This is a genomic window from Roseibium album (assembly GCF_965233825.1).
GTDB lineage: Bacteria > Pseudomonadota > Alphaproteobacteria > Rhizobiales > Stappiaceae > Roseibium > Roseibium album.
In genome coordinates this window covers 5,490,342-5,605,684 of the sequence record NZ_OZ247583.1, presented here as the reverse complement: position 1 = coordinate 5,605,684, position 115,343 = coordinate 5,490,342, and the positions used below count along the sequence as shown (strand labels likewise).

99 protein-coding genes and 1 riboswitch (1 of these 100 only partly in view) are annotated in these 115,343 nt (G+C 56.1%); of the genes, 45 read left to right on the top strand and 54 right to left on the bottom strand.

Going from position 1 to position 115,343, the window contains the following annotated elements:
- A protein-coding gene (locus tag ACO6TI_RS25725) for an acetolactate synthase large subunit (protein WP_196895573.1) crosses the window boundary here: on the top strand, positions 1 to 717 show its 3' end. It extends 825 nt beyond the left edge of the window; the window shows 717 of its 1,542 coding nt (coding positions 826-1,542); its start codon lies beyond the left edge, outside the window; the stop codon is at positions 715 to 717.
- A 264-nt stretch (positions 718 to 981) separates the two neighbouring features.
- Here ACO6TI_RS25725 and ACO6TI_RS25720 read toward each other — a convergent pair whose 3' ends face one another.
- From ACO6TI_RS25720 to ACO6TI_RS25705, 4 genes are all read right to left on the bottom strand, one after another.
- Positions 982 to 1,965, bottom strand: coding sequence for a hypothetical protein (locus ACO6TI_RS25720; protein WP_144436015.1), 984 nt, complete (start codon positions 1,963 to 1,965; stop codon positions 982 to 984).
- Entirely contained in the window at positions 1,958 to 3,652 is a 1,695-nt protein-coding gene (locus ACO6TI_RS25715; RefSeq protein ID WP_235808760.1) for an ABC transporter permease, read from the bottom strand. Before ACO6TI_RS25715 ends, ACO6TI_RS25720 begins: the two co-directional genes overlap by 8 nt.
- The gene (locus tag ACO6TI_RS25710; RefSeq protein WP_108873764.1) at positions 3,649 to 4,740 is read right to left on the bottom strand and encodes an ABC transporter ATP-binding protein; all 1,092 of its coding nucleotides are present in this window, start codon (positions 4,738 to 4,740) and stop codon (positions 3,649 to 3,651) included. Before ACO6TI_RS25710 ends, ACO6TI_RS25715 begins: the two co-directional genes overlap by 4 nt.
- A gap of 64 nt (positions 4,741 to 4,804) precedes the next feature.
- Positions 4,805 to 5,794, bottom strand: a complete 990-nt coding sequence (locus ACO6TI_RS25705; RefSeq protein ID WP_104704127.1) for an extracellular solute-binding protein — start codon at positions 5,792 to 5,794, stop codon at positions 4,805 to 4,807.
- A 132-nt stretch (positions 5,795 to 5,926) separates the two neighbouring features.
- On the opposite strand from ACO6TI_RS25705, the gene ACO6TI_RS25700 reads away from it, so the two are divergent.
- A complete protein-coding gene (locus ACO6TI_RS25700; protein WP_104704043.1) occupies positions 5,927 to 7,036 on the top strand; it encodes an ROK family transcriptional regulator in 1,110 nt (369 codons plus the stop codon).
- A 36-nt stretch (positions 7,037 to 7,072) separates the two neighbouring features.
- Here the strand turns inward: ACO6TI_RS25700 and ACO6TI_RS25695 are convergent, their stop codons facing one another.
- The 5 genes from ACO6TI_RS25695 to pgi form a co-directional block, all read right to left on the bottom strand.
- Complete coding sequence (locus ACO6TI_RS25695) at positions 7,073 to 7,345, bottom strand: hypothetical protein (protein ID WP_029063161.1); 273 nt, start codon at positions 7,343 to 7,345, stop codon at positions 7,073 to 7,075.
- 141 nt (positions 7,346 to 7,486) lie between these two features.
- On the bottom strand, positions 7,487 to 7,705 hold the full coding sequence (locus ACO6TI_RS25690; protein ID WP_051644892.1) for a hypothetical protein: 219 nt from the start codon (positions 7,703 to 7,705) through the stop codon (positions 7,487 to 7,489).
- 303 nt (positions 7,706 to 8,008) lie between these two features.
- Positions 8,009 to 8,278 carry a lipoprotein gene (locus ACO6TI_RS25685; RefSeq protein WP_029063160.1) on the bottom strand — a complete coding sequence of 90 codons (270 nt, stop codon included), beginning with the start codon at positions 8,276 to 8,278 and terminating at the stop codon, positions 8,009 to 8,011.
- 61 nt (positions 8,279 to 8,339) lie between these two features.
- On the bottom strand, positions 8,340 to 8,609 hold the full coding sequence (locus ACO6TI_RS25680) for a glycine zipper domain-containing protein (protein ID WP_029063159.1): 270 nt from the start codon (positions 8,607 to 8,609) through the stop codon (positions 8,340 to 8,342).
- 242 nt (positions 8,610 to 8,851) lie between these two features.
- Positions 8,852 to 10,474, bottom strand: coding sequence for a glucose-6-phosphate isomerase (gene pgi, locus ACO6TI_RS25675; protein ID WP_055116714.1), 1,623 nt, complete (start codon positions 10,472 to 10,474; stop codon positions 8,852 to 8,854).
- 288 nt (positions 10,475 to 10,762) lie between these two features.
- On the opposite strand from pgi, the gene ACO6TI_RS25670 reads away from it, so the two are divergent.
- Complete coding sequence (locus tag ACO6TI_RS25670; RefSeq protein ID WP_208992720.1) at positions 10,763 to 11,368, top strand: PilZ domain-containing protein; 606 nt, start codon at positions 10,763 to 10,765, stop codon at positions 11,366 to 11,368.
- A 39-nt stretch (positions 11,369 to 11,407) separates the two neighbouring features.
- On the opposite strand, the gene eda is transcribed toward ACO6TI_RS25670, so the two are convergent.
- The 8 genes from eda to ACO6TI_RS25630 form a co-directional block, all read right to left on the bottom strand.
- Positions 11,408 to 12,046 (bottom strand): bifunctional 4-hydroxy-2-oxoglutarate aldolase/2-dehydro-3-deoxy-phosphogluconate aldolase, encoded by a 639-nt coding sequence (gene eda / locus ACO6TI_RS25665; protein ID WP_196895575.1) that lies wholly within the window; start codon positions 12,044 to 12,046, stop codon positions 11,408 to 11,410.
- Between the two features lie 25 nt (positions 12,047 to 12,071).
- Positions 12,072 to 13,892 carry a phosphogluconate dehydratase gene (edd, locus tag ACO6TI_RS25660; RefSeq protein WP_422383641.1) on the bottom strand — a complete coding sequence of 607 codons (1,821 nt, stop codon included), beginning with the start codon at positions 13,890 to 13,892 and terminating at the stop codon, positions 12,072 to 12,074.
- Positions 13,893 to 14,024: 132 nt separating this feature from the next.
- Positions 14,025 to 15,500, bottom strand: a complete 1,476-nt coding sequence (zwf, locus tag ACO6TI_RS25655; RefSeq protein ID WP_055116708.1) for a glucose-6-phosphate dehydrogenase — start codon at positions 15,498 to 15,500, stop codon at positions 14,025 to 14,027.
- Between the two features lie 98 nt (positions 15,501 to 15,598).
- Positions 15,599 to 16,546, bottom strand: a complete 948-nt coding sequence (locus ACO6TI_RS25650) for a carbohydrate kinase family protein (RefSeq protein WP_422383640.1) — start codon at positions 16,544 to 16,546, stop codon at positions 15,599 to 15,601.
- 81 nt (positions 16,547 to 16,627) lie between these two features.
- A complete protein-coding gene (locus ACO6TI_RS25645) occupies positions 16,628 to 17,425 on the bottom strand; it encodes an ATP-binding cassette domain-containing protein (protein ID WP_173937376.1) in 798 nt (265 codons plus the stop codon).
- Complete coding sequence (locus ACO6TI_RS25640) at positions 17,401 to 18,483, bottom strand: ABC transporter permease (protein ID WP_104704039.1); 1,083 nt, start codon at positions 18,481 to 18,483, stop codon at positions 17,401 to 17,403. The genes ACO6TI_RS25645 and ACO6TI_RS25640 overlap by 25 nt, the downstream gene beginning before the upstream one ends.
- A gap of 76 nt (positions 18,484 to 18,559) precedes the next feature.
- Complete coding sequence (locus tag ACO6TI_RS25635) at positions 18,560 to 19,576, bottom strand: sugar ABC transporter substrate-binding protein (protein WP_029063150.1); 1,017 nt, start codon at positions 19,574 to 19,576, stop codon at positions 18,560 to 18,562.
- 25 nt (positions 19,577 to 19,601) lie between these two features.
- Positions 19,602 to 20,930 (bottom strand): ROK family transcriptional regulator, encoded by a 1,329-nt coding sequence (locus ACO6TI_RS25630; protein WP_108873769.1) that lies wholly within the window; start codon positions 20,928 to 20,930, stop codon positions 19,602 to 19,604.
- 314 nt (positions 20,931 to 21,244) lie between these two features.
- Between ACO6TI_RS25630 and ade the strand changes: the two genes are divergently transcribed.
- Complete coding sequence (gene ade / locus ACO6TI_RS25625; RefSeq protein WP_422383639.1) at positions 21,245 to 22,966, top strand: adenine deaminase; 1,722 nt, start codon at positions 21,245 to 21,247, stop codon at positions 22,964 to 22,966.
- Between the two features lie 17 nt (positions 22,967 to 22,983).
- On the opposite strand, the gene ACO6TI_RS25620 is transcribed toward ade, so the two are convergent.
- The gene (locus tag ACO6TI_RS25620; protein ID WP_029063148.1) at positions 22,984 to 23,529 is read right to left on the bottom strand and encodes a hypothetical protein; all 546 of its coding nucleotides are present in this window, start codon (positions 23,527 to 23,529) and stop codon (positions 22,984 to 22,986) included.
- Between the two features lie 80 nt (positions 23,530 to 23,609).
- On the opposite strand from ACO6TI_RS25620, the gene ACO6TI_RS25615 reads away from it, so the two are divergent.
- Positions 23,610 to 24,767 carry an AAA family ATPase gene (locus tag ACO6TI_RS25615; RefSeq protein WP_422383638.1) on the top strand — a complete coding sequence of 386 codons (1,158 nt, stop codon included), beginning with the start codon at positions 23,610 to 23,612 and terminating at the stop codon, positions 24,765 to 24,767.
- A gap of 305 nt (positions 24,768 to 25,072) precedes the next feature.
- Positions 25,073 to 26,743, top strand: coding sequence for a long-chain-fatty-acid--CoA ligase (locus tag ACO6TI_RS25610; protein WP_104704126.1), 1,671 nt, complete (start codon positions 25,073 to 25,075; stop codon positions 26,741 to 26,743).
- A 52-nt stretch (positions 26,744 to 26,795) separates the two neighbouring features.
- Here the strand turns inward: ACO6TI_RS25610 and ACO6TI_RS25605 are convergent, their stop codons facing one another.
- Complete coding sequence (locus ACO6TI_RS25605) at positions 26,796 to 27,704, bottom strand: DMT family transporter (RefSeq protein ID WP_108874052.1); 909 nt, start codon at positions 27,702 to 27,704, stop codon at positions 26,796 to 26,798.
- Between the two features lie 404 nt (positions 27,705 to 28,108).
- Here ACO6TI_RS25605 and ACO6TI_RS25600 point away from each other — a divergent pair, with 404 nt between their 5' ends.
- The 3 genes from ACO6TI_RS25600 to ACO6TI_RS25590 all read left to right on the top strand — a co-directional run bounded on the left by ACO6TI_RS25600 (position 28,109) and on the right by ACO6TI_RS25590 (position 33,072).
- Positions 28,109 to 30,406, top strand: coding sequence for a xanthine dehydrogenase family protein molybdopterin-binding subunit (locus ACO6TI_RS25600; RefSeq protein ID WP_422383637.1), 2,298 nt, complete (start codon positions 28,109 to 28,111; stop codon positions 30,404 to 30,406).
- A gap of 185 nt (positions 30,407 to 30,591) precedes the next feature.
- Positions 30,592 to 31,851, top strand: a complete 1,260-nt coding sequence (gene sbmA / locus ACO6TI_RS25595; RefSeq protein WP_422383636.1) for a peptide antibiotic transporter SbmA — start codon at positions 30,592 to 30,594, stop codon at positions 31,849 to 31,851.
- A 219-nt stretch (positions 31,852 to 32,070) separates the two neighbouring features.
- On the top strand, positions 32,071 to 33,072 hold the full coding sequence (locus ACO6TI_RS25590) for a DMT family transporter (protein ID WP_422383635.1): 1,002 nt from the start codon (positions 32,071 to 32,073) through the stop codon (positions 33,070 to 33,072).
- Positions 33,073 to 33,373: 301 nt separating this feature from the next.
- Here ACO6TI_RS25590 and ACO6TI_RS25585 read toward each other — a convergent pair whose 3' ends face one another.
- Positions 33,374 to 33,784, bottom strand: a complete 411-nt coding sequence (locus ACO6TI_RS25585; protein ID WP_422383634.1) for a hypothetical protein — start codon at positions 33,782 to 33,784, stop codon at positions 33,374 to 33,376.
- Positions 33,785 to 33,819: 35 nt separating this feature from the next.
- Positions 33,820 to 34,056: an Lrp/AsnC ligand binding domain-containing protein gene (locus tag ACO6TI_RS25580; RefSeq protein ID WP_029063142.1), complete on the bottom strand. Its 237-nt coding sequence runs from the start codon at positions 34,054 to 34,056 to the stop codon at positions 33,820 to 33,822.
- Positions 34,057 to 34,189: 133 nt separating this feature from the next.
- Positions 34,190 to 34,300, top strand: a riboswitch (TPP riboswitch).
- Positions 34,301 to 34,367: 67 nt separating this feature from the next.
- Here ACO6TI_RS25580 and ACO6TI_RS25575 point away from each other — a divergent pair.
- From ACO6TI_RS25575 to ACO6TI_RS25560, 4 genes are all read left to right on the top strand, one after another.
- Positions 34,368 to 35,141, top strand: coding sequence for a hydroxyethylthiazole kinase (locus tag ACO6TI_RS25575; protein WP_055116684.1), 774 nt, complete (start codon positions 34,368 to 34,370; stop codon positions 35,139 to 35,141).
- Between the two features lie 39 nt (positions 35,142 to 35,180).
- Positions 35,181 to 35,987: a bifunctional hydroxymethylpyrimidine kinase/phosphomethylpyrimidine kinase gene (thiD, locus tag ACO6TI_RS25570; protein ID WP_422383633.1), complete on the top strand. Its 807-nt coding sequence runs from the start codon at positions 35,181 to 35,183 to the stop codon at positions 35,985 to 35,987.
- Between the two features lies 1 nt (position 35,988).
- Positions 35,989 to 37,101: a TRAP transporter substrate-binding protein gene (locus ACO6TI_RS25565; protein WP_104704034.1), complete on the top strand. Its 1,113-nt coding sequence runs from the start codon at positions 35,989 to 35,991 to the stop codon at positions 37,099 to 37,101.
- Positions 37,102 to 37,619: 518 nt separating this feature from the next.
- Complete coding sequence (locus ACO6TI_RS25560) at positions 37,620 to 38,882, top strand: OmpP1/FadL family transporter (RefSeq protein WP_104704122.1); 1,263 nt, start codon at positions 37,620 to 37,622, stop codon at positions 38,880 to 38,882.
- Positions 38,883 to 38,946: 64 nt separating this feature from the next.
- On the opposite strand, the gene ACO6TI_RS25555 is transcribed toward ACO6TI_RS25560, so the two are convergent.
- Positions 38,947 to 39,726, bottom strand: coding sequence for an SDR family oxidoreductase (locus ACO6TI_RS25555; protein ID WP_422383632.1), 780 nt, complete (start codon positions 39,724 to 39,726; stop codon positions 38,947 to 38,949).
- 166 nt (positions 39,727 to 39,892) lie between these two features.
- On the opposite strand from ACO6TI_RS25555, the gene ACO6TI_RS25550 reads away from it, so the two are divergent.
- The 3 genes from ACO6TI_RS25550 (at position 39,893) to ACO6TI_RS25540 (ending at position 42,898) form a co-directional block, all read left to right on the top strand.
- Positions 39,893 to 40,696 carry a UDP-2,3-diacylglucosamine diphosphatase gene (locus tag ACO6TI_RS25550; RefSeq protein ID WP_055117014.1) on the top strand — a complete coding sequence of 268 codons (804 nt, stop codon included), beginning with the start codon at positions 39,893 to 39,895 and terminating at the stop codon, positions 40,694 to 40,696.
- Entirely contained in the window at positions 40,693 to 41,742 is a 1,050-nt protein-coding gene (locus tag ACO6TI_RS25545) for a glycosyltransferase family 4 protein (protein WP_422383631.1), read from the top strand. The genes ACO6TI_RS25550 and ACO6TI_RS25545 overlap by 4 nt, the downstream gene beginning before the upstream one ends.
- Positions 41,743 to 41,872: 130 nt before the next feature.
- Positions 41,873 to 42,898: a threonine/serine dehydratase gene (locus tag ACO6TI_RS25540; RefSeq protein WP_196899772.1), complete on the top strand. Its 1,026-nt coding sequence runs from the start codon at positions 41,873 to 41,875 to the stop codon at positions 42,896 to 42,898.
- 145 nt (positions 42,899 to 43,043) lie between these two features.
- Here ACO6TI_RS25540 and ACO6TI_RS25535 read toward each other — a convergent pair whose 3' ends face one another.
- On the bottom strand, positions 43,044 to 44,261 hold the full coding sequence (locus ACO6TI_RS25535) for a protein phosphatase CheZ (protein ID WP_422383630.1): 1,218 nt from the start codon (positions 44,259 to 44,261) through the stop codon (positions 43,044 to 43,046).
- A gap of 130 nt (positions 44,262 to 44,391) precedes the next feature.
- Between ACO6TI_RS25535 and ACO6TI_RS25530 the strand changes: the two genes are divergently transcribed.
- On the top strand, positions 44,392 to 45,567 hold the full coding sequence (locus ACO6TI_RS25530) for an MFS transporter (protein WP_104704121.1): 1,176 nt from the start codon (positions 44,392 to 44,394) through the stop codon (positions 45,565 to 45,567).
- A gap of 5 nt (positions 45,568 to 45,572) precedes the next feature.
- Here ACO6TI_RS25530 and dgcA read toward each other — a convergent pair whose 3' ends face one another.
- Positions 45,573 to 46,556, bottom strand: coding sequence for an N-acetyl-D-Glu racemase DgcA (gene dgcA, locus ACO6TI_RS25525; protein WP_422383629.1), 984 nt, complete (start codon positions 46,554 to 46,556; stop codon positions 45,573 to 45,575).
- On the bottom strand, positions 46,553 to 47,566 hold the full coding sequence (dgcN, locus tag ACO6TI_RS25520) for an N-acetyltransferase DgcN (RefSeq protein ID WP_055116673.1): 1,014 nt from the start codon (positions 47,564 to 47,566) through the stop codon (positions 46,553 to 46,555). The genes dgcA and dgcN overlap by 4 nt, the downstream gene beginning before the upstream one ends.
- Before the next feature lie 92 nt (positions 47,567 to 47,658).
- Here dgcN and ACO6TI_RS25515 point away from each other — a divergent pair, with 92 nt between their 5' ends.
- From ACO6TI_RS25515 to ACO6TI_RS25490, 6 genes are all read left to right on the top strand, one after another.
- Positions 47,659 to 48,807 (top strand): ABC transporter permease, encoded by a 1,149-nt coding sequence (locus ACO6TI_RS25515; protein ID WP_104704029.1) that lies wholly within the window; start codon positions 47,659 to 47,661, stop codon positions 48,805 to 48,807.
- Between the two features lie 8 nt (positions 48,808 to 48,815).
- Positions 48,816 to 49,625 (top strand): ABC transporter ATP-binding protein, encoded by an 810-nt coding sequence (locus tag ACO6TI_RS25510; RefSeq protein WP_104704120.1) that lies wholly within the window; start codon positions 48,816 to 48,818, stop codon positions 49,623 to 49,625.
- Positions 49,626 to 49,635: 10 nt separating this feature from the next.
- Positions 49,636 to 51,630, top strand: coding sequence for an MlaD family protein (locus ACO6TI_RS25505; RefSeq protein WP_055116669.1), 1,995 nt, complete (start codon positions 49,636 to 49,638; stop codon positions 51,628 to 51,630).
- 28 nt (positions 51,631 to 51,658) lie between these two features.
- Entirely contained in the window at positions 51,659 to 52,261 is a 603-nt protein-coding gene (locus tag ACO6TI_RS25500) for an ABC-type transport auxiliary lipoprotein family protein (RefSeq protein ID WP_055117005.1), read from the top strand.
- A gap of 60 nt (positions 52,262 to 52,321) precedes the next feature.
- Complete coding sequence (locus ACO6TI_RS25495; RefSeq protein WP_422383628.1) at positions 52,322 to 52,870, top strand: hypothetical protein; 549 nt, start codon at positions 52,322 to 52,324, stop codon at positions 52,868 to 52,870.
- A gap of 668 nt (positions 52,871 to 53,538) precedes the next feature.
- A complete protein-coding gene (locus ACO6TI_RS25490) occupies positions 53,539 to 54,147 on the top strand; it encodes a sulfotransferase family 2 domain-containing protein (RefSeq protein ID WP_055116666.1) in 609 nt (202 codons plus the stop codon).
- Between the two features lie 95 nt (positions 54,148 to 54,242).
- Here the strand turns inward: ACO6TI_RS25490 and ACO6TI_RS25485 are convergent, their stop codons facing one another.
- The 4 genes from ACO6TI_RS25485 to ACO6TI_RS25470 are packed head-to-tail and all read right to left on the bottom strand — an operon-like array spanning position 54,243 to position 57,409.
- Positions 54,243 to 54,506 (bottom strand): hypothetical protein, encoded by a 264-nt coding sequence (locus ACO6TI_RS25485; protein WP_422383627.1) that lies wholly within the window; start codon positions 54,504 to 54,506, stop codon positions 54,243 to 54,245.
- A 51-nt stretch (positions 54,507 to 54,557) separates the two neighbouring features.
- Positions 54,558 to 55,865: a TRAP transporter large permease gene (locus ACO6TI_RS25480; RefSeq protein WP_104704027.1), complete on the bottom strand. Its 1,308-nt coding sequence runs from the start codon at positions 55,863 to 55,865 to the stop codon at positions 54,558 to 54,560.
- Between the two features lie 3 nt (positions 55,866 to 55,868).
- A complete protein-coding gene (locus ACO6TI_RS25475; RefSeq protein WP_422383626.1) occupies positions 55,869 to 56,381 on the bottom strand; it encodes a TRAP transporter small permease in 513 nt (170 codons plus the stop codon).
- The gene (locus ACO6TI_RS25470; RefSeq protein ID WP_422383625.1) at positions 56,381 to 57,409 is read right to left on the bottom strand and encodes a TRAP transporter substrate-binding protein; all 1,029 of its coding nucleotides are present in this window, start codon (positions 57,407 to 57,409) and stop codon (positions 56,381 to 56,383) included. Before ACO6TI_RS25470 ends, ACO6TI_RS25475 begins: the two co-directional genes overlap by 1 nt.
- A gap of 145 nt (positions 57,410 to 57,554) precedes the next feature.
- Here ACO6TI_RS25470 and ACO6TI_RS25465 point away from each other — a divergent pair, with 145 nt between their 5' ends.
- Positions 57,555 to 58,085 carry a MarR family winged helix-turn-helix transcriptional regulator gene (locus tag ACO6TI_RS25465; protein WP_282045186.1) on the top strand — a complete coding sequence of 177 codons (531 nt, stop codon included), beginning with the start codon at positions 57,555 to 57,557 and terminating at the stop codon, positions 58,083 to 58,085.
- 369 nt (positions 58,086 to 58,454) lie between these two features.
- Here the strand turns inward: ACO6TI_RS25465 and ACO6TI_RS25460 are convergent, their stop codons facing one another.
- Complete coding sequence (locus ACO6TI_RS25460) at positions 58,455 to 64,640, bottom strand: antitoxin (RefSeq protein WP_422383624.1); 6,186 nt, start codon at positions 64,638 to 64,640, stop codon at positions 58,455 to 58,457.
- Positions 64,641 to 64,919: 279 nt separating this feature from the next.
- Here ACO6TI_RS25460 and ACO6TI_RS25455 point away from each other — a divergent pair, with 279 nt between their 5' ends.
- The 3 genes from ACO6TI_RS25455 (at position 64,920) to ACO6TI_RS25445 (ending at position 66,288) form a co-directional block, all read left to right on the top strand.
- Entirely contained in the window at positions 64,920 to 65,234 is a 315-nt protein-coding gene (locus ACO6TI_RS25455; protein WP_196876989.1) for a hypothetical protein, read from the top strand.
- Positions 65,235 to 65,487: 253 nt separating this feature from the next.
- Positions 65,488 to 65,850, top strand: coding sequence for an Hpt domain-containing protein (locus ACO6TI_RS25450; protein ID WP_208992719.1), 363 nt, complete (start codon positions 65,488 to 65,490; stop codon positions 65,848 to 65,850).
- A gap of 117 nt (positions 65,851 to 65,967) precedes the next feature.
- Positions 65,968 to 66,288, top strand: a complete 321-nt coding sequence (locus ACO6TI_RS25445) for a 2Fe-2S iron-sulfur cluster-binding protein (protein ID WP_029063116.1) — start codon at positions 65,968 to 65,970, stop codon at positions 66,286 to 66,288.
- A 118-nt stretch (positions 66,289 to 66,406) separates the two neighbouring features.
- On the opposite strand, the gene ACO6TI_RS25440 is transcribed toward ACO6TI_RS25445, so the two are convergent.
- Entirely contained in the window at positions 66,407 to 67,633 is a 1,227-nt protein-coding gene (locus ACO6TI_RS25440; RefSeq protein WP_055116651.1) for an MFS transporter, read from the bottom strand.
- A 248-nt stretch (positions 67,634 to 67,881) separates the two neighbouring features.
- Here ACO6TI_RS25440 and ACO6TI_RS25435 point away from each other — a divergent pair, with 248 nt between their 5' ends.
- The 5 genes from ACO6TI_RS25435 to ACO6TI_RS25415 all read left to right on the top strand — a co-directional run bounded on the left by ACO6TI_RS25435 (position 67,882) and on the right by ACO6TI_RS25415 (position 72,063).
- A complete protein-coding gene (locus ACO6TI_RS25435) occupies positions 67,882 to 68,262 on the top strand; it encodes a hypothetical protein (RefSeq protein WP_196899766.1) in 381 nt (126 codons plus the stop codon).
- Positions 68,262 to 68,456, top strand: coding sequence for a helix-turn-helix transcriptional regulator (locus ACO6TI_RS25430; protein WP_108874058.1), 195 nt, complete (start codon positions 68,262 to 68,264; stop codon positions 68,454 to 68,456). Before ACO6TI_RS25435 ends, ACO6TI_RS25430 begins: the two co-directional genes overlap by 1 nt.
- 76 nt (positions 68,457 to 68,532) lie before the next feature.
- Complete coding sequence (locus tag ACO6TI_RS25425; RefSeq protein ID WP_196899765.1) at positions 68,533 to 69,321, top strand: AraC family transcriptional regulator; 789 nt, start codon at positions 68,533 to 68,535, stop codon at positions 69,319 to 69,321.
- Positions 69,322 to 69,388: 67 nt separating this feature from the next.
- Positions 69,389 to 69,817: a universal stress protein gene (locus ACO6TI_RS25420; RefSeq protein WP_029063111.1), complete on the top strand. Its 429-nt coding sequence runs from the start codon at positions 69,389 to 69,391 to the stop codon at positions 69,815 to 69,817.
- Between the two features lie 281 nt (positions 69,818 to 70,098).
- Positions 70,099 to 72,063 (top strand): diguanylate cyclase, encoded by a 1,965-nt coding sequence (locus tag ACO6TI_RS25415; RefSeq protein WP_422383623.1) that lies wholly within the window; start codon positions 70,099 to 70,101, stop codon positions 72,061 to 72,063.
- Positions 72,064 to 72,080: 17 nt separating this feature from the next.
- Here ACO6TI_RS25415 and ACO6TI_RS25410 read toward each other — a convergent pair whose 3' ends face one another.
- From ACO6TI_RS25410 to ACO6TI_RS25380, 7 genes are all read right to left on the bottom strand, one after another.
- Positions 72,081 to 73,238, bottom strand: coding sequence for a hypothetical protein (locus ACO6TI_RS25410; protein WP_422383622.1), 1,158 nt, complete (start codon positions 73,236 to 73,238; stop codon positions 72,081 to 72,083).
- A 9-nt stretch (positions 73,239 to 73,247) separates the two neighbouring features.
- Positions 73,248 to 74,423, bottom strand: a complete 1,176-nt coding sequence (locus tag ACO6TI_RS25405; RefSeq protein WP_422383621.1) for a vWA domain-containing protein — start codon at positions 74,421 to 74,423, stop codon at positions 73,248 to 73,250.
- Positions 74,424 to 74,503: 80 nt separating this feature from the next.
- Positions 74,504 to 75,562: a YcjF family protein gene (locus ACO6TI_RS25400; protein ID WP_422383620.1), complete on the bottom strand. Its 1,059-nt coding sequence runs from the start codon at positions 75,560 to 75,562 to the stop codon at positions 74,504 to 74,506.
- Positions 75,559 to 77,073, bottom strand: coding sequence for a YcjX family protein (locus ACO6TI_RS25395; RefSeq protein WP_055116637.1), 1,515 nt, complete (start codon positions 77,071 to 77,073; stop codon positions 75,559 to 75,561). The genes ACO6TI_RS25400 and ACO6TI_RS25395 overlap by 4 nt, the downstream gene beginning before the upstream one ends.
- Before the next feature lie 215 nt (positions 77,074 to 77,288).
- Entirely contained in the window at positions 77,289 to 79,031 is a 1,743-nt protein-coding gene (locus ACO6TI_RS25390) for a hypothetical protein (protein WP_422383619.1), read from the bottom strand.
- A gap of 120 nt (positions 79,032 to 79,151) precedes the next feature.
- Complete coding sequence (locus tag ACO6TI_RS25385) at positions 79,152 to 80,372, bottom strand: glycosyltransferase (protein WP_422383618.1); 1,221 nt, start codon at positions 80,370 to 80,372, stop codon at positions 79,152 to 79,154.
- A complete protein-coding gene (locus tag ACO6TI_RS25380; protein WP_422383617.1) occupies positions 80,369 to 81,451 on the bottom strand; it encodes a TIGR03032 family protein in 1,083 nt (360 codons plus the stop codon). Before ACO6TI_RS25380 ends, ACO6TI_RS25385 begins: the two co-directional genes overlap by 4 nt.
- Positions 81,452 to 81,767: 316 nt before the next feature.
- On the opposite strand from ACO6TI_RS25380, the gene ACO6TI_RS25375 reads away from it, so the two are divergent.
- From ACO6TI_RS25375 to ACO6TI_RS25355, 5 genes are all read left to right on the top strand, one after another.
- Complete coding sequence (locus ACO6TI_RS25375; RefSeq protein WP_055116996.1) at positions 81,768 to 82,310, top strand: 3-hydroxyanthranilate 3,4-dioxygenase; 543 nt, start codon at positions 81,768 to 81,770, stop codon at positions 82,308 to 82,310.
- A gap of 62 nt (positions 82,311 to 82,372) precedes the next feature.
- Positions 82,373 to 83,359 (top strand): TRAP transporter substrate-binding protein, encoded by a 987-nt coding sequence (locus tag ACO6TI_RS25370; RefSeq protein ID WP_108873790.1) that lies wholly within the window; start codon positions 82,373 to 82,375, stop codon positions 83,357 to 83,359.
- Positions 83,360 to 83,416: 57 nt separating this feature from the next.
- Positions 83,417 to 83,974 (top strand): TRAP transporter small permease, encoded by a 558-nt coding sequence (locus ACO6TI_RS25365; RefSeq protein ID WP_055116627.1) that lies wholly within the window; start codon positions 83,417 to 83,419, stop codon positions 83,972 to 83,974.
- Positions 83,971 to 85,230 (top strand): TRAP transporter large permease, encoded by a 1,260-nt coding sequence (locus ACO6TI_RS25360; protein WP_055116625.1) that lies wholly within the window; start codon positions 83,971 to 83,973, stop codon positions 85,228 to 85,230. The genes ACO6TI_RS25365 and ACO6TI_RS25360 overlap by 4 nt, the downstream gene beginning before the upstream one ends.
- Before the next feature lie 213 nt (positions 85,231 to 85,443).
- The gene (locus ACO6TI_RS25355) at positions 85,444 to 86,880 is read left to right on the top strand and encodes an NAD-dependent succinate-semialdehyde dehydrogenase (protein WP_422383616.1); all 1,437 of its coding nucleotides are present in this window, start codon (positions 85,444 to 85,446) and stop codon (positions 86,878 to 86,880) included.
- Positions 86,881 to 86,900: 20 nt separating this feature from the next.
- Here the strand turns inward: ACO6TI_RS25355 and ACO6TI_RS25350 are convergent, their stop codons facing one another.
- Both ACO6TI_RS25350 and ACO6TI_RS25345 read right to left on the bottom strand, forming a co-directional pair.
- The gene (locus ACO6TI_RS25350; protein ID WP_108874059.1) at positions 86,901 to 87,848 is read right to left on the bottom strand and encodes a LysR substrate-binding domain-containing protein; all 948 of its coding nucleotides are present in this window, start codon (positions 87,846 to 87,848) and stop codon (positions 86,901 to 86,903) included.
- Positions 87,849 to 87,907: 59 nt separating this feature from the next.
- Complete coding sequence (locus ACO6TI_RS25345; RefSeq protein WP_196899756.1) at positions 87,908 to 88,699, bottom strand: aspartate dehydrogenase; 792 nt, start codon at positions 88,697 to 88,699, stop codon at positions 87,908 to 87,910.
- Between the two features lie 166 nt (positions 88,700 to 88,865).
- On the opposite strand from ACO6TI_RS25345, the gene ACO6TI_RS25340 reads away from it, so the two are divergent.
- The 3 genes from ACO6TI_RS25340 (at position 88,866) to ACO6TI_RS25330 (ending at position 93,902) form a co-directional block, all read left to right on the top strand.
- The gene (locus tag ACO6TI_RS25340; protein WP_108874060.1) at positions 88,866 to 89,819 is read left to right on the top strand and encodes a dihydrodipicolinate synthase family protein; all 954 of its coding nucleotides are present in this window, start codon (positions 88,866 to 88,868) and stop codon (positions 89,817 to 89,819) included.
- 169 nt (positions 89,820 to 89,988) lie between these two features.
- Positions 89,989 to 90,459: a toxin-activating lysine-acyltransferase gene (locus ACO6TI_RS25335; protein ID WP_051644885.1), complete on the top strand. Its 471-nt coding sequence runs from the start codon at positions 89,989 to 89,991 to the stop codon at positions 90,457 to 90,459.
- A gap of 32 nt (positions 90,460 to 90,491) precedes the next feature.
- A complete protein-coding gene (locus ACO6TI_RS25330) occupies positions 90,492 to 93,902 on the top strand; it encodes a calcium-binding protein (protein WP_422383615.1) in 3,411 nt (1,136 codons plus the stop codon).
- A 109-nt stretch (positions 93,903 to 94,011) separates the two neighbouring features.
- Here ACO6TI_RS25330 and ACO6TI_RS25325 read toward each other — a convergent pair whose 3' ends face one another.
- From ACO6TI_RS25325 to ACO6TI_RS25315, 3 genes are all read right to left on the bottom strand, one after another.
- Complete coding sequence (locus ACO6TI_RS25325) at positions 94,012 to 94,533, bottom strand: SixA phosphatase family protein (RefSeq protein ID WP_055116612.1); 522 nt, start codon at positions 94,531 to 94,533, stop codon at positions 94,012 to 94,014.
- A 65-nt stretch (positions 94,534 to 94,598) separates the two neighbouring features.
- Positions 94,599 to 95,147, bottom strand: coding sequence for a hypothetical protein (locus ACO6TI_RS25320; RefSeq protein WP_422383614.1), 549 nt, complete (start codon positions 95,145 to 95,147; stop codon positions 94,599 to 94,601).
- 16 nt (positions 95,148 to 95,163) lie between these two features.
- A complete protein-coding gene (locus tag ACO6TI_RS25315; protein WP_055116610.1) occupies positions 95,164 to 96,009 on the bottom strand; it encodes an AAA family ATPase in 846 nt (281 codons plus the stop codon).
- A gap of 311 nt (positions 96,010 to 96,320) precedes the next feature.
- Here ACO6TI_RS25315 and ACO6TI_RS25310 point away from each other — a divergent pair, with 311 nt between their 5' ends.
- The 3 genes from ACO6TI_RS25310 (at position 96,321) to ACO6TI_RS25300 (ending at position 101,177) form a co-directional block, all read left to right on the top strand.
- The gene (locus tag ACO6TI_RS25310; protein ID WP_055116606.1) at positions 96,321 to 97,706 is read left to right on the top strand and encodes a flagellar hook protein FlgE; all 1,386 of its coding nucleotides are present in this window, start codon (positions 96,321 to 96,323) and stop codon (positions 97,704 to 97,706) included.
- A 73-nt stretch (positions 97,707 to 97,779) separates the two neighbouring features.
- Positions 97,780 to 99,633 (top strand): flagellar hook-associated protein FlgK, encoded by a 1,854-nt coding sequence (gene flgK, locus ACO6TI_RS25305; protein ID WP_055116605.1) that lies wholly within the window; start codon positions 97,780 to 97,782, stop codon positions 99,631 to 99,633.
- A gap of 8 nt (positions 99,634 to 99,641) precedes the next feature.
- Positions 99,642 to 101,177 (top strand): flagellar protein, encoded by a 1,536-nt coding sequence (locus tag ACO6TI_RS25300; protein ID WP_104702163.1) that lies wholly within the window; start codon positions 99,642 to 99,644, stop codon positions 101,175 to 101,177.
- 282 nt (positions 101,178 to 101,459) lie between these two features.
- Here the strand turns inward: ACO6TI_RS25300 and ACO6TI_RS25295 are convergent, their stop codons facing one another.
- From ACO6TI_RS25295 to ACO6TI_RS25245, 11 genes are all read right to left on the bottom strand, one after another.
- The gene (locus ACO6TI_RS25295) at positions 101,460 to 102,506 is read right to left on the bottom strand and encodes a hypothetical protein (RefSeq protein WP_422383613.1); all 1,047 of its coding nucleotides are present in this window, start codon (positions 102,504 to 102,506) and stop codon (positions 101,460 to 101,462) included.
- A gap of 493 nt (positions 102,507 to 102,999) precedes the next feature.
- Positions 103,000 to 103,380, bottom strand: coding sequence for a flagellar biosynthesis regulator FlaF (flaF, locus tag ACO6TI_RS25290; RefSeq protein WP_144436011.1), 381 nt, complete (start codon positions 103,378 to 103,380; stop codon positions 103,000 to 103,002).
- Positions 103,262 to 103,756, bottom strand: a complete 495-nt coding sequence (gene flbT, locus ACO6TI_RS25285) for a flagellar biosynthesis repressor FlbT (RefSeq protein WP_055116599.1) — start codon at positions 103,754 to 103,756, stop codon at positions 103,262 to 103,264. The genes flaF and flbT overlap by 119 nt, the downstream gene beginning before the upstream one ends.
- 91 nt (positions 103,757 to 103,847) lie before the next feature.
- Entirely contained in the window at positions 103,848 to 105,341 is a 1,494-nt protein-coding gene (locus tag ACO6TI_RS25280; RefSeq protein WP_055116598.1) for a flagellin, read from the bottom strand.
- Between the two features lie 290 nt (positions 105,342 to 105,631).
- Positions 105,632 to 107,128 carry a flagellin gene (locus tag ACO6TI_RS25275; protein ID WP_350183601.1) on the bottom strand — a complete coding sequence of 499 codons (1,497 nt, stop codon included), beginning with the start codon at positions 107,126 to 107,128 and terminating at the stop codon, positions 105,632 to 105,634.
- A 279-nt stretch (positions 107,129 to 107,407) separates the two neighbouring features.
- A complete protein-coding gene (locus tag ACO6TI_RS25270) occupies positions 107,408 to 108,904 on the bottom strand; it encodes a flagellin (RefSeq protein WP_422383612.1) in 1,497 nt (498 codons plus the stop codon).
- A 443-nt stretch (positions 108,905 to 109,347) separates the two neighbouring features.
- The gene (locus tag ACO6TI_RS25265) at positions 109,348 to 110,844 is read right to left on the bottom strand and encodes a flagellin (protein WP_422383611.1); all 1,497 of its coding nucleotides are present in this window, start codon (positions 110,842 to 110,844) and stop codon (positions 109,348 to 109,350) included.
- 602 nt (positions 110,845 to 111,446) lie between these two features.
- Positions 111,447 to 111,839 (bottom strand): flagellar protein FlaG, encoded by a 393-nt coding sequence (locus tag ACO6TI_RS25260; protein ID WP_055116590.1) that lies wholly within the window; start codon positions 111,837 to 111,839, stop codon positions 111,447 to 111,449.
- A 226-nt stretch (positions 111,840 to 112,065) separates the two neighbouring features.
- The gene (locus tag ACO6TI_RS25255) at positions 112,066 to 112,560 is read right to left on the bottom strand and encodes a flagellar protein FlgN (protein WP_082442438.1); all 495 of its coding nucleotides are present in this window, start codon (positions 112,558 to 112,560) and stop codon (positions 112,066 to 112,068) included.
- A complete protein-coding gene (locus ACO6TI_RS25250) occupies positions 112,557 to 112,868 on the bottom strand; it encodes a rod-binding protein (RefSeq protein WP_055116589.1) in 312 nt (103 codons plus the stop codon). The genes ACO6TI_RS25255 and ACO6TI_RS25250 overlap by 4 nt, the downstream gene beginning before the upstream one ends.
- Complete coding sequence (locus ACO6TI_RS25245; protein ID WP_422383610.1) at positions 112,868 to 114,004, bottom strand: flagellar basal body P-ring protein FlgI; 1,137 nt, start codon at positions 114,002 to 114,004, stop codon at positions 112,868 to 112,870. The genes ACO6TI_RS25250 and ACO6TI_RS25245 overlap by 1 nt, the downstream gene beginning before the upstream one ends.
- A gap of 324 nt (positions 114,005 to 114,328) precedes the next feature.
- Between ACO6TI_RS25245 and ACO6TI_RS25240 the strand changes: the two genes are divergently transcribed.
- Positions 114,329 to 114,757: a flagellar assembly protein FliX gene (locus ACO6TI_RS25240; RefSeq protein WP_209003517.1), complete on the top strand. Its 429-nt coding sequence runs from the start codon at positions 114,329 to 114,331 to the stop codon at positions 114,755 to 114,757.
- A gap of 162 nt (positions 114,758 to 114,919) precedes the next feature.
- Positions 114,920 to 115,336: an RNA polymerase-binding protein DksA gene (gene dksA / locus ACO6TI_RS25235; RefSeq protein ID WP_029063077.1), complete on the top strand. Its 417-nt coding sequence runs from the start codon at positions 114,920 to 114,922 to the stop codon at positions 115,334 to 115,336.
- The last annotated feature ends 7 nt before the right edge of the window (positions 115,337 to 115,343 follow it).

The window sequence follows — 115,343 nt, the reverse complement described above, 5'->3', positions numbered from 1 at the left end:
TTCGCCTATCCGGGCAAGCCCTCAACGCCCGATCCCGCCGGATGCGTCCTGGACAGATTGTGTTACAGCGATTGGGATACAATGTGGACGCTTCAGACCATGGCCGAGGCTGTAGGTGTCGACGGCAGTGAACATGTTTCCAGGATCAAGGGCAAAAAACCGGCCTTGGAGACAGGGTCTCTGACATCAGAGGGAATCGGGCGCTGCCTGGCCAGCGCCATCCCCGACGGCGCCGTGATGGTGAATGAGGCGGTTACCGCCGGGCCCGGAATCTGGCCTCATGTGAATTTCGCTGCAAGCCATGACCGGCTCAACAATACCGGTGGCTCCATTGGCCAATGTCTTCCCAACGCGCTTGGCGCGTCGGTGGCTTGCCCGGACCGGCCGGTTTTTGCGGTTTCTGGCGATGGATCAGCAATGTATCAGCTTCAGTGTCTCTGGACCGCTGCCCGCGAAAAAATGAATATCACATTCGTGATCATTGCGAATCGAGGCTATCAGATCCTCCATGCCGAACTCCAGGCTCAGGGCGCTCAGAAACCGGGACGCAACGCACGCGCCATGTTCGACATAGAAGACCCGCTGCTTGATTGGGTGGCGCTGGCGAAAGGCCATGGCGTTCCGGCAGTGCGCGCCGACAGTGAAGAGAAATTTGCCGAGGCGTTGGAACAGGCAGCGCGAACCGATGGTCCATTTCTGATCGAGGCCCCGATCTAGGCGGACCGAAGAATTATGGCACTTGCCGCTCACAGGACGGAGCGATCCGTCCATGCAAACGAGCCTTGATTGGCGTGCGGAGTTCATCATATGCGCTGGATATGTGCTGTGCCATGACACTGCCACCGATCCCGGCACCAGGCGCAACAGGCCTTTGCCGGCCGGCGTTGAATTGACCGCCGATCGGGCGACGGTGTTGGTCTCACCGCGGTCTGAAGGCAGCCTTCGAGCCGGATCATGCGTCTGAGGTACGTCGACGCCGCGTCAGGAGTTTCTGACAACAATCACGGAGCGGTCATCTGCAAATTCCTTCGAAGTCGATCCCTTGATGCTGGGAAAGCTTTCCGTCTTGTGAAAATCGACCGTCTCGCACTTGTCGAAGGCTTTTTCCCAGGCGGAAACAGACACTTCTCCAGGGAGATCGAAATAACCGTCAGTGAAAAATTCGAGTGTTTCGACCTCTGCAATCGGTTTGCTGACGTCGATGACATCATCCATCAGGATGGGATCGCAATTCAGTGACGAGTACCCGAGCGGATGGTTCGGTCTGTTGGCATAAAGGTATTGGCTCCTTATGCCCGTGCGCAGGATTGCTTCCGTATGCCGAGGGGGGACGATGTCAGCGTATTTGTCCGATACAAGGGTGCATATCCTGGCGGCGTCCTCTTCCTCAAGAATGCCTTCACTCACACCATTGTCCAAACCCTGAAACGAAATTTTTCGTGTTTGAGCCTCGACTTCATCAGATGAACCGCCATTGCCCTTCAACAGGTTGAACACCTCAATCCGCGCTGTCGTTGAGAGGTCGTCGACGGGTTTCAGCCACCTGTAAACCTGGTCGCCGTTTATTCGTATACCGCTGTCTCCGACAACAAGCAGCCGGATTGTTTCTGCGTCGAAAAATGCTGCCGCCATGGTAGTCGACGCGCGGAAAGTGTTGCCAAGCATTCTTTCCGTCCGGCAAATCCTTTCCCTGATTGCGGAGAAGATTTCCGAAGCCGGGACATCCGTCATGGTTCTTGTGGCGGCAAACTCACCTAGGACGGATGCCGCGGCTCGGGACGCCGCCTGACCGGGAGAAACTCCGGGGGAAGTCGCACCGCTTGAAGCCCCGTCGAACACTCCGCAGGTACCCGGCAAGATCAAAAGACTGTCGTCTCCCGCCTGTCGGCCGGTTCGGTCTCTCGAATAGGTGAGCGATGAAATCTGCATTGGTATGCCGGTGCTTGGCTGAAGTTGACTAGACAAATGACGATTCCCGATCGTCAGCGAGCAGGAAGACCGCATAGACACAAAGCCCCGAGCAGACGAGCAGGATCGTGGACAAAGCCGCAGCGAGGCCAAATTCGCCGTCGAGCACCGATATGTAGATCTTCACGGGCATGGTTACTGTTTTGGAGTTGTAGAGGATCAGGGTGGAGGAAAGCTCGTTGATCGCGGTTATGAAACTCATCAGGGAGCCGACAATCAGACCGGGGAGGATCAGCGGAACCGTTACCGACACGAAGGCCCGCAGCGGAGACGCTCCAAGATTGACCGCGGCTTCTTCCAATGACGGTTTGATCTGTCGAAGGTTGGTCGTGGTTGACCGGACGCCATACGGCAATCGTCGAATGAACAGGATCATGACGATGATCAAGCCGGTACCAGTGAGGTCATACCAGCCTGATCGAAACGTCGTCACAAAGCCGATGGCCATCACGACGCCGGGGACGAGGTAGGGAACCATCATGAGGACGTCGATGGTCCCGGAAACCGCGTTTTCCCGCCGAACGATCAGGTACGAAATCAATCCGGAGAAAACAGCAATCACGGCCACAGCAATCAGAGAAAACCGGAAACTGTTGAAGATCGCTTCCGGCGCATCCAGCAGAACCCTCCGATAGCTGGAAAGACCATATTCGCCAGTGAAGACCGGACCATTGGTTTCAAGGATCGACGTGTAGACGACCACGAGTGTCGGAAACATCGCGGTTATGACAACGGCATAGCAGAAGGCGTGTGCACCCCAGTTGCGCCAGCCTTTCAGCTGCTGGATGACTGGCCGGTTGGTGAGGGCGGATGCATAGCGCCGCTTTGACAAGAACCGGCGCTGAATGAAAAGAGCCAGTATGGAGATCGCCATCATGACCAGTGAAACCGTGACGGCCATCGTGGGTTTGCCGCCGAGTTCGGATGTGTAGGCGGAATATGCGATCGTCGACAAAGTGCGGAAACCTCGGCCCAAAATTGCAGGCGTCCCGAAGTCGGCAATCGACAGTACGAAACAGATGATCGCACCGGTGCTTACCGCCGGAAATACCAGGGGCAGGGTTACGTGGAAGAACCGCTGCAAGGCGTTGCAGCCGAGGTTTTCAGCCGCATCTTCAAACGATTTGTTGACGGAACCGAGCGCGGTTTTCGTCATGAGAAACACGAACGGGAAGAATTTGAGCGTAAAGACCAGGATGATCCCGTGAGCGCCATAGATCGTCGGCAGGTTGAGACCAAGGCCCTTGAAGAAGTTGGTTATGAAGCCATTTGCGCCAAGCATCATGATCCAGGCATAGGCGCCGATGAAAGGTGGGGCGACCAGTACCAGAATCGCAAGCGTCGAGATCAGCGCCTTGCCGCGTATTCGAAACCTTGCGGTGAAAAACGCCAGCGGAACGCCGATCAGGCAAGCACCAAGTGTACCCAGAAGGCCCACTGTGAGCGTGTTTCGCAAACCCTTCACGTAGTAGTTCCGAGTGAACACCTCCACGTAGTTTGCAAGCGTAAACGCGCCGGTGTCCTCATCCAGAAAACTGACGAAAAACACGCTTGCTATCGGCAGTATCAGAAGGACAAAAAGCACAGCAATGACGAGCAGCGTCATTGCGGTCCAGAAATCGAAGCGTACAGGACCAAAAATGTAGACAGGTTTCAAGAGAGGGTTTGAGGTGGTCATTGTCATGACAACCTCCGGCCCGTTTCTCCATTTTCGAACAGGATTGCTTCATCACGGTTGAAGGCGAAGGTGACCGGATCGCCTTCGGCCAGACCAAGAAGATCTGATGTCGGCCGCAAAATAGCGCGAACGTCGTCTCCGAGATGGGTCTTGCCATGGACTTCAAGTTCTCGCCCTATGAAGCTGATTTGCCGAATGTTGCCGTCAAAGGTCAGCATGTCGTCACTGGCAGCGTGTGAACCCCGAGAGACATTCACCGCTTCAGGGCGAACCGAAACGGCGATCTTCGTGTCTGAAATGCCTCCTGCAATCGAACGCACCTTCAGGTCGGACGTGGTCAGGATCGCATCGCCTTGACTATCAATGTTTCCTGCAAGGAAATTGTTGGCACCGACAAAATTGGCGACGAAACGGTTTGCCGGATTGCGGTAGATTTCGAAAGGGGAGGCTGCCTGCTGAATGATCCCGCCGAACATGACGCAAACGACGTCTGACATGGCAAGAGCCTCTTCCTGGTCATGGGTCACGTAAATGGTTGTCATGCCCATGTCTTTCTGGATGCGGCGTAATTCTCCCCTGAGGTCCACGCGAAGCTTGGCATCCAGATTGGAGAGGGGTTCGTCCATCAGAAGGACGGTAGGGTCGACCGCGATTGCGCGGGCGAGCCCGACGCGCTGCTGCTGCCCGCCGCTCAACTCGTGAGGCATGCGGTGGGCGAGTTCCTCAAGTTGAACAATCCTGAGAGCTTCGGCCACCTTCGGCTTGATCAGGGCGGAAGAAATCTTTTTTCTCTTGAGACCGAAGGCCACATTGTCGGTGACGCTCAGATGCGGAAAAACCGCGTAATCCTGAAAGACCATTCCAACGCCGCGCTTGTGTGCGGGCATGTTCTGAATTTCCCGGCCATTGACGAGGATTGTGCCGGAGTCCTGAAAGTGAAATCCCGCAATCGTACGCAACAGCGTCGTTTTTCCGCAGCCACTTGGGCCGAGCAACGTAAAAAACGCTCCGGATTCGATCTGAATATCGATGTCTGACAGGGCCAGGACAGGCCCGTAAGATTTTCTGATATTGACGATATCAACGGATGCCATCGTCGTTGCCCCTCCCAAATTGTCCGTTGGTAGTGCGGCCGGGGAACCCGGCCGCATCGCTTGCTTACTGGTAGTCGAGAACAGCTTCACCCCAGGCTTCCACGAGGCGTTTGCGCTCCTTGGCTGCCCACTGGAAATCATAGTCGACAGCCTTGATGTCACCCAGGGGGACAAGGCTCTCATTGGAGGGAACATCTGTGCGAACCGGGCGGCGTCCCTGAGCGGCGACTACTTTCTGCGCCTCGGCAGACAGGATGAAGTCGATGAACTTCTTGCCTGCGTCGGAATTCGGAGAGCCGGAAACCAGTGCAATTGCATCCGGAGAAATGGCTGTACCTTCGGCCGGATAGACGATTTCGACAGGTCCTCCACCCTCCTTGTACCGAAGAGCTGCATCCTCGAGTGTTACTCCGATCGGCAGTTCGCCATCATTTACAAAGCGGGGGACGGCGCCGGAACTGTCGGACAGGACAAAATTGGAAAGCATGCCGTTATAGACATCCCAGCCTGATTGTTCGTCACCAAATGCCTGCAGAACTGTTGCGAACTGGATATAGGCCGAGCCGGACTTGTCCGCGCGGGCCGAAGATATCAGATCGTCATATTCAGGTTTGGCCAGATCCGACCAGCTTGCCGGCACAGGCTTGTCGCCAAGAGCGTCCTTGTTGACGGCAAATGCCATGACAACAGCCGTAAATGGCGACCAGAGTTCGCTTTTTATCAGAGAAGGATCAACTGAAGCCTGCTCTGGCGATACATATGCCGTGAACAAATCCGGATTGAAATCCACCACGGTGCCGTCGACGCTCCACAAAACATCGGCAACCGGGGAGGCGGATTCGGCTGTCAGCCGGTTCAGGAGTTCTCCGGAACCCGCCTTGATAACCTCGACCTTCGTACCGGAGGCTTCCTCAAACATCGGTACAAGTTCATCGACAAAATTCTGTGGCGCAGCGGTGTAGACAGTGACCGTACCGTCAGCAAAGGCCATCGTGGCCGACAGCGTCGCGGTCAGGGCAACACCAAGTTTCAGCAAAGTTTTCTTCGGGTTCATTCGTTCCTCCCTCACAAGGTCGTGCCCGGCGGATACGCTGAGCAAGCATTATATTGCGAAGCGCAAATTAAAAAATCAAGGTTTATTTGCGTGGTGCAATTTATTAGGCTGCACGGAGACTAGGAGCATAAATTGAATACACTGCAGAAACCGAGCGCGCGGCGCCTTATCCAGCTGCTTCGCTCTCAGGGGCCGGTTTCCAGGTTGAAGCTGGCGGATCTGCTGGATGTGCAGCCATCAACCGTAACCCGGATTGTCAATCAGCTTCTGGATGACGGGCTTGTTGTCGAGGAAGCGGACCCGAACCGCGCAGGTCGGCGCGGTTATCCTTCAAAATTGCTTCAGCTTCGTCCCATGGGACTGCTGTCTGCCGGTGTGTTTATCGACCCGGAGAGGTACTACACCTGTATTGTCAATGCCTTGGGGGAAGTCCTCTCAGAAGAGACGTCATCGATTACCGATCGCGGGTTTTCTCAACTCATGGAGCTGATCGGTGCATCTGTTGACCGGCAGACCAGGCAGCTTGGACTGCAGCCGGATCGTTTCATCGGGTGCGGCATCAGTTATCCCGGACAACATACCAGCAAGCCGGGCATCGTTCGGCAGACACAGTATTTTTCCGAATGGCCGGAGATCGATGCGAGCAAGGATTTTGCGCCCTATTTCGATATGCCGGTGCATCAGCTGAACGACGCAAAATGTGCCTGTCTTGCTGAGCTTCTGTTCGGAAGCTGTCGGTCCGTGCGTAACTTCAATTACGTCTGGTTGTCTCACGGTATCGGTGGTGCCGCGGTCATTGACCAATCGCTGTATCTGGGAAAAAGCGCGTCGGCTGCCGAATTCGGGGGGCTTTTTCCCAAGTCGCAACCGCGACCTTCAGGATCGGATCTTTTGGCGACCATAAAAGAGGCCGGGCTTGCTGCCGATAATCTGGAACACATCAGCAAGGCAGACCTGCAGCACGAAAGCATTTTGAACTGGGTTGACCGGGTTGAACAACAACTCAAATGGCTCAGCCTTGTCATAACCCGGACCATGTCGCCGGACGCAATCGTGCTGGGTGGGCGATTGCCGGATGCAATTTTCTCAGAGCTGATCGAGAGGCTGTCTGCAAGCAAGTCTCTCGGGGAGGATCATTTCGGTCCGCACCCGACCTTCATACGCGCCGAAGCCGACAAAAAACCTCACTTGGGAGCAGCGGCATTACCGCTTTATCTGACGACAAGTCCGAATGCCGGATAAAGCTGACATGTGCGAAAACTCAAGGGCAGCGCATATTTAAGGGCAGCGCACCTTGTAGGGGGTGCCGTTCTGATCCTGCGCTATGCAGTTGCGCGGCGTTGTGACGATACCAACCAAGCCGCCACCGACAGCACCCAGTGCTGCACCGGCTAGCGTCGCGTTGACCGTCGACCCGGCAACGGCGCCGATCGTTGCACCGGTTGCTGCCCCGAGGCCGGCCCCGATGAGCATTCTGTCCCGCTGGCTTTCGGTATTGACGCAGCCGGCAAGAAGGAAGGCGAGGGCCGTTGCTGCTAGAATCGGTTTCATCACGGTCCCTTGGCAAAGGAATGAGCTTCGCCAAAGGTGAAGATTTATGGTTAACAGTTTCTTACTGCGCCAGGGTTATCCAGTTTCGATTTCCGGAATTTGCACCAGCGGCCGGAAACTCCATACCGGCAGGGGAGCCAATCAATTCGGCGTGGTCGCCGCGCCGATAACAGCTCCAGCGCCTGCGCCGATTGCAGCCCCTGCAAGAACAGGTGCGGCTCCGGCTCCAACGGCAGCGCCAACAACTGCGCCAGTTGCCAGCCCAAGGCCGCCGCCAATCAATGCGCGATCTGTCTGCCGGCTGGAGCTGCACCCGGCAAGCAATGTGGCGACTGCAGCCACCAATATGACTTTTTTCATCTAGGTCATAACCTCAAAAATGAGTGAAATTCGGTGACGGTTTCTGAAACTCTCGGTAAGGCAAGACGTGGGGGACGGAAATCATTTTGTCCTGCACGCCCGCGCTACCGGGCAGGTCCATTCCGGCATCCTCAGGAATTGGCTATTCCCGCCATTTGCCTGTGGCGAACGCGCTGAAAATGAATCATTTTCAACGCCTTCGCTTTGGACAAGCAGCCAAAACGCTCAAAACCCAATCAACTCATTATTGAATCCGTAACCTAAACGGCACGTTAAGATCGGAGCTTTTGGGGCTGTATTCGATCAGGGGCAAACAACCCGATAGGGGTTGCCGTACCGGTCATAGGCGACACAGTTCTTCGGCGTGGTGGCGGCACCAACGATTGCACCGCCTGCCGCACCAATTGCTGCGCCAGCGAGAGCAGGGCCCGCTCCGCCTCCGGCTGCTGCGCCGATTATTGCGCCGGTTGCAGCACCCAAGCCGCCGCCTACGAGCGCGCGATCAGTCTGACTGTCGGACTGACAGCCGGCTAGAAAGGCAGCTGCCACGGCAACAAACAGAAGTTTTTTCATATTTTTCATCCTACCGGTTGATCATTCCCGGATCGCGCTTCGAACAGTGTGTCGGGCCTTGTTACGGGCACGCCACACGGTACGGGTTGCCGTAACGGTCGTAAGCGACACAGTTTTTCGGTGTTGTGGCAGATCCAACAATCGCACCACCAGCTGCGCCGATAACGCCACCGACGAGCGCTCCTCCGACATCACCGGTTGCTGCAGCGCCGATAGCGGCACCGGTTGCTGCACCCAGGCCACCGCCAACGAGGGCCCGGTCAGTCTGGCTGTCAGATTGGCATCCGGCCAACGCAACGCCGATCGCTGCGAGCAGAACAAACTTCTTCATGAAAGATAACTCCCTTCAGAACCACATTCAGCGGCACGTTCAATAGTTTTAAATCTCACCAAGGGTAAGCTGCTTTGCCCGACGGGGCAATCTATCAATTCCCACAACGTGCAAAAGAGCTCAGGGCGGTGAGACCCGAGTTGTTCAGTGATGTGAAACAGATAGCCCGCGTTAGGCAAAAATATGACGGTCGCTTCCGTTGCTTCGGTGCTCCCGTCCTATTTTTGTCCATCGGGACAGGATCACCCTTTCAAAATGGCGAGCAATCCGCGGGTCGAGGCGTCTTTTTTGTCTGCCGAAGCCTGGCCCTTCACCATGGGCAGAAGCGCCGTGGCCAGTTCCTTGCCCAGTTCCACACCCCACTGATCGAATGAATTTATTCCCCAGATGACGCCTTCGACGAAGACACGATGCTCGTAGAGAGCTATCAGGCGGCCAAGCGCGAAGGGAGTAAGCCTGTCATAAACGAGCGTGAGTGACGGACGGTCACCGGGAAACACCTTGTGCGGGGCAAGTCGCTCGACGTCTTCCTTGGAATGACCCGATGCTGTTAGCAACGCCGTCGCCTCCTCAAGGGTCCGACCGAGCATCAGAGCTTCGGATTGCGCCAGGCAGTTGGCCATCAGCAGATCATGATGTTGCTGCAAGTCGCTCTCATGACCATGTGCTGCAATAAGGAATTCGCACGGAATAACCGTCGTTCCCTGGTGGAGTAGCTGGTAGAAGGCATGTTGCCCGTTCGTGCCGGGTTCTCCCCAGACGAGCGGGCCGGTCTCCCTGTCGACCGGGCTGCCGTCGAGCCTGACCCGTTTTCCATTCGATTCCATGTCGAGCTGTTGCAGATATGCCGGCAGCCGCGCGAGGCGCTGGTCGTAGGGAAGGACAGCGCGCGCCGAATATCCGACGACATCCCGGTGCCACACGCCGATCAACGCCATCAGCACCGGCAGGTTTTGATCAAGCGGCGCTTCCTGAAAATGCAGGTCGATTGCGTGTGCGCCCTCCAGGAAATCATTGAATGCATCCGGTCCGATCGCAATCATCAGGGGCAGGCCGATGGCGGACCAGATCGAATAGCGACCGCCGACCCAGTCCCAGAAACCAAAGACGCGGCTCCGGTCAATGCCGAAGGCCGCCACCTTGTCCAGCGCGGTTGAAACGGCTGCAAAGTGCTGGCCGACCGCTTCTTCGCCGAGGGTGTCCGCAATCCACCTTCGTGCTGTTGCGGCATTGGTCATGGTTTCGATGGTCGTAAAAGTTTTGGATGCGACGATGATCAGGGTCGTCGCAGGATCGAGTTTTTCCAGCGTATCTGCAATATGTGCGCCGTCGACATTGGAAACATAGTGAAGCTCCGGACCGTCATGGTAGGGAGCAAGCGCCAGTGTTGCCATGACTGGTCCGAGGTCGGACCCGCCGATACCTATGTTGACGACGTCGGTAAAGGGGGCGCCCGATGACGACACCAACTCTCCGGAACGAACCGCCTCGGAAAAATCTGCCATCGCGTCCAGCACCGCGCGAACATCTGGCATGACATCATGTCCATCGACAAGGACCGGACGATCGGACCGGTTGCGGAGCGCAGTGTGGAGCACTGCCCGCTCTTCGGTCGTGTTGATCTTCTCACCTGCAAACATTGCAGATCGCCGCTGTTCCAGGTCTGCAGCCCGTGCGAGCTCAAACAGGAGGTCCAGGGTCTTGAGGTCTATTTTGGTTTTGGAATAGTCGAGTAGCAGGTCGCCCGTGCGGGCGGAAAACTTTTCGAAACGGTCAGGGTCATCCGCGAACAACTCGCGCAGGGTCGTGTTGCTCATCTTGTCGGCCTGTTCGCCGAGTGAAACAAACGCTGCTTCGAGAGCCATTGGAGTACCTCTTTTAAATCGATTTAACCGGTTGAATTTTCGTCATTGGGCAAGGTAGGCATCAATTAGCACAGCAACTTGACGGAGGGAAAAAGATTTTCCGACTTGCCGGCTGGTCGAGGTGGCAGACGGGGCATAACTGAATTCTGCATGGCGCGTGTCTCATGCGGTGGTTGTATTGGGTCCGGAATTGATAAGATATTAGGAGTTTTGACGTAGCGTCTATCAAGTCGTGCCGAAGGGTACGTAGAAATTCCAATGAATTCACATTTCAGGCAATCAGACCCAATGTGCGCAGCGAAAACTTCTCATGATCTGGCTCATCTTCAGGGAAATCCGGATGTTCGGGAAAACGTGCTCGTTGTCGATTTCGATACACTCGCAATCATTGATGCGGTGGTTACGAATGTAAGTGAATGGGGCTGTTGCCTGACGTCGGAACATGTCAGCGAGTTATACAAGAATGTCGGGATCCGCCTTGAAGGGTCGCGCAAGCTTTCCAAGGCACATGTGACATCGGTCAAGGGCAAAGACGCAGCCGTTGTTTTTACAACGCACGAAAGCTCAGTCACCGACAAGCGTCGCGAGAAACGAAACGACGTCAAGATTCCCGTGACGATTGCTGACCTGGAAGGTATCACCGAGATTACCGGTATCATTGTGGATGCAGCCAAGAACGGGTGCAAGGTCAAGGCCGAGGGGCTAACTGCGCTTCCCGAAGAAGTTCTCATTTCGATGAAAAAATTCGACAAGCCGGTTGTCGCAGAATTTGCCTGGCGCAACGACAAGTCTGCCGGTCTACGCCTCCTTTGGAACAGGACCCTGGAGGAGAGCGGGAGCGATGAGAGCGGTGAAGACCAAGACCTAATGGCTCAGGAAACCGAGGACGCCTGACAAGCAGATGCCTCATGCAAATTTGCCAACTACCTTTCTTTAATCGTTGAGCCCGGCAGCCGCGCGCGCGCGTTCCTCGATGCCGGCCCAGTCCTCGGCAGCAATCGCCTTGGCATCGGCGATCCAGGAACCGCCCACGCACAGAACATTCGGAAGTGCGAGATAGTCCGGTGCCTTGTCGAGACTGACACCGCCTGTCGGGCAGAATTTGGCCGCTGCAAGGGGGGAGGACAGCGACTTCAGATAAGACGTGCCGCCCGCCTGCTCAGCCGGAAAGAATTTCAGGCGTTCATATCCGCGTTCCAGAAGAAACATCACCTCGGAGGCCGTAGCCGCACCCGGCAGGAGCGGCACACTGTGCTCGTCGGCTGCGTCCAGCAGGGACTTTGTCGCTCCCGGAGAAACAACAAAACGAGCCCCGGCCGAGACTGCTGCATCATATTGCTTGCCGTTCAAGACTGTTCCGGCGCCGACAATCGCTCCATCCACATGCTCGTTTACGGCGTCGATTGCTTCCAGAGCATGTGGTGTACGCAAGGTGATTTCGATAGCAGGCAGACCACCTCTGACGAGGGCTTCAGCCATCGGTACGGCCTTCCTGGGGTCCTCGACAACCAGTACCGGGATAACAGGTGCAGCGCACATCACTGCTTCGATCTTCTGAATGTCCTGAGCCATTGTTTTCTCCCGAATAGTATTGGCTTTACACACCAAACACGTGCGCGCCATCGTCTGCTGCGCCAACATTTGCCCGAAATGCAGCAAAGAGGTCCCTCCCGACACCGAACTGATGCTCACTGAGGTCTGCGGTCGCAAGCGGTCTGGCGTTGAATTCGGCGTCGTCTACAAGAACCATGAGTTCACCGGTGACGGCATTGATGCGGATCATGTCACCATCTTTGATCTTCGCTATCGGACCGCCGTTCGCTGCCTCCGGCGTGACGTGGATTGCTGCCGGAACCTTGCCTGATGCGCCAGACATTCTGCCATCGGTAATAAGGGCCACCTTGTGGCCGCGGTCCTGGAGAATGCCGAGACAGGGCGTGAGTTTGTGAAGTTCAGGCATTCCCATGGCCTTTGGACCCTGGAAGCGAACCACCGCGGCAATATCGCCCTTCAGTTCCTTGTTGTTGAAGGCCGTCAGGAAATCGTCCTGCGAATGAAAGACACGAGCAGGGGCTTCAATGACGTGCCGCTCCTTGGCGACCGCGGAAATCTTGATGACCGCCTTGCCGAAATTGCCGGTCAACATTTTCAAGCCTCCAGTCGGCTGGAAGGCCTTTGATAGCGGAGCAAGAACGGTTTCGTCCCCTGACACCGCCGGTACCTGTTCACGCACGATGTTTCCATCCTGGTCGAGTTTGGCCTCAACCGTGTATCCTGAAAGATCCGTGCCGTGGACCGTTTTGACGTCCTTGTGCAGGTATCCATCCGACAGGAGTTCGCGGATCAGGAATGCAAGGCCACCGGCTGCCTGGAAGTGGTTTACGTCCGCCTTGCCGTTCGGATAGACCCGGGTGAGGAGCGGAACAACATCCGAAAGTTCGGAAATATCATCCCAAGTCAGCTTGATGCCCGCAGTTGCGGCGATCGCAACCAGATGCATCGTGTGGTTAGTCGAACCGCCCGTCGCATGCAGGCCGACAACACCGTTGACAATGGCCTTTTCGTTGATGATTTCGCCCGCTGGAGTAAACTCGTTGCCGAGCGCAGAAATTGCCAGTGCGCGTCTTGTGGCCTCCCTGGTCAGCGCATCGCGGAGCGGGGTGCCCGGATTGACGAAAGAGGCGCCTGGCATGTGCAGCCCCATGATTTCCATCAGCATCTGGTTGGAGTTTGCCGTGCCGTAGAAGGTACAGGTACCTGGCGAGTGATAGGCCTTGGACTCGCTTTCCAGCAGGGCGTCCCGGCCGACTTTTCCTTCCGCATAGAGTTGCCGCACCTTTGCCTTGTCGTCATTCGAAATACCGGTTGTCATCGGACCTGCCGGAACGAACACGGCCGGCAGGTGACCGAAGGAAAGCGCGGCAATCGCGAGACCGGGAACGATCTTGTCGCAGATCCCGAGGAAAACAGCGGCATCGAACATCTGGTGCGACAGACCCACAGCGGCGGACATGGCGATCACATCGCGCGAAAACAGGGACAATTCCATGCCGTCCTGACCCTGTGTGACGCCATCACACATGGCGGGGACACCGCCTGCAACCTGCGCCACAGCACCGACTTCGTGCGCGGCTTCGCGGATGAGCGCCGGATAGGTCTCGTATGGTTGGTGGGCCGACAGCATGTCATTGTAGGAAGTGATGATCCCCAGGTTGGGTACCACATCACCGGACAAGGCCTGCTTGTCGGATAGTCCACATGCGGCAAAACCGTGCGCAAGGTTGCCGCAGGAAAGCCGCGAACGTTGGGGGCCCTTGTCGGCAGCCTTGCCGATCCGGTCCAGATAAAGAGAACGGCTGTCGTGACTGCGTCTGACGATCCGTTCCGTGACATCGCCGATGCGATCCTGGATAGTCATGCTTCAAGTCCTTTCCTTGCCGGTAACGGCTGGGTCATGGCTTTCGGGCAAATTTCGCGCTTTCGCCCGATAACTCTATTCAATCGATTTAAATGGCAGAAATTTCACAGACCCCAAGCCTGTGAAATCTGCTTATTCGGCATCGTCTTCAGACCAGGTGCGTCCATCGCGTTCCACGAGCGCAATGGAGGCGGACGGGCCCCAGGTGCCTGCAGTATACCCCTTCGGCGTTTCCTTGGACGTTGCCCAGGCGGCCAGGATCGGATCGATCCAGGACCAGGCCGCATCGACTTCGTCCCGGCGCATGAACAGTGTCTGGTTGCCCCGGATCACGTCCATGATCAAACGCTCATAGGCGTCCGGATTGCGCACCTTGAAGGCATCGGCAAAACTCATGTCGAGCGGAACCTGTCTCAGCCGCATTCCGCCCGGGCCCGGGTCCTTGATCATGATCTGCATCTGGACACCTTCATCCGGCTGAAGGCGGATGATCAGGCGATTGGCCGTGATCTTTCCCGCTTCCGTGCCGAAGATGGAATGGGGAATGGGACGGAATTGCACGACGATTTCCGATACACGTTGCGCAAGCCGTTTGCCGGTCCGCAGATAAAACGGAACCCCGGACCACCGCCAATTTGCGATTTCAGCCTTCAATGCGACAAAGGTTTCTGTCCGGCTTTCGTCGTTGCCAAGCTCTTCAAGATATCCGGGAACCGCGCCGCCGGCAGACGCCCCGGCACGGTATTGACCCCGCACGGTCAACTTGTCGAGATTGTGGTTGCCGATTGGAGACAGGGCCTTCAGCACCTTCAGTTTTTCATCCCGGACGCTGTCCGCGTTCATCGACTCCGGTGGTTCCATGGCCACAAGACACAACAGCTGCAGGATATGGTTCTGGACCATGTCTCTCAAGGCGCCAGCCGTATCGTAGTAGCCGGCGCGCCCACCGACACCGAGGGATTCCGCGACAGTGATCTGAACATGATCGATATGTGCAGCGTTCCAGAGCGGTTCGAACAGGGCATTGGCAAACCTGAGTGCCATCAGATTCTGAACGGTTTCCTTGCCCAGATAGTGGTCGATACGGAAGATCTGTTCTTCCTTGAAGACCGCGCCGACCGTGTCATTGAGGGCCTTGGCCGAAGCACCGTCCTTGCCGATCGGCTTTTCCATGACGACACGGGCATGATCATTGACCGCTCCCACTCTGCCAAGGTTCTCGCAGATGGTTCCGAACAGATCAGGGCCGACAGCCAGATAAAACCCCCGAATAACGTCTTCGCGTTCATCCAGCACTTTTTTCAGGTCTTCAAAACCCTGAGCAGTCGCGACATCGATCTTGACGTAACGCAGGCGTTTCAGAAACCGGGCAAGATGATCTTCCTCGAGATCCTTCACATGTTCCTGGAGTGCCGTCCTGGCCCAGTCACAATAGTCATCGTCGGTATAGTCACGGCGCGCACTGCAGATGATGCGTGCGTTCTCAGGCATCTGCCCATCTGCGTCGCGGTGGTAGAGAGCCGGCAGAAGCTTGCGATGCGCAAGGTCACCGGACGCGCCGAACACGACAAGGTCGAATTCCTGAACTTCAATGACGCGTACCGCCATGAGACTATCCTTCCAACAGGCTAACTGTTTCCCGGACTGCCGACGGCCCGGCTGGTTTCGAGAGGCTTTTAAATCGATTTAATTCACTTGTCAGCCCCTCAAATGAGAGCTGCCCATTCTTTTTCCAGTTCAGCGATCACCGGAAGGTCGGCTCCGCGGCGCGAGCAGGTGATGGCGGCTGCCTGCATGGCGAATTCAAGAAGACGCCTGACACGCTGCTCTTCAAGCTCCGCCAGCGATTTCCTGTCGGTGACATTGAGTTTTTTCATGCCGGAAAGCAATGCGGCCTGAAACGTGTCGCCCGCACCCACCGTGTCCTCAACCTTTACCTTGATGCCTGGGCAAGTGGTTTCGAAACCTGCAGAATATGCGCTCGCACCTTCGCCGCCACGGGTGACAATGACGAGTGCCGTTCCGCTCGACAGCCAGCGGTGCGCAATGTCGGCGATCGGTTCATCCGGTGCGATCAGGGCAAGATCCTCATCGCTGACCTTGATGACATCGGCGAGTGGTGCCAGACCTTCCGTGTTCCGGCGCCAAAGGGCCATGTCGGGTTCCACTGTCGGACGAATATTGGGATCGAACGAAATCAGTGTGTTCCGACGCTCACGTTCGATCAGGGCTTTCAGCGCACTGGCGATGGGATCGACCAGTGCGGTATAAGAACCGATATGCAAAAAGAACGGAGGCTCCCTGAACACAGGAAGGTCTTCTGTCGTGACCATGCGGTCAGCGGCATTTGCACCATAGAACGTATAGGCCGGATGGCCGTTTGCATCCTTCTGGACCAGACTGAGCGTTGTCAGGTAATCCGTTCTCAGGATGTAATCGTCCAAAACACCTTCCTTACGGAATTTGTCGACAAGTTTTACACCAAGCGCGTCGTTGGATATTCCGCCAAAGAACCCGGCCGTCTCACCCAGACGGGCGAGGCCCATGGCCACGTTGAATGGCGACCCGCCAATTCTTGCGTCAAAAGTAACACCGTCTTCCGCACCTGCCTCGCCAAAGAGGTCGAAGAGCGCTTCACCGCAGATCACATACATCAGGATCCCAGACTGTTCATTGCTGATTGGAAAATGACCCGGCAGCGCCGGACCACCTTGGATTTGTTCTCAGACAATCATTCATGCCGCAAGATCTTCAGGTGGATCCATGGCGCCGGTCATGATCGCAACCGCGTCGGACATGGAAAAGTCAGATGGCCTGATGACGCAGGCACGACGACCGAGCCGGTGGATGTGGATCCGGTCGGCAACCTCAAACACATGCGGCATGTTGTGACTGATGAGCACGATCGGCAAACCGCGTGCCCTCACATCCATGATCAGGTCAAGCACGCGTCGGCTTTCCTTGACACCGAGAGCTGCCGTCGGCTCATCCATGATGACCACCTTTGACCCGAAAGTTGCAGCTCTTGCCACGGCAACGCCCTGACGCTGTCCTCCCGACAGGGTTTCAACCGCCTGGTTGATGTTCTGGATGGTGAGAAGACCAAGCTCGCTGAGTTTCTGCCGGGCGATTTCTTCCATTTTCTTGCGGTCGAGTTGCCGTAACCACGCGCCCATGATGCCTGGCTTGCGCAGTTCCCGGCCCATGAACATGTTGTCGGCGATCGACAGGGCAGGGGACATGGCCAATGTCTGATACACGGTTTCGATGCCGGCATCCCGTGCCTGGATCGGTGAGGTAAAGTTGACCGTCTTGCCGTCGAGCAGAATGTCACCTTCGTCTGGTATGACAGCACCGCTCAAGGCCTTGATCAGGGTGGATTTACCTGCTCCGTTGTCACCGATAACCGCCAGGATTTCGCCCGGATAGAGTTCGAGATCAGCATGATCCATGGCGACCACGCGGCCGTACCGCTTGACCAGGCTACGGGCTTGCAAAACGGGTTCCATCACACCGATACCTTTCTGATCCATTGGTCGACTGCGACGGCAGCGATGATGAGCAGTCCGATGAGCAGATACGTCCACTGGGCATCTGCTCCAAGCAAGCGAAGGCCGAGCGTGAAGACGCCGACGATCAGGGCTCCGAACAGGCTGCCGAGAATGGAACCGCGGCCACCAAACAGCGAGATTCCACCGATCACGACGGCGGTTATGGATTCAATATTGGCAAGTTGACCCGAGGTCGGCGAGACCGAACCGATGCGGCCGATCATGGCCCAGCCGGCAAATGCGCAGATGAGACCGGAGAGCATGTAGACGGAGATCAGGACCTTTTTCACCTGCACGCCGGAAAGCTGGGCGGCTTCCGGGTCATCACCAACAGCATATACGTGCCGTCCCCAGGCAGTCTGTCGCAGGGCATATGCCAGCACCAATACGAGCAGCACCAGGAATATGACGCCGTAGGTAAAGATTGCGCCGCCGATGTTCACCTTGTTCCCGAACAGCTGCAACAAGGGAGCTGTCTTGGCAATATCCTGCGAGCGGATCGTTTCGTTGGCCGAATAGAGAAAATTGGTCGCAAGCACAATCTGCCACATGCCGAGCGTGACGATGAATGGCGGCAGTTTTACAACGGCGACGAGAAAGCCGTTGATGTAGCCGCATATCGTCCCGCAAAGAAGGCCGCAGGCAACCGCAACTTCGACCGGCAAGCCGTACCTGAAGGTGAACTGACCCATCACGACGGACGATAGGACCATGATCGCGCCGACGGAAAGATCGATGCCGGCCGTCAGGATCACGATGCTCTGGGCGGCAGCGACGATACCCACGATCTGGACCTGCTGAAGGATCAACGTGAGTGCAAAGGGAGAAAAGAACTTCGATCCGAGCAGAATGCCGAATGCGATGATGGATAGGACCAGAACAATCAGGGGAACCAATGACGGCGTCTGGTGCAAAGTGTGCTGGATCTTGTGCCCCAGTCCATGATGATGCTCATCAAAGGAGGCCACAGCTTGCGGACTGGAGTCTGCGGCTGCCTCGTAGTCCGCCGATTCGCCCGCTGTTTTCGTTTCTGAGGTCATGCCCGTTTCCCTCTATGCCGCTTAAAAAAAAGGGGCAAGGATTGCCACGCCCCTTTTTGCCGTTTTCTGTCAGGAATTAACCCCAGCAGAGATCCGTGCCCTTTGCGGTGTCAATGGAATCGACGCCGTCAACCGGCTGGTCGGTGACAAGTGCAACACCTGTGTCAAAGAAGTCCTTGCCGGCTGTCGGCTCAGGTTTTGCACCATTGTCCGCCCAGGTCTTGATGGCTTCAATGCCGAGAGAGGCCATCAGAAGCGGATACTGCTGTGAAGTCGCGCCGATGACGCCGTCCTTGACGTTCTGTACGCCGGGGCAGCCACCATCCACGGAAACGATCAGCACGTCGTTTTCACGGCCGATTGACTTCAATGCTTCATAGGCTCCGGCCGCGGCCGGCTCGTTGATCGTGTAGACCACGTTGATCATCGGATCCTTGGCAAGCAGGTTCTCCATCGCACGACGGCCACCTTCCTCGTTGCCCTGCGTGACGTCGTTGCCGACGATGCGTGAATCGGTTTCATCGCCCCACTTGTTCGGGTCACCCAGATCGATACCGAAGCCCTGAAGGAACCCCTGATCACGCAGTACGCCGACGGTCGGCTGGCTGATCGCAAGATCAAGCATGCCGATTTTCGCGTCTGCTGCCTTGTCGCCGAGTGCACCGGCAGCCCACTTGCCGATCAGTTCACCAGCCAGGAAGTTGTCTGTCGCGAAAGTGGCGTCGGCCGCGTCGATCGGGCTAAGCGGTGTATCGAGAGCGATCACGAGAAGACCATTGTCCCGTGCCTGTTGCACGGCCGGCACGATTGACGAGGTATCGGATGCGGTCAGCAGGATACCTTTGGCTCCGTCGGCGATGCAGGTTTCGATCGCGGCAACCTGGGTTTCATGGTCACCGTCGACCTTTCCTGCAAAGGATTTCAGCTCAATGCCGAGTTCTTCAGCCTTGGCTGTCGCGCCTTCCTTCATCTTCACGAAGAACGGGTTGGTGTCGGTCTTGGTGATCAGGCAGGCGGTAATGTCTGCCGCGGCCGCAGGAGCAACTCCCATGGCGGCAAGAACCGAGCATGTCGCGAGTAATTTGCGGATCATTTGCGTTTTTCCTCCCTGGCCTTTGTCAATCGGAACGGTCAGGTGTGGCCAGATGTGACCCCAACCGTGCTGCCCTTGCCGGAAAGCTGGCTCGGTTTTCCGAGCTGCCAGCTCCGGCAGGTCCCTTGTCCTTCCCGCCCGTCAGGATTGTTGCCCTTGGCGAGAAGTTGAAAAACTGTGGCAGGCTCGCTGCGCCGACCGCACCTGCGTCATGAGCAAAGCTGCCGAAAACGATTTCAGGAGACTTGCGCTTCTCGGGAGCTGCCTGTTCCACGGCTTTTTGAAGCGCCTGTTGAAATGCTTCGGGGAAAGACCCTCTCAGATCGCCGTCCACAACCACGAGCGAAATGTCGAGAAGCGCATAGGCCGAGCGCAAAGCGAGCCCGACCGCTGAGGCGCAGTCTTCGAGCCATTCCTGATATCTTGTATCATTCGCTTCCACCGCTGCCTGCAGGTCAGATCTGCTGAGCTGCGCAAAATTATCCGGAGACAGGTGCCTTGCCAATGAAACCAGCGAAGCCCTTGTCAGCAGCAGATCCCAGGGTTGCTTTGGTTTCGGCGCGGTCGAAAGACTGCTCGGCGGCACCGGCATGAATGCAACATCGCCCGCGTTTCCCGACAACCCGCGAATGACATCGCCCTTCAGAACGAGGCCACCGCCGATGGCCGGCCCCAGGAACAGATACAGAAAGTCGTCGTTCTGCCGGCCGTGTCCGTAAAACAGTTCGGCAACCGCGGCTGCGGTCCCGTCGTTTTCGCCGAAGACCGGCAACCCCGTCGCCTCTTCCAGAGCGGCGGCAAGATCAAAGTCGTTCCATTTCTTGAAATCCGCCTCCGGCAACCCGAGTTCGTGAAGCCAGGCGTCGAGATTGAACGGTTGAGCCAGACCGATACCCGTTATGCGGTCCTGCAGTTCTTCGCCCAACAATGCGCGCAGACTTTCCAGGTCTTCCTTCAGGATTTCCAGCGCCTGTTCCGGTGCAGGCAGAATCATGTCGTGAATACGGCGGTCGATAATATGGCCCGAGAAGTCCATGAGGACGGTTTCGAGGTTCGTCCTGTCAAGGCGGACGCCGAATGAAAAGGCTCCGTCTGGTGCAAGTTTCAGTATCGTGGCCGGTTGACCTCTGCTGCCGTCGTGGCGCTTGCCCGCCTCGAAAATGAGATCTTCCTCGATCAGGTCCTGAATGATCGCACCGATTGCGGCGTTGGTCAGTTGAACCGCGCGGGCCAATTCCGCCTTGGATGCTTCGCCGGCGCGCCGCAGGATCTGCAGGACGATACGCTCGTTATAGCGCCGCAACTGTGCGGAATTCGAGCCTCGGCCAGATGTGCGGGTCTCCTCCACGTTCATTGCCCCTCCCAAGGCACAAGTCTCGCTGAACCGGCGGTACCATAATAATTAATTTTGATGAAATTATTCGCCCGCAAGACCGATCTGTCAATTCTTATTTGAGTTGGCCAGTACGTTTTTTGCCTCGGGGAACAGTAAGGCGCTGACAAACGTGCAGAAATCGGCGTCTCGACAATAACAGAAAAAGTTCCGCTTGGGCATATTGATCTCCGGCGAATTCCCGGATGGAAACATGCGTTTTTCATTCAGGCCCATTGCCGGAGGTCACAGGAGTCGTATTGTCGAGTTTCAAAAGGGAATCGGAGTGAACGTTGATGCCGGTCAAAAAAGACGAAGCTTTTCTTGCGCGGGCTATCGCCACCGGGGCGGGCGAAGAGCCGGCGGACCTGGTCATAAAAAATGTCAGGCTTTTCAATGTGATGGACGGCAGTAGCCGCGAAACGGACATTGCCGTCACCGGGGACCGTATTGTCGGGACCTATGGCAGCTACGAGGGTGCTGTGACACTGCCTGGAGCGGGACTGACAGCCGTTCCCGGTTTTATCGACACACACCTGCATGTTGAATCGTCACTGGTCACGCCCCTGGAATTTGACCGTTGTGTTTTGCCGCACGGTGTCACCACCGCCATTTGCGATCCCCACGAAATCGCCAATGTGCTTGGTGCGGAAGGGATCCGGTATTTCCTTGATGCTTCCCTTGAAACCGTCATGGATCTCAGGATCAACCTGTCTTCGTGCGTCCCGGCAACGGCCTTTGAAACGGCAGGAGCCTGCCTTGAAGTTGATGATCTCTTGCCATTCCGCGATCATCCGAATGTGATCGGCCTTGCAGAATTCATGAACTTTCCAGGCGTGCTGGCACGCGACCCAAAGGTTCTGGCGAAGCTTGCGGCATTCCAGGATGGACATATCGATGGCCATGCGCCGCTGTTGTCCGGCCTCGGACTGAACGGTTATCTCGCCGCGGGGATCCGGACGGACCATGAGGCAACCACTGCAGAAGAGGCGTTGGAAAAGCTTTCCAAAGGCATGACAATCCTGATGCGCGAGGGCTCGGTATCAAAGGACCTGGAAGCCCTTGCTCCGATCCTGACACCGGATGTTTCCGCGTTCATCGCTCTTTGTACGGACGACCGCAACCCGCTCGATATTGCAGAAGAAGGCCATCTCGACAGCATGATCCGGCGCCTGATTGCAAAGGGTATCCGTCCTCTTGATGCCTATCGGGCCGCCAGCTGGTCTGCGGCCAACGCATTCGGTCTGAAGGACCGCGGCGTAATCGCACCTGGAAAACGCGCCGATATCGTTCTGTTGAACGATTTCGAGGGATGCGGCATCGAACAGGTGCTTGCCGGTGGCGTACTTGCGAACGACGCTGCCTTTTCCAGCCGGGGGGCTGTTGCACCGGTCGGGCTGAACAGTGTCAGACTTGAACCGGTCACACCCGGTACTTTCGACGTCCCGGCGCGCAACAGCGACACGTCCGTCATTGGTGTTCTGCCTGGAAAAATCATTACCGAACATCTGGTGATGAGACTTCCCGTCTCCGGGGGCAAGACACTGGTCGACCTGGAACAGGATGTTTTGAAAGTTGCTGTCGTCGAACGGCACAGGGGGCTTGGTCATGTCGGCCGCGGTTTTGTCCATGGTTTCGGCATGAGAAGCGGCGCAATCGCAAGTTCTGTTGGACATGACAGCCACAATATCTGTGTCGTCGGAGCCGATGATGCAGCGATGGCTCATGCCGTGAATCGGGTTGTAGCAATGAATGGCGGGTTCGCTGTCGCGGACACGGAGGGCGTCAAGGCCGAACTCGCATTGCCTCTCGCCGGGCTGATGAGCCTGGAGCCGTTCGAGACTGTCAGATCCGACCTTGAATCCCTGCGTGCTGCTGCCAGGTTGCTCGGCTGTACGCTCGAGGAACCGTTCCTGCAGGTCGCGTTCCTGCCACTTCCGGTCATTCCGCATCTGAAGATAACCGATCTGGGCGTCTTCGACGTCGACAAGTTCGAGCTTGTCGATCACGGTTCCTGATGTGGTCTTGAAATCAATCAGTAGTGGCGCATCCCGTTTCTGAACCTGTTCCAGCTTTGTGCTGTTCTCATGGCAAGAAACAGGATCACCGCTCCGGCGATCAATGACCAGACAAGCAGCTTTCCGTCGAAGGAAAAGTTCTCCAGCAGGTCTGTCGGGTAGGCAATTTTGGGGTTGACAGGAAGGTAAGTGATCGAAGTCTGATCTGAATGCAAACCGGCCGACCACTGCCCGGGAACCCAGAAAGTCAGGACTTGCGGTGCGTTTCCCGGCTGAGTTACTTCGACAACAAGCACATCGTGCGTAAACCTGTGAGTGCTGTTTTTCAATGTGTTGCGCGGAGACTTGTGAAGAGCTTCTTTCAGGGTCAGCTGTTCGTGGTTCATATCCTGAATGCTCAGGATCGTTCCGGGGGTCTTTTCGCCGAAGAATTCCAGCAGCCAGTATTTCAATCCGCTGTCATAATGGAAATAGACCGCTACAAGGCACACAAAGCCTGCAAAACACAGAATCGCCAGATTGTGTGTATGTCTGTCTTCAGTGGCTTCTCTGGGATTATACATCTATCCGTCACCCATCGGAGGATACTGCAGAACATGCGCGCAATGGTAGCTGAAATCTATTCACGGAGCCACCGGTTCAGATGATCCTTACCCTTGCCGTCTCCGGATACCGATCCTTGAGGGATCTTGTTCTGCCGTTGGATCGGATCACGCTGGTGACCGGTGCAAACGGCAGCGGCAAATCCAGTCTTTACCGCTCGATCCGGCTGCTGGCGGAAGTGGCGCAGGGGCAGGCAATTGCATCGCTGGCCGCCGAAGGTGGACTGCAGTCCACCTTGTGGGCCGGGCCGGAAGCCTTTTCAAGAAGGATGAAGAGTGGCGAGGTGCCTGTGCAGGGTACCGTACGCAAGAACGTGGTGAGCCTGAAGCTCGGGTTCGCGGATGAAGATTATGGCTATGCAATCGATCTTGGACTGCCGGCGGATGCAGGACGCTCGCTGTTTTCGATGGACCCGGAGATCAAGGCAGAAGTCCTGTGGGCAGGCGAGGCCCTGTCGCGCTCGAACGAGATCGCCGGTAGAAACGGGCCGACGGCGAGGGTCCTGAACAGCCAGGGGCAACGGATACCCGTCTACCAGAATCTTGCCCGTTTCGACAGCATGATGACCCATGCCGCAGATCCGAAGGACGGACTGGAACTTCTTGTAATGCGTGAGCGCATGCGCGCCTGGCGGTTCTACGATCATCTTCGGACAGACCGGGATGCACCCGCCCGTTTTCCCAGAATTGGAACAAGAACACCTGTTCTGAGCGCTGATGGCGGTGATCTTGCCGCTGCACTGCAGACCATTTTGGAAATCGGTGACGAAGTCGCGCTGGGCGAAGCAATCGACGATGCATTTCCAGGCGCCTCGATCAACGTGACCGTCAATGAGGGTTACTTCGAACTGTTCATGACGCAAAGGGGGTTGTTGCGGCCGCTTCGATCGAGCGAGCTTTCGGATGGCACGTTGCGGTATCTGTTACTGACGGCAGCTCTTTTGTCACCGCGTCCGGCTCCCCTGATCGTCTTGAACGAACCCGAAACCAGCCTCCATCCTGACCTGCTGGAACCTCTGGCCCGGCTGATTGCGAGAGCTGCGGAAAAGACCCAGGTCATTGTGGTGTCCCACGCACATGATCTGGTTGGCACACTTGCAAAGCTCTCCGGCTGCGTGCGCTACGAGTTGCGCAAGGAACTGGGGGAAACGGTTGTCGACGCGGAAGAATTGCCTCGTTGGAACTGGCCGAAACGCTAATTCGGAGACCAGATTCGTGGCTCTTGATAAGTTTCTGATTTCTCGCCGGTATTGCTATCCGGTGCTGTGGACTTATCTTCATCTTATGGTTCGCGATTGCAAAAAAATGAAGAGATGTCGTTACGTCGCGAGTTGACGTGAACGGAAGGTTGCGTCATGTCAGAAGGGACCCGAAGAGGTGGCGCATTCAATCTACCTGGTGCCGGTGAGGAGGAAATCGTTTCGGGCGGACATATTGGGAGTTCGCACGAGACCGGATTTCATCTGCCAGAGATTGAAGCGAAAATAACGCGTTGGAGAACGTTATGACGACTGCGGAGGAATGGAACGCGGCATTTGACGCCCGTCCGGTACACGAATACCTGGAAAGCACCGTCGCACAGTTCGGCGACCGGCCGGCTGCCGATTTCATGGGCAAGGTCTGGACCTATTCCGAACTCGGTGACCTTGTGGACAGCACGGCCGCGGGCCTTCAGGCCATGGGTGTCGGACCGGGCGTGCATGTAGGGCTTTGCCTTCCAAATACGCCCTATTACACGATCTTCTACTTCGCGATCCTGAAGATCGGCGGCACGGTCGCCAACTTCAATCCGCTCTATGTCGAACGTGAAATTGCCTTTCAGGCGCGCGATGCCGATGTGCGCATCATGGTGACGATGGATCTGAAGGTGATCTACGACAAGGTCGAGGAAGTCCGGAAGGAAAAGATCCTCGACAAGATCATCGTGTGCCCGATGACGTTTTGTCTTCCCACGATCAAGAAGGTGCTTTTCAGCCTCTTCAAGCGCAAGGAACTGGCGGACATTCCACGCGATGAGGCGCATGTGTGGTTCGATGAGCTCCAGACCAGGGGGAACAGTCCGAAGCCGGTCGAGATCGATCCCCATGACGATATCGCCGTGCTTCAGTATACCGGTGGCACAACAGGTGTTCCCAAGGGTGCAATGCTGACGCATCAGAATCTGTCGGCCAATATCGAGCAAATGCGCTGCGTCTTCGAAAAAGCGCGTCTCGGTGAAGAAAAGATGCTGTGCGTGTTGCCGTTCTTTCACGTCTTCGCCATGACGGTTGCCCAGAACCTTTCAATTATTCTGGGTGCAGAAATGGTCCTGCAGCCGCGCTTTGAACTGAAAGCACTGCTTGAAGCCGTCAAGCGCAAGCAGGTGACACTGTTTCCGGGCGTACCGACGCTTTATACCGCGATCAACAATTCTCCGATGACAGCGAACTACGACCTGTCGAGCATTTCGCTGTGTCTTTCGGGTGGTGCGCCGCTGCCCGTAGAAGTGAAGGAAAGTTTTGAAAAACTGACGGGCTGCGTGTTGGTTGAAGGCTATGGCCTGACCGAATCCTCACCGGTCGCGGCGGTCAACCCGCTCGACGAGAACCGGCGCGCGGGTTCCATCGGCCGTCTTGTGCCGGGCACCAGCGCCCGGTTTGTCAGCATCGAAGACCGGACGACCGAGGTCGCCGCAGGCGAGAAGGGCGAACTCCTGCTTCACGGACCGCAGATCATGAAGGGTTACTGGAAGCGGGAAGACGCTACGGCGGACACGATTACCGCCGAGGGCTACCTGCATACGGGCGATGTCGGCTATCAGGATGACGAAGGCTTCATTTATCTGGTCGACCGGATCAAGGACCTGATCCTGTGTTCGGGTTACAACGTCTATCCGCGTGTCATCGAGGAAGCGATCTACCAGAACGAAGCGGTGGACGAGACGATCGTCATCGCGATCCCGGACGAATATCGCGGTCAGTCTCCCAAGGCTTTTATCAAGCTTAAGGAGGGCCATTCCATGACAGGTGAAGACATGAAGACATTCCTGAAAGAACATCTGTCTTCCATTGAAATGCCACGTGAATTCGAGTTCCGGGATGAACTTCCCAAGACGATGGTCGGCAAACTTTCCAAGAAGGAACTGGTCGAGGAAGAGGCGCAGAAGCGGGCGCAATCCGAAGCGCAAAGCGCCTGAACATTCTCCAACATGCGCAACACACGATGTCGCTCTTTTCGGATCCCGCGCCTCAGTGGGACTCTCCGCGACCTTCTGCGGCGCGCGCCAGTTCGCGGCCGCGCTTGATTTCGCGGCGAACAGTATAGATTGACGCGGCAATGATGATGGTGGCGCCGGCGAGGGTTTCGACGCTCGGCCAGTGGCCGAAGACAAGCGCGCCCAATATGGTCGCGTAGAGAAGCCTGGTGTAGTCCAGGGAGGCAATTGCGGTTGCTTCGCCTGCCTTGTAGCCCTTGATGTTTGCAAGCTGAGCTGCCCAGGAAACAATGCCGACCAGCAGGAGAAGCAGCCACTGGTGCAAGCTTGGTGCCTGCCAGGTCAGAACCGCCGGCACAAGCATGATCAGACCGACCCCGAACGCCTGGTAGGTGAGGATGGTCACCGGCGGATCTGTTCGCGTCAGGATACGGACAACGATCATGACCATGCCGGCACCGGCAGCGCCGGCAATCGCCAGCAGGGCATGGGGATCGACAATGCCGTCTGCACCCGGGCGCAGCATGAGTACCACACCGAGAAAACCGACGATGGTTGCGCCCCAGCGGTGGACACCAACGGTTTCGTTCAAAAACCAGATGGCAAAAATCGTGATGAAAAAGGTGCGGGAGAAACTGATCGCCGTTGCATCGGCCAGCGGCAGCTCGATGACGGCAGTGAAACCACACAACATGGCCGTTGCAGCGATGAGAACACGAGCGATTTGAAGCCCCGGTCGCTTCGTGACCAGCGAGGTCGGCAGGCCGCGTATGATCGTCGGGGCGACAATGGCAAGCATGACGGCCTGTCGGACGAAGAGGATCTGAAAGACACTCAGATCCCGGCCAACGAACTTGATCATTGCCACCATGATGGAAAACCCGACTGCGGCCAGTAACACCCACAGCGCACCAATGGTGTTGGACGGAAGATCGACCGTCATGGCCACAATTTTCTTCTCGACGCGTTTCAGCAAATGAAGTCCTCTGGCGGCAGGCGCCCCGGTCCGCGCCTGCTTTTCAATCGGGTTTCAATGTTGTTTCCTGGAACGAACGGTTGCAGGGACAGATACACGATACGAGTGCGCACGCGTGCCCGTTCGGTCATTCAATAGGTGGTAATCGGCATAGGCTATGCCCATTTTGACCGGAAGGAAAGCTGTCACTGCAATGTTTGCCTTATCCGCCGAACCGGTTATATTTCACTTGGCAGCACGGCGGTTCCGAGGCACAAAACACAACAGATCCACTGGTTACAGTGGTCTTCGGGGCCAACTTGGATGCATATCTGTTGCATTCGGTCTTCTGATTTCCAGGGAAACTCCTCCCAAAACACAGGTCCAGATTTATGAACAAGATGGTCACTCCGAAATTCGGTGTCGGCGCGCCTTTGCGCCGCAAGGAAGATCAACCGCTCATCACCGGTCAGGGAAATTACACCGGCGATTATCGGCCTGAAGGCTGTCTTCACGGCGTCATGGTGTATTCGGCAATGGCCCACGCCAAGATAAGTGTCGAAAACGCATCCGACGTCAGTGCGCTGGAAGGCGTTCATCTTGTGATGACTGGCGGTGATGTCGAGGGCTTTACGCTGCCGACAATGGCCCGGTTGAAGCAGATCGACGGAACCGACCACTGGCTGCCGCCGCAGCCCTTGCTTTGCAAGGACGAAGTGCGGCATGTCGGCGATGCCATTGCCTTCATTGTCGCCGACGATAGCAACACGGCGAGAAATGCGGCCGAAATGCTTGAGGTGGACTACGAACCGCTCGAAGCCGTGATCGGAATCGAAGAGGCCCTGGCGCCTGATGCGGTGAAAGTCTGGCCGGAGCATGGCAGCAACGTCGCGTTCACCTTCGGCCATGGAGGCGAAGCAAGGACCGATGCGGCTTTCGCGGCTGCTGACAAGACCGTCACCATCGAAATCGTCAACAACCGCATTGTCGCCAACTACATGGAATTGCGTGGTTGCGTCGCAGAATTCAGTCCGGATGCGGAGCGCTACAAGTTGACGCTGGGCACGCAGGGCGGGCACGGGATGCGCGATGTTATCTGCAAGGTGCTTGATCTGGAAAAGGACAAGATCCAGGTCATCACGCCTGAAGTCGGCGGCGGTTTCGGTACCAAGGCATTCTGCTACCGGGAATACCCTCTCTTGATGATTGCGGCAAGGCAGCTCGGAACGCCCGTCCGCTGGGCGGGCGAGCGAATGGAACATTTCATCACCGACGCACACGGCCGGGACAATCTGAGCCGCGCAGATCTTGCGTTGGACAAGGACAACAGGATCCTTGGACTAAGGGTGCATGTGAAGGCAGCCATGGGGGCGTATCTCAGCCAGTTCGCTCCGTTCATTCCCTGGGTTGGAACGGCCATGTCCTCGGGGCTTTACGACATCCCTGCGGTGTTTGCGAAGACCGAGGGCGTCTACATGCACACCGTACCGACCGACGCCTTTCGTGGGGCAGGGCGTCCTGAGGCTGCCTACCTGATCGAAAGGCTGATGGACAAGGCCGGTGAGGAGACGGGTCTTGGCCCGATCGAAATCCGGAAGCGGAATTTCATCAAACCGGAGCAGCTGCCCTATACCACGCAAACCGGGCGCCTCTACGATACCGGTGATTATTCGGGCCACCTCGACAAGGCTCTGGAAGTTGCCGGCTGGGCCGACTTCAAGTCCCGACAGGAAGAAAGCGCAAAAGCCGGCAAGTTCCGCGGGATCGGACTGTGCTCCTACATTGAAGCCTGTGCATTCCCTGGAGGCGAGGAAGCGACTGTTGAACTCAACCAGGAGGGCAATCTGACGCTTCTGATCGGGACGCAGACCAACGGCCAGGGCCATGCCACGGCTTATAGTCAGGTTGTCGCCGAGAAGTTCGGAGTGACGATCGACGAGGTCGAGGTCATCCAGGGTGACACGGATCGCGTTGAGAACGGCGGGGGTACCGGCGGTTCCCGGTCAATTCCCCTCGGCCTGCCGTCTGTTCGCGATGCCAGTGACAGCCTGGTGAAGAAGGTCAAGGAACTGGCGGCGGACAAGCTGGAAGCCGGTGTCGACGACCTGGAGCTCGAGAGCGGTATCGTGCGCGTTGTCGGAACGGACCAGCAGGTCGCGCTGTCCGAGATCGTTGTTGCCGCCGGCGAAAAACTGTCTGCGCGCGAAGAAGTCCGCCAGGACGAGGCAACCTATCCCAACGGCACGCATATTTGCGAAGTCGAGGTTGATCCGGGAACGGGCGACGTCGATCTGGTCAATTATGTCATCGTCGATGATTTCGGTGTCACCGTGAACCCGCTCCTGCTGGAAGGTCAGGTGATCGGCGGTGCGGCCAATGCCGTCAGCCAGGCACTGTGCGAGCAGACGATCTATGATGAAGACGGTCAGCTTCTGACGGCCTCGCTGCTGGACTACCGTCTGCTGAGGGCCGCAGATCTGCCCGACATTCACTTCGAGACCCGGAACGTTCCCTCAACGACCAACGCCATGGGCATCAAGGGAGCCGGAGAAGCCGGGACAATCGGCGGCTGTGCTGCGGTGATGAATGCTGTTCAGAAGGCGCTTGAGGACGGCGCAGGTGTGACCGAGTTGATCGACATGCCGGCGACGCCGCTCAGGGTCTGGGAGGCGATTGAGGCCGCGAAGTAGAAAATTCACTCCAATGGAAAAGGCGTCCAACGGGACGCCTTTTTTGTGCGCAGCCTTGCTGCCTCGCAAATTCGTGTCTGTGGTTTGTTTGAGAATATCGTTTTAATTGGCATCTTCTTGCCCCAAATTGACGTATTACGCTAAAAGCGCGCGACTCATTCGTTCCAGGCAGCAGGTTTCAACTCTTGTTTCAGTCATTTTTTCCCAACCCGAAACTCTTTTTCCTGTCTGCAATTGCCTGGACCGCAGTGGCAGTCGCTGTCTGGTACGGGTTTGCTTCAGACCTCGGCGGTTCGCTCGGCTTCGGCGCGACACCGGAAGGGCAGCAGCCAATTATTGGTCTCGGGCATTTTACCACGCCCGAGTTCTTATGGTTTTACGTGTATTATGGACTGTTTACGGCCGCATTCGGTGCTTTCTGGTGGTGGTATTCGAAGGCGCATACCTGGCAAGTCTGGTCCATTTGGGGATCTTCGCTGATAATATTCATGACCTATTACGACGTGCAGGTTGCCGTCGCGATCAACAACTGGCGTCGACCTTTTTTTGATACGGTACAAACAGCACTGGACGAAAGTGCTCGCGTTGTTTCAGCCGACGAGTTCTACGCGCTGCTGTTTATCTTCTTCCAGATCACGTCGGTCTGGGTCATCCTCTATATTTTGAAGCGGTTCTTTATCAGTCATCACATTTTTCGCTGGCGCACGGCGATGAACGACTACTATGTCGCCAAATGGAACAACGTCCGGCAAATCGAAGGTGCCTCCCAGCGTATCCAGGAAGATACAATGCGGTTTGCAGCAATCATGGAGGGTTTGGGCGTCGCCCTGATCGATTCCCTGATGACCCTGATCGCCTTCCTGCCGATCCTGCTCGCATTGTCGTCGCACGTGGTGGAACTCCCCTTTATTGGCGAGATACCGGCACCGTTGTTGAGTGCGGCCATTTTCTGGTCAATCACCGGAACCGTTGTTCTCGCCGCAGTCGGTGTAAAGCTACCGGGTCTTGAATTCCACAATCAGCGCGTCGAAGCTGCCTATCGTAAGGAACTTGTCTACGGCGAGGATCATGAACACAGGGCGGACCCGGTAAAGCTTACCGAGCTGTTCGGCTTCGTCCGGAAGAACTATTTCCGCCTGTATTTCAATTACATGTATTTCAACCTGTTCAGGGGGTTCTACCTTCAGGCAGACAACGTCTTTGCATATTTCCTTCTCATTCCGACATACGTCGCAAAGAAGGTGACATGGGGGATTGTCCAGCAAATTCTGACAGCTTTCAGCCAAGTGTCCAACTCATTCCAGTTCCTTGTCAATTCCTGGCCAACGATCGTTGAACTGTTGTCTATCTACAAGCGTCTTAAAGGCTTCGAACAGGCCATTGCGGAACGTGAAGCGATGATGATGCGAGGGGAATTGGCGGCAGAAACGGGAGCTGGCGAGTAAGAAATCCGGAGTGCAGGATTGCAATAACGCGTGCTTCGCGAGATATTGCGTTTCCCAATCGTGATTTCGACCAGCCCCAAGCTTTCCACTCCCTGACGGATTTACCGTGTTCGATTGATGTATCCGGTTGCAGGCTGGGTGTTTTGTAGCTCTTCCCGATCCTTCGGTCCGGTGCGTCAGGAGAGTATTGCCTTTTTGCGCCGGCCCCGGATCCTTGTCATGGCGTTCAAAAGCCTGAGTTCCCGCAGTCCCGGCAAGCCTGCGCCCGTCGGTATGACACGACACGCGCCCCTTTTGGGCATCGCGCTGAAACTCAGCTCCACTTTTACTTTTTTTATCATGGCGACAGCCTTGAAGATCGCCGCGGAAGACGTGCCGATCGGCCAACTTGTTTTCGCACGGAATTTCTTCGGGCTCTTTCCGGTGCTGCTCATGGTCGGATTGCGGGGTGAACTCGGACTTGCGTTTCAAACCAAAAATCCGAAAGGCCATCTGACGCGGGCTGCCATCGGCCTCACGGCCATGGTCTGTTCGTTCACCGCGCTTTACCTGCTGCCACTGCCGGATGCGACGGCGATCGGTTTTGCAACGCCACTCTTCGTCGTGGTGCTGGCATTCTTTCTGCTCGGAGAGCAGGTCAGGATCTACCGCTGGAGTGCGGTCGGCGTCGGATTTCTCGGCATATTGATCGTCCTGTCGCCGCATCTGGGTGAAGACGAACTGGACAGCGCGTCGACGTACGGGGCTCTGTTGGGCATCATGGCAGCCGGCTGTGCGGCGCTCGCGATGATTACGGTGCGTAAATTGTGCGAGACGGAGAGGACGTCTACCATCGTCACCTGGTTTGCAGCGTCTGCCACGGTCCTGTCCTTGGTGACACTACCACTCGGATTTCTGCTGCCCGGTCAGGCGTGGATCGTGCCCGACCTGAAAACAGCTGGTCTTCTGCTGCTGATCGGCCTCGCCGGAGGCGTCGGACAGATCCTGCTGACACAGAGCTACCGCTTTGCCGATGCCTCGACGATCGCGCCGTTTGATTACGTCAACATGCTCTGGGCGATCATTGTCGGCTGGGTGGTCTTCTCCGAAGTGCCTGTTCCGCAGGTGATCGCCGGCGCCCTGATCGTTATCGCGGCGGGCGTCTTCGTCATCTACCGAGAGCACAAGCTCGGTCTCGACCGCACCAAATCGCGGCGGGCCTCGACGCCGTCACGATCCTGAGACGAATTCGGCCATTGTCTGCACCGACTGGTTTGAAATCAAACGGCCCCGGGTGTTTTCCCTGGCGTTGAAAATCGCGTGGTGCTTTCCCGGACCTGATCCGGGATCATCAAATGCCGTTGTTTGGGCCCGGCTCAAGCGGGAATAGCGAGACTGCAAACAAGCGCGAGCCTCTGTATTTTATCTGAAGGTCAGGGCCTGATGATCATCAACCCTGGTGTTTCAAGGCATCATCCAACATGCCGGATCCGGGTCCCGGCCATATCAAACCGGGAGAACAAGCGTCGGATTGAATGATCTGCTACGGCTTGTACTGGAAGGTCTCGACGGAGCTTTTCGATCCATCAGGATAGACAAGCTGGACACTGATTGACTGGGTCGATCCGGCAGGAAGCTCGATATAGGGCTTGTCCTTCAGGACGGCGTTGGGATTGTCGGGATCGCACTCGTCCAGCTCCCACATCTGGTCGAGCTGTCCATCGTTCAGTCCATAAAAGACAAAGTCGATGCCGCATTTCCACGATTCCAGATGGGTGAAGTAAATCAGCTGCTGGCCCTCCCAGTCGCGGAATGCCACCCAGTTTGCCTTGGTCACATCAAGGATCTGCTTGATCTGTTCGGGCGGCATGCCCTGCGCGGTTGCCTGGCCGGAAATGGAAAGTGTCATGATACTCAAGCTTGCTGCAAGCGCTGATGAGGTCAGAAATCGCATTTGTCAGCTCCCGTGTGGAGAGGAATTGGGGTGCCTTAGAAAGCCTTGAAGGTAATAATGGTTTTTGTGTCCTGGATTCCACCGATCGGATGAACCTTTTCATTGACGAAATGACCGATATCGGCGTCGTTGTCGACATAGAATTTTACCAGCAGGTCATAGTCGCCACTGGTCGAATAGACCTCGGAGGCAATTTCCGCGTCTGCGATGGCATTGGCAACCTGGTAGGTCTTGCCCAGTTGACATTTGATCATCACGAAAAACGGAACCATGCGTCACTCCGGTGATTTGCTCGTAAAAGGAATACCCAAGGACATCGCCCATCTTCCCGCCGCAGTCAATTGCCGAAACAAGTTAGGGACGGTTCGGGACTTGCATTCGGAAACCGGGCTTGATAGCAGTCAGACTATCTCATGGGGGTGCCCGACGAAGACCGATCGGGCTGAGAGGCAAAAGACCAACTCCTTGAACCTGATCCGGTTGGTACCGGCGGAGGGATTTGAGATGAAGATCTTCGAGGCGCAGGGCCTCAAACCTTCCTTTCATCCCTTCGAGTTGAAACTTCCGAGTTCGGAGGAGTTGCATGAGCCTGTCCGTTGCCGCGTCCACGCAGTCGTTGTCCGCAGAGGTCGTTTTCGACCTTCTCCAAAGGGTCCGCCAAAAAACGCCGCGCGTTCACACCATCACCAATGCCGTCGCGCAAACATTTACCGCGAATGTGCTGCTGGCAATTGGTGCTGTTCCGTCCATGACAATCTCCAGCGAGGAGGTGGCCGGATTTGCGTCGAGTTCGGATGCGCTGCTTGTCAATCTCGGCACGTTGGATTCAGCCAGGCGAGAGGCCATTCCGATCGCGATCGAGGCGGCCCGGGCCGCCGGTCGTCCCGTCAGTGTCGATCCGGTCTTTGTCAACCGGTCTCCCGTCCGATGCGCCTATGCGCGCGAGCTCATGGCATTCAAACCCGAACTTGTGCGACTGAACGAACCCGAATTGGCCGCGCTGTGCCCGCAGCGGTCGGATGTCGAGGCACTGATCGGATCCGGTACCGTTCTCGCCGTGACCGGCGCTGAAGACAAGATCGAAAGCCAGGGTGAGGACTTTCGCCTGCAAAACGGCCATCCGCTGCTGGCAAGAGTTACGGCAACGGGCTGTGCCGGTGGTGCGGTGCTGGCGGCCTTTGCGAGTTTGGAAAGTGACATTGCCCTGGCCGCCGCCGCGGGTCTTTCGGTCTTCAATATTGCCGGTGAAATGGCAGCGGAGCGGGCAGGTGGTCCGGGAAGTCTCGTGCCGGAGCTGCTGGACGCGCTCTATACGATGACATCCCGCGATGTCGAGATCAGGCTGAAGTCGGTCTGAGCCGTGTCTTTAATGGATGTTTCAATTCAGGAGGATCCCATGACTGCTATCGCGGTAACCATCGCAGGGTCGGATTCCGGTGGCGGCGCCGGAATTCAGGCAGATCTCAAGACATTCTCCGCCAACGGTGTTTATGGTGCGAGCGTCTTGACCGCACTGACGGCACAGAACACACGTGGCGTCAGTGCCATACAGGACGTGCCGCCGGAGTTTGTTCGGGCGCAGATGGATGCGGTCTATTCCGACCTCAAGGTCAATGCGACGAAGATCGGCATGCTTTCCGGATCTGCGATCATTGAGGCTGTGGCTGCCGGGCTGATAGCCCATGCAACAGGACCCGTCGTGCTGGACCCGGTGATGGTCGCGGCGTCAGGCGACCCTCTGCTTGCCGAAAGCGCCGTTGCAAGCCTTCTTTCCGTGCTGGTTCCGCTCGCCGATGTCATTACGCCGAATCTGCACGAAGCGGCGCGCATGCTGGAAGCGCTCGTTGCCGGCAGCGAGACCGAGATGTTGTCGCAGGCCGAACAGCTTTTGCGGCTTGGTGCCAAATCGGTTCTCTTGAAAGGTGGACACGGGACTGGCGAGGACAGCACGGACCTTTTCCTGGATACAGGCGGAAATGCGATCTGGCTGCGCGAGAAAAGGATCGCAACGCAGAACACGCACGGGACCGGCTGTACATTGTCCTCGGCGATTGCCGCAGGGCTTGCAACAGGGAACAAGCTTGAAGACGCGATTTTCGGCGCCAAGCGATATGTCCACGGGGCTATTGCCGCTGCTGACCGGCTTGATATCGGGGCCGGCCATGGTCCTGTTCACCATTTCCACCAAATCTGGAGCAAATGAGATGTCTGACAAGGGCCTGAAAAGCGACAAGATCGTGAGCCGGAGAACCTTGCTGGGAGCATCTGCGGTTGCCGGCGGGGCTTTGCTGACAGCTCCGGCTCTTGCGCAGGAAAAGACAACGATCGAATGGAAGATGGTGACGTCCTGGCCGAAGAACCTGCCTGGGCCAGGTGTAACCGCGCAGAGGATTGTGGACCAGGTGGCGAGAATGTCCGCTGGCCGGTTCCGCATTCGTCTTTATGCAGCCGGTGAACTTGTGCCAGCGCTTGGCGTGTTTGATGCGGTTTCAGCTGGCACGGCCCAAATGGGGCATACGGCCTCGTTCTTCTGGCAAGGGAAGATCCCCGCGTCCGTGTTCTTCACCGCAATTCCGTTCGGGTTGCTGCCTCATGAACATATCACCTGGATCGAAAGAGGCGGCGGGCAGGCGCTCTGGGACGAGCTTTACGAGCCCTTTGGTGTGAAACCTGTCATGGCAGGTAATACAGGTGTGCAGATGGGGGGCTGGTACAAGAAAGACATCAACGGACTGGATGACCTGACCGGTCTGAAGATCCGCATGCCTGGTCTTGGCGGGGAGGTGATGCGCCGCCTGGGCGCAACACCCGTCGGCTTGCCGCCAGCCGAACTGTTTCAGGCACTGCAGTCCGGTGTGCTTGATGCCACCGAGTTCCTCGGGCCGTGGTCCGACCGGGCCATGGGTTTCCACAAGGTCGCCAAAAACTACTATTCGCCCGGTTTTCACGAACCGAATGGGACCGGGGAGGCGCTTTTCAACAAGGTTGCCCTTGATGGTCTCCCGGACGAGTTGCGCGCAATTGTTCTGGAAGCATGCCGTGCGGAGAACGGCCGTGCCCTGGCTGAAAGCGACTGGGAAAACGCCGGCAGCCTGAAACTGCTTCAGGACGAAGATGGAGTCACAATCAAACCCTATCCCGACGAGGTTCTTCAGGCCTTGCGCACGACCTCGGTGGCTGTTCTGCTGGAATTTGCTGAAAAGGACGCGCTCAGCAAGCGAATCTACGAGAGCAATGTTGCGGCCCGCCAGCGGCTGGCTCCCTGGAGCGATGTCGCAATGCGCCGATTCATGTCGGCACGTGATGGCAACACCTGATCCGGGATTTCTTGCCGCCGATCGCGCAACCGGTGTGTCAACATCGTTGCTGGCATGCCCTGTTTGTTCCCGGCGGGTCAGACAGCGAGCGATAATTCCTGTCGGTCTGCACCGGTCACCGGGGCACGAGTTTAACGGGCTGTCCGATTAATTGACAGTGTGTCAGCGCCTAGGTGTGATCTGGCAGGGCCTCTGCCGTTGGGGTATGTGTGGCAATGCAGCAACGTTCACGGAATTAGTGACGTTAAAGGAAACCCGTTGTCGTTTGCCTATTCTTTGTGCATTTTTGCGAGGCTGTGTCGTTCCCATGACATAGACCCCTGGAACAAGACCTATTTACCTACTTTTACCGAATTCCCGAAGCGTGTTTGTCGAAACAGTAGAATATTTTGCACTGCAACATGAAAATACATCGCCTCAAGACGGTAATTTCTAAGCTTGCAACTGAACCCTGTCTTGGAAATCCTATCCTTCGAAAAATGATTTCCTCCATTTGGAGGGGGATGGGAGAAAACACCATGACATGGGCTAATAAAAAGACGTTTCTGTTTGCTTCCACTGCTATTGCTCTTTCCATAGCGGCAAGTGGGGCACACGCGGGGGCCTTCGCGATCCGCGAGCAGAGTGCATATTTTCAGGGGACATCCTTCGCGGGATACGGAACGTCGGGCGAGACGATTTCGGCGATGTACTGGAACCCGGCCTCCCTGATCGGTGCTCAGCAGGGCTGGAGCATGGAGGCACATGGATCGCTGATTATTCCGAATTCCGAAATCAACGGCACGCTGACCGGCGGCGCGGTCGGAACATCCTCGATCGGTAGTGGTGATATCGGTTTGGACGCCTTCGTGCCGGCGACCTACATTTCCTACAGACCCGATGACAAGTGGGTCTTCGGTGTCGGTATCAACTCACCGTTCGGACTGACGACAAAACCGAACCAGAACTGGGCGGCCCAGTTCTATTCCCGCTCTTCAAGAGTGTTCTCGATCAACGTCAATCCCAACGTTGCCTACAAGATCAACGACATGTTTGCCGTGGCGGTCGGTTTCCAGGTCCAATATCTGGATGTCAGCCTGAAGTCGGCGGACGCGACGTCCGGCGCAGGCTTTCCCAGATCCAACGAAATCTCGGGAGACGGGTTCGGTGTCGGCGTGACGGCAGGTGTCACAATCAAGCCGATCGAGGGCACAGAGATCGGTATCGGCTACCGGTCAGGTGTCGGGCATGACCTGAGTGGGCAGCTTTTCGCGGGCGGCACGAGGGCGGGCATCAATCTTGGCGTGGTAACGCCGGATATGGTGAACATTTCCGCCAAGCAGAAGATAACCGACAAGATTCGCCTGCTCGGCACGGTCGAGTGGACCAACTGGAGCCGCCTGAAATCTCCCGTCGCGACCTCGTCCATTACCGGTTCGGCGCTCACCACGCTTCATTTCAACTATGATGACGGCTGGTTCTTCTCCGTCGGTGGCGAATACGACTACAACGACAAACTGACATTCCGTGCAGGTCTGGGCTATGAAATCTCTCCGATTGACGAGGCCATTCGGTCAACCCGCCTGCCGGACAACAATCGATGGTGGCTATCTGCGGGTGCAAGCTACAATTTCAGCAAGCACATCGCTTTCGATCTTGGCTTTACCCATATCATCACGGAATCGACGGGTATCAACATCGACTCGAGCCATCAGGACTTCAATGCTGCATTCGGCACCTACAAGGCCGATGTCGACAGCAACGTGAACATTCTCTCCGCATCGCTTCGCTACAAGTTCTGATACGGTGATGAAACACGCAAAAGGGCCGGGAGTTTCCCGGCCCTCTTTGTTTTTCTGGCAACGTTCAAAACGCGGCTGGGTAGAGCCCGCCATCCATGAGGATGTTCTGGCCGGTGATATAACCGGCATGCCGAGAGCACAGGAATGCGCATGCCTGTCCGAATTCGGCTGCATTGCCGAAGCGCTGCGCGGGAATTTCGGCTGCCTGCTGAGCGCGAATCTCCTCCAGGCTTGTTCCGGTCTGCTGGGCGGCACGATCAAATCCACCCTTCAGCCGATCCGTATCCATCTTGCCCGGCAGGAGATTGTTGATGGTGATACCGGATGGGGCAAGCTGGCGGCAGACGCCGGCCAGAAATGCCGTCAGGCCGGCCCTTGCTCCGCTCGAGAGGTCCAGCCCTTCGATCGGCATTTTCACCGACAGCGAGGTGATGTTGACAATCCGCCCGAAGCCGCGCGCCCTCATGGCAGGTGTGACTGCCTGGATAAGTTCGATCGGCGTCACGAAATTCTGGACCGCACCTTCCAGCAGTGATTTGCGGTCAAGTTCCGTGTAGTCGCGTCTCGGTGGTCCACCATTGTTGTTGACGAGAATATCCGGCTCCGGACAGGCTGACAGGAGAGCCTGTTGTCCTTCCGGCGTCGACACATCCGCGGGCACACTCACAACGGAGACGCCGTACTTTTCCGTCAGGGCTGTGCGCGTTTCTTCCAGAACCGCTTCGTTGCGGCCGTTGAGGACTATGTCACAACCGGCTTCGGCAAGGGCTTCGGCGCAGCCTCTGCCCAGGCCGCGGCTTGATGCACACACGATCGCTTTTTTACCGTTCAGACCCAGATCCATAGCTTGTCTCCACTTTTGCCGTCGAACCAGATGTGCGCCGACCGGCAGGAATATTGATCAATCGGGTGTGGAGTTCGGGAACTCCACGGCAAGTCATCTTGCCTGTCATAATATTGATACCTGAATCGCGTCTATAGCGCTTCTGAAGGGAATGTGGAGAAATACCATGTCTGCTGCAGAGACGTCGCGTCACTACCGGGCCCTGTTCATTTCAGACGTTCACCTTGGCACTCGCGGCTGTCAGGCCGAATTGCTGCTGGGATTTCTGAAAGATCATGACGCCGAGACCATTTATCTGGTCGGCGACATTGTCGACGGCTGGCGCCTGAAACGGTCCTGGTACTGGCCGCAGCTTCACAATGATGTCGTGCAGAAAATATTGCGCAAGGGCCGCAAGGGTGCGCGGATTCACTACATTCCCGGCAATCACGATGAATTCCTGCGCAACTTCATCGGAACTCACTTTGGTGGTGTGGAAGTGGCGGACAGCTTTGTGCATGAAGCCGCCAACGGCAAACGCTACCTCGTTATTCACGGTGACCAGTTCGATGTCGTCATCCGGCATGCCAAATGGCTCGCCTTTTTTGGTGACAAGGCCTATGTGACCGCGCTCGGAATCAATACGTGGATCAATTTCCTGCGCCGCCGTATAGGCCTGACCTACTGGTCCTTGTCAGCCTGGGCGAAGCTCAAGGTCAAGAACGCCGTCAGTTTCATCGGCCGTTTCGAGGAGGCGCTTTCCGGTGAAGCGCGCCGGAAGGGTGTTGATGGCGTCATATGCGGCCATATTCACCACGCTGCCAATCGGGATATGAATGGTATTCACTACATCAATACCGGTGATTGGGTGGAAAGCTGTACAGCTGTCGCCGAACACCACGACGGGACGTTTGAGGTGATCCGATGGGTGGACAAGACCCAGGACGGGATTGCACCGGCCAAAGCCAAGGAAGCGCCGGTCGCAGCATGAGTTCCATCCTGATCGTGACGGATGCCTGGCATCCCCAAATCAATGGCGTTGTCAGGTCTCTTGAGCGTACCGCGGAAGAGCTTGCGGCAATCGGCACAAGGATCGAGGTTCTGTCGCCGCAAGCTTTCAGAACGCTCCCATGTCCGACCTATCCGGAAATCCGTCTTTCGTTGACACATCGGGGTATTGTCCGGCGCAAGATCCGGGAATTCGACTGCGAGCACCTGCACATCGCGACAGAAGGCCCGCTTGGCATTTTGGCCGCCAGCGTCGCGTGCAAGGCAGGGATGCCATTCACGACCAGTTATCACACGCGCTTTCCGGAATACGTATCGGCACGCCTTCCTGTTCCCCTGTCGTGGTCCTACAGATGGTTGCGCAGGTTCCACAATTCGGGATGCGGGTGCATGGTGGCGACCGGGTCGCTGGAAAACGACCTGCGGGCTCGCGGATTTGCAAACCTGATGCGTTGGTCCCGCGGGGTTGATGAGGATGTGTTCAAGCCGTACGAGGGGACAGTCCTCCCAGCAGATCTGCCGCAGCCGGTATTCATGTATGTCGGCCGTGTTTCGGTTGAAAAGAACATCAAGGCTTTTCTGGACCTGAATTTGCCGGGGTCCAAGGTCGTCGTCGGGGGTGGGCCGCAACTGGAAACATTGCGACGTGACTATCCTGGTGTTCATTTCACCGGAGCCAAAACCGGTGAAGACCTGGCACGACACTATTCCGATGCCGATGTATTTGTCTTCCCGTCGCTGACGGACACGTTCGGCAACGTGCTGCTGGAAGCTTTGGCATGCGGTGTCCCCGTGGCGGCGTTTCCGGTGATGGGGCCGATTGATGTCATTGGTGATACGGGGGCCGGAGTTCTGTCTGAAAACCTTCAGGAAGCTGCCGAAGCCGCATTGGAGATCCCGCGGGATCATTGCCGGAAAATTGCCATGAACTACACCTGGGCAGCGAGCGCCCGGCAATTTCTGGACAATTGCATCGAGGCCCGCGACCGGCATAACAGCTTGGAAAGAGATGCCAGGGCTGCCGAATAACGTCTTCCACCGATACCTTCGCATGGTGGTGACCGGATGTGTCACCGGAATTATGTTGGGGTTGTATTGAGTTGACTTTAAATCCCATTTAGTCATCGGGGTGGAACGAGTTTTTTCAAGGTGGATGCCAATGACCGATGCCGTTGTTCAATCTAGCTCAGCCGAGATGCAGAACCTTTCAGGCAAGGCGGTCACTTTCGAGGACGTCGAACAAGCGGCCGGCCGCATCAGGGGATACGCCGTGCGCACACCCTTGTTGCAGCACCCGGCACTGGACGAGCGGGCAGGGGCAAAGGTCCTGGTGAAACCGGAAAGCCTGCAACGAAGCGGGTCATTCAAATTTCGTGGCGCCTTCAATTGCCTTAACCTCATACCGGAAGAGGAACGCACGAAGGGTGTGGTCGCGTGTTCGTCGGGCAATCACGCTCAAGGAGTGGCGGCCAGTGCTCGCATTCTGGGCATCTCCGCGACGATCGTGATGCCGGCTGATGCCCCAAGGGTCAAACTTGATCGTACCCGGGATTTTGGGGCGAAGGTCGTTACCTATGACAGGGCACACGAGGATAGGGACAGGATTGCCGCGGCGATTTGCGCGGAAAATGATGCGACATTCGTGCATCCTTTCAACGACCCGGCGGTGATTGCAGGACAGGGAACCGTCGGTCTTGAATTTGCACAACAGGCTGATGAACTGGGTCAGAAGCTCGATGATGTGCTGGCTTGTACGGGCGGTGGCGGACTTTCCAGCGGAATAGCGCTTGCGCTCGCGTTCAAATCTCCTTCAACCCGGTTTCACACTGTCGAGCCGGAGCTGTTCGATGACTACAAACGGTCGCTCGAAGCTGGTGTCCTCTTGTCGAATGCCGCCAGGTCCGGATCGATCTGCGACGCGCTGCTTTCGGAAACTCCCGGAGAAATCGGTTTTTCCATTCTGAGCCAACTTGCCTCTGAGGGCCTGACAGTGAGCGATGAGGAAGTGCTGGAAGCGGTTGCCTTTGCTTTCAGGGAACTGAAGCTCGTTGTTGAACCCGGCGGTGCGGCAGCGCTCGCAGCCGTTCTATCCGGGAAACTTCCAGTGGAAGGCAAGACAATTGGTCTCGTGATAACCGGCGGGAATATCGATCCGGACATGTTGTCGAGGGCATTGTCGCGCTGACAATTGGATTGCAGCCTGGATCCGTACGGGCTTTGCCTCAAGAGATTGAAAAAACGAAGCTTTCTTGCCGTTTTCTTAAGCGTCACCTGAACGAAAAAGAGCGCAGCTGCCAGCTGCGCCCTTGTTCAGTGATCCGGAAATGAAATCAGTTGAAGAGGGCCTGACGTTCGGCTTCGGAGAGTTGCTGAAGAGGATCGGTGGCAGCATCGCCTTCCACCGCGGCTTCGTCTTCCGCCGCTTCCTCGGTCAGCTCCCAGGTTACGTCGGCCTCCGCCTCAGCTTCGTCGTCCACCACAGCTTCGTCTTCGGTCACGTCGACTTCACTGTCGAAGAGTTTTTCGATAGCGGCTTCGTCCAGCATGGCATCCGGATCCGCATTTGCAAATTCGTCAACTTCGTCAACCGGATCTTCGTCTGCGGGGTCTTCGTCTATCGGTTCTTCTTCAACAGGCTCTTCGTCGACCGCATCCGCAGGGGCTGACGCAAACATGTCGTCGATGGCTGCAGCGTCCATCGGCTCATGGCCTCCGGCCATGATCGCGTCGACATCGGTTTCAGTGGCCGCATCATCGTTCTCGGACGTAGCGGATGTTTCGGACGTGACGTCCATACCGGTTTCTTCCAAGGCAGCGTCGAACACGTCGTCGCTGACGGACATCAGTTCATCGACACTGTTCTGGCACACACCACGACCGGAACTTTGAGGACCGTTCAGAAGATGGGCATCCGGGCGCGTATCGACCGGACCTGCAGTGTCTTCGGCCTCCATCTCCTCGATACCCCAGATGCCGATCATCAGGTTGATGCGGCTTTCCAGGTAGCGCAGCACCTGGACAACCTTGTTCGTGCGCTGGCCGGTCAGGTCCTGGAAGGAACAGGCCATGAAAATTTCGGTGGCTTTCGCATCGATTTCATCACATGCGGCACCGTCGGCCCCGTTTTCCCGCAGCACCCAGGCCTGTTCCTGGATCTGCTCCGCAGCTTCCAGGATCGACTGGGTCGCGCCTTCGGTCTGCGTGACGATCGCGTCGAGTTCGTGAGATGCATCGACGAAACGGTTGCTTTCGTCACCATCGTCTTTGATGTTGGCAATCTCGGCCTTTGTCCGTTCGATGGCCTCGTGCATCTCGGCGATATCCAGACGGATCTTGTCGAGATCGGGTACCGTGCGTTCCCGGGTCACAACTTTCTCAAGCCGGTGAATCGCACCAAGGATCTCCGTTGTTTCCGGAGTCTTGTGTCGGTTCAGATATTCCTTCAGAAACCGACGCCCGCGATCGGATTCCAGCAGGGTCTGTTCGAGAGTGTGATATTCGGCGTCGCCGATCAACTCTGGCTCTTCCTGAATTGTTTCCGTTTTCATATGGGCGCGATTCTCAACTTGCCTAAGGATCGTGTGTTGCCGTAACACGGACAACTTCCCTTCGATCGTAGGGTGAAAATCGTTAACATCCCTTTATGCCGGCGTGGCCTGGAGCCTTGACAATGAACTTATGACAAAAATATTCAACAGTATTAGCGCACGGGTTGCTGCATTGTTTGCATGCCACTTTTTCGCGTTTGGACTTTTTCTACCGTTTTTCCCGTTAGTTTTGGAATTTCGGGGCCTTAGTACAGCTGAAATCGGATTTATACTGGGCGTCGGCACCATCGCGCGCATCGCAGCCAGTCCAATTTTGTCAAATATTGCCGACAGGACCGGTCAGCGACGATGGTCGATCCTGATCTATTCGATAATGGGTGCCGGGTTCATTTCGCTGTTTTTCCTGCCAGGCGGTATCCTCATCGCAAGTATCGCGATGGTTGGCTATATGGTGATCAAGGCCCCGATCCTGCCACTCAGTGATGCATATGCTCTCGACACAGCGCGCAATACCGGAGCAGATTATGCCCGCATGCGGCTCTGGGGATCGGTTGGCTTTGTTCTTGCCAATCTAGCGGGAGGAAGTCTTGCAGCCCAATCGACTTCATGGCTTATCGTCTGCCTGACAATCGCAGCGTCCTTCGCAACCGGCCTCGTCGTCATGTCATTGCCGAAACAGCAACGGGAACACGCCGATACAGCCAATGACCATCAGCTAAGGGTGACACCCTTCCGGAGTTTCTGGTTCTGGCCCGTGCTTGCAGTTCTGGGGCTCTTCCAGGCGACACATGCTGCCTTCTACGGGTTTGGCACGATCTACTGGCAATCGATCGATGTACCGAAGTTTGCCATCGGCGCGCTCTGGGCCATTGGTGTTGTGGCGGAGATCGCACTTTTCACCATAGCCGGGAAATTGTCGCTGCGTTTCGATCCGCCGGTTTTTCTCGTTGTTGCAGGTATTGCTTCGGTCATCCGCTGGGGACTGGTTCCGTTCGCCGATACGCTGCTGTTCATGGGAATGCTTCAGCTGTTGCACGGACTGACCTTTGGAGCCGCTCACCTTGGGGCCGTTGCGATTCTGGCAAAGGTCGTGCCCGCCCGTTGGTCCGGAACGGGGCAGGGCCTGTTCACAGCGTCAATCGGTATTCAGATGGCCGCCGGGATTGCAGTCTCAGGCGCACTTTTTGAAGACAATCCGCATGCACCGTTTTACCTGATGGCTGTGGTTGCCGCCGTTGGAACTGTTTTGGTTCTTTTGCTGACGCCCCTGATCCGCGAGAAAACAAGGCTCGCGGAAGCGGGATAGACTGGTCAACCCCAGAGCGCAGGCTCGGGTGGATAAAGCGTACTGTCGTCAAATCTCAAGCCCGGAATGCGGTCTTGCGACAACAGAAGAGGGCCGTCCAGGTCGACGTAGTCGGCGTTTTGAGCGATCAGCACGGCAGGTGCCATCGCAAGCGATGTGCCAAGCATGCAACCTGTCATGACCTTGAAGTCCGCTGCGCGCGCTTCGGTGAGCAGCTTCAAGGCTTCCGTCAGGCCACCTGCCTTGTCGAGCTTGATGTTGACTGCGTCGTATTTTTCCCGGAGACCTTCCAGTCCTTTGCCGGGGGAGAGGCTTTCATCTGCACAAATCGCCACAGGTGGCGTCAGCGAGGCCAGCAGGTCGTCATTGCCGGCCGGAAGAGGTTGCTCGATGAGCTGAACACCGGCTGCCGCACAAGCCGCCATGTTAGCTTCAAAACAGCTCTCATCCCAGGCCTCGTTGGCATCAACGATGAGGGTGCTACCCGGAGCGGCTTCCCGAACCGCCAGAATACGTGCGTCGTCCCCCGGACCGGCCAACTTGACCTTCAACAGAGGGCGGTGTGCTGCAGCCGAGGTTTTTTCAGCCATTGCCTCAGGCGTGTCGACACTGATGGTGAAGGCGGTCGTGACGGGACGCAGTGCGCCGAGGCCTGCCAATTCGGCGGCTGATTGACCCGAGCGTTTGGCGTCGAGGTCCCAGAGTGCGCAATCGACCGCATTGCGGGCGGCTCCCGCTGGCATGGCGTTCTGAAGAGCGGTCCTGGAAAGACCTGTCTTCAAAAGCGGAGAAATTTCCTCGATCTGGGTTTGAACCGTCTCAAGCGACTCGCCGTAACGTGGATAAGGGACACATTCACCGCGTCCTGATGCTCCGTCTTCCTCAATGGTCACGACGACGACTTGCGCGTGCGTTCTCGTGCCTCGGGAGATCGTGAAACCACCGGCAATTTCATAGCTCTGCGCTGCTATGTTGATAATCCGATTCATGGTGCACCGAATTCTGCGGAGACCTTGTCGACAATCGCTTCCATGCCATACCGGACAGGGTCGGTGGCCGGAAGACCGTGCTTTTCACCCACCTTGGCAAGAAAAGCCAGAGCCTCGTCATCTTCAAGAGCTGCCGTGTTGACCGCGATGCCGATACACTGGATCGCCGGATTGGTCAGCCGGCCCAGCTGGATGGTCGTCTCGATGACCTGCTCGATGGTCGGAAGCGGTGTCTCGACGCCACGCATCTTTGTGCGGGTCGGCTCGTGACAAACAATGAACCCGTCCGGTTGGGATCCATGGAGGAGACCCAGCGTGACACCAGCAAAGGAAGGATGGAACAGGGAGCCCTGACCTTCAACGATCTGCCAGTGATCTTCTTCCGTTTCGGGAGAGAGCCATTCGGCCGCACCGGAGATGAAGTCGGCGACGACTGCATCAAGAGAGATGCCCCGGCCCGATATGAAAATGCCGGTCTGTCCGGTTGCGCAGAAGGAACTCTTGTAACCGCGCTCGGACATGGCCCGGTCCATTGCCAGTGCAGTGTATTTCTTGCCGACAGAACAGTCGGTCCCCACGGCGAGAATCCTTTTCCCCGAACGTTTGGTACCTTTGCCGGTTGCAAACGTCATGGAGTTGTGACGAACGTCGTGGAGCTGGGCATTGTTGCGGTCTGCCGCTTCGCGGATCTCGGAAATGTCTCCGAGGCGGACATGCAGGCCGGACGCAATGTCCAGCCCCGAATCAAGTGCTTCGACAATCGACGCGATCCAGTGATCGGGAAGTCGCCCGCCTGCGTTCACAGCTCCGATCACAAGTGTCTTTGCGCCGGCGCTTGCGCCTTCACTTATGGACATGTCGGAAAGGCCTGTATCGGCGGCACAACCTGGCAGACGAATCTGGCCAATACACCAGTCTTTGCGCCAATCTACGATGCCAACCGCTGTTTTGGCCGCCAGGGCATCTGGAACGTCACCGAGGAACAAAAGATAGGGACGGGCTATTTCCATGGACAAAGCTTTCAAGTGGCTGCTGGACGTTAAAGTTCTCCATCAGGTATACGGGGGATATCGAACCAGCGGCAAGAGGGCAGCCATCCGGAATGGCATTCTTGGAAAAAAACATCGAGCCGGAGATGAGTCTGGAGGCGGACGGGCCGGATCATCAGTACCTGGCGCTCTCGGGCGACTGGACGGTGAGCACAATCGGCAACGCCGAATCCGGTCTTGACCGGCTCGAAGTTGCCAAGGACCGGCTGACCTGCATCGACGTCTCGAAGATCGAGCATCTTGATACCAGTGGAGCCTGGCTGATCCACAGGACGCGTGGGCGACTGGAATTTGCGGGACGCAAGGTCGGACTGACAGGGGTTACGCCCATAAGGCAGATGCTCTTCGATGAAATCGATCGGCACCATCCACCCAGATACAAACCGGATCGCGGCGGCTTCACGATTGTCGGTTTCCTGGAAGCGACCGGGCGACAGATGGTCGACGCCTACAAAGACGGCCTCGCGATGCTGCACATCCTGGGGTCTATCGGGCTGGTTACCTCGACCGTGTTGTTCAATCCCGGACGACTGCGCAGTATCTCCATTGCGGTCCAGTTCGATCGAAGCTGCATCGGTGCGGTGCCTATCGTCGCCCTGATGAGTTTTCTGATCGGTGCGATCATTTCCCAGCAGGGCGGGTTCTATCTCAAACAGTTCGGCGTGGATATTTACGTGGTCGATCTGGCCGGTATCCTAATCCTTCGCGAGATTGGCGTCATCCTGACCGCGATCATGGTGGCCGGCCGATCCGGATCGGCGTTCACGGCCGAACTTGGCGCCATGCGCATGCAGGAAGAGGTGGATGCACTGCATGTTATCGGGCTGAGTGTCACGGAAGTTCTGGTTCTGCCGCGCATTCTGGCGCTCATGATCGCCTTGCCCATCCTGACATTTATTGCAGATATGGCAGCCTTGTTCGGTTCAGGCCTTGTCACCTGGGTCTATCTGGATATTCCACCGGCCGCTTTCCTCACCCAGCTGCAGGTGGCAATCACGAATGGAACGCTTGCCGTGGGCATCGTGAAGGCCCCCTTCATGGCCTTGATTATCGGTCTGATAGCCTGCGTTGAAGGGTTGAAAGTCGGTGGGTCTTCCGAATCGCTCGGTCGTCACACGACAATGTCCGTGGTGAAAGCCATTTTTCTTGTTATCGTCGTCGACGGCTTTTTTGCCGTGTTCTTCGCCGCCATCGGAATTTGATTGAATTCATGACAGTGACAGATGCCGCAGAACGAGAGACAGACCTGGTGTCCACCGCAGAAGGTGCAGAGAATGTCCTGTCCGCTCGTGGTGTAACCGTCGGCTTCGGCAGCAAGATTGTTCTGCAAAACCTCGATCTCGATGTTCGCCGAGGTGAAGTGCTTGGTTTTGTCGGTGGCTCCGGCATGGGAAAATCGGTTCTGATGAGGACCATCCTGGGCCTCACTCCGAAACGGGCGGGAACCATATCTGTTTTTGGACATGACCTTTCCACGGCGAGTGAGAAGGAACGACTGACCATCGAGCGGCGTTGGGGAGTGCTTTTTCAGCAGGGCGCTCTTTTTTCTTCGCTTTCCGTCAAGCAAAACATCCAGGTTCCGATGCGCGAGCACCTCAATCTGTCGCCGCAACTGATGGATGAACTTGCGACGCTGAAACTTGAGCTGGTCGGTCTGCCTCAGGATTCGGCCGACAAGTTACCCTCCGAGTTGTCCGGCGGCATGATCAAAAGAGCGAGCCTTGCACGTGCGCTTGCACTTGATCCGGATTTGGTGTTTCTGGACGAGCCGACCTCCGGACTGGATCCGATTGGAGCGGCAGCCTTCGATTCGCTGATCGAAAACTTGAGTTCAACTCTCGGACTGACCGTCTACATGGTCACGCATGATCTCGATAGCCTGCATTCTATTTGCGATCGCATTGCAGTTCTTGGGAATAAACGCGTTCTGGCTATCGGAACACTGGACGATATGATGAAAAATGATGATCCCTGGATTAAGGAGTATTTCAGGGGTGAACGGGCGTTGCGCCGAGTATAGGTTGGACTGAATGGAAACCCGCGCGAATTACATTCTGATCGGTTCCTTCATGGTTGCCATTCTGGTTGCCGCGTTCGGGTTCGTCTACTGGAAGGCCGCAACAGCTGAATCGCGTCAGAATGTGGAACTCATGGTCATCTATCCGGGCCCGGTCACAGGCCTTCCGGTTGGAGGGCAGGTTCTCTTCAACGGTATCAAGGTGGGTGACGTCAAGTCGCTCGATTTTGCCCCGGACGATCCGACCAAGGTTGTGGCAACAGTCGGCATCAAGCCGACCACGCCGATACGTGAAGACACCAAGGCAACACTGAATTTCACAGGCCTGACAGGTATCGCCTATGTCGATCTGTCAGGAGGAACGTCTTCGTCACCGCTGCTTCTGGGCAAGGATGACGGCAAAGTACCCGTTCTTTATGCCGAAAGGTCCTTTTTCGACGATATTGTCGATGGCGCGCGCGACGTGTTGAAACGCGCCGACACGACCATGAAGACCATCGAGGACATTCTTGTCGAGAACAAGCCGCTCATCAACGACACGGTCAAGAACGTAGAAACGTTTTCAGCTGCGCTTGCCGCAAATTCCGACGGCGTGAAGGATTTCATGGCAAGCATCGGCCAGGCATCCGATGCATTTTCAAGCCTTTCCGGGCGTCTTGAGAAACTCGTCGACCAGGGCGAGCGCCTGCTGGCAGCGGTGCCTTCGGACAAGGTGACCGCCATAGTCGATGATCTGACCAAGTTCTCCGACAGCCTGGGCAAGGCGAGTGGCGACATCGATCTCCTCATGTCTGACGCACAAAGCGCTGCGAAGGAGCTGGAAACATTTACCAAAAAGATGAATGACGGCCTCGACAACGTTCAGAAGATCGTTCAGGCGGTCAAGCCGGAAGACGTCGAGAAGGTGATGACGGGTGCCGCGGCACTTGGCGATGTGCTGGAGACGCGGAGCAACGACATCAGCAAGCTGATCACATCGACCAGCGAGACCATGCAGAACGTCAACAAGGTTGTTGCGGTTGTTCAGCAGCGTGAAGGCGCCATTTCCGAGATTCTGGAAGGTGGACGGGACGTTGTGCTGAAAGTCGACGCGATCGTTTCGCGCGGTGTTGAAATCGCCGCGGCCATCGATCCGCTGCAGATCGAGCAGGTTGTCGCATCGGTCAATACCTTCACCACAGGCATGAATGTGTCCTTGCTTCGGGTCGACGAGGTGCTGGCGAGTGTTGATCCTCAGAAGGTCGGCAATGCGGTCGATGGTGTTGCCAGCGTGATCGATAATTTCAACAATCAGCAGAGCCAGATCAACGAGATCATCGCGTCTACCAAATCGACCGTCCAGAATTTCGAGGCCGTGTCTGCCACGGTTCGCGATCAGGATGACCGGATTGCGGCCTTGATCACCGATGTACAGGCTGCAGCTGAACGTTTTGCCGAAACGCTGCAAAGCGCGGACACGCTCCTGAAGGCGGTGGATCCAGAGAAAGTTGCCAATATCGTCGGGTCGGTCGAAACCACTGCCTCCGAACTAGCAAGTCAGCAGAACGGCATTCCTTCCATTCTACAAAGTGCCCAGAAGGCGGCTGACAATGTTCAGCAGATGACAGCCGATCTTTCCAAGCGCACGCCGGATGTCGACCAGATCATTACCGATGCAAAGCAGATGACCGCAACGTTGAACGCGACGTCTGTCAGGGTCGAGAGCCTGGTGGAAAAAGTTTCCACGATGGTCGACGGCGATGGCGAGGGCTTGATCAAGGAAGCAACGCTTGCGGCACAGGCCATCCGGAAGATCGCGGTTGCCTTCGAGAGCCGCGCAGACTCCATTGCAGGTGGCCTTTCAAAGTTCGCGACACAGGGGTCGAGCGATTTCACTGCAGCTTTGGGACAGGTCAACCGGACGCTGGTTGCCATCCAGCGGGCAGCAGAAAGCTTTGAGCGCAGTCCGAACAGGGTCATTTTCGGGGGCGAGGACGTTCCGACCTATACGGGTGGGCGGCGGCGATGAACAAGAAGAACAACAAGGGCAGGGGCTCATGACGAAGCCAAAGACCAACATGACCCGCCGGGGTGTTCTGGGTGTTCTCGGCCTTGGTGCGTTGACGGCCGGCTGCACAAGCACAGCGCCGTCTGCCTTCTACAGCCTGACCTCTGCAGACGTCGACGGACTTCAGGGCAGGTCCAGCCGTGTCCAGGTTCTGGTGGCCCCGCCGCGCGCCCTCAAGGCACTTGATACGAGCTATATTGCCGTCGTCGACAAGGGGCCCATCTACAGCTACTACCCGAAGTCTGCCTGGGCGGACACGCTTCCGAACGTCGTGCAGCTCAAGCTCATGGAAACGCTGCAGAATACCGGGCGGTTGCGCGGCGTCGGCCTTCCCGGAGACGGCCTTTTGATCGATTACCAGCTGCAGACCGAGATCCGGGCGTTCGAGCTTCAGGTTGCCGGGAACCGGGGTGTGGTGGAAATTTCCGCGCGCGTCGTCAACGACCGCAATGGCCGGACTGTGTCGACCAAGGTCTTCCGCGCCGAAACGCCTGCCGGCAGTTCATCCGTCGACAAGGCCGTCGAGGCCATGAACACCTCCGCCGATCGCGTCTTTGCCGAAATGGCCGCCTGGACGCTGAAGAACGTTTGACTGGTCGCCGGCTGGCAAACCTGACGCGAAATCACCATATCCTCATGCAGAGTTCATGCCGTGCTTAGTGTTACTGTCGGCGACTGGAAGCTTAGCCTCGAGGATGTTCAGCAGCCTCTGATCAAAGATGTAGCGAAGGAAAAGGCGCGTTTTGTCGACGAGGTTTACGCGCCGGATGAGTGGAGCCGGTGCCTCTCCGTCAGTGTTTCCAAAGCGGACGACTTCAGTGACCGATCGGATGCTGTTATTATCTTGAAATTTCAGGACTATGGCGGGTTCGAGCCTGGCGTTCTTCTGGTACCTGAAACCCCATTTCTATTTGTTGGAGCTGGCGAGATCCTGCTTGGATACGATCTTGAAAGGCGTGAACGCAGCTTCGAAGACTATGTCTATTGCGGGTTTTGGGGGTGGCACAGGTTTGGCGATATCGTGCTGATGGCCTCTGAAACTGAATGTTCAGCATGGTCTCTTAGAGGCAAAAAACTCTGGTCGGCGGATGTCGAACCGCCTTGGGATTTTGAAGTCTCGGGTTCGGATGTCATTCTTGTTGTTGAGGGTGGTGTCAGGAAGCTTGATCTGAAGACCGGCAAGGCAAGAAATCGAAATTGAGCATTGCTTCTTTCGCGGTTGGTTTCGTGCAACGCGATTTAGACATATGAAATGGCAATTTTTGCCAACGTATCGATTGGAGACACACCCGCTTCAACATTGTTTTGGAGATTACGAAGCGCTTCATCATGAAACGGATTAGGATCTGTTACCTTCACCTTTGCTCCTTTTGGGGATACCTTGAGCTTTCGCAACTATTGGTATTAAAATTACGCCCAATTAAGTTTCCATGATTGAAGTTTTGAATTCTGATGTGCGACCTGATGCACTAGAACTTCCATCCAGTCAGATGCCTCAACTCGCCACATTCAAGGTCGTGAATAAAAGTGTTGAACGCATATTGTGCTTCAATTTTTGAAGATGAAATCACCAACGGCAACACAAAATTAGCTGGCAATCAGGCTATGAACAAACAGTGCCTGCCATAAGATGCTGAAGCCGTTGCGTCAACGAAATTCACAATCAGAAGATACACACCTTTAACTTGTGCTCTCATCAAAATTTGATAATTGTATGAGCGAGATAATGATCGATTCGAGCGAAAATAATAAAAATCAATTGTAATTACAGCTACATATTTGTGAGTGCAAAGTTCGGTTTTTTCACTGCAGTTGCAATCATCGCGTTTATTGGCTCGCGTCAATTGTTTCAAACTTGATGGACGTTCAATGATGGAAATCAATACCTGTCACAGACGCAAACTGCACTTTGTGCACAATCCCAAAGCTGCAGGCATGAGTTTTCGAAAGTGGCTTGGATTGGACAACGGCGTGAATCACGGCTTCCCAACAAGCAACACTCCTGTCGAAATCTGGAACGCTTACACAACGATCGTAGTAGTTAGAGATCCTATTGAACGCGCACTTTCGGGGTATAGGCACTTAACAGGAGAGGACTATACGGGCGCCTTCCGAAGGTTGTATCCAGACTTGCCATCCTGGGATCCTCTAACCTTCTTTTCGCGAATGTTTAACGAGCAAATTTTTGTTGTTGGTCCGCAGTTCAAATATGCAATGCATTTACATTCAAACAAGGCTCCTGATTTTCTGCTCAAATTTGAAAATCTTGACACTAGTGAATTAGCCAATCGTCTGAAAATTCAAGAACCCTTCCCAAAGGAGAATGTGACGAAGTCTCGGTTTCAAGTCCCTGTCTCTGAAGATCTATATCTAGCTCTAATTCAACACTACCGTGTCGATTATTTGCTTTATAACTACAGACCTAAGCCTTACGATAACTTCATGCGTGAGCAAGAAGTGTTAGCAGAAGCAAGTTGATGCATTGCGAGTTTTCCACTTGTTGTGAGTAGCGGCGCCAACTCTGGAATTCGCTCCTTATGAGTCACTGGTAGTTTTCGAACACTTCTTGCAAGTTACCCGCCGCTTGTGTCCGAAACAGACGTTTCCGCGGCTTTGACAGCGACACGCTTAGTTGCCGTTTTCGTGCTCGAAGTCTTCCTGCCAATCACGCCGCGTTTGTTGCCGTTGCCTGTCATGATGAAGTTGCTGCCACCGCTGTGATCACGCCCTTCGATGTAGGAGATCCAGGGACCGGACGTTGCCTTCTCGCACCGCTGCCGGATTGATGCCAATTCTTCTTCGGTCATCGCATCCCTGTCGTCAAAACCGCGTGTCATTGAGACCTCCAATCTACCCGTAAGATTGCCGGCAGAAAGACACAAGCAAACTCAGATCAACATCAGGGACAGCGCCGGGACTGCAATCAGCAGTGCCAGACGCAGGATGTCGGCTGCCCAGAAGGGCAGGACACCGGCAAAGATGGTCCGGAGCGGCACGTCGGTGAGGACGGAGCGGAGAACAAAGACGTTGAGGCCGATAGGCGGCGAGATCAGGCTGATCTCGGTCACGACGACGACGACAATACCGAACCAGATCAGCACCATTTCCGGATCGCTCAGGATGCCGGCACCGAAATCCAGCGAGGTCACCAGCGGAAAGAAGACCGGGACGGTCAACAGGATCATCGACAGGCTCTCCAGCACCGCGCCGAGCACGATGTAGATCAGCACCAGGATGAGCATCACCACATAGGCGTTGACGTCCAGCGATTGGACAAAATTCAGCAGGGCGTCAGGGACACCGGCATAGCTGATGAAATTGGAGAAGACTTCCGCCCCTATGATGATGGCAAAGATCATCGCCGTGGTCCGCGCGCAGTTGAGCGCCGCGGTGAAGAGTTTCTCGAAGGTGAGACCACCTGACAGGAAAGCGATGATCAGCGCCGTCGCAGCGCCGATGGCCGCTGCTTCGGTGGGCGTGAAAAACCCGCCATAGATGCCGACCATGATCACGGCGAAAAGGCCAAGGACGGCAAGCACCCCCCAGATGTCCTTGCGGTCCAGCGCGATGTCCTCATGCTCGGATGGTGCGAGTCCTGGCCTCAGGAGAACAGTCACATAAACAGCGGCGAGGTAGAAGAGAACGCCAAGAAGACCCGGAATGATCCCGGCGATAAAGAGTTTGCCGATGTCGGCTTCTGTCAGCAGACCGTAGATGATCAGGATCACGCTCGGCGGGATCAGAATACCGAGCGTTCCTCCGGCGGCAATAGAGCCGGTTGCGAGACTGTCGGCATAGCCTGCCTTGCGCATCGAGGGCATGGCGACCTTGGACATGGTCGCGGCTGTTGCAAGCGAAGAACCACACACAGCGGAAAAGCCGCCACATGCGACGATGGAAGCCATCGCAAGACCGCCGCGCATGCGGTGCAGCAGGCTGTGCGCTGTGCTGAACAGGGACTGGCTGACACCCGAAATGGTCAGGAGATTGCCCATGAGGATGAAAAGCGGGATCACCGACAACGTGTAGGACAATCCCGTGTCGAACGCGGCATTGCCGAGAAGATTGAGGGCCGCGTTCCAGTTGCGCAGGGCGGCGAACCCGGCGGTCCCGACAATGATCATCGCTACGGCGATCGGGACGCGCAGCAGAACGAGGCCGAAAAGGGCAATAAATCCAATCAGAGCTTCAAGCACGTATCAGGCCTTTTCACGCAAACGCCGGAGCGTCCAGAAGATGGCTACGACTGCGGATATGGCAAAGGACGCAGTTCCGAGCCAGCCGATCAGGTAAAGCGGGATTTCGAGCGAGTCCGTCACCTGCTCCCGGCGCTGCAGCTTTTCGGCATGTTCGGAGAGTTCCAGGGCAACGATTGCAAAAACGGCCACGGTCGCCACACCGGCACAGACCGCACCCAGATACTTCAAGGCCTTGCTTTTGAGGCCGTCCAGCAACTCCACCTCGATGTGTTCGCCGGCTGCCGTTGTCAGCGGAAGGGCGAGAAAAATCAGTGAAGCCAGCAACAGCTGCGTCAATTCGTATGCACCGTTCACGGGACTGTTGAACAGGTAGCGGGCGACCACATCCAAACAGGTGAGACCGATCATGGTCGCAAGCACGAGCAGACAGGCAAAACCGAGCAGGAAGGTCGCTCCGCGCCGGAGACTTTCGAAACGGCGCGGAGCTGTATTGTCAGGTCCTGACGGTGTCATCAGTTGCTGATACCTGTCTGGTCGCGCATATCGGCTAGCGCGGCAGCACCGTCAAATCCTGTTTCCTTCACGGCATCGGCCCAGGCGGCTTCGTGTTTGGCTGCCAATTCCCTGATCTTGTCCAGAACCGGTGCAGGAGCGTCATAGATCTCAATTTCCTTGTCGGAGATGTAGTCTGCGCCCCGCGCATCGGAACCATCCCAGACACTGCCGGCAAGCTCGGCGAGCGCTGCACCGGATACCTTTTCAATTGCCGCCTTGTCTTCGTCCGACAGGCCGTCCCAGATATCCTCGTTCATCACCATGAACCAGGACGTGTTGTAGATACCACCGGGAACCTTCATCGAAGACTTGATGTAGTCCGTGAGCTTGAAGGCCTGAAGGGCTTCGACCGGGAAGGTCACTCCGTCGATCACACCTCTGGAGAGCTTTTCGTAGACTTCACCCGGTCCCATGAACTGGGTGGTTATGCCGAGGTCCTGCGACAGGTCGGCGATGTAGCCGCCCGGGGTCCTGATCTTCAGGCCGGAGAAATCCCCGGGGGTTTCGATCTTGCGCTGGTTGTTGTGGAACATGCCCGGGCCGTGGATCCAGAGACCCAGCAATTTGGTGCCCTGATGTTCGTCCTGCGCGTCGAGTTTTCCCGCATAGACGTCCCAGTAGGCCTTCGAGCCCTCGGTTGCCGTGTCGGCGATGAAGGAGAACTGACCGATGCGGGATCGCAGGAAACGGTCATCGCGCGTGAAGGAGTGCAGGCCGTAAGTGATATCGGCAACGCCATCGGCGGCAAGATCGTAATGCGCCGGAGGCGGTCCGAGCGGCTTTGGCAGGATGCGGACAGTTACGCGACCGTCGGTCGCTTCTGCAACCTGTTCCGCCCAGGGCTGCATGACGCCGGTGACGATCGGATGCTTCGGCGGCAGCCAGGAAGACAGCACCAGTTCATCTGCAACTGCACCTGAAAATGCACCGGACAGGGCCGTTGCCGCCAGGCCGGCCAGAATCGAAAGACACTTGATGGATTTCACAGTTTTCTCCTCCCGTTTGCCGACTGAACGCCGATCGCTTGCTGATCTGAAGCGATTTCAGACCGCGCAACACGAAAATAGTTGCAAATGAAACTAAGTCAATCGTAAAATCATTCCGCCACTGTTTTAAATCGACCGAGAACCAATGACTGACGCAGAAGAAACGGAAACCGAAACCATCTTGCGCACGCGAAAAACCGCCGGGAGTCCAGAGGAGGCGGGCACCGTTTTCGAACTGGAAAAATTCTTCCCCTACCTGGTGCGCGTTTTTTACAACGATGTCACCAGTGCCCTGTCAGCGGTTTATCAGCGCGACTATGGAATGATGCCGGCAGAATGGCGGACGATGGCAATCCTGGGCTCAGCATCCGGTGGCCTTCAGGCAACTGAAATTGTTTCGCGGTCCTCGATGGACAAGGTTGTCGTGAGCCGGGCCGTGAAGCGCATGAAAGAACGCGGCTACCTTATCCGCGAGACACATTCGGAGGACGGAAGAAGCTTTTTGCTGCAACTGTCGAGCGAGGGCAGGGCAGTCTACCAAGATCTTGCCCCGAAACTGCTGGATGTTGAACGCAGGATGCTGCAGGGCCTTTCGGATGCCGAGATTACCGACTTTCTGACCGTCGCTCAGCGTATCCGGGACAATCTGGCGGTAGAGGCAGAGGCTGAAAACTGATCCCGGATCTTTTGAATCGAAGACAATCTATCGGGTAAGGACATTCAGCTTCTGACTGTGGCGGCCGGCCAAGGAAGCAACTGCTGACGGTCGTTCCCCTCGCGTGATTTCCCGTCATTCCTGCAAGAGCAGGGTTTCAATGTCTTCGGACAGATGGCGTACCTGGCCCCTGATCTTGGATACGTTGCGACAGGGCCAATAATTGAGCCGGAAGATCAATCGTCAGCTCGCACGAACCCAAATTTACCGGATATGCAAAAGTGATGACTGCGAGTGGCGCCGTATGCTCTTCGTTACCAGGGTGGGGTTTCAAGCCGGACAAAAAAAGGCGGCCATCGGCCGCCTTCCTAAATTCATGTAAGGGACATCCTAGTCGAGGCGACCACTAGCATGGGCCAGCATCGTATAGACCTTACCCGTGTCTGATGTGAGGTAGGTCTGGCCGAGCATGTTGTCCCGGTCGTTGCGTGACACCTGGGCCAGCAACTGTTCGAAGTCGGCAACATACCGTTCTACAGCTGTCCGGAATTCCGGATCCCTGGAATACTTCTGACGGATTTCGTCAAAGGTCTGCTGTCCCTGAAGCGTGTACAGGCGGCGGGTGAAGACATGCCGTTCGCCGTTCCGGTACCGATTCCACAGATCGATGAATGTCTCGTGATCGATCGCACGTGCAATGTCGACCGACAGGGAATTGAGACTTTCAACTGTCTGCAGCGGGGTCCGTCCGACGCTGGTGTCGGCGCTTGCTTCGTCATCGTCGCGCGACGCGCGGCGAAGCAGATCCGCAACCCAGCCCTTGCCACCGGGATTTCCGCCTTGCGGCTGTGCGGTCTCCTGTCGCCGGGTTTCTGTTGGCCGGTTCTGCTGTGCGGGCCGCTGGTCACCGGAAGATGACGCAGGTTGCTGAACAGGTGCGGCAGGCGCATAACTTGCCGATGCAGCAGATTGCGGCGCCGGGGTTGCGCTGGCGACGGACTGCGTCTGAGGTCGCGAAATGTCCAGGGTGTTGGATTGCTTGGCAACAATCTCGGACAGTTCGGTCAGGGCTCGGATCTGCTCGTTCACCACCTTGCGCAACGCCGCGGAAGATTCTTCCGCTTCTTCAGGCAGATTGAGAACACCGAGTTTCAGCTCGTTGCGCGTTGCTTCCAACTCGCGGTGCACGTCACGGGCAACATCGCGCATGCGGCCGGCCGCGTCATTGAACCGATCAGACGCGTCGCTGACCGTGCGGGTCATTTCCGAAATGATGTCGTCCTGAGCGGAACGAATGGCATCACGGGCCTTCTGACCCTCCATGCCGGCTGTCAGGCGCATGGATTCGAATTGTTCGGTTACCTGGTTTGAGGCTGCTTCCGCCGCTGCTCCCAGCATTTTTGCTGCCTCGCGCGCCTTGTCATCAGCCGATTCCAGCGTGTCGGACAGCGTCTGGGTAAACGAGCGCATCAGCGTGTCGACCGCTTCGGTTTTCGACAGCAGCGTATCGGCAACTTCCTCGATCGCGGTTCGGCGTTCTGCAACGCGGCCTTCGACCGACTGGTTGGTGTCTTCCAGATGACGCGCCGCGCGTGTCAGCTCTTCGGATTGATCGCCGAAGCGTTTCGTCAGGTTCTGGATATCCGCCAGTGTTGTCTGGGTAACGTCACGCAGGTTGGATACCTGCTCGTCGATGAGTGTTGTGGTCTGGGTGGTCTCCTGAACCGCCCGGTCGACAGCGGAGCGGAATTCTCCGGCGCGGCGGGCGAGGTTCCCCTCCACCTCGTTGAGATTTTCCCCTGCAGCCGTGACGATGCTCTGAAGATTGGCGTTCGACGTCTCTACCTTGTTGAGGATTTCCGTAACGTCGGCTTCAAGGCGGTTCTTCGTGTCACTGAGAAGGGACGCGGCCTGATCACTGCGCTCGCTGATGCTGGCAATGATACGGTCGCCAGCCTCAACAAGTGTGCGTGTCGCATCCAGTCCGGTATGTGCAAACGTGTCGGTGACATCCCGGCCCTTGACCGTGATTGCATCGAGGATTGCCCCATGAACTTCGGAGAGGCGACCTGTGAGATCGTTGGCGCGGGTTTCGATGGCATTGATCAATTCATTGCCGTCTGTTCCGACAATGCGTGCAAGCTCTCCTGAGCTTTCGCCGAATGCCTGGTTCAGAGCTGTTGCCTTTTCAAGCAGTTCGTTGGCGACATCGTTGCCACGACCCACCAGAAGTTCGGCCGCTTCGGAGACCGCGCTGTTGACCCTGGCACGCACGATGCCGGCCTCGCTCGACATCTGGCCGCGGATTTCTTCCAGTGTGTTGGTCAGTGTGATGCGTGCCTGCTCGCTTTCTGCGGACAGGTTGCCGGAAATCTCGGCAATGAGGCCGGAGAGATTTGTGCGAACCTTTTCGCTTTCGCCGGTGAGCGAGCCTGTGAAATCGGCAAGCGTGCCTGCATAAAGTGTACGGGCTTTCTCGCTTTCAGCGGCCATGGCGCGCGCTGCATCGTTGACGGCGGAAAGAACCAGTTCGCGGATCTTCGCGCTTTCGCCGGACATGGCCCCGGTCGCCTGATGCATTGCCGTGCTAACCGTGTCGGCAGCTTTCTGGCTCTCGCCAACGAGCACACCACGGGCTTCACCGACGGAACCAAGAACGATCTGGCGCATGCGATCGCCTTCGCCAGACAGTTTTTCCGTAGCCTGATTAAGCGCGCTGTCGACGATGTCAACGGTCTTGGTGCGTTCGTCGGACAGGGATTGTACGGCTGCGGTGGTTGCTTCCTGGACCACGTCGCGAAGGCGTGTGCTCTCAGTTGAAAGCGTAGCGCCGGCCTCGGCAATCACCGTCGTCAGGATATCGCGTGCGCGCTCGCTCTCGCCCGTCAATGTGCCGGAGATGCTCTCCAAACGCTCATTGAGCAGGGTTTCGAGCTGTGTTGCACGGCTGTCGAGCGTTTCGGCAACTTCAAAGACCTTTGCACCGAGGGAAACGTTGATCTCCGCAATGCGCTCCGACAGGGATTCCGTCAGTTGTTCGCTTTGCTTGCCGAGAACGTCGCCTGCTTCAGACAGGCGGTTGTCGAGAGCGGTCGTCATTTCCTCCTGGCCATCGACAAAGGCCTTGGCGATTTCCTTCGTCCGGGAAATCAGGGTCTCGGAAATCTGTCGCGCACGGGCATCGAGTGTCTCGTCGATCCGGTCCGTTCCGCTTGTCATGGATGTGGAAAGGAGTTCCGCCTTTTCCGCCATGGAAGCAGCGGCACCATCAACGCGTTCGGACAGTGTCTCACCGATTTCGGCTGCGCGGTCCGCAAGCGTGTTGCCCGCTGTCTCGATCCGCTGACCAAGCTGCAGGGTGATTGCGTCCGAGCGATCCGCCAGCACATCCGTGATGTTGCGGGTCTTTTCCTCAAGCGCATCGCTGATGCCGGTGGTCCGGTTTTCGATGGCACTCGCGAGGATCTGCGTGCGCGCTTCAAGTGTAGCTTCGAAAGTGGCGGTGCGCTGGTCGAGTGTCAGATCCAGCGTGTTGATGTGGCCGCCGAGCGCGCCATCCATGGTGGAAATACGTTCGCTCAGGGAGCGGTCCATGGAGGACAGGCGATTTTCCAGGGCGGCATCCATCGTGGTGACGCGAGCACCGAGCGAGGCATCCATGGAGTTGAAACGGCTCTCCAGAGTCGTGTCCATGAAGGAAATCTTTTCGCCCAGCGACATGTCCATCGAAGTGAACCGCTGTTCCAGAGAAGCGTCCAGAGTGCTGATGCGATCCGTAAGCGTCGCATCCATGGACGTGAAGCGATGCTCAAGCGATGTGTCCATCGTGCTGATACGGTCGCTCAGGGTTGCATCAATCGCGCTGTAACGCTGGTCGAGCGACGCATCCATGGCTGCAACGCGATCACCGAGGGATGCATCAAGGGACGCAATGCGATTGCCGAGAGCAGCATCCATTGCCACTCCACGCTCGCCGATTGAGGCATCTATCGCAGCAGCCCGTTCAGTCAGGGTTGTGTCGATTGCCGCAAGGCGGTCACCAAGCGTGGATTCCATCGCTGCCGCATGGCCACCAAGCGAAGCATCCAGCTCCGCGGTGCGGTTTCCAAGCGTGGCGTCGACTGCAGAGAGCTTGTCGCTCAGTGAGGTTTCAATTGCGCCCACATGATTGTTGAGCGTTGCATCCAGGGTTACTGCATGCCCGCCAATGGCGGCATCCACCGACGCAAGACGTTCGCTCAGCGATGCATCTATGGCTGCCGCGTGACTGCCGAGAGATGCATCGAGATTTGCCGCGTGTCCACCGATCGCCGCGTCCAGTGATGTGGCGTGTCCACCGATCGTCGCGTCCATTGCCGCGATGCGGTTGCCGAGCGACGCATCCATCGTGTCGATGCGCGATGCGAAGGTGGTATCGAGGGTGGAAAGACGGGAATCCATCGCTTCGGACAAGAGAAGCGATTTCGTGTCGAAGGCATCGATAAGCTGCCCGCCACGATCTGTAACGATCGTTTCCAGTTCAGTAAGTCTGGAGGAAAGGCCCTCCTGAAGGGCACCGCCGCGCACTTCCAGCGTATCGGAAATCTGGGCACTGACCTGATTGATATCGTGGGCGACGCGGTCTCCACGGCTGCCGATAAGTTCGGCGAGCTGCGTACCAGTGTCTGCCAGGGTCTGGGTGAGCGAGCCGGTCTGTTCGCCAAGGCCGACGGCAAACTGATTGGAGACGCTTTCCAGAGTGTTGCGGAAACCGACGGTCTGCTGCTCGAGCATGGTCGCCATTTCGTTGCTGCGGGCCGTGAGGCGCTCGTCCAGCTCCGTTCCGTTGATGGAAATGGCGGTGTAGATGCGCTCGGAAATGTTGTCCAGTTTCTCGGCAAGTTCGCCGCCGCGCACCGAAATGGTCTGGGTGAGGGACCCGGCCGTCTCATCAAGCTTGGCTGCAATTTCACCGCCTCGCAGGGAGAGGTCGACAACAATGCTTTCGCCGGTTCCACGCAGGATTTCGGCAACTTCAGTCGAACGGCTGGAGAGCGTCTCGACAATTTCCGCGCCTCGAATGGAGATCGTGTCGGTGACTGCCTGTCCGCGTTCGGAAATGCTCTCGGTGACCTGCTTGCCCGTTACCGCCAGAGACTCGTCCAGGCTGGTCACGCGGGTGTCGACTGTTGAAACGAGTTCCTCTGTCCGCGACGTGATCGTGTCGATCAGGCGACCTGATGTCAGGGAAAGGTTGGCGTTGATTTCTTCGCCGCGCGCCGTGATGACGTCGCCGACGGTGATCCCGGTGTTCTCAAGCGTCGTGCGGAATTCATCCGCCTTGCTGCTGAGTGTGGAAATGACCGATGTGCTGGAGGAAGACAGTGTCTCGTTGATTTCGCTTCCGCGGAGCTCCAGTGTGTCGACAAATGTGGTGGCGGTTTCGGCAAACCGTTCGTTGACCTGGTTGCCGCGGTCGGAAAGTGTTTCCCACATGGTCGCGCCGGTCTCGGCAAGATTGTCCACGAGCTCGTGGCCGGTGAGGGACAGGCGGGAAACATAGTCTTCCGCACGTACGGTCAGGCTGTCGACGAGTTCGTTTCCGGAGGCATTGAGTGTCGCGCCGAGGGATTCAATCCGGCTGTCGACGGTCGATGTCAGTTCTTCGACACGGCTGTTGACTGCTTCGATCATGCGATGGGAGGCCTGATCCACCGTCTCACCGAGTTCACCAGACGTGCTTGAAAGCTGCGAGGAGAACTTCTCGTGTGCCCCGGCAATTGTCTCACGAACCCTTTCGGCATTCATCACAATGGATTCACGCTGACTGACGAGTTCCTCGATCAGGCCGCGGATCTTGAGTTCATTATCATTATAGGAACGCTCGAGTGACGATACCTCGTTGTGAACGAGCACTTCCAGTTCACTGGCGCGAGCAATAGCGCGCTCGATGCCGTCTCCCATCGCGGCGACTTCCCGCCGGATGGCCTGTCCGACGCTGAGAATGGATTCCTTGGCCATGTCCTCGGGTTCGGCGAGACGCAGCGCCACTTCGGTCATGCCTCGGGCGACGATGCGCATTTCCTGCGCACGCCAGATCATCATTGCCATGACGAAAAAGAAGATGATCGGAACGAGAATACCGACAGCTGCCAGGATCATCTCCGGCGAGGAGAGCAGGGCCTGAGGATCGCCAAGAGAAGTGACCTTGTCGGAGAAGGCAGACATGAACAGGCTTATGCCGAGCGCCGCCCAGAGGGCGCTCAAGGCAAGTGCGCCCCAGAACGGAGCCGAAGACGGCCGGCGTTGCAGCGCATAAATCAGATTGCCGATGCTGCGACGGTCATCGTTGGCTGCCGGGGGACGTCCGCCCCGACCGCGCCTGCGGGAGGCACGCTGTTCCTCGCGGTGAGGTTCGCTTTGCGTCGGCGGTTGAGGCTTGCGCTCCGGATCTGCTTCCGCAGCTGCGCTTGCTTCAGGTGCCGTTTCCTCGAAGTTAAAGGTTGCATCCGGGCCACCGAAATCGAGTTTCAGGGCTTCTTCAACTGCTGACAGTGCTGCTTCCGCCGGATCTTTAGCCTTTGTCGGATTTGCCATTTAAGATCGCCTCACGTCCGTACTCATTACACGCCGGTTTAACCCGACAGCCACCACATGCAGCTGTTTGCCGGGGTTGCCGAATGCGTCACCTTGCGGTTGCCGCTGGACTCACAGCACCACAAAACTTGTTTCCAAAGGAGGGCCGCCGCTGACCGACCGTCTTATTATTTCTAGACGGTACACTCCCCATCTTGCCGCATCAGCAACTGTAATGGCACAATCTCTCCTAACGAACAAGAAACGGCAATGGCGTGAATCACTTAGGGGGCGGTTTCAATGCCGAAATCGAAGACTTTTGACGCGGCGAAAAACAGTTCTGAAGGCGGTGATCCGGCTTCTCTCAAGATCGGCAATCTGACCGCGCCGCAAAAACGATGGCTGAAAAGAGGGCTTGGTCAGCCCGGTGGCAAGCTGCCTCTTTTTGATGAAAACGGACGCGGTATTCCAGTCAGGACAATCCGCGCCTGTGTCGATGCAGGCTGGGCAGAGCCTTGGTTTTCCAACCCAATCAAGCCCGATTGGCTGGTCTGCAAGCTGACACCTGCGGCGATTGATGTTTTGGCCGCAAGTCAAAATCGCAAAAAAAGTTAACGGCGAATCATGGTTTGGAATTCGATGCGGTTCCTCAAAATGGCGGAAAGGCAAGGTTTTTTTAAAATATGTTTTCAACGCCTCAATGAAGCGCGTTAACCAAAAATTCAATTTTTTGGGGACATCGGCCGGATCGGCGTGTGCGCGGGCCTGGTTTAACCGGGCGTTTGGGTGTTGAGCGCACTCTTAAGGGCAGTACAAGCCTGCGGCAGGGTGCCGACGGGCGAAAGTTGAGTAAGCGTGGAGCCCTCATATGGCCCCTTCATCGATGGCCCGTGTCAGCGGCCGTGCCGGTCCGCAAGCACCGATCGACTTGGTGCAACTGGCAACAAATACCCTTGGCAACAGGGATCTCGAAGTTCAGGTCCTTCATCTTTTCAAGTCGCAGTCCTGTTCGACGCTTGAACGGCTGGAGCAGGAGACAGACACGACGGTCAGGCTCGATCTCGTTCACACGTTGAAAGGGTCAGCCAGGGCTATTGGCGCCGGGCGGGTTGCCGATGTCTGCGAAAACCTGGAGGGACGATTGAGGCAAACGTCCGATGCTGCGACTGAAGGTCTGACGGCGGCCGTGGATGAAGCCAACAGCTACATCAGGGACCTGCTCACCGGCTGACCGTTTGTCACATTCCGGATAGATTGCCCGTTGAAAACGTCATGGTCCTTGACCTTTGCGATGGAAGCTTTATGTCGGTTCAGCTGAAACCCGTAATTCTAGGCTTGGACGCGACTGATGCCGAAAATCACATATGTTACTTTCGATGGAAACCAGACCGAAGTTGATGCCTCCGAAGGCACGACGGTGATGGAAAACGCCATCAAGAATATGGTTCAGGGCATCGAGGCCGAATGCGGCGGTGCCTGTGCCTGCGCCACCTGTCATGTCTATGTTGATGACGCGTGGGCGGAAAAGACAGGAACTGCCGAGCCAATGGAAGAGGATATGCTCGATTTCGCCTACGACGTGAAACCGACATCCCGTCTGTCGTGCCAGATCAAGGTTACGTCCGAGATGGACGGTCTGGTGGTTCACATTCCGGAGCGTCAAGCCTGACAGACTGTACTTCATGACGAACAAAACCGCCGAATTTCGGCGGTTTTTTTGTTTTGGACGATACGAAGAACAGTCCGCGTTCCCTTTGTGCATTTTATTGCGGCAAGTGAGGGTGCCGTTACTCTGCCGCCTGGGTGGACGGTTTGCGGAACCAGAAGTCGACTTCGCGGCCTTCCTCGGGACTGCCCGGGATGAGCGAGGCCAGGATGAGGCTTATGGCTGCCATTGCGGCCCCGGCGAGAAAGACGGCAGCCGGGGATATCAGCCAGATCAGGCCGAACAGGACAGGGATGAACACCGCTGCTATATGATTGATCGTGAAGGCGACGCCGGCTGTCGGCGCGATATCTCTCGGATCTGCAATCTTCTGAAAATAGGTCTTCATGGCGATCGCGACCGCGAAAAATGCGTGATCAATCACGTAAAGGCTTGCAGCAACCCAGGGGCTTGAAACGAAGGCATAGGCCACGAACACGCCAATAAGGCCGATATATTCAAATACCAGCGCCTTGCGTTCTCCGAAGCGGACGATCAACTGGCCGATTTGCGGGGCGAGAACCATGCTGAAGACACCATTTATCAGGAAAAGGCCCGCGATCTCGTGAACGTCGTACCCAAAGCGCTCCACCATGAGAAAACCGGCGAAAACCATGAAGATCTGGCGGCGGGCACCCCCCATGAATGTCAACGCGTAGTAGAGCCAGTAGCGTTTTCGCAGGATGATCTTCTTGTGCTGAGGTATCCCCTCCCTGAAATGCGGGTAAGCCATGATCAGGAACGCAAGTACGACCAGGGTGAGCCCACCGGCAATCGCAAAAACCAGCGTGAAGGAAAGGTCAAACGTCTTCCATGCGAAGAAGATGAGCCCGTAGGCGATCAGCTGTGCGAAAGCTCCGACGGATATTATCTTGCCCATGCTGGCTGCAGCGGTTGCCTTTGGCAGCCACTGCAACGACAGCGACTGGGCCATGGTCTCGTAGTAATGGAAGCCGATCGACATGATCAGCGTCGTGACATAGAAGCCGAGCGCGGTGGGGAAATAGCCGGTCACCGCAACGCCTATGCCGAGTAGCAGCAAGGAGGCGTAGGCGAGCGTTTGCTCACGCATGACCAGAAGCAGATAAACGGCAAGAAAACTCAGGAAGCCCGGAATTTCCCGGATCGATTGCTGGATGCCGATTTCCCGGCCGGTGAAATCGAGTTCCTGAACAGCAAAATTGTTCATGAGATTCCACCAGGCGGCAAACGACAGCTGCATGGCTCCTGCCATGATCATGAGCAGAACCGCGGGGGAGCGCCAGCCGGGCGCTTCATCGGGATGTGCGTTTTGAGTGAAATATGTCATTCGGTTGCCAAGGATGAGATATGCGACTGAAATTGCTGATTTGCTTCTAATCCCGAATTTGGCTTGCGTGTTAGCGCTGTTTTGTCATCAAATATCTCTGATGCGCCAAAAAATATCTATTCGCGGAACCTGAGAATGTGTCGGAGTGCCCGGCTTTTCAAACAATGATGTAAAGCTTCCTTTACAGATCCGGCGGGCAGAGATATATGTAAAGTACGCTTTACAGTATTCGGAGGCCCGCTGCCGACATGAACCAGTTTGACAAATTGTCGTATCGTTATGTCGCAGAAACGATACTTGCGACGGCCCTGTTTGTTGCCACCAGTTATTGGGCCCGGGATTTTCTTGAAGAACAAAGGAGCCTTGCGTTTCATCTCCTGGTGTCATTTCTGGCGACTTCACCGTTAATTCTCGCGCTCTGGGCCCAAGTCAGGTATTTCCGAAGGGTCGACGAAAGAGAACGGCGCATATTTGCGTTGGCAGGAATAGTGACATTGCCTGTCGCGGTGCTTTTAGCCATTTTTCTCGCGAAGCTTGAACATGTGATCACTGTTGACCTGGATGTGTACGGCTCGTTTCTCGTTGTTTTCTGGTCGGCTGCAACGGTATGGGCACGCCAGAAGATCTGATGCGTAACCATCTGAAGAAACTGCGAAATGAGCAAGGCTGGTCGCAGGCGGAACTTGCCGACAGGCTGGATGTGTCACGACAAACCGTTATCGCGCTCGAACGCGGAAAATATGACCCGAGCCTGCCATTGGCATTTCGAATAGCCAAGGTTTTCCTGTTGCCGATCGAACAGATTTTTGAACCGGATGACTAGTACCGCGGTGCTTTCGGGCACAATATGAAGCTAGGTCTTGTATCAATCGGCATGCGTGGAGGCTACATTCTTATCCATGTCCATTCATCCAGAACTTGCAGAGTTTCCGACGCAGGACGTCGCTGCGCCGATTATCGGTTATGCCAAATCGCAGCCCCGGGGTGCCTTGAATGACTGGCACGCCCACGATGCGGCGCAACTCTTTCACGTGGTGAAAGGGTCCATTGCAATTGACACCGAACGCGGGACCTTCTTCGCGCCACCGGAACGCGCAGTCTGGCTACCTCCACGCGTAGCCCATCAAACGCGCTACCTGACCGACACGGATCTCAGATATGTTTACGTCCAGATCGAGCACACTCTCGATCTTCCGCAAACTCCGCAAGTGATTCAGGTTACGACCCTGCTGCGCGCGCTCATTCTGGAATTCATGTCCTTTCCGCGGGCCGATACCGAATCCGGGCCCGCCGCCCGGATCGCCGCGGTCATTCTCGATCAACTCAAGATGCTACCGGCCGCGCCCCTGCAGTTGCCGATGCCGCAGGAGGCGAAGTTGAGAGGCTTGTGCGAAGGGGTGGTCCGGTGTCCGGCACATATTCCTACACTGAACGAAGCGGCGGCAAGGTGTGCGACTTCCGTGCGCTCTTTTGAACGGCGGATAAAGGCGGAAACCGGTCTGAGCTACAGGACCTGGTGCCGGCAGGTGAAACTGTTCCGGGCGCTTGAGCTTCTCGCGTCGGGGCGCACGGTCTCCGATGTTTCGCACAAGCTGGGTTATGAGGGACCAAGCGCTTTCGTGGCGACCTTCAAGAAGGCATTCGGTGTGACGCCGGGGCGGTATTTCGGGACCGGCGAGCACGATTGATCTGCCTCATGGCGCGGCTGGTCCGAAAGTCCAAGACTTGTCATCAAACAAGCTTGGAGAAACTGCGATGTTCAAGAAAATTCTCGTTCCCGTCGATCCTGCCGAACCGGGTTTTGCAGAAGATGCACTGTCCAAGGCCGCGCAATTGGCCAGAGACTATGGCGCGAAAATCCACCTTCTGGGTGTTTGCCCGGAAGTGCAGAGCTTCGTGGCCAGTCAGTTGCCGGAAGGCTGGCAAAAGCGTGAAATCGATGAAACCACGGTCATTCTCGACAAGATCGGAGCTGATCTCGATGTGCCGGCCGGCGCAGTGGATTGTAGGGTCAGGATGGGTAGTGTTTACCACGAAGTGATCGAAGAAGCTGAACAATCCGGATGCGATGCGGTTCTGATGACGTCCCACAAGCCCGGACTTTCGACCTATTTCATCGGTTCCAATGCGGCGCACATCGTGCGACATGCACCGTGTTCGGTGGTGGTTCTGCGACCTGAGTGATTGTTGCTCCGTTTCCGAATGTGAAACCTGCGTACAAAACCTGGCGCAATGATATGGTTTTGTTTCGGGAGCATGATTGTAGTTGAGTTGCAGGTGCGGTCTTCCATTTATTTCAGAACGACTGCACCTGTGCTGAATTTTTGATTTCGAAGACGAAAATTAATCTTGAATTTTCAATTCTGATGTATTCTGAATAGAAAGAATCCAACCAGTTTGTTTTGACCTAATGTTATCTTAACGTATTTCCGGGATTCTCTCCGACAAGTTGTGTGGAGTAGCCCATGTCCAAGAGTTCCGCCGTTCGTTACACGATCACAGGCAAACTTCTAACGATTGTTGCCGTGTGTATCTCGTTTGTCGTTGCCGCGTCCGGTGTCGGCATCTACCAGATCCGGAAAATCGGGCAGGAAATTGAATTCATTGCCGAGGCCGAAGTGCCGTTGACGGAGGCGATCGGACACGTCACGGCACACAGGCTGGAACAAGCCCTTTTAATAGAACGCCTGCTGCGGCAGGGCTTCTTCAAAGCAGCGGAATCGCCTGATTTCGACACCGAAAGCGAAACGCGACTGCTTTTGCTGACCGGCATGATCACGGAAGAATTTGTTGAAGCCGAGGAAGTGGCTCGTCAGGGAATTCAGCTTGCCAACACACAGGCTGAAACCGTTGAGTTCAAGAATATTTTGCAGATACTGCAGAAAATCGCTCTGGAAAATCACGACTTCACCAAAGTCACAACCCAGGCCTTGACGCAGATAAAAATCGGAAATCCCTACAAGGCCGCTCAGCAACTTTCGGAAGTCAACGAAAACCATTCCGCGCTGAACAGCGAGCTGGAAGAACTTCTTTTCAGAGTGCAGACGCTGGCCGAAACAGCGGCCAAGATGGCTTCACAACATGAACAGGATGCAATCCGCTTCACGGTCCTGATTTCCCTGGGTGCCGCGGTGTTCTCAGTTTTCCTGGCTGTCTGGCTTGGACGTCGAGCGATTGCACTTCCGTTGATCGATGTCTGCAACAGTCTGTACCGGCTTTCGAGAAACGATTTCGATGCGGACCTTCCGACGGATCGAAATGATGAGATCGGCGATATCGGAAGGGCTTTCGGGAATTTCAAGAAACATCTGATGCATGTACAGGAGCAGGAACGGCTGGAACAGGATCGGCAAGCTGCGCTCACGCGGGAAATTCGGCTTCTTTCTGAGTTGAACGAATGGCTTCAGTCCAGCAGTTCCCTCGATGAGTTGTTCGGAATGGTCAGCCAGTTCATGACCAGGTTGCTGCCGGAGTGCAGTGGCGCTGTCTATGTCTATTCAAATTCAAGAGATGTTCTTGACGGCGCCTGCGCATGGAACGGTGGTCATATTGAAAGCCACATACGGCCGAACTCCTGTTGGGGATTGCGCCGTGGCCGCACGTATGTCTATGGCGAAGGCGAAGTCAGTTTTGCCTGTGATCACGTCACGCGCGAAGAAGAGGGAAGCGTGTATCTTTGTTTGCCGATCCTGGCACATGGCGAAACCGTGGGTCTCATGCATCTGACACCGGCATCGGACACGACAAATGAGGTTTTCCTCAAAAACCGGAAACTTGCGCAAATGGCGGCCGAACAGGTGAGCCTTGCGATTGCAAACACCCGGATGCGGGATGAATTGCACAACCAGTCCGTCAGGGATCCGCTTACAGGCCTTTATAATCGCCGTCATTTCGTAGACCTATTGAGGAGCAATCTTGAAAGGTCGCGTCACAATGGCCAGCCCGTTTCGCTGGTTTCCATCGACGTCGACCACTTCAAGAAATTCAATGACAATCACGGTCATGACGCTGGCGACATGGTCTTGCGGGAAGTCGGTGATGTGCTGGAGCAGACGTGTCAGGGCGATCAGGTTCCCTGTCGCCTGGGCGGCGAGGAGTTCATGGTGCTGCTTCCGTCCAGTTCCATTGGGATGGCTGCAGAGGTCGCTGAAACGCTGCGCAAGGCAATCGAGAATGTCACGGTTCGTTACGGTGAAAAGAACCTGCCCACGATTACCATTTCCTGTGGCGTGGCCGGTTATCCGACACACGGACGCCTGCCGCAGGATCTGATGAAATCCGCAGACGACGCGCTCTATCAGTCGAAAGACGGCGGTCGCAACAGGGTGACAGTTGCAGCCAGTGAATCGGGCGAGGACTTGACGGATCTTGTCGAAATGCTGGACGACGCCAAGGAAGATGGTAGCGAACAAGTCGACGATGCAGCCTGATTTCCGGCTGGTTTCCGTCAGCCGCGCCGTGTGAGAACCATCTGCACGGCAACATACCGGAATGGATATCGAGCGGGATCCGCCTTGAGGATTTCTACCGCGCGTTTGTAAATCCGATCCACCAGATCCTGGCTACCCGGCCCGGAGGGCAGCGCATGCAGCAGGACCGCTTCGGTAAATGCGCGGAAAAAATTGACGTAATCCCTTGCAAACCGTTCGATGTCACCATCTTCCTTGTATCGCTCCACGAACGGAACCGTGATTTCGTAGTCGCGGGCATCATCAATCGTGAAAAGACCGGACGACTCAAATCGCGGATCGCTCACGGGCTCCGTCAACTCATCCAGATGGCGCATGTAGACCGGTTGATAATATCGGTCGTAGGTTTCTTTCGAGATTTCTCCGGTTTCGACAAAGGCAACGACCGCGTCGTTGAGAAGATCGTAGATGCCGTCACTCGTGCATGCTGTATCGGTCGCTCCGAAAACCTGCACCAGCAGTTTTCCACCGGGAACCAGTTCCCTGGCTCGCGCTTTCAGAAAGGCCTCCACGTCCTGTTTGGCCTGGTTCGCGAATGCACGTCTGTCTTCCTGTGAAACAAACCCGTTGTTCCGCTCGGTGCTTGGACCGTTGGGGAAAATGTAACCTGGCATTTCGTCGACGGGGCGCCTGGAAAGGAAGCCGATGGCGTTGAATGTTGTCGCGAGATGAACACTGCAGGCTGGGCGAAGCTGATCGTACATGGAGCCGCCGACTGCGGAGGAAAAAATCCGGTCGGTCCCGAAAACGGACTGGCCGCTCGGGCGCAGGTTCAGGAACAGGGTTGAAAAGTCGTTGGTCGGAAGATCCGAGTGAACCGTCTGCACCGGCAGCGGCGTGCGCGGCAGCAGGGTCTTGAGTGCGCGTTCCATCGCCGCAATGGAATTGCGTCCTTCCGAGCAACCATAATCCGCAAGCGTTATGACGCCGTTGTCCGGCAACGGAAGTGCCGCGACAGCCTTGTCCAGCGTGGGCAGGACCGCTGCAATGGCGTTCCATTGCGTCTGTGAGTTTTCGTCATAGAACCCGTGTCCGGTCATGCCTGTGGTCGTCGCGTGGTCGTCGGTTTGTGCCACGCGGCCATTGGAGGAAGGTTCTTGAGTGGCTTTCCCGGTCATTGCGGTTCCGTATTCCATTTATGGGCTCTAGCGCGCCAGTTCCTTCATGGCATCGGACAGGCCCTCCACTGTCATGGGGAACATGCGGCCTTCCATCAGCTCGTTCAGCATCTGGATTGAGTGCGTGTAATTCCAATGCTCCTGGCGGACCGGATTGAGCCATACCGCACTCTTGTAGAGATTGGTGACACGCTGCATCCAGTCCGCGCCCGCTTCCTCGTTCCAGTGCTCTACCGAGCCACCGGCATAGGCAATCTCGTAGGGGCTCATCGAGGCATCTCCGACAAATATGATCTTGTAGTCGGCCGGGTACTTGTGCAGCACGTCCATCGTCTCGATGCGTTCGGTGTGACGGCGACGATTTTCCTTCCAGACATATTCGTAGAGGCAATTGTGGAAGTAGAAATGCTCCATCACCTTGAATTCGGATCTGGCTGCCGAGAACAGCTCCTCGCAAACGCGGATATGATCATCCATGGACCCGCCAATGTCGAAGAAAAGCAGTACCTTGACGGCATTATGCCGCTCCGGGCGCATCTTGATGTCGAGAAGGCCCCTGTGCGCGGTCGCACGGATCGTATTGTCGAGGTCGAGTTCCTCTGCAGCCCCGGTGCGCGCAAAATTCCGCAGCCGCTTGAGTGCAACCTGGATGTTGCGGGTGCCGAGCAGCTGTGTGTCGTCGAGGTCCTTGAAATCGCGCTTGTCCCAGACCTTTACCGCACGACGATGCCGGCTTTCCTTCTGGCCGATGCGAACACCTTCCGGATTGTAGCCATAGGCACCGAAGGGAGAGGTTCCCGCCGTACCGATCCACTTGTTGCCGCCCTGATGTCGCTTTTCCTGTTCCTTCAGCCGTTCGCGGAGCGTCTCCATGAGTTTTTCAAAGCCGCCAAGAGCTTCGATCTGCGCCTTTTCCTCATCGCTCAGATGCTTTTCGGCGAGTTTGCGCAGCCATTCTTCCGGTATGTCGGTCACCGGGACGTCGCTCATGAGATCCAGGCCCCTGAACACATGACCGAAGACCCGATCGAACTTGTCGAGATTACTCTCGTCCTTCACCAGCGACAGCCGTGCGAGATAGTAGAAATCTTCGACGCTTCTTTCTGCCAGATCCTTTTCCAGCGCTTCCATAAGCGTCAGATACTCCCGGAGAGAAACCGGAATGCCGGCGGATTTCAATTCGGTGAAAAAGCTAATGAACATGGGCCGAAACTAGCGGCACGGTGGGGGACTGTCGAGACATGAAATGGCGTTGGTTCCGCGAGACGGATTGCCGGGTGTCTTTACGTTTCGCGCGGATTTTTCTCTGCCTTTTCGGCCTTTTCGGATGACGCGATCAGCTCTCCCACGAAATCCTTCACATTGGGTCCGTTGCTCTCGATGAAAGGGGAGGGCCGGCAGACGGAAATTGCCGCGATACCGATCCGGGCGGTGAGGAGACCGTTGATCACACCCTCTCCAAGACGGGCGGACAGACGCGCTGCAAGGCCGTGTCCAAGCAATTCCGATGCAAGACTGTCGCCGGCTGCCATACCGCCGGTGATCGCAAGATGCGCAAGAACGTGCCTGGAGAGCCTCAAAAACCCAAGTGTTCCCGGACGCCCGCCATAGAGGGTCGACAGGCGACGGATAATTCTCAGGTTTTCAAACAGGACCACGAGCAGGTCGACCAGGGCGCGGGGACTGACCGCAGTGACGACAGACACGCGCTTGGCGCTGTTCATGACGATCTTGCGCGCTTCCTGGTCAAGTGGCGCCAAAAGGTCGCGTTCGGCGAGTTTGACCAGATCGCGCCCGTCTATGACCTCTCTCATATGTCCGGCAAGCGCCTTGCGGCCCTGGGCCGTTTCCGGACGATCGCGATAAAGATCCAGAAGTTCTTTCAGACCGGTTGTCGCTATTCTCGCGTCGTCTTCGTCCGCTGCATCTTGTAGCCGGTCTCTCAGATGGTCGATCCGGCCAAGGCGCATCAGGCCCCCGACTTCCCGTATCACCAGTCCCAACAATCCGAGAGCTGCGATTGCTGCAAGCGCGACGCCCAGCCAGCCGAGCCAGTCGGTGCGCGCAAAAAGATCCCGGATCAGGCTGTCAACGGCGAGACCGACAGCAAGCGACACCAGTCCGCTCAGCCCGATCATCAGCCATTTGCCGAATCTGAAACCGCTTTTCGGAGTACTGGCATTGCGCGGCAACCTGGGCTCGTCATCGTCGAGAATCGCCTGGGTGACGATGGCCTCGTCGGCGACCGGCATCCGGACGTCGCCGTCAGACAGATGAACCTTTGTGTCATCCAGTCGAAAGGCGGCCGGCTTGCGGCCTTCGGAAGGCTTGTTTCCGCTCATGCCAATCGGTCTCCAATCAGAAATTCAAGCGCCCGGTCGAGGCGTATATGCGGCAGGGACAGCGTAAGGCCCTCAGCCGTGGTATCGAGTTCAGGAGGGCGGAAACGCAAGAACTGGAGGCTGGATTTTCCCCGGCGGATTTTGGGTCCGGTTACTTCAGAAAACGATTCAGCTTGCCGAAACAATGATTCAGGATTGAGAGGCAAGTCCCCGGGAAACATGGCGATTTCGGTTTTTCCGTCATAGCGTTCACCATTCAGCTGCTCGCCCGGCAACGGTGTTCCGAGAATTGCAGGAAGTTCTTCGCCCCTGTGCTTCACCATTGCCTCACGGGTCGCGCGAACAGCGGCCATCGCAAGAACATCGACCTGCGCACCCCTGAACCGCGCCCGCTCCTCGGCCCGGGTCACAAGCCGCTTCAGGATGGCCTCCAACCGGTCATGATCCGCGCTGTGCAGGTGGTCCGCCTTGGTTGCCGCAAACAGGATGCGGTCGATCCGCCGGCTGAGAATTGAGGACAGCCAGCTTCGTTTTCCCGGACGGAATGCGCCAAGAACCTCACTCAGGGCAACTTCCAGATCCGCGATTGCATGAGGCCCGGCATTCAGGGCGTGCAGAACATCGACAAGAACGATCTGGCGGTCGAGCCTTGCAAAGTGATTGCGGAAAAACGGCCGCACGACATGTGTCTTGTAAGCCTCGTAGCGGCGCTCCATCATTGCGCGCAACGTGCCGGAACGGGCCGGAGCAGCATCGACTGGAATGTCCAGCGGCGCAAAGGTCAGGGCCGGGGAGCCATCCAGATCACCCGGCATCAGAAACCTGCCCGGTGGCAGCATCGACAGTGCATGAGCGTCGGCGCGGCAGGTTGCAAGATAGTTCTTGAAGCGGAGCGCAAGCTCCTGTGCTGCCGGTTCGCTTTCGTCAGACTGCGGATCGGTTTCAGCGAGAACTTTCAGGAATGGCTCGGCGATCTGCGCCCGGTTTTCAGCACGGGCCCTCTCGAGAGCCTCGGCGGAAAAGGTCGCGAAGTCCTTGCCCAGCAACGGGAGGTCCAGCAGCCATTCGCCGGGATAGTCGATCAGATCGACATGAAGCCGGCCAGGTCCGAGTTTTCGGTAAAAATAGGATGCGCTCTCATAGTCGATCGTCAGCCGGAGTTCCGACACTTGCCGGGTGGAATCGGGCCAGATGCGTCCCTTCACCAGGGCGCTCACGTGAGCTTCATAGTCAAAGCGCGGCACCGCGTCGTCAGGCTGGGGCTGCAAATGCGCCGAGGTCATCCGCCGGCCGGCAGATGCGCTGAACAGCGGCAGGCGGCCGCCATGAACCAGATTGTGCACCAGGGCCGTCAGGAAGACGGTCTTGCCGGATCTCGCAAGACCCGTCACGCCCAGCCGCAGGCTTGGAACCGTCAGACCTGTTGCGGCATCTGCAAGGTTGGCCAATGTCAGCCGGGTTTCTTCCGTCAGTGTATTCAATGGATTCAAGAGCGCCTCCAGGGCGTTCATGTAGGCGAGCAGGACGCAGAGTGCAATTGCTGATCAGATGGTGGAAAAGATAGAGGCCGCTCGCAGCGAACTGCAATCCATTGGTTTTTGTCCCGCGAACTCGAATTCGACGAGTTTATATGATCGGAATCATGGCCGATCGTAGAACGGGTTTCCGATCGGGGGGACATCGGAACCGGATGCCATTCAATGCATCGACCTTGAGCCCATTGGGCTCAGAAGAGATCGTCGGTGAAGTTGAAGGTCTCACCGAGTGGGGAGGTGTCGAGAACCACCCTGTGGGAGACCTCAAGGCTGCCGAGACGGGCATTCTTCGCGAAATCCGCGATGCCCAAAGCACTCTCGCCGCCATAGACAACGTAGCTGGACCCCTTCAATGCGTCGGATCCATAGTATCCGTAGTATCCGGCGATCGAGAAGTCGGCGAACCCGTCGCCATTTGTGTCGCCGAGGGCCTTGATGTCGCCAAAGGCATCATCCGTCAGTCCGAAGTCCTTCAAGTTCAGACTTTGCAGGGCAACGTCGGGGCCGCCAAAGACCAGTATCGCTTCTCCCGGCATCCCTGGGCCGTAATAGCCGCCGCACGCAACCGTGAAATCCTCGAACCCGTCGCCGTTGATGTCGCCTAGTGCGGTCGCACCGTGGAGCGGTTCCTTGCTTCCGACAAAGTCATTCAGGTTGGCGACTTCGCGCGTGCCATCGGGATTTCCGAAAAGCACGAGCACATCTTCCACTTCCTGGCCGTAGTAGCCTCCATAATAACCGCCATAGTAGCCTGCGGTGCCGATGCCGATATCGGTCAAACCGTCTCCATTGATGTCTCCCAAGTCGAAAACATCAATTGCGGTTTTCTCACGTCCAGCCAAACTGCCGAGACTGACCGGGGTTTCGTCGCCGCCGAGAAACAGGAAAACGTCCCTGATGCCAGAGCCGTAGTATCCATAGTAGCCGCCAAGTTCTGCAGCGAAATCCGACAGCCCGTCACCGTTGATGTCCCCTATCGCGTCGACACCAACGACCTTTGCCTTAATGTCGACGAGGCCGGTCAGGCTCTGTTTCTCCTGGTAGCCGTCTTCGCTGCCGAAAAGCACGAAAACATCTTCCGTGACCTGACCGTAGTAGGAAATCTCGTCCGGATCCCTGCCGTAGTAGCCGTAATAGCTTCCGACGGTCGCAACCAAATCCACGAAGCCGTCGCCGTTGATGTCACCAAGCGCGTTCACGTCGAGAACACTGCTTGTGAACCCGAGGGCGCCGAGACTGATCGGCGCAAGTCCGGATTTGCCACCTAAAATGACGTAGGTGTCGTCGATCGCCTTGCCATAGTAGCCTGCTTCCGCCCCACGGCCGTAGTAACTGCCCACGCTGGCGGCCATGTCATCGATGCCGTCACCGTTGATGTCGCCGAGCGACTTCAAGTTCAGCACCTTGCCGTCAATTCCGTCCAGGTCGCCAACGCTCGTTGCCGGTTGCCGCGATCCGCCAAACGTTATGTAGACGTCATCGACGAGCTTGCCGTAGTAGCCGACCGGACCGGCATCCGGTCCTCCAATACCGTAGTATGCGCCACCGCCTACAAACGTGGCGAAATCGTCGAAGCCGTCGCCGTTGATATCGCCGAGTGCACGCGTTTCAATCACAGGTCCTTTGACACCGGTCGTCCGCTCCAGGTCTCTGACCTTCGGACCGTCATCGCCGCTGAGCACGATCAGGTTCTTTTCGATTTCCCGCGACCAACTGAAAGAATGTCCAAAAAACCCCTTGAAGGTGTATTCAATGTTTTTTGAAAGGGAGAGGGAATAGTCGGTTTGACCGTCGCCGTTGATGTCGCCAAGCGCGATCAGTTCGACATCCGCTTCGGTCAGATCACGTTCCAGGCGCCTGTAGAACCATTTCCAAAAGAAACCGCATCCGTCAAAGTTGTTGAAGTCAAAAGACTTGCGAAATCCCCGAGCCATCGAAATTCCCCCTGAAAACCAACGTGGGAAAGAAAAAGTGTTTAGTTAATGACGTTACGTTAGCACTAATCGTCAATTTCACCAATACCTGATTATGGCTGCGCTGACATGGACCGTTTTCTAAAGCAAAGAAGTGACCTGCTCAGCGGCGTGCCGGCCAGTGCGAATGGCATCATTGGCCGTCCACCTGACAGAAAACTCTTCAGCTGCCTTGGCAACTTTCTCAGACGAGCGCACCAGATCAATGGCGCCGATCAACTGGTCCGGAGAGGCTTTTCCTACCAGTCCCAACCCCAGATGGCTTCGTGAGAACGCATGAGCCATCATCGTCTGTTCCGTGTGGTTCGGCAATCCGATCTGAGGCACACCGTGTATGGCGAAATTGGCCGCCATGTTCGCAGAGGCATGGCTGATGCCAAGATTGCAGCTGGCCAGTAACGGTTCCACGTTCACAGGACCTGTAAAGAGGCGCAGCGATGTGCTCTTGAGGCGGTCCGGCAGGTTGGCGGGAGCGCCCGGTGCCGCCAGCACGATATCCGTCTTTGCCGGCAGGGACGCAAGTGCCTTGATTGCGGTTTTGAACCTCGGATTGCCCGGACGGAGATACGCAAAGATGCGGTACTCCGCATCCGGTCGCCAGGCGACCTCCTCGCCGAATGGAAGGCCGGCAACAGGCCCCAGATAGGGGGTGTGGTCCGGTTCTATTGCGGCGCGATCACCGTAGTGATCGAGCTCGGGAACAGTGACCAACACATAACCGTCAGTGTCCAGCAGGTCGCGAAATGTCGCAATGCCGGAATACCCCCGCTGCTTCAGAGCGGCGTTTGCAACGGTCAAGACAGCGACCTCGCGTCTTAGCAACTCTTCCTGGTCGCTCGGCTCCCAGTGCATGAAGGCCGGCATTGGTGTGGCTCTTGGCGGCAGATCATACCCACCACCGATCACGACCCTTGGAATGTCGAGGGCACGTGCGGCAAGAAGTGCGGTCGGCGCGGCCTGGGCAAGAAGAATGTCGGCTTTGACCTCCCGAAGCAGGACTTCCCAGCATTCCAGATAGGCCGAAAGGACGTTGATATCGTTCCAGCCGACAAATCGCAGGACATCCGGGTAATTCAGGCCAACAGCTTCTTTTCTGGTGACCTTGATGTCCGGCGCAAAGGGGGCGGCCAACACCTGAATGCGTGGGTCGGAAATCTGTGCTCGAAACGAAACCGGATCGCGAACGGCAGCAAGAATGTCTATTTCTTCCGGAATCCAGGGCAGCAATTGAGAAATCATTGCCGCGTGACCGTAATTTGCGCCAACTTCCCAACAGATGAGCATTCGCTTGCGAGCGGTCATGAGGCGGCGCCGTTATGCCGCCCAAGATCGAAGGGAGCCGGACGGATCACGAACCGCAAGTCCGGCTGCACAAAGCCGTGGACCATCGGTCTGCGAATACCGTTCAGAAGGGCAACGTCGTAGAGTTCGCTCACAAGACCCTCGAAGACGAGTCTGTGTTCTATTTCGCCTGAGGTCAGGTTGACGATCGCTATATGGCAGAGCGGGTCGAGACCCGCCTCCGCAAGGGTGTCGGAAAGAGCCAACCCGCCGAAATGCCTTTCATCCCTTGGTTTCGAGACACCTATGACCGCATGGTTGCCGACAAGGCTCAATCCCCTGGCAAATCCCTGGAGCCGGCAAATGGGTGTAAAGCGGCCGTTCGCCAGGTCGAGTGTGCCGAATTCACCGGTCCCGGACTGGATGAGATAACATCGGCCGTCCTTGAGACGAGGGGAGTGCGGCATTGAAAATCCGCCCGCGATGATCTCGTTCGTTTCGACGTCGATCACAATCCCGCCGTCGCGTCGGTGGTCTCGCCATTCACCGCCGGAATTTGTAGCGGCAACACAGGTAACAAGTTTCGGCGTGTCGCCATCGACCGCCATTCCGTTCAGATGGCAACGGTCCTCCGCTACCATCGCGTCAATGAACCGGGGCATCCACAGCGGTGCAAAACTGTTGTCCGCGTCCAGCGTGGCGATACAGTTGAACCGGGAAACGACGAAGAGAGGCGGTTGGTCTGGTCTCGGGTGAATGTCGTGGATGTCGACTTCACCCACCGTGCGGCCTTCAATGGGTACATAGACCGCGTCATAGTCAGTCTGCGTGCGTTCCCTGGACAGAAAATCCTCGAAGCGCCACAGTTGAAACTGCGATGCGAGCCAGAGCTGCCGTGCATCGGCGGACGCAGCCAGGCCCATGGCACGTGCGAATGTCCGTTCGAAAATCGAGATGCGGCCGGTTTCGGAATTGTTGCCGATCAGGAAGATTTTTGCTGCCTGGTAAGTTGATATGGCCAGCGACAGGTCGTGACTTTCCAGCCAGGACGAGAAACCGGGAGATGCCTCCAGCTTGAGTTGCCCTTCGACACTTGCCAATTCTATCTGCCTGTTCCGTTGGCCGTGCAGGCCGTTGATCGCACGGGTTCATGTTGGGCAGTTCGATTTCATATGTCCATAGGCAGCGCAAAACTCCATGTTCTGTCAGAGCGATCCGGGGAGTCATGAAGGGAAGCGGGTGCGCTGATTGACACACCGGATGCATCGATCAGGTATTGCGATTATTTATATCGAATTCCATTTTTAGTATTTGAATGAAATATCAATATCTTTTCTTCTGAACCGGTCGATCATGGGTTCTCCGGGAGCCCAAGCATATGTTTGCGGCAAGCTTTTGCCGTTGATGGAGGAAAAAGTGTCCAGATTAGCCGCGTTTAACTTCCAGAAATGGATTGATGAACACAAACACCTGCTGAAACCGCCTGTTGGGAACCAACAGATCTGGAAGGACGCGGACCTGATGGTCACCGTTGTCGGAGGGCCCAACAAACGGACCGACTATCACGATGACCCGGTTGAGGAATTCTTTTATCAGCTCAAGGGTGACATGGTTCTGAAGCTTTACGACGGTACCGATTTTTATGACGTGCCGATCCGGGAGGGCGAAATTTTCCTGTTGCCGGCACATGTCCGACACTCTCCGCAAAGGCCGCAGGAAGGGTCCATCGGTCTGGTCATCGAACCGGCAAGGCCTGACGGCGCGCTTGATGCCATCGAATGGTATTGCTTCGAGTGTCAGCACCTGGTTCATCGCGCTGAACTGGATCTGGAATCGATCGTGGATGACCTGCCGCCGGTCTACAATTCGTTTTATGCCTCCGAGGAAGACCGGACCTGTCCGAATTGCGGTTCCGTTCATCCCGGAAAAGAGCCGCCTGAAGGCTGGGTCAAGATTTAAGCAGAACAAGCCAATTGTGATCGCGAGCCGGAACGGCGCGATCCGAAAAGAGGGGAATTTCAATGGGTTTCACAAAAACCATCACCAGGCTGGCACCGGTTGCATTCGCGGCTCTGGCTCTGACAACCGGACCGGTCCTTGCCAAGGAATTCCGGATTGGCCTGATCACGCCACCGCCGCATATCTGGACCGTCGCGGCTGGTGAGTTCGGCAAGGAACTGAACGAGGCATCGGGCGGAGAACACTCGGTGACCGTTTTCCCGTCCAGGCAGTTGGGCAACGAAGCGCAGATGATGCAGCAGTTGCAGACCGGTGCACTGGATATGGCCTTCCTGACAATCGCGGAAGTTTCCAACAGGGTTCCCGATTTTGGCGCGCTCTATGCGCCTTACATGGCAGAAGACATTGGCCACGCCGGGCGTATCCTGAGATCCGACACTGCCAAGGAATTGTTGGATACCCTGCCACAAAAGGCTGGTGTCGTCGGGCTTGGTTATGGAATGGCCGGGCTTCGTCAGATCGTGAGCCGCGATCCGATCGAAAGCGCGGATGACCTGTCGGGCAAGAAGTTGCGGATTACACCCTTTGAGCCGATCAAGGATTTCTACAATTCGGTTGGTGCCGCGCCGACACCAATGCCATTGCCTGCAGTCTACGATGCGCTGGCGAATGGACAGGTAGATGCGATCGACATGGATGCTGAACTCATCTGGAAACTGAAATATTATGAACACGCGGATACAATCCTCGTATCCAACCACATGATGTTTCCTATGGTCGGCCTGGTTTCGGCCAAGGTCTGGAAAGACCTGTCCAAGGAAGACAGGGAAATGATCTCGTCCATCATGGCAAAGCATCTGGATGGTGTGATCGATACCTATGTCGAAAAGGAAGCGGGCTGGCTGAAGGATGTTGAAGGCACCGGCAAGACCTACAAGGTCGTCGATGCGAGTTTCTTTGAGTCTGCCATCGGCGACTGGGAAAGCACCTGGTCGGAGAAGGCCCCGGCGCTGTCGGATCTCAAGAAAGTCGCCGAAGACACGAAGTAACCGGTCATGCTATTGAAACTGGCCCTTGTCGAGGGCCGGTTTTTTAGGACGTTTTGAATGTTACATCGGTTTTCCGCGCGATGGGCGCAGTGCGAAGTCGGACTTGCTGCGTTCTGTGCGATGCTCGTCACACTCCTCATTCTTGTCAATGTGGTTACGCGGGCGGCAAACAGCGCGATATTCTGGATCGACGAAGCCGCCATCTACACAATGATCTGGATGACCTTTCTGGCGGCGTCCGCAGCCATTCACTACAAATCAAGCGTCAGTGTAAGCATTCTGATCGATCTGCTGCCCCGCAAGGGTCTTGCAGTCGCTCAACTCGGCGTCGACCTGATCATTCTGGTATTTGCAGTGCTGATTGTCTGGTGCTGCTGGATCTGGTTCGATCCCGCCGCGCTCTGGGAAAGTGGATTCGACACGGAGGTCTTTCAGGGGGAAACCTTCAATTTCATCTATGCGGAACCGACAAACACACTCGGCTTCGGCAAGGCCTGGATCTGGACAATCATGCCAATATTCGCCGCGGGCCTCGTCCTTCACGCCATTTCCAATGTGATCGGCACGCTCACCGGGCTCCTTACGAACAAGAGTATCGGGAGAAATCATCCGTGACCGGTGTCGTCTTCCTGCTGCTTCTGTTCGGTGCGGTTCCGATCAGTATCGTGTTGGCACTTTCAGCAGCGTGGTACATCCAGGCGAGCGGCAATACCGTCCTGTTTTCTTCATTCGCACAACAGATGTTTTCGGGGATCGAGAACTACGGATTGCTGGCGATTCCGCTGTTCATGCTGACAGGCGAATTGATGAACGAAGGCGGCCTCACCAGTCGGCTGGTGCAGGCTGCACGGGTTTTTGTCGGAGGTTTTCGTGGAGGGCTCGCCTACATCAACCTGCTGGCCAACATGTTCATGGCGGCGATCATCGGGTCTGCGGCCTCCCAGATCGCCGTAATGTCCCGCGCCATGGTTCCGGCAATGGAGAAAGAAGGATACAGCCGGGATTTCGCCGCCGCGACCACCGCAGCCGGAGGCCTGCTGTCACCGATCATTCCTCCCTCCATGTTGTTCGTTATCTATGGTGTTCTGGCGCAAATCCCGATTGGCGACATGTTTCTGGCAGGCATCATTCCGGGACTGCTGCTGTCGGCGGCTTTTTTCGTGATCGTAGCGCTGATTGGCCTGTCCCAGGAGTTTCCGAAGGGAAGCTGGATGAGCGCACAAGAAGCAATCAGCGCGTTGCGCGACTGCCTGCCGGCAGCGTTGATCCCGTTTGCGATCGTCGGTGGTATCCTGTTCGGCATTGCCACGCCGACTGAATCGGCCGCGGTCGCCTCGTTTGTCGCCTTTGCCATCGGGACGCTTGTCTACAGGGATCTGAAACTCGCCCGTCTTGGCGAGATCTTCATCAGGACCGCCAAGAATTCCAGCCTCGTCATCTTCCTGATTGCCACGGCAAACGTGTTCGGCTGGGTCATCATCTACGAGGCGATCCCTCAAAAACTGGCGGCGCAGATCACGACCATTACGTCCGACCCCTTTGTTTTCCTGCTGATCGTCAATTGTGCGCTTTTCTTCATCGGTATGGTGCTGGACGGTATTGCGGCGCTTATCCTGATCGCACCGATCCTGCTACCGATCGCTCAGAACAACTATGACATCGACCCATTCCAGTTCGGAGTGATCATCTGTCTCAACCTGGTGCTTGGTCTTCTGACACCGCCCGTCGGGGCGGGTCTTTACATCACGTCCGCAATGACTGGCTCCAAGCCAATGTCCATTTTCAGGCAGCTTTATCCCTTCCTGGCGGCAGTCGCCTTGATCCTGGTTCTCCTGAGCTGGTTTCCAAGTCTGACGACTGCGTTGCTCTGATATCAATTTGCATTTTCATTGTGATTGCCGGAATTTCTCAGAGCGGAATTGCCGTTCGTTTTAAGTCAATAAAAACAACATATTGACGCGATAGCGTGCACCAGGTTCTGGTATTCAATTATGCTATAACAGGATCATTTCATATGAATTGATGTGATGGTGCCCGCCTTGTTAGTCATTTTGGAAAGATGGCCGAATGAGACAAGACAGACCATGAGCACCTATCCTGATCTCCACCTTTATATCGACGGGCAGTTCCGGAAAACCACGGCAACGCTTCCGGTCGTCAATCCGGCGAATGAACAGGTGATTGGTGATCTGCCAATTGCGGATCAAAGAGATCTGGACGATGCACTGGAAGCCGCGGGGCGCGGTTTCAGGGTGTGGAGCCGTACGTCACCTCGAGATCGCAGCGACATCATTTTGAAAGCCGCCCGACTGTTGCGCGAACGGATGAACGATGTTGCCTTTTCGATCACCTGCGAGCATGGAAAACCCTACACGCAAGGTCAGTTGGAGGTTGTTCGGGGCAGCGAGTTCTTCGAGTGGGATGCAGGAGAATGCCAGCGTCTTTACGGACGGGCGATCCCGGGGGCACCGGGGCTGCGGCACACGGTCCTTCGGCAACCGATCGGAACCGTGGCAGCGTTTGCGCCCTGGAATTTCCCGATGAGCCAGCCGGCCCGGAAAGTCGCGGGAGCCCTTGCCGCCGGGTGCTCGGTTATCCTCAAGGCGGCTGAAGAAACGCCGGCAGGAGCCTTGCATATCGCTCGTGCCTTTCATGATGCAGGGTTGCCGGCCGGAGTGCTCAATCTGGTTTTCGGTACTCCTTCGGAGATCTCGTCCTATCTGATCCCGCAAGACCAGATCCGGCTGGTTGCCTTCACGGGTTCCACCGTCGTCGGACGTCATTTGACGGGGCTGGCGTCCGATCACATGACACCCGTGCTGATGGAACTGGGTGGCCATGCGCCGGTTATCGTATGCGATGACGTTGACCCCGAAGAGGTCGGCGGGATCTGTGCCAGTCGCAAGTATCGCAATGCGGGTCAAGTATGTACGTCGCCGACCCGATTTTATGTCGGTGAGACGCAATTCGAGACATTTGCACAAAGCTTCGTTGCAAGTGCAGATGCCATTGTTGTCGGCGATGGACTGAACGAGAAGACCCAAATGGGACCGGTTGCCAACGAGCGCCGGCTTGCGGCGATGTCGGAACTGGTTGAGGATGCGGTTTCCAACGGTGCAGAGCTGAGAACCGGTGGGCACAGGATCGGCGACAAGGGCTACTTTTTCGAGCCCACAGTCCTTGCCAATGTACCAGACAAGGCGCGGATAATGAGCGAAGAGCCTTTCGGTCCGATTGCGATTATCAATCCGGTGTCCTCACTGGAAGAGGGAATCGCACAGGCAAACCGATTGCCTTTTGGCCTTGCTGCCTATGGCTTTACCCACTCGGCTGCAAATGTCGAACAGCTGGTGGACGGTGTGGAGACAGGCAATCTGTCGATCAACACGCTTGAGGCGTCACTGCCCGAGACGCCTTTCGGCGGAGTGAAGTCGAGCGGCTACGGCCGTGAAGGCGGGGAGGAAGGCCTGCACCATTATACGGTGGTGAAAAACGTTTCCCACAAGATCGCCATCGGTTGACAAGAAGCTTCGTGCCGTCTTTACCGCATCGCTCCGGCGGCCTGATGCAATGCGTCCAGGAAGGCCTGGCAAACGGGTGATGGATGTCCTTCCTGGCGATAGGAGACACCGACCGGACCTGTTCCGAAAGGCACATTCCAGTCGATGGCCTTCAGACATTCCAGTTCGATATCCTGTGCCGGCACGTGGGCAGGCATGAGGCCGATCAGATTTTGGGACTGCATCAGGGCGCGGTTTGTCAGGTAAGAAACGGATTCAAACACCATTGGCGGGACATAAAGATCCCGTTCGATGAAAAACTGGTCGAGTTGCCGGCGCAAGCTCGTTTCCACCAGCGGCATGATCCAGCCGTAGGGCTTCAGCTGCTCAAAGGAGAGGTCAGGCTGATCGGCAAGCGGGTGATTTGGACCTGTCACTGCCAGGATCCTTTCGTCGTATAGCTTCTCCTGGACGATCTCACTGCGATGCCGGTGTGTCGGCAGGCGCCCGACGACGAGGTCGATTTCTCCTGATCGCAGCGCCGGCATGAGAATCTCATTGGTTCCTTCGACGACCTTGATGGCTACGTTGGGACGTTCGCGCATAACCTTTTCGATGGCCAGCGGCAGGAGTTGGGGAGAAGCTGCAAGAAGGGTTCCGATGACAACGCGGCCACTGCTTCCCTCATTCAGGTCATCGAGTTCCTGAGCCGCATTGGAAACCTGAGCGAAAATCAGCTTACCGTGCCGTATCAGGGCTTCACCAAATGGGGTGGGGACAACGCCCCTGTTGGTGCGGTCGAAGAGCTGAACCTCGAAATCGAGTTCGAGATCCTTGATCATCTTCGTGGCGGCAGGCTGCGAGACGTTCAGCTCACGCGCTGCGTTCTGGATGTTTTTGTGTTTGCCGACCGCGACCAGCAGGCGTAGCTGCTTGAGTTTCAGGCGTGTGAGCACACGCTCGACAATTCGGATGTGCCGTGCGGCCATGTCAGTTTCCCAGCGCGCTTTTGCAAAGGTCGAATGAGTCAATTCATACGGGGGTTGACCTAGAAAACCAATCTTCCGGTCTGTTGTTCCAGCGAACTGATCACGCTCATGGCGGCAAGGGCGGCACTTCTGGGGTTGTCGGCCAGGGTATGTCCCGATATCTGGAAGCGAAACTCACCAAACTCTCCCTCGGCGAAAATCTCGTGAACGTTTTGGGATAGGTTCGGGTCAGCAATCAGCTCGACTTCGGTCCTGTCGAAACCGACACCCGAAAGAGCGACCGCGGCTGCCACATTTGCATTTTTGGGATATTCAATCGCTGCTGCACGGGCCGATCCCTTGAAGTGTGTCCGGGCTTCACCCTGAAGGGCGTTGAGGTCGAGCTTTGTCCCGGCAGGAGATCCCAGCCAGCCTTCGGGCGGTTTGCAGCCGGTATATCGTACGCAATCGAGGCGCCCGACACGAGCTGCCCGCAGACAATCCAGCGCGCCGATGGCGCCACTGGCAAGATGCAGGCGGCTCTCACCTTCCTGTGCAGCCTCTTTCAACGTTCCAGACAGTTTCTCGTCTGCGAGCGCGCCGATCGACACTGTCGTCAAATCACGATGGGAGCGGAGAACCTGCGGGCCGTAGTCGCGCAGTCCGGTATGACCGGCGCAGTCGATGACGTGTTCAATTTCCTCAGGCAATTCATCGACTGAGCCAACAATTTCAAGCAGCTGTCCTTCAGCTGCAACGTCACTTACCCTGTCTGCACGCAAGAGAAGCGCTGCGACGTGATGGCCGCGTGTGGTCAATTGTTGTTTGACATAATGGGCGATTGCGCCGTTGCCGATCAGGGCGATTTTCATTTGGACCTCGAATTTGATCAAAAAATACCTGCAGAGATCCTCTCATTGATATCCATTCTGGTTATACCGGCATGCGTTCTTTGGATTTGGATTTTGTATGCGGTTTTGCTCCTATCGCGCCGAAGCCTGCCCGTCACCGGGCGCAGAGCGACCAGGATCCCGTTCCATGAAATATTCAAAACACGACGCCAAGGCCTACGCAAAAGAGAACATGCGCGGAATCTGGGCGGCAGCACTAAATCCTTTCAAGGAAGATCTTTCATTTGATGACGCCGGACTACGTTCCAACATTCGCCACTGGATCGACGATCTTGACATTCAGGGGCTGTTCATAGCGGGAAAGCAAGGCGAATTCTTTTCCATGACGCTGGAAGAGCGCAAGCGGAACTTCGAAATTGCCGTGGATGAATGTGGTGGCAAGGCCGGCACGATCATGTCCGTGTCCGATCAGAATCTTGAGACCGTGCTTGAGCTGGCGCAACACGCACAGGACTGTGGTGCCGACTATATCGTTGTTCACGCACCGGTTCTGAGTTTCGTTCATGATCGCGGCGAAGTACTTTACCAGTACTACAAGGCAATCTGCGACAAGGTAGACATCGGTATCGCCATGTGGAGCCACCCGGACTCCGGGTATCTGATGCAGCCGGAGGAGTGTGCGAGGATTGCGGAGCTGCCGAACATTGTCGCCATCAAGTACTCCGTACCGAGAGACATGTATGTCCGGTTGACCGAAATGGTCGGTGACAGGATCCACGTTTCAACGGCCTCGGAGGAGGAATGGCTGGACAATGTCGAGCAGCTTGGATGGAAGCTATATCTGTGTTCCTCGCCGCCGTACCAGCTGCAGACGCGTTTTGACAGACGCATGAACGACTATACGAAGCTTGCCTTCGAGGGCCGTTTTGCGGAGGCCCGCAAGGTTCGTGACAGTCTGGATCCCGTGCGTGATGCCATGAAACTTTCCCGTCCTGCGGACAAGCCCCAGGCATTCGGCAAATACTGGCTGGAGCTGCTCGGACAGGTTGGCGGACGCGTCAGGCGTCCGATGCTGGAATTGAGCGACGCGGAAAAGTCAGCTGTCAAAACCGCGTTCGAGGGCTGCGGTCTCAAGCTGTGAGATTTTCATCAATCACCGAGTGCTCCTGCGAGCACACGAGCCAACCACAAATCCGGGCGACGGTTGGTTCATTATGGTCTCCACGCGTGATTGGGGGATTGACCCCATACTGAGCTGCCCGACGCATACTTAGTTTTCTGACAACGGAAACGCTGTCAGGAGCTAAAAGATGACCAGCAGGCAACTTGATAAGAAGATTACCTTCGCCATGCTCGGCGAAGCGACCGCCCTCATGGCGGAAAGTCCACTTCACAAGGACCGGAGCATCTCCGACATCGGAGGACTGATCCTGCCGCCCCTGATGCTCGGTCAGCTTCGCATCTGGCGCCGCGGCGGGTTGCCCGTCGCGCTGGCGACCTGGGCCTGGCTCGATGAGGCGACCGAAAACGCCGTCCTTCACCAGGACCATCTACCGGATCCCGACCAGTGGAACAGCGGGGACAACCCGGTTGTCATAGATTTCATCGCACCTTTCGGCGACGGTTTTCAAACCGCCCGTGATCTCAAGCGGACCATTTTCCCAGACCGCGCCCTGCGGTCGGTCCGGCGCGATGGAAAGGGCCATGTCTTGCGCATTGTCCAACACCCCGGACGCGACCAATTCGGCCGTCCTGTAAGGGCTCGCGCCTACGCGGCGTAATTCATTTTTCTCGATTATAAGGAAATTTCGTTATGGGTTCTTCATCCAAAAGCATTCATCAGACTTACAAGCTTTATGGCCTTTACGGCACAAAGGATGCCGGTTCGGGCAACGACAAGCTGTACGGCTATTCGGCAATCAAGAACGATCTGCGCGGCGGGTCAGGGAACGACTTCGTCGGTGGCTGGGCGCCTCTCAATTATCTGCGAGGCGGTTCCGGCAGCGATACGGTCAAAGCCTATGGTGCGAAGAATTACCTGTGGGGCGACAGTGGCACGGACAAGCTCTACGGCTATGGCGCTTACAACGCAATGTATGGCGGCACCGGTAATGACACGCTTTACGGCTACGGTGCGAAAAACGTCATGCGCGGCGACAGTGGTTACGATACGCTCTATGGCTACGGTGCCTACAATGACATGGATGGCGGCAGCTACAACGACAAGCTCTACGGCTACGGTGTCACCAACAAGATGAAGGGTGGCTCCGGCCATGACAGTCTCTATGGTTATGGCGCATCCAATTCCATGTATGGCGGAACCGGCAACGATACACTGAAAGGTTATGGTGCCTCGAACGTCATGCGCGGCGAGGACGGCAATGACACTCTGGAAGGCCGGGGCGCGTCCAATGTCATGTATGGCGGAGACGACCACGACACCCTGAAGGGCTATGGCGCGTCGAATGTCATGAATGGCGACAGCGGCAATGACAAATTGTATGGCTATGGTGCCTCCAACGTCATGCGCGGTGGAACCGGTAATGACCACATGGAAGGTCACGGGCTGTCCAATGTCATGTACGGCGACAGCGGCGATGACACCATGGAAGGTCGCGGTGCCTCCAACGTCATGCATGGTGGCACAGGCAACGACACGATGAACGGCCACGGCGCGTCGAATGTCATGAACGGCGACAGCGGCAACGACAAATTGTATGGCTATGGTGCCTCCAACGTCATGCGCGGTGGAACCGGTAACGACCACATGGAAGGTCACGGGCTGTCCAATGTCATGTACGGCGACAGCGGCGATGACACCATGGAAGGTCGCGGTGCCTCCAACGTCATGCATGGTGGCACAGGCAACGACACGATGACCGGCATCGGCGCGTCGAATGTCATGTATGGCAATGATGGCGTTGACCGAATGGAAGGCCGAGGCGCATCAAACGTCATGCGTGGTGGCGACGACAATGACGCCATTTACGGCTTTGGCGCAAACAATGTCATTCATGGCGATCACGGCGACGACTTCATCGAAGCCAAGGCCGGCGTAACGACGGCATTTGGCGGCGATGGCAACGACACCATCATGGCCGCCGGTGGGGTCAATGTCCTCAACGGCAACGACGGCAACGACACGATCGAAGCGATCGGTGGCGTCAACGTGGTTCACGGTGATGCGGGTGATGACGACATGCTGGCGTTGGGCGGCGTGAACACCATGTTCGGCGGTTCCGGCGACGACAGAATGAAGGCACTCGGCGTTGCCAACATCCAGTTTGGTGGCGACGGTGAAGACTTGCTGGCCGCCGCCGGAAACGGCAACCTGCAGTTCGGCGATGCCGGTAACGACCAGCTTTATGGGCTTGGTGTGAATGTCGGCCAGTTCGGTGGTGACGGTGAAGACGTGCTTGTCGGTGTCGCCGGGGTCAACCTGCAACATGGCGGTGCAGGCAAGGACAAACTCTTCGCCGTCGGTGGCGCAAACATCCAGATAGGTGGTTCGGACGATGACTTCCTGATGGCTGGTGGTGCCAACAACATCCAGTTCGGTGATCATCTCTGGAGCGCAATCCCGTCCGATCTCGGTTTTGACGACGACGGCAAATTCGCCGACGTGATCGAGAATTTCGACGAACATTTCGAAACCGAGGGTGGTGGTACCAACGTCCTGATTGGTGGTGGCACGAACAACCTGCAGTTTGGCGGTTCGGGCAAGGACTATGCCTTCGGCGCCGGTGGAATGACCACCCAGGTCATGGGCCAGGGCGATGACGTCATGGTTGGCGGCGGTATCGGTGTCGTGCAATATGCAGACGCCGGAAACGATATCCTTATCGGCGGCGGTCAGGGCGTTGCTCAATTCGGCGGCGACGGTTCGGATGTCATGGTGGCGGCGGCCAAGATCGTTGCTCCGCAATACAAGGCTGCTGCTTCCTTTCAATATGGCGGTGCCGGCACAGACGTGATGCTTGGCCTTTCATTTGGCGATGAAGCTGCAGCCACCGTATCCCTTAACAACGACAAGGATAGCGACGGCAACCGCAAGGGCGGCCTGATCAAGGGTGCTCTGCCTGAGGAAATCGTCGTCACTGCGCAGCTTGGCGGGGAAGGCGCAGACCTGATGGTTGCCAGTGGACCCGGCACGATCGTGCACGGGGGTGCCGACGATGATGTTGCGCTGGCTCTCTCCGACACGAATTCGCTCGTGATGGGTGGCGCTGGTGATGACCTGATCCTGAGCAGTTCGGGCTTCGACAAGATGGAAGACGCCCTCGAGATGAAAAGCGAAATCGAAAAGGAAGGGGACGTCGAACTGCTGTCCTTCAGCCTCGGCAACTTCTTCGCCGGGGGATCCGGCTCGGATGTGATCATGGATATCTCGGATTTCACCAAGATCGTTATTCATGATGCACTTACCGACGTGCCCTGGGTTCAGGGGTTCCGTTCCGCGCTGACCGCAACAATCAATGCCGTGGAAGGCATCAGCGAGCCGATTGCCGAACTCATCGACTCCGTGACCGATTTCAGCCCGGAGTTCGGTGCTCCCGGACTTGGATCCTATGAGGTCAAGGCGAACGTGACACTTGGAGGGCTTGGCGCTGATGTGCTCGGTGGTGATGGGTTCCTCTCAGGCGAGGCTGGAGACGACACGTACACGATCTGGGCGAATGGTGAGGCAACCATTGCCGAGCGTGCAACTGACGGGGTCAAGTCATTCCTGGAGAGTTTCGATGTCGACCTGCCGGTTCTTGATGACATTTCGCAAACACCCGACGGCAACGATTTCATCGAATTGCGAAGCTTGTCACTCGATGCCATGGATCAGGATGCGTTCAACTTCGTAAGATCGGCTGACGCGCTCCATATCGAACTCGACGACAAGACCGTCGCGACGGTTCATGGAATGGATGACGAAACCACCGCGGTCGAATGGCTCAAGGTGGTACAGGGAGCCGACAGTTTCGTCTTCGATCTGAAAGCGATCTACGACGAACCTGATCCCATGGATGATTTCTCGTTTGCGGTCGAGAGCGTGACGGTCGGCATCGACACTCTTGCATCCGGCGACATCCTGGGCCTCCTGGCCGGTGCGGCAGAAACGCTTGGTGCGTTCGGCTCATCGGAAGCAGATGCCGCCAACGCGGATCTGACTGTCGCACTGGGACATGGCACTGAAGCAGTCGGGACGATAATTCCGGAAACGGACTTCATCTGAGGGTCTTGAACGCAGTTTTGTTCCGAAATTGCAGCAAATGCTTCGAAAAGGGCAGTCGAAAGACTGCCCTTTTGGTCGTTGACGTTGTTCGGAAAGTATTCGTGAGTTCCTAGGCGTCGCTCTCGAGATCGCGCGGCTTGACGAACCGTTCGAGATGGCCTGTCCCCGAGCCGAGTTCAGACCAGTCCGCGATATCGAAGTCTATAACTGCAAGTGCCGCGGTCGGGTATTTTTCCTGAATGTCTTCCATGGCCTCCGGAGCGCCGGTCCCGGCCAGGTCGAGCGCTGTATCCTCGGTCGCCGGATTGTGTCCGACGAGCATCAGATTCTGGGCACGTCCACCGTGTTTGCGAATGAGAGTGCTGTAGCCGTCCTCGCTCTTCCAATAAAGATCCGAGATCAGTTGTATATGCGCTTCCTGCGGCATGCAGGGAAGAAGGAGGGCAAGCGTTTCGCGTGCCCGCTGCGCGGTTGAGCAAAGGACCAGGTTCGGCAAAAGCCTGTTGTCACGGATGTATCGGGCCATCGTGACCGAAGCCGTCTTGCCACGGGAATTCAGAGGCCTGTCGATATCGGCGAGTTGTTGATCGCCCCAGTCGGATTTGGCGTGTCGTAGCAGGAGTAGCCGCATGTCAGGGTTCCGTTTTGTTCACCGTCTCAATAAATGACGGGAACCCGATTAAGCAAATGACAAATTCAGTTTTGCTGCGCAAGCGCCTGTGTGAAGGCCGCCACAGCCGGTCCGATCTCTTCATTCTGGGTCGGGAGCGTGTAGGAGAGCCACAATGTGAAATCCGCCTCTTCACCGGTAAAGTACCAAAGCGTTTCGCACAGGCTGGTGGGTGTCCAGTTGCGGGTGCGGAATGATATGCCGGACGCAGCAGCGCCAGTCAGGCTGATCGGCTCGAAGCCGGCAGCTTTGTAGGCGCGCGAGAACTTCAGTGCCTCGCGTCGTCCAGAGGCCTGAAGATGTTGGCGCACAACCGCCGTCATTCCATCACGGCCGGTATAGATACAGCTTGCGACGCTCGAGGCGTCTCCCTCCATAACCTTGATCCGGTAGAACGGCCCAATCAGGTCCGGACAACGCAATCCGGTGAAGTGCCGCAGCCCTTCAACATCACTCTGCCAGCCAGCCTCTTTCTCAGGTGGTACCTGCGCTGACGCGGGGAGGGAAGAGGCACCCATCAGCGGCAGGGCACTGAAGAGCCCCCATGCAAGCAGTCTTGCGAGTCGGTTGGCCAATTCGCTCTCCAAGTGGTCATGTACGCTCGCGGCGCGCCATAAATGCCAGGCGTTCGAATAGATGCACGTCCTGCTCATTCTTCAGAAGTGCACCGTGCAGCGGCGGGATCAGTTTGCTGCCATCTTGTTGACGAAGCGTTTCCGCATCTATGTCCTCGTTGAGCAGGAGCTTGATCCAGTCGATCAGTTCAGAAGTCGACGGTTTCTTTTTCAAGCCGGGAACCTCTCGAACATCGAAGAAGAGGCGTAAAGCCTCTGACAGCAGCCGTTTCTTGATGCCCGGGAAATGGACTTCAACGATTTCCTCCATTGTTTCCGTGTCCGGAAACTTGATGAAGTGGAAAAAGCAGCGCCGCAAAAAGGCGTCGGGAAGGTCCTTTTCGTTGTTGGAGGTGATGATCACCACCGGTCGCTGCTTCGCCTTGACGGACTGCCCAGTCTCGTAGACGTGGAATTCCATCCGGTCGAGTTCCAGTAGAAGGTCGTTCGGAAACTCGATATCCGCCTTGTCGATCTCGTCGATCAGAAGCACCGGCTTTTCTGCTGCCTCGAACGCTTCCCAGAGCTTGCCTTTTCGAATGTAGTTGTTGATGTCCTTGACCCGTTCGTCGCCAAGCTGGCTGTCTCGCAGGCGCGATACCGCATCATATTCATAAAGGCCCTGCTGCGCTTTGGTTGTGGATTTCACATGCCATTCGATCAGTTCTGCGTCCAACGCGGCGGCTACCTGTTCCGCCAGTACGGTCTTGCCGGTGCCAGGTTCACCCTTGACCAGCAGAGGTCGTTCAAGGGCCACAGCGGCATTGACCGCAACACGCAAGTCTTCTGTTGCGATGTAATTTTCAGTTCCTTCAAAGCGCATCTGGCCGTCCGTCGTTTATTCGTTGCGCAAAAACTGGCAGGCCCGGCGTCAGGAAGCAAGCCCGCAATTTACGCGATGCACCATTGGTTCGATCGGAGGGACAGTCTTGCCCATCAAAGGGGAAGTTTTTGCCCGTTCCGTTGAAGGTTGCCGACTGATCAGTTCAGAAAAAGAATCTCAAATTTTCAATAACTATCAGAAAACAAACAACTAAATGGGTGAAACACAAAACTGGCACGGCCTTTGCGGTGTAGCCGCGATTATGGGCGAAAACCCGACTACGCGCTGCCCGAGCATCAAGAGGACGAAATATGGGTATTTATGGGGCTATCAACTCAGCGGTTTCCGGACTGACTGCGCAGGCCATTGCCTTGGAGAACATCTCCGGCAATGTGGCCAACTCGCAGACAACCGGCTACAAACGTCTGGATACGACGTTCTCCGATCTTGTCTCGGGTGGCGGTGCGACCCAGGGGTCTCAGGTCTCCGGGACAACATTTGCGACTTCCCGTGCCACGAATACCATCCAGGGCGACATCAGTCAGGTCGACGTCGATACCTACATGGCCATTAATGGCGAGGGTTACTTTGTCGTGACCCAGGCAGCCGATGTCGTTGACGGGTCGACGACTTTCGCCGATGAGACTTTCTACACCCGTGCGGGCGATTTCGAGCGCGACGAAAACGGCTATCTCGTGAACAGCGCCGGGTATTACCTGCAGGGCTTTCCTCTGGATCCTGCTACCGGCAACCCGGTCGGTGATAATCCGACAGTAATTCAGATCGAGAACCAGCCGCTTGCCGCTTCGGCAACAGCCGAGATCGACTATCAGGCAAACCTCCCGCGGGTTCCGGATACGAACGATTATGATGATTCAGATCCGGCCACAGCGCTTCTTGCCGCTGCCGTTGGAACAGGCAATGTCGCGGTTGCGAACGAGACCGCATTTCTGAACAGCTCGATTTCGGGCGGTTCCGTGACGATCTACAACACCAACGGCACGGCAATGAACGTGGAGGTCCGGTATGCCAAAACGGCAAATGCAGCCGCGGGCCCTCCGGCCGTCAATGATACCTGGACGATGTATGTCGGTTCAGGCGGCGATGCGACGAACGCGTATTTCGACGTAGGGGATCTGGAATTTGACAGCACGGGCGCGCTGACCAACATGACCGCCGGCGTTATCGGAACGGTCAATTCTTCAAGCGACGGATTTGATTTGGCCTCGCTGACGATCAACGGAACCACCGCGACAAATGTCGAAGTTTCTTTCGCGGGCAATTCGCTGACCCAGTATTCCGATCCGGACGGGACCGCAAGTTCGGTTGCGTTGGATCAGGATGGATATCCGGCAGGTGAATTGACCGGCGTTGCAGTGGACCAGTCAGGCCGCGTGATCGCGAGCTACTCAAACAGCCAGCAGCGGGCCGTTTTCGAGATACCTCTGGCGACATTTGAAGCCGAACAGAACCTGAAGAGGGTAGATGGCGCAGCGTTTGCCTCAACGACGTCATCCGGCGAGGCAGACCTTACAGGCGGCGGGCAAATTCTCGCCAAGAACCTGGAACTTTCCAATGCCGACATTGCCGATGAGTTTTCGAAGCTGATCATCACGCAACAGGCTTATTCGGCAAATTCGCGGATTGTCACATCGGCGGACGAGATGCTCGACAGTGCCCTCAACATGGTCCGGTAGTGACACTTTTGCCAGCGGATCATGATCCGCTGGCAAGACCGGCGAGCCCGCGTTCGTTAAAGGAGAACCTGCCATGGGTCTGACAAGCGCCCTGAATACCGCGGTTTTCGGTATTACCTACAACCAGCGGCAGCTGGACGTGACGGCGAACAACATCGCCAATGCGGATACGGTCGGGTACTCGAAGAAATCCATTTCTGCGACAGCATATTTTGACGGGCAGGGAAACGTCGCAGGCCTTACAGCCACGGAAATAAGGCGCGTTGTCGACGAGCAACTTCAGGCCGACTATTTCAGCTCACTTACCGACACGAACTATGCCAAGCAGATCGCCAATTTCACGGAGCGGCTGGACGGGATATTCGGGACGATCGGCGACAGCAGCAGCCTTTCCTCCCTGATAGGAAACCTTTCCTCCGCGCTGTCGACGCTTATGAATGATCCGGGCAACTACACTGCTCAAAAGGAAGTCATCGCCGCTTCCGAAGCCTTTGCGCGCGAACTCAACAGTGCACACGAGAGGATTACCGATCTCAGGCAGGAGGCTGACGATTCCCTGTCGCTCCAGGCCCAGACCGTGAACAACCTGTTGACGAGCATCGATGATATCGATTCAGCCATTCGGGACGCAACACAGGCGAATATTTCAACCGCCGATATGGAAGACGAACGCGATCGGCTGGTGGAACAGCTTTCCGGCTATCTTGATATTGAGGTTTCGGACGGAACCAACAACACGATTTTCATTCAGACCGCCAATGGCCAGCAATTGTATTCCGATGGTCAGGCGGCAAACATCAGTTTCACACCGACACATCTGCTTCAGCCCGGGGTATCCGGTCAGACCGTTCTGGCGACAACGCCGGGCGGCACCACCTACGATCTCATTGCTGCCTCCAGCTCGGGAGCGATGGTGGCAACCGCGGAACTCAGAGACGAGATCCTGGTCGAAGCACAGAAGCAACTCGACACGATCGCTGCCGAGATCTCCTTGGCTTTTTCAAATGTGACGGTGGAGAGCACTGCTGTAACTGCCGGAGCCGACAGCGGGTTCGATCTTGACGTGTCAGGCCTGCAGGCCGGTAACACGATAACGCTGGAATACACTGATACCCTTGGAGTGGCGCAAACAGTCACGCTGATGGCCGTTTCGGATCCCAGCCTTTTACCGCTTGATAACACGGCGACATCTGACCCGAACGATACAGTTTATGGCTTTGATATCTCAAGCGGTTTGCCGGCAACATACATAACCAACATCAATGCGGCTCTCGGCTCTACCGGTCTCCTGGTAAGCAATAACGGATCAGATGAACTCCGGGTGCTCGGTGATTCAGGCGCACCTACGAGCGTTGAAAGCCTTACCGCGAGTGTTACCGTTACAGCTGATTCCGACCAGGGCCTCGGCCTTTCAATCTTTGTGGACCAGCGCGCCGGAACGGAGATCTTTACCGATGCTCTGGAAGACGGTGGTCAAAGGGTGGGGTATGCCGGCGGAATAAGCGTCAACCCAAGCCTTCTTGCCGACAGTGCGTTGCTGGTGAACTACCAGACAACGCCGACTGCCAACACGCCCAATGACCCGGCGCGCCCGCAGTTCCTGCTCAACGCATTGAACTCCGGCACGGTTCACTTCGATCCGAGCGCAGGGATCGGCAGCACCTCGTCGCCATTTGAGGGAACCGTTATCGATTACGTGAACAATACGATCGCGTTTCAAGGTAACCAGGCGGAAGATGCGAAGACCTATGCGACGGCCAAGGAAACGCTAACGACCAATCTGGCTATTCGATACGAGGAAAGCTACTCGGTGAATCTGGATACCGAACTCGCCTTCATGGTGCAGCTGGAAAACGCTTATGCAGCCAATGCCCGGGTGATGCAGACTATCAAAGAGCTTTTCGATGAACTTCTGAGAATCGTTTAAGGTGCTCAATGACTTTTTCTTCAATCACAACGTCCCGTTCCTACCTCACTCAGCAACTGGGGCAGCTGAACAACCTCCTGTCCGAGAAGACGACACAGCTCGCAACAGGCAAGGTTGGCAGTACCTACGGCGAGATTGGTGACAGTCGACTGCTCGATATTCAGCTGACCCAAAAAGTCAGCTTTATCGAGAGTTACCAGGAGACGATTACGATTTCCAATCTGCATCTTCAAACCCTGTCGTTGTCTCTGGAACGGCTGGAGTCCATCCGGCAAGATTCGAAATCCGCGATGGATACCAACGATTTTGTTTTGCAGAGCGATGGCCAGACCCAAACCCAGTCCAGGGCAGAACTTCTTCTGACGGAATCTCTCAACATTCTGAATACCGAAATTGCCGGGTACTATATTTTCGGTGGAACAGACTCGATTTCGGATCCCGTTGCCGCATTGGACGTCATCATGAATGGCAGTGGCAGCCAGGCAGGTTTGAAGACATATCTCAGCGAATACTCACAGGCCAATCTGGGGGCATCGAACAACGGCAGACTGGCGATATCGGCTTTGACGACCAATTACGCAGGCGCAGTGCCGACCGATTCAACCTTCACGATCTCGGAAGACGGAGCACACGATTTCGGTTTCGACATTTCAAGCGTGACGTCGACACTGAGCAATGCCGCCCTGACCGGACCCACAAGCACCGATCCCGACAGTTTCGACGTGCAATTTACCGGTCAGCCAAATCTTGGTGAAACCATCAAGGTTGATTTGACGCTGCCGCCGTCCCACACGGAAACAGTGTCCATCGAACTGACGGCGGCCTCCAGCGATGAGGCGGAGGGAACATTTGCCATTGGCGCGGATCTTGAAGAAACAGCGCAAAACCTGCTGAACTCGCTTACGGCGGAAATCGAAAATGCCGCCCAGACAAAGCTCCGCGCAGTTTCGGACGAGTGGGCTGCCGACGAATTTTTCACGACGTTTTCCGGCGAAGAACCATTGCGGGTCAGCGGTCCTCCTTACACCACCGCGACCACGCAGGTTTCCGGCGCCTCCACGACAGTTGAATGGTACACCGGCCGGAATACGACCACGACCGACGCGCGCACCGACAAGAATGCTGTTATCGATTCAAACCTGACCGCGAGCTACGGCGTCAGGGCGAATGAAACGGCACTCAAGGAGCTTGTGAAATCTCTGGCAACATTCGTTGCAGCCGACTTTTCCGGCGGAACATCGACGGACGAGGAATACTACAACGAACTTTCCGCCAACATGCGCGGCCTCCTGCAACCGGTTGGGGTCGATCAGTCCGGTATCGTCGATATCGCGACGGACATCGCGATCACGCAACGGACGGTCTCCCTGACCGGCGAACGGCACGTGCAGATGAAAAGTACCTATGAAGGGACGATTGCGGAAATCGAGGGCATCGACAAGAACCTGGTCGCGACGGAAATTCTGCAGCTCCAAAACAATATTGAAGTGTCCTACCGTGCGTCCTCGATCGTCTTCAATCTCAGCCTGTCCGATTATCTCTGATCGGGGTAATATGCTGCTTTTCCAAGGGTACTTCATATCTTGACGATGCGCTTTTGAAGTGCCGGTCGGGGGTGTTTTTTCGTTGAAAACGCCGTGCGGTTCTGCAAATTTTTTGGAGTTGTTTCCATCCCGGATGTGCCAGTGTTACAGGACTGGAACTTCTGACAGGCGCCAGCCGTGTTGTCGCTGAAGTTATCGCCTCGTCTCCTGAATTTAGCTGTGGCCGGTTCAGAAGGGAGGCTCAAGTCGACGACCCACAAGTGAAATCAGACTGTTCTTGAATCAGCCGTGGTCGACCGAGATTACCTTTCCTGTCCAATTCGTGTAACTCGCAGCTGCTCCGGTCACGAGGCCGATATCGATGTATGACAACTGAATACTGTGGCCGGCAGCTGCGGCAGAGAGGCCTCCTCCAACGCGCTGTCCATGACCGGCGATACGTTGAACGAGCTCGATCATCATATTCTTTTCGGCGGCCTCAAGTCTTTCGGCACCCTTGGCAAATTTCTGTGCCAATTTAAAATAGATCGGTCCCTTGGACATTTCTTTCAGCGCCTTGGCGCTCACAATAAAAGCGAGATTTATATCGCTTCCGGAAAACTCGAGACCTTTCAGTTTGCTAATATCGGGCATTCCCGTGACCACGGCAAAATTGAAGCCGGATGTTGCATCCGCTCCCCATGTTCCTGTTCGGGTCAACTGGGCCTGAAAAGAGTGTGCGTCCGTGATACCCTCCAGAAGCTTCTGCCAGTTGTACAGGGCGCCGATTGTATACTCCGAGCCCTTTGATGCCTTCGGGATACCGATCCCGCTCGCAAATCGCGTGACAAAACCGCACCAAGTCGATCGCTCATCAGCCAGGATCTTGCCGACAAGGTCGTTTTTCATCATCGCAACCGTGGATCGGTTGTCTGGATTGAAAAACACAACAGGCCGAATAGTGCCATTGCTTTCCTCAAAGCCGTGTCGACCGGTTGATTCATCCCACACATATCCGGCGCGGCTTCCGGTTCTGTTTTTGCCCCGGTCGCTCGGATCGATCTTGTAAAGACCTGACGGTCTCATAATCAGATTAGTGATCACGGAGAGGCGGCCACGCGTCCAATCGTCCGTGTCATACCCCATACCCGGTTTGATCCTGGGCCAGACCTCATTCCAGGGTCGCGTGAATGGACAGTTTTGGCCAATGTCATCCGGTTTATACATATAGGCCTGCGGACGGCCAGTCTTCAACGCAGCTCGATAAGCTTTCTTGCAGGGCGTGGGAAGAGCCTTCTTGGACCAGATGGAAACACACTTGTAGCACTGATTGGAGTCTATTTTTGTCATTGGAACTCCTGCTCACGGATTGCATTAATTAGATCTAACTCAAGACTAAACTGTCGATTTAACGCGTATTTTATGATTTATATCCAATAGGCAGCCTGATTATTGTATATTTTGTGTCATTTTTAGATTCTTGTGGGAATATTTTATCCTTAATACACCTATTTTTATTCGATTTTCGTTGGAACTACTCATATTATCGATAAAACTTGAAATTCAATTTGCTTCATCCAAGTAGATGTGGTCGGTGAAGCCAGTTCAGAACACAATCAAATAATCAGTTGGATCACGCCAAATGCATTTTGCAGGCGATATCGACACCGTAGCCACCAAATGGACCCGGCGCGTTACCCAATTGGGTAAACTTACAAGCGTTACATCGCTCGGACGGGGAACAACATCGTCGATCTATGAGAAAAGATGGGACGCACCGCCATCAACGAAAAAAGCCGGTCGCTGCGCGCACCGGCTTCACTGCTCTGGATTTTGTCGCCGACTACTCGGTTTCCACCCGCGCGCGCAGCCCCTCGGCTATCGCCCGGTTGATGCTGATAAGCGTGTTGAGCTTCTCGGCATCGTCGCTCGTCATCACCGTTATCGTTTGCTTGAAGACAAAAACAGCCAGTGAGGCGATATTGTTCTTGATGTCCTGCGGCAATTGACTTTCTTCGCTGGTCGCAGAGGTTACAAGAATACTCCAGAGTTTGCGGTTATAGACCAATGCATCGTCTTTTTCCGCAAGTGTGGCCTCGCCCCATTCATCCTTGATCAGCTGCAGCCGTGCTGCGGCTTTCATCAGCAGATTCGCTTCCAGTTCTCTCGGTGACACCGCCACCTGGCTCGTTTTCTGGTAAGCTTGCGCTGCCTGCTTGTACATGACTGATCAGCGTCCCTTCATACTCGATGAGCTTTCGTGCTTCTTTCAATGCTTTATAGAAGGCACCGGTTATTATCGCGTTACTGATCCTGGTAACATATGGGATCGTACTTGGTGCTGCCTTCACAATATCGTTGACGAGAGTGAAGTAATTCTCCTGAATTTTTTCCATATCCGTCGACAGATACATCAGTTGAACGGCCAAATAGACCCGTTTTGCCGGTGTATCCGCAGTGGTAGGCGTGAGAATGTCTTTTTCTCGAAGAATAGGTGCCTGGCCTTCGATAAACAGGCGGGTTCGCTGATTATCATTTGTGATGACACTGTCACCAATGATAATCCTTTCGCCCGGTTTTAGCTCGACCTTGAGCGCCATTCCGTGACCTCCACGCTTGAGTATCGCTATCAAACGTTAACGAACTGGTTAACGCCCTTTGCCGATACCTTAAAGCTTTTCATTCCAGCTGTTAACCGAACAGGCTCAAAACGCTCTGATCTGCCTGGTTGGCAAGCGACAGGGCGGTGGAAGACAGCTGTTGCCGGGTCTGAAGGGCAAGCATGTTTGCACCTTCTTCGTTCATGTCGGCAATGGTGAGCTCGCCGGCTCCAACTTCTAGCGTGTTGATCATGTTCTGTGTGAAATCTGTTCGTATTTCGACGGTTGACAGTGATGTACCCATCGATCTGGCAGCCGTCCTCAGTTCGTCGAGCGCTGCATTGATGGCTTGCAGCGTCCGGTCAATGTCAGTGTCTGATTTGAATTCGGATGCCGCCGCCGAAAGTCCTACGGTACCGGAAGTGCTTCCAAGTGTCGTTCGGTTAAAGTCCGCGTTGCTGCTCGTGATGTCGAACGAGACTTCGCCGAGCAGACTGATACTGCCGCCGGAGAAAGTCGCATCCAGGCCTTTCACATTATCGATGAAAGAGACCAGATCGCTGACTGTCGTTTCAGAATCGATCTCGATAGACGCTGGTTCAAATCCATTTCCGTCCGTAATCGTGATCGTATCACCCGCCTGGAAGCCACCCGAAGAGATCAAAGTCGCTGTTGAACTCAGGGACGAGACGGTCAGCGTCGTTGTCGTTCCGCCCGTTGCACCACCGCTCGTCGCGGTTCCGCCACCTGCGTTGTCCTTTGAAACATAGATCGGATTTGTATTGCCTGATGTTATTGATATCGAGTCCGTCGACTCGTTAAAGCTGGTGTGAACGCCGCTCAAGTCGTTCAGCGCATCGACATAGTCCTGAACCGTGGTTATGTCGGTGCCGACCGTCAGGGTTGTGGTTCCGGAACTGTCCGTGATGGTGACCTGGTCACCGGTTGACCATGCAGCCAGATCCGTCAGGTTGGAGGATGCCTGCAAACCGGTCAGCGCAAGTGTGCCTGTTCCGCCGAAGAGATTGAAGGACGCCGTGCCGGTACCGCCGGTGTCGAGATTGTCGAGGTTCAGACCGTCATCAAGTGTTGTGTCGGTAAAGTCGACCGGATTGACCGTGAGGTTGGACGTGCTGTCCTCGTTGAAGATTACTTCCAGCTCATTGCCGGCGCCGGCAAGAAGGTTCTTGCCCTTATAGCTCGAGTCTCTTGCCATATCCTCGATCTGTTCGAGGATGTCATTATATTGGCTGGCAAACTGTTTTCTTTCAAACTCACTTGATGTCTGAAGCGCCTGGTTTGCGATCGCCTTGGCTGATTCGACCAGCTTGGTGATCGACGTTATGCCCTTGTCGGCCGCCTTGATGGTCTGTACTGCCTGACCCATATTGTCGAGCAAATTGGCCAGGTCGCTTGCCCGGTCGTTTAGCGATTGCGCCGTGAAAAACGAGTTCGGGTTGTCTAGCGCCGTGTTGACCTTCATGCCTGTGGCAAGCCGTGTCTGTGTCACAGACTGAAGATTTGCAGTTTGCTTGAGCGACAGGAGATTGTCCCGGACCGCGCTGGATAGAACAATATCAGACATCAGACTTCACCGCTTTTCCTACTTCAGTGTCCGCCGAAAGCGCTACTCAAGAGCATCAAGATGAGCGCGCTCCTTTGACGTAAATCTAAATGGAAAGTTAATCGGTGATGCACGAATTAACGCGATGTAAATAAAAGTTACCAAAAGCTTTCTTTTATCTATTTGAAAAATATGATGAAAAAATTCGAGCTTTGACTTCAATCGAGACCGGAAACCAAAACGGCGAGCCGATGGCCCGCCGTTTCTGATCTTCATTTTGTGAGTCGTGTGTCCGACTGATTCTTTCAGTCCTAGAAGAGGGATAGCACCGTCTGGTCCGCCTGGGAGGCGAAGGAAAGAGATGTCGAAGCAAGCTGCTGCCGTGTCTGAAGAGCCAGCAGGTTTGCGCCTTCCTCGTTGGTATCGGCCAAGGTCAAGAGACCCGCGCCTTCCTGAAGAGTATTGATCATCGTCTTCGTGTAATCTTGGCGAATTTCAACAATAGACAGGTTGGTACCGAATTCTGACGCTTGGGAGCGAAGGTTGGAGAGCGCCGTATTGAGGCGGTCAACGACCCTGTTGATATCGCTGTCGGTAGCAAAACCAGAGTCTGAGAGCGCATCCAGCGTGATGCCGTCGGTGTCGGTGACGAAGTTGGAGCTGGTAAAGTCGGTATTGTCACTTGTCAGTGTGAGATCGGTCTCGGATTCGATCGTCAGCAAGCCTGAGCCAGCGTCAAAGTCAGACGATACGCCATTGAAGTCGCTGATGAAATTCTCGAGGTCCGCGACCGTCGTGTCATCATCGATTTCAAAAGAACCAAGTTCGAAATCGTTCCCGTCCGTGAGTGTCAATGTGTCACCGACCGCGAACGAACCGGATTCGCTTAGAAGCTGGGTCGTTGTTGAAAACGCGGTCGCTCCGAAGGCAAACGAACCAAGTGTTGCGGTGACGGATCCGTCCGTGATGTGGAAGTCCTCATCACTGTAAACAGTCAGATCACCCGTGTTGTTGTCGAACTCGGCACGAACACCGGCTATGGCATTGAGGCCGTCAACCAGATCCTGGACGGTCGCGCCTGCCGTGATGTCACTTGCGCCGGAAAGAGCAGCAGGTGCTGTTGCCGTGTCATTGACAAAGGACAGGGTTGTCGTCGTGGAGATCGCGTTGGAATCCGACAGGGTGGAGCTGGATTTCAAGGTGGACGTACCATCCGTCAGGTTGATGGTCGTCTTGCCGCCCTGAAGCTGGAGGGTCGTTGTATTGCCTTGTCCCTCAGCGAGGTCGGACAAGTTCAGTCCGGTGGACAGTGCCGTGTCGGAGTAATCGACGGATTCAATGGTCAGTTTCGAAGTCGCATCTTCATTGAAGATCGTCGTCAGATCGTTGCCGATGCCACCCAGGAGATTTTTCCCCTTGTAGGAGCTGTCTTTCGCAACGTCTTCAATCTGTTCCAGAAGGTCGTTGTACTGCGCTGCGAATGTTTTGCGCTCGAACTGGCTCTGCGTCTGCAGGGCCTGGTTGGCTTTCGCCTTTGCGGTTTCAACCAGGTCGTTGATCGTCTGGATACCTTTGTCGGCTGCCTTGATCGTCTGCAGCGACTGGCCCATGTCGTCGAGCAGATTGCTCAGATCGCTGGCGCGGGAACTCAGGCCTGATGCCGTGAAGAAAGAATTCGGATTGTCCAGCGCGGAGTTAACTTTCAAACCCGTCGCCAGTTTGTTCTGGACGCCGGACATCAGGTCTGCGGTGGATTGGAGTGTGAGAAGGTTCTGCCGCACGGCAGCTGACAGGGTGATGTCCTTCATCTTAAATATCCCTTTCCTGGGTCAACTTGTACTTCTGCTCTTCCTGAGCAGGTTGATTAGGATCATCTCCCGTTAACCCTAATCATTGGTTAATTGGATGGCATTATAGGGTTAACGAGGTATTAACGCCTTGAGAGCGTGGAGAAAATTGGCGGAAATCCGGGAGAACAAGCTGAATGCAAAAGGAAAGGGGATGCTGAGAGATTCAGCCCATTGCAGGAATCAAAAAAGGCGGGCCGGGGCCCGCCTTCTCTGAATTTGCTGAAAGTTCTTTGGGTCCTAGAAGAGCCGCAGAACGTTCTGGTCTGCCTGAGCCGCAAAGGACAGGGACGTGGAGGCGAGGCTCTGACGGGTCTGCAGCGCCAGAAGGTTTGCACCTTCCTCGTTGGTGTCTGCAAGGGTCAGTTTGCCCGCACCTTCCTCAAGCGTGCCGATCAGGGACTTGGTGAAGTCCTGACGGTTTTCGACGATCGACAGGTTGGTACCGAACGAGGACGCCTGGGTTCTGAGCGAGCTCAGGGCCGTGTTCAGCTTGTCGACCACACGGTTGATGTCGCTGTCGGTGGCAAAGCCACTGTCGGAAACTGCCGACAGGGTGATGCCGTCCGTGTCCGCAACGAAGTTCGCGCTGGCAAAGTCAGTGTTGTCACTGGTCAGTGACAGGTCGGTCTCCGACGTGATGGACAGCTTGCCTGAGGATGTGTCGAAGTCGGCGGAGACGCCCTGGAAATCGTCAGCAAAGGATTCCAGGTCAGCAACCGTGGTGTCGGCTTCGATCTCGAGTGATCCGAGTTCGTAACCATTGCCGTCGGTCAGGGTCAGCGTGTCACCAACCGAGAACGAACCTGTTTCCGACAGCAACTGGGTCGTTGCCGTCAACGCGCTTGCGTCGAAGTTGAACGAACCAAGTGTTGCGGTGACGGATCCGTCCGTGATGTGGAAGTCCTCATCACTGTAAACAGTCAGATCACCCGTGTTGTTGTCGAACTCGGCACGAACACCGGCTATGGCATTGAGGCCGTCAACCAGATCCTGGACGGTCGCGCCTGCCGTGATGTCACTTGCGCCGGAAAGAGCAGCAGGTGCTGTTGCCGTGTCATTGACAAAGGACAGGGTTGTCGTCGTGGAGATCGCGTTGGAATCCGACAGGGTAGAGTTTGTTTTCAGGGTGGACGTGCCATCCGTCAGGTTGATGGTCGTCTTGCCGCCCTGAAGCTGCAGCGATGTGGAAGATCCTTCGCCTTCCGCCAGGTCCGACAGGTTGAGGCCCGTGGACAGGGCTGTGTCGGTATAATCGACAGCCGAGATGTTCAGTTTGGACGTGGAATCTTCGTTGAAGATCGTGGTGAGGTCGTTGCCGGTACCTGCAAGCAGGTTCTTGCCCTTGTAGGACGAATCCTTGGAAATGTCCTCGATCTGCGTGAGCAGTTCGTTGTACTGGGCGGCAAACTGCTTGCGCTCGTACTGGCTTTGCGTCTGCAGAGCCTGGTTTGCAATCGCCTTCGCCGATTCAGCCAGTGTCGTGATCGAGGCAATTCCCTCGTCGGCTGCCTTCAGGGTCTGGACCGACTGGCCCATGTCGTCGAGCAGTGTGCTGAGGTCGTTTGCCCGGGACGTGAGGCCGGAAGCGGTGAAGAAGTTGCTTGGATTGTCCAGAGCAGAATTGACCTTCTTGCCGGTGGCCAGTTTGTTCTGGACATCTGACAGAAGTTCCGCAGTTGACTGGAGTGAATTCAGGTTCTTGCGAACCGCGCTGGACAGTGTGATGTCAGCCATTATTTGATCCTTTCTAGGAACACGAGATACAGAACCCATCCTGGGAACGCGTTGCTAGAAAACATCTAGGGGAGGAAATATTGGATAAATAAAAAAGGTTAGCGTTATTTAACCCTAACGCGATGTAAATTACTTTCTTGAGGAAATTCTCTACTCGAATGAAGGTTGTTCGCATTCTTTATTTATAAAATCGAGAAAAATTCAAATACTGTTTCGACTCATGAAAATTTCTGGGATCTTGATTTGTTATCTCAGGAAATATACTTCCTGTTATTTTGAATATTCCGATACTTATTATTCCTTCTCTGGTCGATGAATTTGTTTTGTTCGCCGTGCGACAAGTATGACGTCTATCTTGCGAGAGTCTGATCCGGCTTCGTCCGGACGCAAAAAAGGCGGGCCGGGGCCCGCCTTCTCTGAATTTGCTGAAAGTTCTTTGGGTCCTAGAAGAGCCGCAGAACGTTCTGGTCTGCCTGAGCCGCAAAGGACAGGGACGTGGAGGCGAGGCTCTGACGGGTCTGCAGCGCCAGAAGGTTTGCACCTTCCTCGTTGGTGTCTGCAAGGGTCAGTTTGCCTGCACCTTCCTCAAGCGTGTCGATCAGGGACTTGGTGAAGTCCTGACGGTTTTCGACGATCGACAGGTTGGTACCGAACGAGGACGCCTGGGTTCTGAGAGAACTCAGGGCCGTGTTCAGCTTGTCGACCACACGGTTGATGTCGCTGTCGGTGGCAAAGCCACTGTCGGAGATCGCCGACAGGGTGATGCCGTCCGTGTCCGCAACAAAGTTTGCGCTCGCAAAGTCAACATTGTCGCTGGTCAGTGACAGATCGGTTTCCGACGTGATGGACAACTTGCCGGATGTGGTGTCGAAGTCGGCGGAGACGCCCTGGAAATCGTCAGCAAAGGATTCCAGATCGCCAACCGAAGTGTCGGCTTCGATCTCGAGCGATCCGAGTTCGTAACCATTGCCGTCGGTCAGGGTCAGCGTGTCACCAACCGAGAACGAACCTGTTTCCGACAGCAACTGGGTCGTTGCCGTCAACGCGCTTGCGTCGAAGTTGAACGAACCAAGTGTTGCGGTGACGGATCCGTCCGTGATGTGGAAGTCCTCATCGCTGTAAACAGTCAGATCACCCGTGTTGTTGTCGAACTCGGCACGAACACCGGCTATGGCATTGAGGCCGTCAACCAGATCCTGGACGGTCGCGCCTGCCGTGATGTCACTTGCGCCGGAAAGAGCAGCAGGTGCTGTTGCCGTGTCATTGACAAAGGACAGGGTTGTCGTCGTGGAGATCGCGTTGGAATCCGACAGGGTGGAGTTTGTTTTCAGGGTGGACGTGCCATCCGTCAGGTTGATGGTCGTCTTGCCGCCCTGAAGCTGCAGCGATGTGGAAGATCCTTCGCCTTCCGCCAGGTCCGACAGGTTGAGGCCCGTGGACAAGGTACTGTCGGTATAATCGACAGCCGAGATGTTCAGTTTGGACGTGGAATCTTCGTTGAAGATCGTGGTGAGGTCGTTGCCGGTACCTGCAAGCAGGTTCTTGCCCTTGTAGGAAGAATCCTTGGCAATGTCCTCGATCTGCGTGAGCAGTTCGTTGTACTGGGCGGCAAACTGCTTGCGCTCGTACTGGCTTTGCGTCTGCAGAGCCTGGTTTGCAATCGCCTTCGCCGATTCAGCCAGTGTCGTGATCGAGGCAATTCCCTCGTCGGCTGCCTTCAGGGTCTGGACCGATTGGCCCATGTCGTCGAGCAGTGTGCCGAGGTCGTTTGCCCGGGACGTGAGGCCGGAAGCGGTGAAGAAGTTGCTTGGATTGTCCAGAGCAGAATTGACCTTCTTGCCGGTGGCCAGTTTGTTCTGGACATCGGACAGAAGTTCCGCAGTTGACTGGAGTGAATTCAGGTTCGCACGAACCGCGCTGGACAGCGTGATGTCAGCCATAGTCTAGATCCTTTCTAGGAACATGATGTAGGAACCCTTCCTGGGTCCACGAGACATCAAGCGGCCGACCGAGGTAACAAAACCTAAAGAAACTTGGTTAGCGCAATTTAACCCTAATGGAACGTAAATGGTTGAAAGCACGATATATTTGCTGTGCTGAGGTCTTTGTTACGGAAACAAGCGGAATTCGTCATTGCCATTGAGCCGCAATGCCCTGGGTGGAAGCACTCGGCGCTGCCATTCGTGAGTTGGACAACGTTTCACCCGGCATGGTGACGCCGGTTACAGTGCTCCACTTTCTGTCCGACATTGCGTGCCAAGCTGCGGGCGGGAAGAGGGCATCGATCACATTCTCAAGAAAAGCCGGCACGGTATGACGGACTGGTGGCAAGTGGCGTGTAGAATAACGTCGCAAGACCTTTGCCAGACTGGCGAGCGCATGTCGGTTCAGGAGAAAGTTGCCGTGATCGTCTGACGCGACGCATACAAACAGGACACTCCACTCAGGCAAAGACGCCTTGCAGCCGCCTCAGGAAAATGCCGAAACTAGTGTCGGGTCTGTGAAAAAGGCAGTGTCCGAGTGGTGAAATCTGCGTGCGCGATCAAACGACGAGTTGAACCGGTTGAGAAGATTCTTCTGTTTGCTGGTTCTCGACCGTTTCAGCGTAGGCACGCAACCGCAACAATGTCTCGCTTGGGATCTGGCGCAGTACCTGACCGGTATCGGTGTTTGTGGCGACGAAGACCAGGCTTTCGCTGTCAGGATCGACCACATTGCGGCGCTCAACCTGCGGCGTGGTCCGTTGTGCGGCCCGTTGAGACTGCTCATTGTCTGCCGACCTGCGTCCATCCTGCGTTTCGCTTGATGGGTTCACAGTTTCCTTGGCAGGCAAATCCGTTTTCGCTGCAGGCACATTCTTTTCCGGAGCCCGCGTAACCGGCGTAATCGCCGTATATGTCGGCGATGGCGGCCGGGCAATTCCCGTATCCAACATCTTTCTCTCCGGTGTACTCGATACAAACACCCGTACGCTCTCGACTTTAATTCAAGGAAATGAATCTTCTGTTAACGAAATGGTTAGAATTTGCCGGGTGCAGTCGGTGCGTCGAATTGATTCGTTTTCCCATGGCAGGCCACACAGGCTTTCAATGACACAACGAAAAAAGGCTCTCGAGTGGAGAGCCTTTCAAGCTTGGTGATCTGCTGAAATCGGCGGAAGCCTACAAGGCCTGGTTCACCGCGATCCCGCGCGCCGACTGTGGGCCTGAAGGGGCACCGCCATCCCGGCCGTAGGTTGTCGGTGTTGTCGCGTTCTTGGCACCTGCCGCTTTCGCGACCGTTGAAACGATGCTGTTCGCGACGTCCCGCGCAGTCGATAGAACGGCCAGGTTGATCCTGAGGACAGGCTGGAATTCACTGTGCTGGCGGCGAAGCGACTGTGTTGCGGACGGGGACAGGTTGCCGAGGGCAACCGCATGTTCCTTGGCTGTCATCATGCCGCGCGTATATTCGTGGATCAGCCGAGCCTTGTCCGGTTGAAGTTCACCGGCTTCCTTGAGTTTTCCGGCCCGCACAAGATCTGTTTCCATTTCAATGACGGACAAGAGCGCTTCCATGGTGCCCGACAGGGCAGAGCAGAAACCGTCTGCATCCTGCTTGCTTGCCGGTCGATCCAGAGAAAATGGAAACGAATTCGCGTTTGGTTGTGCAGTCATCTGCCCCCCTCCTGCAATGCAAGCAGCTCGCGCTCGACGCTGTCGGCCAGGCCGATGCCACCTGCTTTGGATATTGTACGTGCATATTCGTCTATCAAAAGTTTCTGCCAGGCGTCGGAGCCGGTACCGCCGCCCCAGGTTCCACCTTCGTTCAGTCCGGTAAACATGTTCTGAAGCATGGTGTTGAGGAACACGGCTTCAAAGCCTTCGGCCGCGTCACGAACGGCACTCTTGCTCGTGGTATCCACACCACGGACTGCGTCGAGCGGGTCAGGTTGACTGGTGGCAGGGGCGATCGACTGGATCATCACAGCACCTCGATTTCGGCCTGCAAGGCACCTGCCGCCTTGATTGCCTGCAGGATCGAGATCATGTCGCGCGGCCCGATGCCAAGCGCATTCAGTCCATCCACCAGCTGTTTGAGCGTGATCGTTTCCGGTACGATTGCGAGCTTCGTTCCGTCCTCGTTGACCGACACCTCGGAACGCGGCACGACGACAGTCTGGCCGTTGTCGGCAAAGGGCAGGGGTTGGGATACCTGTGGCGTTTCGGCGATCGTAACCGTCAGATTTCCCTGAGCCACGGCCACCATCGACACCTTTACGTCCTGGCCCATTACGATGATGCCGGAATTCTCGTCAATCACGATGCGGGCGGCAAGATCCGGTTCGACGATTAGCTGTTCGATATCCGTCAGAAGATCGACGATGTTGCCGTTATACTGTTGCGGCAGGTCCAAACGTACGGTTGCCGGATCAAGAGGCTCGGCCGTCGGCATTCCGATCAGTTCATTGATGGACAGCGCGACGCGGCGTGCGGTCGTAAGATCGGGGTTGCGCAGTGCAAGACGCAGCGTGGTCAGGGACGCAAGCTGGAAATCCAGCTCCCGTTCGACGAGACCACCATTGGCTATGCGACCGGCGGTCGGAACACCGCGGACAACAGAGGCAGCGTCCGCCTGTGCCGAAAACCCGCCGATTGCCACAGACCCCTGGGCAATGGCGTAGACCTCGCCGTCGGCACCAACCAGTGGCGTGACAAGCAGCGTACCGCCCTGAAGCGAGTCTGCATCGCCAAGTGCGCTGACATTGACGTCGATCCGTGTTCCCTGAGTGGCAAAGGGAGGCAGGTTTGCGGTCACCATCACCGCGGCAACCGTGTCCGTATTCAGTGCGATGTTCCGGGTGTTGACACCAAGACGTTCAAGCATTGCCTGCAGGCTTTGCTGCGTAAAGGGCGTGTTGCCGAGCGAGTCGCCGGTACCGTTGAGGCCAACAACAAGTCCGTAACCGATGAGCTGGTTTTCCCGGATCCCTTCAAAATCTGCAATGTCCTTGATCCGGGATGCCGCTTCGGCACTGGAAACCGCAATGCTCGCTCCGATGAGCGCGAGGACGGCAATGAAAGTGAGCCGTCCAAACCACTGAGAAATTTTGCCACCCATGTTCCGCATCACTGTTTCCGGTCCGGTTTCGTTTCCGGCCAGATCGCCGGGTCACCTGAGTTTGGAATGCGTTATGCGAGAGCCGTGCCACATTTGCGCCGTGATCGCCTTTTTTGAGGAAGTGGCTGTTTTCTGCGGCTCGTGGCGCATTGTTTCCCTCCGGACCGGACAAGAATGTCGAATTTAGTTAATGAAATCCTTTTCCAGGCAGGCAAATATTGCCTCCCTTGCAAGGATTCAATTACTCTTCCCGGCAGAATCTGACACGTAACAGGACAGATCCGGAAAGATTTCGGTCGAACCAATCGTCAGCCGGAACGGCAAATGATCATGCGCATCACAGGTAACAAACCCGTCACGGGCGTTCAGGGCAAGGGGGCACGGAAACAGGCCACCACCGGCGGTGAGCAGTTTACGCCCGATCTTGGAAGCGAGGTGACTCAGTCGTCGCAGACGGCCGGTGGCACTGCAATTCAGGGCATGGACGCGCTGCTTGCCTTGCAGGAGGTTGATGAGCGGGCAGAGCGTCGATCCCGGGCTGCGCGCCGCGGCCATTCGCTGCTTGATACGCTTGAAGCGGTGCGTGCGGATCTGTTGGCAGGCTTCGTGTCGGAAGAACGTCTGGAGGTGCTGGCAAGCCAGGTCACAAACCGGCAGACCAGCGGGGATGACCAGATCGATTCGGTTCTTGAAGAGATCGAATTGCGAGTGAAAGTTGAGCTCGCAAAGCTTGGACGTTTTACCGACCGGTGATGGTCACAATCGGGTCAAAATAGCGCTAAAACTGTTCAATTGGCGCTCAACGGATTGAAAGATATGACATTTCTTTAATGCTATTTTTCGGAAATGAACCGTTGTCGGGGAACAGAACCGGCTATATATTGCGCCCGGCCTAACGGTAATCCGGAGCTATCGATGACGGTAGAAATTGAGTCTGAATATCGACCCTCGGACAACGAGCCGTTCATGAACGACAGGCAGCGAGAGTATTTTCGAGATAAACTGCTTGCATGGAAAGACGAGATCCTGAAAGAAAGCAAGGAAACGCTTACGAACCTTCAGGAAGAAAGCCAGAACCACCCAGATTTTGCCGACCGTGCGTCTTCTGAGACAGATCGCTCAATTGAACTGCGCGCCCGGGATCGTCAACGCAAGTTGATTTCAAAGATCGATGATGCTTTGGAACGTATTGCTGACGGGAGCTATGGCTATTGCGAGGAGACCGGTGAACCGATCTCCTTGAGGCGCCTCGAGGCCAGACCGATCGCCACATTGTCGATCGAGGCCCAGGAAGCGCATGAACGTCGCGAGAAAGTGTATCGCGACGACTGATTTCCAG

Excerpts from the sequence above, each read along its gene's own strand:
- ACO6TI_RS25715 (WP_235808760.1), bottom strand. The coding sequence starts at position 3,652 with ATGACAATGACCACCTCAAACCCTCTCTTGAAACCTGTCTACATTTTT.
- ACO6TI_RS25710 (WP_108873764.1), bottom strand. The coding sequence starts at position 4,740 with ATGGCATCCGTTGATATCGTCAATATCAGAAAATCTTACGGGCCTGTC.
- ACO6TI_RS25705 (WP_104704127.1), bottom strand. The coding sequence starts at position 5,794 with ATGAACCCGAAGAAAACTTTGCTGAAACTTGGTGTTGCCCTGACCGCG.
- ACO6TI_RS25695 (WP_029063161.1), bottom strand. The coding sequence starts at position 7,345 with ATGAAACCGATTCTAGCAGCAACGGCCCTCGCCTTCCTTCTTGCCGGC.
- ACO6TI_RS25690 (WP_051644892.1), bottom strand. The coding sequence starts at position 7,705 with ATGAAAAAAGTCATATTGGTGGCTGCAGTCGCCACATTGCTTGCCGGG.
- ACO6TI_RS25685 (WP_029063160.1), bottom strand. The coding sequence starts at position 8,278 with ATGAAAAAACTTCTGTTTGTTGCCGTGGCAGCTGCCTTTCTAGCCGGC.
- ACO6TI_RS25680 (WP_029063159.1), bottom strand. The coding sequence starts at position 8,609 with ATGAAGAAGTTTGTTCTGCTCGCAGCGATCGGCGTTGCGTTGGCCGGA.
- pgi (WP_055116714.1), bottom strand. The coding sequence starts at position 10,474 with ATGGCTCTCGAAGCAGCGTTTGTTTCACTCGGCGAACAGGCCGACAAG.
- ACO6TI_RS25670 (WP_208992720.1), top strand. The coding sequence starts at position 10,763 with ATGTGCGCAGCGAAAACTTCTCATGATCTGGCTCATCTTCAGGGAAAT.
- eda (WP_196895575.1), bottom strand. The coding sequence starts at position 12,046 with ATGGCTCAGGACATTCAGAAGATCGAAGCAGTGATGTGCGCTGCACCT.
- edd (WP_422383641.1), bottom strand. The coding sequence starts at position 13,892 with ATGACTATCCAGGATCGCATCGGCGATGTCACGGAACGGATCGTCAGA.
- zwf (WP_055116708.1), bottom strand. The coding sequence starts at position 15,500 with ATGGCGGTACGCGTCATTGAAGTTCAGGAATTCGACCTTGTCGTGTTC.
- ACO6TI_RS25650 (WP_422383640.1), bottom strand. The coding sequence starts at position 16,546 with ATGTATGTGATCTGCGGTGAAGCGCTCTTCGACCTCTTTGGCGAGGCA.
- ACO6TI_RS25645 (WP_173937376.1), bottom strand. The coding sequence starts at position 17,425 with ATGGATCAGAAAGGTATCGGTGTGATGGAACCCGTTTTGCAAGCCCGT.
- ACO6TI_RS25640 (WP_104704039.1), bottom strand. The coding sequence starts at position 18,483 with ATGACCTCAGAAACGAAAACAGCGGGCGAATCGGCGGACTACGAGGCA.
- ACO6TI_RS25635 (WP_029063150.1), bottom strand. The coding sequence starts at position 19,576 with ATGATCCGCAAATTACTCGCGACATGCTCGGTTCTTGCCGCCATGGGA.
- ACO6TI_RS25630 (WP_108873769.1), bottom strand. The coding sequence starts at position 20,930 with ATGAACGTGGAGGAGACCCGCACATCTGGCCGAGGCTCGAATTCCGCA.
- ade (WP_422383639.1), top strand. The coding sequence starts at position 21,245 with ATGCCGGTCAAAAAAGACGAAGCTTTTCTTGCGCGGGCTATCGCCACC.
- ACO6TI_RS25620 (WP_029063148.1), bottom strand. The coding sequence starts at position 23,529 with ATGTATAATCCCAGAGAAGCCACTGAAGACAGACATACACACAATCTG.
- ACO6TI_RS25615 (WP_422383638.1), top strand. The coding sequence starts at position 23,610 with ATGATCCTTACCCTTGCCGTCTCCGGATACCGATCCTTGAGGGATCTT.
- ACO6TI_RS25610 (WP_104704126.1), top strand. The coding sequence starts at position 25,073 with ATGACGACTGCGGAGGAATGGAACGCGGCATTTGACGCCCGTCCGGTA.
- ACO6TI_RS25605 (WP_108874052.1), bottom strand. The coding sequence starts at position 27,704 with ATGACGGTCGATCTTCCGTCCAACACCATTGGTGCGCTGTGGGTGTTA.
- ACO6TI_RS25600 (WP_422383637.1), top strand. The coding sequence starts at position 28,109 with ATGAACAAGATGGTCACTCCGAAATTCGGTGTCGGCGCGCCTTTGCGC.
- ACO6TI_RS25590 (WP_422383635.1), top strand. The coding sequence starts at position 32,071 with ATGGCGTTCAAAAGCCTGAGTTCCCGCAGTCCCGGCAAGCCTGCGCCC.
- ACO6TI_RS25585 (WP_422383634.1), bottom strand. The coding sequence starts at position 33,784 with ATGCGATTTCTGACCTCATCAGCGCTTGCAGCAAGCTTGAGTATCATG.
- ACO6TI_RS25580 (WP_029063142.1), bottom strand. The coding sequence starts at position 34,056 with ATGGTTCCGTTTTTCGTGATGATCAAATGTCAACTGGGCAAGACCTAC.
- ACO6TI_RS25575 (WP_055116684.1), top strand. The coding sequence starts at position 34,368 with ATGAGCCTGTCCGTTGCCGCGTCCACGCAGTCGTTGTCCGCAGAGGTC.
- thiD (WP_422383633.1), top strand. The coding sequence starts at position 35,181 with ATGACTGCTATCGCGGTAACCATCGCAGGGTCGGATTCCGGTGGCGGC.
- ACO6TI_RS25565 (WP_104704034.1), top strand. The coding sequence starts at position 35,989 with ATGTCTGACAAGGGCCTGAAAAGCGACAAGATCGTGAGCCGGAGAACC.
- ACO6TI_RS25560 (WP_104704122.1), top strand. The coding sequence starts at position 37,620 with ATGACATGGGCTAATAAAAAGACGTTTCTGTTTGCTTCCACTGCTATT.
- ACO6TI_RS25555 (WP_422383632.1), bottom strand. The coding sequence starts at position 39,726 with ATGGATCTGGGTCTGAACGGTAAAAAAGCGATCGTGTGTGCATCAAGC.
- ACO6TI_RS25550 (WP_055117014.1), top strand. The coding sequence starts at position 39,893 with ATGTCTGCTGCAGAGACGTCGCGTCACTACCGGGCCCTGTTCATTTCA.
- ACO6TI_RS25545 (WP_422383631.1), top strand. The coding sequence starts at position 40,693 with ATGAGTTCCATCCTGATCGTGACGGATGCCTGGCATCCCCAAATCAAT.
- ACO6TI_RS25540 (WP_196899772.1), top strand. The coding sequence starts at position 41,873 with ATGACCGATGCCGTTGTTCAATCTAGCTCAGCCGAGATGCAGAACCTT.
- ACO6TI_RS25535 (WP_422383630.1), bottom strand. The coding sequence starts at position 44,261 with ATGAAAACGGAAACAATTCAGGAAGAGCCAGAGTTGATCGGCGACGCC.
- ACO6TI_RS25530 (WP_104704121.1), top strand. The coding sequence starts at position 44,392 with ATGACAAAAATATTCAACAGTATTAGCGCACGGGTTGCTGCATTGTTT.
- dgcA (WP_422383629.1), bottom strand. The coding sequence starts at position 46,556 with ATGAATCGGATTATCAACATAGCAGCGCAGAGCTATGAAATTGCCGGT.
- dgcN (WP_055116673.1), bottom strand. The coding sequence starts at position 47,566 with ATGGAAATAGCCCGTCCCTATCTTTTGTTCCTCGGTGACGTTCCAGAT.
- ACO6TI_RS25515 (WP_104704029.1), top strand. The coding sequence starts at position 47,659 with ATGGCATTCTTGGAAAAAAACATCGAGCCGGAGATGAGTCTGGAGGCG.
- ACO6TI_RS25510 (WP_104704120.1), top strand. The coding sequence starts at position 48,816 with ATGACAGTGACAGATGCCGCAGAACGAGAGACAGACCTGGTGTCCACC.
- ACO6TI_RS25505 (WP_055116669.1), top strand. The coding sequence starts at position 49,636 with ATGGAAACCCGCGCGAATTACATTCTGATCGGTTCCTTCATGGTTGCC.
- ACO6TI_RS25500 (WP_055117005.1), top strand. The coding sequence starts at position 51,659 with ATGACGAAGCCAAAGACCAACATGACCCGCCGGGGTGTTCTGGGTGTT.
- ACO6TI_RS25490 (WP_055116666.1), top strand. The coding sequence starts at position 53,539 with ATGATGGAAATCAATACCTGTCACAGACGCAAACTGCACTTTGTGCAC.
- ACO6TI_RS25485 (WP_422383627.1), bottom strand. The coding sequence starts at position 54,506 with ATGACACGCGGTTTTGACGACAGGGATGCGATGACCGAAGAAGAATTG.
- ACO6TI_RS25475 (WP_422383626.1), bottom strand. The coding sequence starts at position 56,381 with ATGACACCGTCAGGACCTGACAATACAGCTCCGCGCCGTTTCGAAAGT.
- ACO6TI_RS25465 (WP_282045186.1), top strand. The coding sequence starts at position 57,555 with ATGACTGACGCAGAAGAAACGGAAACCGAAACCATCTTGCGCACGCGA.
- ACO6TI_RS25460 (WP_422383624.1), bottom strand. The coding sequence starts at position 64,640 with ATGGCAAATCCGACAAAGGCTAAAGATCCGGCGGAAGCAGCACTGTCA.
- ACO6TI_RS25455 (WP_196876989.1), top strand. The coding sequence starts at position 64,920 with ATGCCGAAATCGAAGACTTTTGACGCGGCGAAAAACAGTTCTGAAGGC.
- ACO6TI_RS25450 (WP_208992719.1), top strand. The coding sequence starts at position 65,488 with ATGGCCCCTTCATCGATGGCCCGTGTCAGCGGCCGTGCCGGTCCGCAA.
- ACO6TI_RS25445 (WP_029063116.1), top strand. The coding sequence starts at position 65,968 with ATGCCGAAAATCACATATGTTACTTTCGATGGAAACCAGACCGAAGTT.
- ACO6TI_RS25440 (WP_055116651.1), bottom strand. The coding sequence starts at position 67,633 with ATGACATATTTCACTCAAAACGCACATCCCGATGAAGCGCCCGGCTGG.
- ACO6TI_RS25435 (WP_196899766.1), top strand. The coding sequence starts at position 67,882 with ATGAACCAGTTTGACAAATTGTCGTATCGTTATGTCGCAGAAACGATA.
- ACO6TI_RS25430 (WP_108874058.1), top strand. The coding sequence starts at position 68,262 with ATGCGTAACCATCTGAAGAAACTGCGAAATGAGCAAGGCTGGTCGCAG.
- ACO6TI_RS25425 (WP_196899765.1), top strand. The coding sequence starts at position 68,533 with ATGTCCATTCATCCAGAACTTGCAGAGTTTCCGACGCAGGACGTCGCT.
- ACO6TI_RS25420 (WP_029063111.1), top strand. The coding sequence starts at position 69,389 with ATGTTCAAGAAAATTCTCGTTCCCGTCGATCCTGCCGAACCGGGTTTT.
- ACO6TI_RS25415 (WP_422383623.1), top strand. The coding sequence starts at position 70,099 with ATGTCCAAGAGTTCCGCCGTTCGTTACACGATCACAGGCAAACTTCTA.
- ACO6TI_RS25410 (WP_422383622.1), bottom strand. The coding sequence starts at position 73,238 with ATGGAATACGGAACCGCAATGACCGGGAAAGCCACTCAAGAACCTTCC.
- ACO6TI_RS25405 (WP_422383621.1), bottom strand. The coding sequence starts at position 74,423 with ATGTTCATTAGCTTTTTCACCGAATTGAAATCCGCCGGCATTCCGGTT.
- ACO6TI_RS25400 (WP_422383620.1), bottom strand. The coding sequence starts at position 75,562 with ATGAGCGGAAACAAGCCTTCCGAAGGCCGCAAGCCGGCCGCCTTTCGA.
- ACO6TI_RS25395 (WP_055116637.1), bottom strand. The coding sequence starts at position 77,073 with ATGAACGCCCTGGAGGCGCTCTTGAATCCATTGAATACACTGACGGAA.
- ACO6TI_RS25390 (WP_422383619.1), bottom strand. The coding sequence starts at position 79,031 with ATGGCTCGGGGATTTCGCAAGTCTTTTGACTTCAACAACTTTGACGGA.
- ACO6TI_RS25385 (WP_422383618.1), bottom strand. The coding sequence starts at position 80,372 with ATGACCGCTCGCAAGCGAATGCTCATCTGTTGGGAAGTTGGCGCAAAT.
- ACO6TI_RS25370 (WP_108873790.1), top strand. The coding sequence starts at position 82,373 with ATGGGTTTCACAAAAACCATCACCAGGCTGGCACCGGTTGCATTCGCG.
- ACO6TI_RS25365 (WP_055116627.1), top strand. The coding sequence starts at position 83,417 with ATGTTACATCGGTTTTCCGCGCGATGGGCGCAGTGCGAAGTCGGACTT.
- ACO6TI_RS25355 (WP_422383616.1), top strand. The coding sequence starts at position 85,444 with ATGAGCACCTATCCTGATCTCCACCTTTATATCGACGGGCAGTTCCGG.
- ACO6TI_RS25350 (WP_108874059.1), bottom strand. The coding sequence starts at position 87,848 with ATGGCCGCACGGCACATCCGAATTGTCGAGCGTGTGCTCACACGCCTG.
- ACO6TI_RS25345 (WP_196899756.1), bottom strand. The coding sequence starts at position 88,699 with ATGAAAATCGCCCTGATCGGCAACGGCGCAATCGCCCATTATGTCAAA.
- ACO6TI_RS25340 (WP_108874060.1), top strand. The coding sequence starts at position 88,866 with ATGAAATATTCAAAACACGACGCCAAGGCCTACGCAAAAGAGAACATG.
- ACO6TI_RS25335 (WP_051644885.1), top strand. The coding sequence starts at position 89,989 with ATGACCAGCAGGCAACTTGATAAGAAGATTACCTTCGCCATGCTCGGC.
- ACO6TI_RS25330 (WP_422383615.1), top strand. The coding sequence starts at position 90,492 with ATGGGTTCTTCATCCAAAAGCATTCATCAGACTTACAAGCTTTATGGC.
- ACO6TI_RS25325 (WP_055116612.1), bottom strand. The coding sequence starts at position 94,533 with ATGCGGCTACTCCTGCTACGACACGCCAAATCCGACTGGGGCGATCAA.
- ACO6TI_RS25315 (WP_055116610.1), bottom strand. The coding sequence starts at position 96,009 with ATGCGCTTTGAAGGAACTGAAAATTACATCGCAACAGAAGACTTGCGT.
- ACO6TI_RS25310 (WP_055116606.1), top strand. The coding sequence starts at position 96,321 with ATGGGTATTTATGGGGCTATCAACTCAGCGGTTTCCGGACTGACTGCG.
- flgK (WP_055116605.1), top strand. The coding sequence starts at position 97,780 with ATGGGTCTGACAAGCGCCCTGAATACCGCGGTTTTCGGTATTACCTAC.
- ACO6TI_RS25300 (WP_104702163.1), top strand. The coding sequence starts at position 99,642 with ATGACTTTTTCTTCAATCACAACGTCCCGTTCCTACCTCACTCAGCAA.
- ACO6TI_RS25295 (WP_422383613.1), bottom strand. The coding sequence starts at position 102,506 with ATGACAAAAATAGACTCCAATCAGTGCTACAAGTGTGTTTCCATCTGG.
- flaF (WP_144436011.1), bottom strand. The coding sequence starts at position 103,380 with ATGTACAAGCAGGCAGCGCAAGCTTACCAGAAAACGAGCCAGGTGGCG.
- flbT (WP_055116599.1), bottom strand. The coding sequence starts at position 103,756 with ATGGCGCTCAAGGTCGAGCTAAAACCGGGCGAAAGGATTATCATTGGT.
- ACO6TI_RS25280 (WP_055116598.1), bottom strand. The coding sequence starts at position 105,341 with ATGTCTGATATTGTTCTATCCAGCGCGGTCCGGGACAATCTCCTGTCG.
- ACO6TI_RS25275 (WP_350183601.1), bottom strand. The coding sequence starts at position 107,128 with ATGAAGGACATCACCCTGTCAGCTGCCGTGCGGCAGAACCTTCTCACA.
- ACO6TI_RS25270 (WP_422383612.1), bottom strand. The coding sequence starts at position 108,904 with ATGGCTGACATCACACTGTCCAGCGCGGTTCGCAAGAACCTGAATTCA.
- ACO6TI_RS25265 (WP_422383611.1), bottom strand. The coding sequence starts at position 110,844 with ATGGCTGACATCACGCTGTCCAGCGCGGTTCGTGCGAACCTGAATTCA.
- ACO6TI_RS25260 (WP_055116590.1), bottom strand. The coding sequence starts at position 111,839 with ATGTTGGATACGGGAATTGCCCGGCCGCCATCGCCGACATATACGGCG.
- ACO6TI_RS25255 (WP_082442438.1), bottom strand. The coding sequence starts at position 112,560 with ATGACTGCACAACCAAACGCGAATTCGTTTCCATTTTCTCTGGATCGA.
- ACO6TI_RS25250 (WP_055116589.1), bottom strand. The coding sequence starts at position 112,868 with ATGATCCAGTCGATCGCCCCTGCCACCAGTCAACCTGACCCGCTCGAC.
- ACO6TI_RS25245 (WP_422383610.1), bottom strand. The coding sequence starts at position 114,004 with ATGGGTGGCAAAATTTCTCAGTGGTTTGGACGGCTCACTTTCATTGCC.
- ACO6TI_RS25240 (WP_209003517.1), top strand. The coding sequence starts at position 114,329 with ATGATCATGCGCATCACAGGTAACAAACCCGTCACGGGCGTTCAGGGC.
- dksA (WP_029063077.1), top strand. The coding sequence starts at position 114,920 with ATGACGGTAGAAATTGAGTCTGAATATCGACCCTCGGACAACGAGCCG.